The sequence below is a fragment of the Sphingomonadaceae bacterium OTU29LAMAA1 genome (genome assembly GCA_024072375.1).
Lineage (GTDB): Bacteria > Pseudomonadota > Alphaproteobacteria > Sphingomonadales > Sphingomonadaceae > Sphingomonas.
Map to the genome: position 1 here is coordinate 2,961,871 of CP099617.1, position 115,343 is coordinate 3,077,213.

The window sequence follows — 115,343 nt, forward strand, 5'->3', positions numbered from 1 at the left end:
GGGCATCGCAATTCTGCTGGGAGTGGGCGCGGTCGCAAACGGCGTCTTCATGCTCGCGTCGCCCGTGAGCTGGTATTTCGCGGTTCCCGGCGTCACCACGACCGGACCATTCAACCAGCATTTCGTACGCGACATCGGGTTGATCTTCCTCGGCGTCGGCACGGCGTTCCTGTTGGGTGCAGCACGTCCGATCCATCGTTCGGTTTCCTGGGGGGCGGCCGCGATCTGGCTCTCGGGGCATGCGCTCTTCCACGTCTGGGAAGTGGCAGTCGGGATCTGTGGTCCGTCCGCGCTGCTTCGCGATTTTCCTGCCGTGACGCTGCCTGCTGTGTTGGCAATCGCGATCACCGTCCATGCCATGTCTCACAAGGAATCTGTTCGATGAAGCTCTATTATAGCCCGCTCGCTTGCAGCCTGGCCGACCACATCGCGCTTCGAGAGGCGGGAATGGCGTTTGAAGCCGAACGCGTCGATTTGCGCACGTTCCGCACGGCTGGCGGCGAAGACTTCGCACGGATCAATCCGAAGAAATACGTGCCGGCGCTCATTCTCGACGACGGCACGATGATCACCGAGAATCTAGCGGTTCTCGACTGGATCGCTGGCGAGACGCCTGCGTTGCAGATCGGCGGCGCGATGGGGCGGACGCGGGTCATCGAGGCGCTGACATATATCACGACCGAAATCCACCGGGCGTACAAGCCGATGTGGCACGCCGGTAGCGCTGCCGACAAAGCGAGGGCAGGCGATACGGTGCTCCGCCTGATGCAACCTCTTTCCGATGGCTTGCAGGGCGACTATCTGTTCGGGGCCACGCCGAGCGTCGCCGACTTCTACCTGTTCGTCATGCTGCTCTGGGCGGATCGGTTTGCGCTAGATCTGCCATTGCCACTACTCGGCTTGCGGGAGCGCATGAAGGCGCGGCCCGCCGTCCAGGCGGCCATGGCCGCGGAGGGGATAGGTTGATCCGACCGTCATCACTTTGTGATAGCTGAGGTTTCAGCAGCGCACCATTCCTCGACCTCTCGTATCGCCCGTGCATGAACAAATGTCCGATTGCGGGAAGCGAGTTGAGGGGTGTGAAGGTCCGGAACTGGGTCTTGGCGTCAGCTGCCTGGAGCTACACGGCTAACCGCGCGGCCTTTTTCGTCAAGGAAGGTAACCGAAGCGGCACCGGCGGGCTCAACACGAAGCACAAGGCGCTTCCGCCCGTTGGCATCGCGAAGCGATAACTCGGCGCTGCGATCAGCTGCGCTCCCGAGGTAGACCCGCTGCGTGCCGACCATGTTAGCTTGGCGAATCGCCGCGTCTTTCGCGGGGCTGGCCTTCATGGTTCCCAACCTGCCGATTTGATCGAAACGCATCGGCTCATCGGGTCGGTCATTGACGATGAAGGCCGCGTGGCGGCGTGCACCGTCCTCCTCCGACGTCATCTGTATGGTCTGATCCTGGTGCCAGCGATCGAACGTCAGGCTGCCGGCATTTACCGGCTTTCCGGCCACGATTTTGCCGTTGAACACCAGACCGCCATTCTCTGCCCCCTCGTCATTGAAGAAGATTATGCCTGCCTCCGTGCGGTTCGGATGCGGATACTCGTTTTTGCCGATGATAATGCCGCCGATGTTGTCGCGTCCGGCGATGATCATCCGAAGGGTGCCATCGTCCTCGCGGACATTAATCCGCCGCACATCGATGGTGTCGAACCTCGTTGGAGGGGCGGTCGCGGCACCGAGAACGGCGTAACCGGCAATCGCGGTCATGACGGCGGCATAGGCGCCAATCGCACGAGACGGGTCGATCTTAAACATGGCTGAGGCTCCAGGTTTAAACTGCCCCGCAGGTATCAGGTCTGGCGGCCGTCATGTCGAGGCGAGTAATCGTGAACGACTGTTCGTTGCTGAGCAGCATCAAAGCCACGTCAAATGACCGGGCCTCAGTGCGATGTGGCCCAGCGAACCGCTGCAGCCGTATCAAGCAATTTCACTCCGTCATCACCCCGGCTAGCTGTGGCTAACAGGCCTTTTGCCAAGGCGGTTGGTGACAGGCTTGGTCGCACCGCAAGCATCGAAGCCGCAGCGCGGGCGACCAATGGTGCGGCCTCTGAGGTTCCTGTGCCCTTGGCTTTCATGCCACCCGGCAAACGGACGGGCACGCCAACGCCCCAGGCGTAAATGTCGACGCCTTTCCCGAAAGTCGTGAAGTTGGCCAGGCGGCCGTTTATGCCCGCCGCGCCAACGACCAGCATGTTAGGTTCGTGAAGAGACTGCGGCACTGCTGCAAGCAGGTCGTCGCTTTGGTTGCTGTTGCCGGCGCCCGCCACAAACAGGATATCGGGGCAATCCCTTATCAATCGCCGAAGTGCCGCCTCGACATGTTCGAACATGACGTTCGCGCGCGCCGATGCCTGGGACTCGCCGGCTGCTTCGGTGTCGCGTAAGCTCGATGCTATCTCGTCGGCCGTGACCGCCCAACTGATGTTGACCACCCGCACGCCAGCTCCCCGCAAGCGCCCGCCGAGGTGCCCGATAGCGGCAATCCACCGGTCGATCTGCTTCTCGTCGAGCGGGATCGGCCCGGGATCTCGTCTGAACGGCAGAACGGAAACGTTGTAGAGCCGAACGAACGGCGCTCCATCCGCAATCTCGCTGGCAACTGCCGTACCGTGGCTGAAATAGCCGACCTCATCCCATAGCAGCGCGTCGCGCTCTTGCGCAACTTCGTCCGCCTCACGTGCGCGTTGTCCGTAGATCGCCGCCTCCGGCGTGTCATCACCAGTCGACAGGTCCATCTCACCTTTGCGCAGCACCATCTGGAAGGCGAGCTGCTTTGCCAGTTCGTTTGAAATGGGCGCCAGCGGAGCTGGAGCCGGTTCCATGTGATTGCCGTAGGTCGGGCCGTTCCAGTCGTCCGCGACTCCGTTGCCGTCGTTGTCGCGGCCATCCATTGGCTCTGCCGGGTCAATGGCGAGTTGCCCCGGAAACAACGATGGATCGAGCCCGCCGTCCCACACTGCGACCACGACGGGTTTAGCTCCAGCAAGCAGCTTGGGCTCTGGTTCGCGGTGGGTCCAGATGTCGGTTGGACGGTTGCGCGGTTCCGCGAGCCAAGCTCGCATGGCGGCTGAGTAGGCAGTGCGGCAGGGTGGCAGAATAGTGGCTTGAACACGCCAATTTGCGAGGTCCAACCCTTGCAGAACCGTGATCCTTTGGCCGTCGCCGGCGGCCTGATCAATGCGTGAACGAGCCAGGCCGACCAGAAAGGCTGCGCTCGTCGTCTCAAACTGCGACAGCCTACCAAGGACGGTGTCCCGCGTCACCGCAGCGTCACTCGAGCGGAGAAGATCAGCGATGTGTGCTGCGCCAGCCTTGCAGTCAGTGCGGTCGGTCGGCCTGGATGCCGCAGCCACATCGATCGGGAGCAGCGCGAGGGAACGGTCTTGCGGCTTGGTGGCCGCCGCGCGTGCTTCCGCTACCAGAGCCGTTGCATCCCGCGCCCGGCCTTGCAGGATTGCGATGGCAGCAAGACCGGCACGCAACTGCAACGCGACCGCTGGGTCAAGGACGTCGTACTCTGAGCGAATACGCTCTGATTCGGCGCGAAGCTTCGGGATCACTTCCGTCACAAAGGTTTTATCCCACATGGCCTTGCTGGGTAACCCGTCCAGCAGAACGTGGCTCTGTGCCAGGTCGCTCTGAGATCGGACGACGGGCTTCTGCTCGGCGGGGAGCGGTGACGCGGCAGTCAGTCCAATGGCATATAGCAGAACGGGTCGCCGCATCTCACATCCCCCATCTAGATGACGTGGCTTCCCCCCGGTGGATCCCCACACAACGGCGTCGGAAATCCGCTCGTGTTCTTCGAGCATCCTGTCTGCCGCATGTTACGCAGGGCTGAAGCTATCGTGGATCGTGGGCGTCGCCAACGTACAAGTTGCAGCGCCCGTCGTATGTCACAGTTCACGAACGTGATCCGCTGCACGGGTCACGGGGAAATCCGACTGTCCGGAACTTCGCCCATGACTAGGGACGAGCCGCTATCCAGGCGATCCATTTCGGCCCAAGTGCTGCTCGTCGATCTAAAGAGTGACTGTGACTCGGCGATTCCGTTGACGGCCGGCCGGATCGTCTGCACCTGACGGCGTGGTGTTAGGCGCGATCGGTCTCGTCGCACCATAGCCGCGGCTTTGAAGTCGAGCGCGCTCGACCCCAGCCGACGCAAGCCAGCTCGCGACGGCTGCGGCACGTCCTTCCGATAATGGCTGATTGTGCGCCGGCGTACCAAGCGCGTCCGAATGCCCTTCGACGATGATAGGCCGAGGGGCCGTCGTCTCAGCCGCCGCCTTGACCTTCTCGAGTGTAGCGACCGCGTTGGGGCGGATCGTTGCCTTGTCGAAGTCGAAGAGCACATCGCCCGGCAGGCTGACCTCAAGTGCGCCATTGACCATGCGGGTGGTCAGCCCCTTGCCCTCCAGCGACCGCTGCACTGTTGCAATGGGAACGACGTTGCCGGACAGGCTGCGTGCCGAGCCGGCCAGCCCATTGCCCAGGCCTTGGATCGTCCTCACCTCCGACGTGATGGTCCGGATCTCGGCTCTGGGCAGCGCCGCCTGCGCGGTCGCGTCGGCGGCGGCATCGTCCACGGGACCGGTTTGCGCGCCGGCCCAGGCAGCGGTCAGCAGCGCGGCAGATGCCAGCAGCCATGTGCACGGCACCTTAGCGGTCGGTAATCGCGACATTTTCCACCGGGTCGAAACCGTAGAAGTAGAAGTTCACCGCCTTGACCTCGGCGGGGGGCGCCGGGAACTTGCCCCACCAGGTCTGTGACGATCCCACCTGGTCGAAGTTGGGGTAGTTGTTGCTCGACATCAGCGCCTTGTCGCGATCGTCGGTAAGCATCATGAACTTCTTGTCGGCCGCCGTCAGGTACACATCGCTGGTCGAGGAACCTGGAAGCGGTCGGCTGGCCGGCTTGCCTCCGGTCAGGGTGAAGCGAGTCTTTACTGTCAGCACGCCGCCGGTCCGAACAGCTTCCAGCACATCCATTCGCAATTCACCCTTCGAGTCCATTGCCTGCCCGAGTGCCGGACCGGTAGGAATAGGAGCCGCTGCGGACGCTCCTGTCGGAGCAGCAGGCAGGCCAGGCGTCACAGCCGCGGATCCTTGTGCATTCGACGTTGAACCGGTCGAATCCGCCTGCTTGTTGCAGCCACAAAGCGTCAACGCTCCCGCCGCCATCACAATCGCCACCAACCTCATCATTCGCCCTCCAGACATTGGCCGGTGGTCAGTCTAGCTCCCGCCGGGCTGCGCACAAGTCGCGCCGATTGTGCCGCTGGACCTGCACGTGAACGAATGGCAGGATCTGGCAGCGGGGTTGGCGCGCGAATGTCCGCATCTGGGTCTTGGCCGCCAAAGCCGGTGGAAGAAGAGGTCGGGCCGAGCCCCTGAGCTGATCTATCGGCAGGGCCTCTGCGTTTCCGATCCTGCGTCGGCTATCGCTACTTTTGACGAACAGGGTCAGAGTGTTGCGCTTGCTCGTTGATCTGAACGTTAGAACCATGCGCGATGACGAGTTCATCCGCCTGCGGGATCAGAACGAGTGACATGCGATCGCGGCTTGGCGGCATCTGCTCGCCGAAGGGCGTTTTGAATGCTCCAACTTTCCATCGAAGCACGGCGACCACGGCTCCTCCGGGCAGGGCGACGGCGGACTCGACTGCTTCGAGCATCAGAGGGACACCCTTGAACATGATGTCGAAGTAAGCACGATGAGCCTGGTCGACCTGCGCCTTGCCCTGCCAGTGCATGCCCACGATGTTCACCCAGTGCACATCATCAGAGTACAGCTTGGCCATCGCGTCCATGTCGGAGGCGTTCCACGCAGCGGCGTATCGTTCCGCTAGCCGCTGCACCTTGTCAGCCGTCGTGTTCAGCATCGCTGCCCCTGTCTCACTGCTCATCAACGGTCCTACCGCAAGTAGTGCCAATATCGTTTGCCGCCGGTCCATGTCGTGTCCTCCATAGTTGGGACCAGATTAGCGCCAGCGAGACGGCCGCGATTGAACAAAAGCGTCAGCGCCCTCGCGCCCATTCTGCAAAGAAGCTGGCGGGAGGACCTCCAGCGAGGGCACGGCAATCGCGTACAAAGTGTGCCTGATCCGCATAACCGGCGTCGTGGACCAAATCCGTCCAGGTGGCACACGGCAAGCGGACCTTCGCGTCGAGTACCGCATTCAGGCGTACCGTTCGCGCAAACAGTTTGGGGGTGAGGCCGACCTGCCGCTCGAACCGGCGTGTGAACTGTCGGTCACTGAGTCCGGCCCCCCGGGCCAGCACGCGCACGCTCAACCTTCCCCCCGCACGTTGCAACGCTGCGGCGGAACACGCCACCGGGTCGGCGGGGGATAAGGGATCGAGTTTGCTCCTCAACCAGCGCTCTGCGGCGCCGACCCGCTCATCGAAGTTGCAAGCCAACATGACTGCATCCCGCAGATTCGTCGCGGCCGGGCCGATGACGTCGCTGATCGCGATGCCTTCATTGACCAACTTGGTCATCGGCGTGCCGAACAGAGCATGGAATCCAGCAGGCTGAAATCGGATCGTGAATACATGGATGCTGCCGGACAGGATGAGGCGTGTGCGCCGATAGCTTTGGGGGCCGACGATTACGACCTCGGGCGCCAATGATGCCGCGCTATCATCGTGCGAAACCCGATAGCGGTCCTGCAGATAGAACTCGATGAATTGATCAGGTCTCGCCGGTAAGGGTGATGTCACGGAATCCGTGCCAAGCTGCGCCTGTCGCTCGGCATAGGACCGCACGACGCCCCTCAGACTCGCATCAGCTTGGCGTTGATGCACGATCATGCTGCATCATCGCCCAACCGAACCGCACGCGCTAGCTTCATCACTGGCAGCGAGTTCATGACCAACATCGGCACCGTGCCCACCGTATGAACAAGTGTTTGAAGTTGAGGAGCGACAAACTGGCTGCGAGTGACCGGTTATGGGTCGAAGCAGTCGGCGCGGCTCGTCTCCGCTTAAGGATTAAGCCGCCGCCTGCCACACCGGCCGTATAGGCTCGCATTCTATTGTGGACGGCCGCATGTGGGCTGACGGCAAAACATTACGCGGAAGAAGCGGGCGGGCGGCGCCGCGCCGGCGTTCCTTGAGCAAGTCAACCAGCTGATAACCATAAGGTAACCGTTTGGGGTCAATCCGGTCTCAAGGAGAAGCCTGTGCGACTATCAATATCGGCACGGGTGTCCATTGCCTGCACGTCCGTCATTTTGATGGCGCTGACATTGCTGGGCATCGGGCTGTCGGTCGGCAATAAAATCCATGACGCCGACGTGCGAATTGCACTTCTGAGTCAGGCGCTCCACCTGGAAGATCAGCTGGATCAGACGCAGCGCCAACTCAGACAGGATATCGGACACGTCACGCGAGACGCCGAACGCGGAAAAACGGTAGCTGATCGGCGTTGGGCGATACTGCATCGGCGGCTTGCAGAGTTCCGTCAACGTTCGGGACTGACCGCGCGCTTTCTCGCGAACAGGTCGGGAACAGGTTGGGCTCCGCTTCGTGAGACCCAGCAAGCTGCCGCCGATTTCGCCACGGCCTCGAATCACCTGATCGTGATCAGCCAGACGGAACCGTCCGACATCAAGTCAGCGATGCCACGTTTTCTTGCGACGCTGACGGCGCTGGAGGCTAGCCGCAGCGAAGCACGCCAAGGCCTAACGTTTGCCATATGGAAGGCGGCTGACACTAACCGGCGCGAAAGCCGTCGGGATATCGTCTCTGTCCTGCTCGGCGGCCTGGTGATCGTGGCTATCATATTCGGCATGGCCATCTGGCTTCGGCGCGAACTGGTGTCGCCGATCACCACTTTGGCCGCCCGACTGCGTGAGTTTAAGGTCGGGGAAAAAGGAGGCGACGTACCTGGTCTCGAAAGGGCGGACGAACTGGGCGCATTGGCGCGCGGGCTAGACGAATATCGCAACGCCGTGGAAAGCCGCCGGACCGCCGAGCGTCGCGCCGAGTTCCTCGCAAACCACGATATGCTCACGGGACTGGCGAACAGGCTGCTCTTCGAGAACCGTTTAGCACACGAACTGCTCCGCAGCGCACGGTCGGGCGATGTCGTTGCGGTTTTCGCCGTCGATCTCGACTCCTTCAAGTCCATCAATGATCGGTTAGGGCATGCGGGAGGAGACCGGGTTCTCAAGCGCACCGCGCAACTCCTGTCCTCTTCCGTTCGCGGAGAGGATCTCGTCGCGCGCATCGGGGGCGATGAATTCGCGATCATCCAGGTGGCGCAGTCTCAACCAGCGGCGGCAGAGGCGCTCATCTCGCGCATCTTCAAGAACGCTGCTGGGCAGTCCGACGAAGGCATTGCGATCCGCATGAGTGTCGGTGTGGCCCTCTCGGAAGCCGGTCAGAACGGCGACGAACTCCACGAATTGGCCGATGTGGCACTGTATCGTGCCAAGGCCGACGGAAAGAACACGGCACGCATCTTCAACAAGCACCTCAAGGAGGAGGAAAGCCGGCGGGTGCGGCTTGGCCGGGATCTGGAAAGTGCCATTGCAGAGGATGCGCTTTATCTGATGTTCCAACCAATCGCCGATACGGCATCGTTGAACATCGTCGCCTACGAGGCACTACTTCGCTGGCGACATCCTGTTCTCGGAGAGATATCACCCGAAGTCTTCATTCCAATCGCTGAGTCGACGGGGCTGATCGGCGCGATCGGTTCCTGGGTGATTGATCAGGCGTTGCGCTCGGCCTCAAGCTGGAATCCAGATGTGTCGTTGGCGATTAACCTTTCGCCGATCCAGTTCCGCTCGTCGGGCCTGGACGAAGACATGTGTCGTGCCGCCGCGCGCTGGAACGTACCCTTGAACAGGATCGAACTGGAAGTCACCGAAAGTGCGACCTTATTAGGTTTTCAACGAGAAAACGTCCTCGCCACGCTCAAGCGGCTGCAGGGGTTGGGTGCTAAAGTCGTGATGGATGACTTCGGGACCGGACACTCGTCGCTTAGTAATCTGAAAGAATTTACGTTTGACAAGATCAAGATTGATCGCAGCTTTATCGCTACTATGCACAAGCAGGGTTCGTCATCGTCGATAGTCAAGGCTACGATAGGCCTCGGTAAAAGCCTGGGACTCACCATAGTTGCGGAAGGTGTCGAGACAGAGGCGCAGTTGATCGATTTGCAGCGGTGGGGATGCGATCAAGTTCAAGGATACCTAATCGGAATACCAGAAAGATATGGGTCTGGGGAGCTCATTCATGTTATATTTAACGACATTGAACACTAATAGGGTAGGACCCGACTTCACCTCCGCTGGGACGGTATTCGGCTACCGTAGTCGGCACGTGTGTCAATCATAATTCTGGTGCGAGGGGTAACGAGGGGGTTAATTTTGGTAGGTGCGGCTTTTGCTGCAATCATGTTGCTGCGCGATGGCTCGATTTCTTGCGTTGACAGTATTTACTACGATGACCGAAGAACTTTTGCGCGTGTCCGTTTGAGTAAGAGTAAGCAGATGAACGAACGGTTGATTGCGGGCCGCGGCAAAGAAGTGTCGAATGTCTGTAAATGGATCCTTGTCGCCGCAATCATCGTACGAGGTGTCTGAACGGGACATTTTTCCAGCGCAGTGGTGACTGTCAGCTCCGCCTCAGTCGAGCGCGAGAAAGTCGTCGATCCTCGAGGGAGTAATATAGCCAGATTTCGCCATTACGGCTGGTGACGGAGGCAGCGAAAGCAATGTCGCTCGCCGTTCGGTCCCTCGCAGGAGGCGGGGTGATCAGTGGCTCAATACACCGGTCCACTACGCGGGTCAGTTCGCGGTCGAACGCAACCCAGCCGATCCGCCAACGCGCATCATGCGTTGCGCCGTTGTAGAACATCACCGGCATGTCAGGATCGTCGAGCAGCATCGGGCCTGTGGACAGGTGCCAATTGTCCCAGCCATCTTCCCGCGGCATGAACGGAGTTGGTTGCTCTTCCCATGGACCGTCCACCTTGGGTCCGATCGCTAGGCCGATGCGGCTCGCCTCGTCGGCGGCGTATTCGTAGAACAAGCTCCACCGCCCGTCCTTTTCGCGATCGACCGTCGCTTCCTTGGTGTTGCCGAGCGACTTTGTGGAGGCTAGCGCAACGCCGGTCTTCACCAGTTTGTCTACGCTCGGACCGGCCGCGTAGAACATTTCGCCATGCGCCATATCGGCTTCCACGCCGGTATAATAAACGACGTAGCTGCCGTCCTCTATCTTCACGACGGTGGGATCTTCTACACCGCCCGAATCCTTTTCACCGGCGCCGCCAGGCAGGATTGAAGGCTCGTCGAGCATCGCGAAGCGAATGCCATCATCGCTCCAACCAGCCCAGATGATGCCAGTGTCGGTCATTGGTTCGCCGGGCTGCGTCACCGCCCTTACCATGATGCCGTAGCGGCCGTCCGGCTCCAACCAGACATACGGACTCATCAGGTCGCGCGCCATCAGTGGCGCTGGACCCGTAAGGTGGATCTCCTGCAACTCTTCCACATTGAAGTCGACTGCATTCGACGAAGGATAGACCAGAACCTTGCGATCCCCGGTTATTCTGTCGGCGGGCAGGCGCGACCGCACGATCGGCACGCCGGGCGCGATCTCTGACTGGCTCGTGGCGCCCACATTCGATGAGGGGACCAACGGCTTGCCCTCGATCATGCGCCGAGTGCCTGCATCAACGACAAGCCACCGTCGATGACGATCCGCGCCCCGGTGATATAGGCCGCCTTGTCCGAGGCCAGGAACACGGCGAGATCACCTACCTCTTCGGGCCTTCCCGCGCGATCCATCGGGATGTTCTGTTCCAGCGTCCTTCGATAGGCTGGATCGCTGCTGGCGCGCTCGTTCATGGGTGTCAGGATCATGCCAGGCTCGATTGCGTTTACGCGAATGCCGTTGGGCGCCTCCTCGATCGCGAGCGTTTCGATCAAGTTGGTCAGGCCGCCCTTTGCAGCGCAATAGTCGGCGCCGCCAGCCCGCACGGCATAGGCGTGGATCGATGATATGTGGATTATCGTACCAGGGCTGTTCGCAGGCCGGTCGCGTACAAATCGACGTGAGGTAAGGAACGCGCCGGTAAGATCGGTATCCAGCATACGCTGCCACTGCGGCATCGTCATTTGTCGCACTGGCACGCCCGCCATGTTGATTCCGGCGGAGTTGACCAACACGGTGACGAGCCCAAACGCCTTCTCGGCGGCCGCGAACGCTGCCTCCACCGATGCCTCGTCGCCGACGTTGCACTGGACTGCGATCGCATCCCCGCCCGCCGCCTTCACTTTGGCTACGGTGTCGCTCCCGTCATTATGAGCATCGTGAAACAGCACCACAACTTTGTCACCGAGCGCTCCGAACGCAATCCCGCACGCCGCGCCGATCCCGCTTTCCGCACCGCTGACCAACACGCACCGACCGTTCGCCATCCGATGTACCTTTTTGTCTCTTTCGATTATATCGGCGTGAGCACCAGCGCGAGCAATGAACATCTTTGTCATGTTGCTGCTCGCAAGCGGTTTGGCAGTACAAATAGCGGCTTTAGTCCTGATTCCGACCACAATGACTGCGCGGAAAGGAACCGCGTGATCACTTAATGAACGGCCGGTTTCAGGAGGCTGTGAACGGTGGATGAGCGTCTGCTTGTGGGTCAATTAGGACTTTCGAACAGATAGCGCGAGAGGCTGTCTAATTCGCGGCGTCTTCCGGTCTTGACAGTGGCAGCGCGATCCAGTCGATCGCGTCTTTGCGCGTTTGGAAAACAAACATGTTGTCGCGGTGTTCGCAGATGCGCTTTGCCTGCTGCCGGGCGAGCACACCTTCCGTATACATCGCGACACGCCTGTGGATCATCGACGGGTGCTCGGCCAAGGCTTTCATCGCAAGGACAACCTCTTGCGTCTGGATTGTCGCTCCAGTGAAGTCGTAGAGAGTGGCGGGCGGTTTGGGACCATGAGGAAACCGTGCTATCTCGCCTCGTAGCTCGACCGTGAACGCCTGAAATTCAGCCATTGAGCAGAGGCCCTCGAGCTTTACCTCGATAAACCGGAGGGCAACGTTTGTGGTGATCGTGTGCAAGGCTGTTCTCCAGCTAATCTTTATTGTTGGCCGAATGCGTCTCAGTGCCGGTGAGCCGTTTGCTGAACGTCAAGCCACGTCAGTGCAGCGCTTTTGCAGATGAAGAAGTTTAGGATCTCGTCACGCGATAGCGCTCGTCGCATCTGCATTTTGACGAGGCTTGAGGACACCAGGATCGCGACCTTGTCTCCTGCACGATAGATCATTGCGGTTGCCTCCTGTACGCAGACCTGACCCTCCGGGCTGTGCGGCTTCAGATCAACGGCGTTGATCAGAACCCGGATTGGCCGGCCCGTTGCACGCCATTGCTTCACAACTGCGGCATTCTCGGCGAAATGATCCCGTAACGTCGGTAAGTCGAAGAAGCCTGTTACGCTGATGAGGATCACGCCGTGAAGCTGATCATCTTCGATCGCGTGTGTGGGCTTGGCTGCGACAAGAGAGTTGGACATTGCCGCGGCTTATGAAGTCACAGTTGCTGATTCGTGTATAACCCAGAACGGTTCCGTTATCTAAAGGCTAGTTTGCCGATGTTCTGAAACCGAGACTCGGGTGCGGTTCGTTGCGACCATGGCTGAGGGTATCGAGACATTCCGTTCACAACTTCAAGTTACTCGCCGTTTACCGGCTGCCGCTAATATCGCGGTGTGTCGTTCAATAAGCCTTTCCGCGCCGTTCCTATCCACATGGGGAGGCACTATCGCGCCAAGCGGCGGCGGGCGCAGTTTCGGCGAGCAGCTCTACGGGCGGCAATTCTTGGGGCCGCGGCGATGGCGGGCGGTATCGTGGGTATAATGCCCCCTTCAACCCTGTCGTTTCTCAAACCTGGCTACGACGATACGGTTAGCGGCTGCACGGTCACGGATGGTGACACGATCCGATGCAATGGCGAGCGCATACGGCTGCTAGGCATCGATACACCCGAATTGCCCGGTCACTGCCGCGAAGGTCGAGATTGCGTTGATGGCGATCCCTATGCGGCGACGCAATCGCTAGCTGACGCTCTGGTGGAGCCGATCCGCATTAATCGGGTTGGCGAGGATCATTACGGGCGTACCTTGGCGATCTTGTCCAGCGACAAGGGCGATTTGTCATGCTGGCAGCTTCAACACGGGCAAGCGGCCTACAAGTCGCAGTGGGATGACGGAAAACGGGTGCTGCGGGCGTGTCCGGGCTCGGCCCTGGCGGTATGGCTGTAATCGATCTTCTTTGCAGGCAGCAGATCGGCTAAGACGGGGCGATCAAATTGTGCTCGATCGCCCCTGACGCTTAGAGCCTAGAACCTGATCCCCATGCCATAGACAACCTGATGGCGCTTCGGCTCGATACTCGCGCGTATATCATCGGCGATAACCGATTTGTCGCCATAACCAGTGTAGACGTACTCTAGACGTCCGTAAACGCGACCGGTCAGCGTGCCTTCGATGCCGCCGCCAACGTGGAACCCGTCAAAATTGCGGCCCTCGTTCTCGTCGGCAAGAATAAGGTCATTGTCTTGATAGTCGAGGGACGCACGACCGTTGGAGTAACCACCCTTGGCGTAGAGAGCAAACTGCTCGGCTACTGGTACGCCCAGACGGATACCGGCCGTGAGATTGCGACCAGAACGTAGGCAGAGCCTGTCATTACCGTAAAGTTCGCCGCATTCCTTTGCAGAAGAGTCCTCGATGCCCGCATATCCGCCAATCAACACATTATTCAGCGCATAATCGTAGCCGATTTCTCCACCGTAGACTGCTCCACTCTTGCTCGCGTTGCGGCTAATACGATCGACGCCATCGGACAATGTTGCGCGAATGTTCGGATTGTCCCAGCCTACCCGTGCTTCAATGTGGACCCCTGTAAATAGCGGATTTACAGATTGGGCAGACGCGGACGTTGCCATCAGTGTGGCAACCGCTGCTGTTCCGATTGCAACGAACTTCATTAGAAACCTCCTAGTACCCGCCAACTCGCGGGGCGTGGCTTCTAAACACAACAATGGTTAACAACGGCCTTAATATAATAGGATCGATTCGGAAGTAAATTGATCGCCCCGACGTTAGACTTTAATGTCTAAAATGAACATATTAACCCATGTAAAGGGCTTTTGTGCAATCCGCATTTGTCCCTGTACATACCTCCTAGTGCTAGTATTGGTCGCAAAGATTTACATTAATTAATGCAGGATCCGACAATACAGATCCAAGAAGTTAAAAAGCCGCTCTGCCGCGCGGGAGATGCTTGATTAGGATAGCAAAAACATGCCGCATCTGGTCAACGCTGACGTTCTGTACAGAAATCTGGCACGCAAACCTGTATTCAGGTGGCGAGAATCTCGAGTACGGCTTTGTTATCGAGGATTGGCGGCGAAACTGGTGAGGACTAATTTTTGCCGATCCCCACCATGCTATTTAAAATGCCAGGATTATTCAGCTGTTTGAGTTACCAAGGTGCGCCTGTGCAGCAGCTTTGGCATCGCTCGCCTTACGAGGCTTTGCAGCTTTCCCGTCTACCTTGACAGCGTTTGCCTGGCCCGGCTTGCGACCAAGGCCAATTTTCTTCGCCATCGCCTGTCGTGCTGCGGAGTATGTCGGGGCGACCATGGGGTAATCCGCCTTCAAGCCGAAGCGTTCGCGGTATTCCTCCGGGGTCATTCCGTTGGTCGATAGGTGGCGGCGCAGCGTCTTATAAGGCTTGCCGTCAATCATACTGATGATGAAATCTGGCGAGGCCAGGGATTTCCGCGCCGATACAGCAGGGGTGTATTCCTTCGTGAGTTCGGCAGCCGTGGCGTTGGCATCGTTGCCAGCCGACAAATCTGTGATTGTCCGATGCATTTGCTGAAAAAATGCTGGCACATCGTCGGCATTCACTCGATTGTTCGTGTTGCCAAGCCAAGCAATGGTTAGGTCGGCGGCGAGAGCGACCGTAGCCGAGTCGGATTCGGAAGACATACTGTTACTCATCTTATGGGGATCCTATGCCCATAAACTCAAACCAGCTTTCCTTCAATAAGGATCATCATATACTACATCTTCCGAACGCATAACAGTTCATGACGATGGCGATACCCAACACCACAAAGGTCGAGTCACTGCCGTTACATCATCGACGATCACCGCCACCGCCGCAGACGCTAAATTCGCCTATTGGCCGTTTTAAACGCGTTAGAACGCCGTCGCAGTCGCGAGGCTATTCAGGTAATCTAAGGCACCGGATGGGCGTCTGGCGGCGGACGAACGGTCCTTAAGCCAATTTCGTAAACCTGCGGTGATCTGCCTGGTATGGCGAGGAGCGACCCTTGGCTACGTTACGCAGCGACAAGGGCGATTTGTCGTGTTGGCAACTTCAATGCGAGCAAGCTTCCTACCAGGCCTATAACGGCAATAGGCTGACCGTACTTGTCCGATGACGGCGGCGACGTCGGGGCGCCACCACCCAAGCCAACGTGAATGAACGCTGATCCACCAGCCGGTCTCTGGAAGATCGCCTCGTCGTCCTCACCGCGGACCATCCGCCCGCCGCTGTACGGCGCCCTCTCGGCATTGATGTAGCCGAGTTGCACACCGCGTGGGCTCATCATCGCAATGGCGTTGCTGTCGTGCTTGTTCTTCGGCTCCAGGATCAACTCGACCGGTTCGCGGGCAACGTCATCATCGCCTCGGACCGGCAGTTGCTGCCGTCCGTGTTGGGGAAGTCGATGCCTATGACGGCCAGGGTAAGTTCCTGCATATGCGACCTTTAGAGACGAATGCCGCAACGCATTAACCGCAAGCGCTTGACGGAATGTCGGCGGACGCGAAGAGTCGCAGCCGAGCAGCGGACAACGATCCGCTGCCGCAAGGGAGAGGTTCGATGAAGACGCAATACGCCGCCGCGCTATTGGCGGGTACGATGGTCGCGGCGCTGCCCGTCCACGCCCAGACGGCGAACACCGCACAGACAGCCTCGCAGAAGGGCACATCCTACGACCGGATGGTCGTGTTCGGCGACAGCCTCGCCGACGGCGGCTACTATTTGACGCTTGATCCGCGCCTTCCACGCGAAGCCGGCAGCTTTACGACCAATCCCGATCCGGTATCGCCCGAAGTGCTTGCCGCGCGCCTGGGTCTGCCGCTGGCACCCTTCTACGGGCAGGGTGGCACCAACTACGCAGTCGGCGGGGCTCGCGTAACGGCGGCCAACGCGCTGTCGATCCCGGTCACGACGCAGATCAGCAATTATCTCGCCGCGGGCGGTAAGTTCGGCCCGCGCGACCTCGTCTACATCCAGGGTGGTGGGAACGACTATTTTGCGTTCCAGGCGGCTGGCAGTAACAATAACGCCATCCTAACCACTGCCGCGACGCAACTGGCCGATCAGGTGCGACGAGTGCAGGCGGCGGGCGCGACGCGCATCGTCACCCTGGCCGTGCAGACCGGCGGTGCCGCCGGGCTTCAGCTGTTCAACCGTACCTTTGCCAGCGCGCTCGCGGCCGGAAACGTCAACGCGCTGTACTTCGACACCGATCGGCTGTTCAACGAACTCGTTTCGAGTCCTTCGACCTATGGCTATACCAATGTCATCGGCGTCGCCTGCACGGTACCATCGTCGCTATCGTGCACGCGCAGCACGCTGGTGACGCCCAATGCCAACGAAACCTACATCCTTGCTGACAGCGTCCACCCAGCCGGCATTACCCAGCGGATCCAGGGACAGGCGATCGCGAGCTTGGTGCAGGCGCCGGAACAAATTGCCGGACTAGGTTATGCCGCACAGGCGATGTTCCGGGCGCAGCGCGACCTCATGGAAGGGCCGCAACGGGGCGGTTCGCAACGGCTAGGGCGTGGGCTGTCGGTGTTCGGCAGCGCGGCCTATCATTATTATAACACCGGGACCTCGGCTCAGCACGTTGGCCTGACCGAGCGCGGCTTCACTGGGGCGGCGGGTGCGGACCTCGCGATCGGCGCGGCATCCGGCGTTGGCGTCGTCGGCGGCTATTCTAGCGGCACCGGTGATTTTGCCGCGGGCGCCGGCAGCTACAAGCCCCGCGCCTGGTCGGTCAGCGGCTATGCCCGCGGCGAGCTTGGGCCGGTGCGCCTGCTCGCCGACGGCACCTATGGCGAGATCGACTATCGCCGCATCCGGCGCTCGGTCCAACTCGGGCCGGCGCTGCGCAGTCACGAAGGCCGCACGGACGGTGACTATGTCGCCGGACGAGTTACCGCCGCCTTCGACCTGTTCACGCGTGGCGGCGTGGCGTTCGGTCCAGACGTGGCCGTTCAGTACGACCGGGTCCGGCTAGACGGCTATGTCGAGGGTGGCGGTCTATCGACTGCGGCCACTTTCGCCGACCAGCAGATCGAGAGCCTGACGGGCCGCTTTGGCGCGGTGGTGCGGTCTGTCCCTGGTCAGCCCGTCCGTATGTTCGCGCGGGCAGGCTATGAGCGCGAATTCGACGACGATCCTCGAACGTTCACGATTACGCCGACCGGCGCGCCGATCAGCTTTACCAGCGACGTCACGCGCGCTGACCGCAGCTACATGAGCTATGCGTTCGGTGTTGACGGACAGATTGCCGGCGCTCTGTCGTTGCGGGGTGGCGTATCCGGCTACGCTCTTCGCGATGATCGGGATAGCGTTACCGCTTTCGCGGGTCTGTCGGCAGCTTTCTAAACGAACCCTAGAGGCAAAGCGCGGGGCGGCGGATCAAGCTGCCGCCCCGACTGCTCAGATTGGCTTCGCGCCCGGCGTGCCGCACTTGGCGAACTTACCGTTCGCGGCCTTGCACCGCGTCGCCTTCACCGGAGCCTTGGGCGGGCATTTCGTGAACTTGCCCTTCGCATCCTTGCATGGTGCTGCGATCGACGGTGTGGCGGTCACCAGCAGACCCAAGCTGGCCGCCGCGAATACAAGTTTGCGCATCAACATCCTCCCGCCCGGTGATCGGGCTGACCGATGCTGCGTCCGCACCAACGCGCCGTCAAATGACAATCAGGTTAGGATTTTACTCCCCCTCCACTGCGGGGGGCGAGCCATGGCTGAGCTTCGATGCCGGTCTGTTCGATGAACCGGTCAGTCTAGCAGTTGGGTAAGTCGCCTAGTCCGAACAGTCGGTTTCGGCGCAAGACAGCTTCTGCATTCGTCTTGATCCCGAGCAACGTTGGGCACTTGGTGAAGAATACCGCGTTTGTCGACGATGTCGAAGGCTAGAATCCGAAGCAATGGTGATGCCGCTACGTGGTGGTTGGTTGCTGTGATGGCAATGGTCTGCACGCTGACGGTCCTTGGGTTGGGCTTCAGGATCGCGATGCCACAGAGCCTCATTCCGTTAGTCGGCTTGACCTGCCTCTTATCGGTGATGCTGGTCGGGAAGGTGCGGAACCGGCCTTCGCTATACGAAGGTGCGGCGGCCTTCCTGCAGATGACGCTATTTACGCTGATCGGCGTCGTTCTGTCTTATGGCCTGGCGGCCCGTGCCGGACCGCTGTGGGACAGGCAATTCATTGTCTTGGACCGGGCAATGGGTTTCGATTGGCCGTTCCTCTTTGCCGCAGCGGATCGCCTCCCGGTCGCGCTTTGGATCGGCGGACTGGCGTACCATAGCCTCACACTACAGATGGTCGCCTGCATCCTGGTGTTGAGCGCGACCAGCCAGGTGGACAGGTTGCGCACTGCGGTGACCGCCGCGATTGCGAGCGGCTTCGTTACAATACTGATCTCCGGTCTGATGCCGGCACTCGGCAACGTTTTCGACCCCGGGCTTTACATCCACCTTTGGCCATCCGTCGCCTGGAGGGAGCAAGGCATGCTCGTCGGACTTCGCGACGGAAGCTGGCGCACAATCGATCTCACGCAGATGATGGGCATCGTCACCTTCCCCAGCTACCACGCTACCCTGCCCATCATCCTGACTTGGGCGGTCGGCAAGACCTCTTGGTGCCGCATCATCGCCCCGATCTGGGCAACCGTCACGATTTTCGCCACGCCACTATTCGGCGGTCACTACGCTGTCGATGTGCTTGCAGGTGCAGCTCTGGCCGTACTGGCGCTGTGGATTGCACCGACGTTTTCTTCCGTTGCGGCGTCCTTGAATGGATTCAGTGTTTCAGCGACCGGCTCTTTAGCTGTCATCGTTCGTTCTGTCCGGAGATGGCCTGCCGCTCGAACTGCGATGCGGGAGGAATAATCCGGAGCCGATAATGCAATGGTCTGAGAAGCTCGCTCTGGTTGTAGGCATGGTTGTGTTCATGGAATGCTTCGCGTGGGCGACGCACAAATACGTGATGCATGGATGGGGGTGGGGTTGGCATCGCTCTCACCATGAAACTCGATCTGGCGTGTTCGAGAAGAACGACCTGTACGCTCTGAGTTTCGCCGCCATTGTCATCGGCATGTTCGTCGCCGGCCTGCGGTGGGAGCCGCTTTGGTGGTGCGCGCTCGGTATCACAATCTACGGTGGCATCTATGCATTCGTGCACGACATCATGGTGCACCAGCGTTTCGGCATGCGGTGGGTGCCACGACGCGGCTATTCAAAGCGGCTGCTGCAGGCGCATCGCCTCCATCACGCGGTAAAGGGGAAGGACGGGGGCGTCAGCTTCGGTTTCTTGTTCGCACCGGATCCCGCGAAGCTGAAGCGCCGACTGGCGGAGCGCGTAGAACAATGATTCGCCGTCGCGACGGCTCTGTCCTCAGCCTATTGCTTGCGCTTCTCATCGGGGCGGCGTGGACGACGATCCACGTCGTCGGCATCTTCGTTTGGGAATGGAGTGCCGCATCTGCGGTTGCGGCGGTGGTGCTGGTCCTGTTGCAGGCGTGGCTGAGCACCGGCCTTTTCATCATCGCGCACGACTGCATGCACGGTTCATTCGCTCCCGGGCGTCCAACGATGAACACTGTGGTCGGCACGATCTGTCTGGGCGCGTACGCCGGCCTGTCTTACGGAGTGCTCTACCCCAAACATCACGCCCATCACGCGGCGCCCGGAACGGACGCTGATCCCGACTTCAACCCTACCGGACCGTGCAATGCATGGTCTTGGTTCATACGATTTTTCACCGGCTATTACACTCACGCACAGATCGCGCGCATCACAGTCGCAGCGATCATCTACATGCTGCTCGGTGCCTCGCTTGTGAACATCATTGTATTCTGGGCCATCCCTGCGCTCGTCGCGCTAGCTCAGCTTTTCCTGTTCGGGACCTATCTGCCCCATCGGCATGAGGCGACGCCGTTCGCCGATGCGCACAACGCTCGGGGAAACGGCTATTCGCCACTTGGCGCCCTCGCTACCTGCTTCAACTTCGGAACGTACCACCACGAACATCATCTCAGCCCAATGACCCCGTGGTGGGGGCTGCCGCACGTGCAGCGGTCATCTGAACGCTTCGTCGATCCGGGCGGCGGCGCTCGCGGCCCCGCCGGCGGCCTTCATTTCAACGGATAAACTAGCCGCCACACGGCGATAGCTTGGATCCGACATGACGCGCGTCAACTTTGCGGCCAGGCTGCGAACCGTGACGAAGCCGGGTGACGCGACCTCGCCGGCACCCAGCCATTTCAGGCGCGCGGCCGTGCCGGGCTGTTCGAATGCGATCGGAAGGGCCACGATCGGCACGCCGGCCGCTAGCGCATCGAGCGTGGTGTTGAAGCCGCCGTGGAGTACCGCCGCGGAGCAGCGCCGCAGCACGCTCTCCTGCGGCCAGAAAGCGCGGATCAGCGGATCGCCGGGCAAGGCTGCAGCCTGCGCCGAACTTAATCCTCCGCCATGCCCGATCACGGCCCTCGCGCCGATAGTCGCGCATGCCGCCGACATCGTGGCGAACAGCCTGCGTCGAGAGCCTTGTAGCGTCCCGAGCGAACAGAAAATCAACGGCCGATCGTCCTCTTGAAGATCAATGTCCGCCAACGACTGGACACGCCAGGGACTGCCGTAATGAAAGTTTGATGGCAGGTGCTTGCGGGCGTAGTCCAGCGCCTGTGGGCATTGCGCGACATAGACGCGGGCTTCGGTCCGGTCATGCGAAAGCCCCGGATCCCTTTGGTAGCTTTCCAGAATATCGGTGACTGGGCGCATCAGCCGCTCCGCAACCCAGTAGCCGCCACGGTTGCGGAACCGCCCAGTAGCGTTGGCCCTATATTTCCAGCCTAGATACGGTGGCGGCACATCAGGTTCGCCGAGCAGCGGAAGACCGGTGACGCTGACTGCGAACGGCAGACCCAGAGATTGAGCAAGAAGCTCGCCAGCCGGCTCTGCGGAGTCCGCGATCAGTGCGTCCGCCCCAATCCTATCCACCGCGCCCGGAGCATGCTTCAGAAGCCGCTCGCTCATTCTCGCTGTTGCCTGGATCATGCGCGTAAGACCGACGGGACCTGTGGGAGCGGCGAGAACCGCATTATATCCAGCTAAGGATTGCCCTGCATCGATCGTCACCGACAATGGCTCGAAGCCCATCTGCGTTCGAGTGATAAGTGGAGCTACGTCCGTCTGGTGCACAAAAGTGACGCGATGCCCAAGGCTGATCAATTCGGTTCCGAGCGCCTGCAACGGATTGACGTGACCTGGGGTCGGGGGTGCGATGATCGCGAAATGACGGCTGTGTGTGCTCAAGCAGGGTCCGATCGGCAGGAAGGCAGCTGCATCAGGCTATTAGATCGTTCTCGACCCTGGGCATCCCTATCCCGGAAGCGCCGCATACGCGTCATGGAGCGCTAAAGCCTTAGCGTCGATCATGCCGCTATCCGAAATTGTATTCCGAGTGCGGCATGCTCGGCCCTCTCCGACGCTACCGTGAACTGATCCGCGCGGTGCGAACGATCACGGCCGTCGAAAGCAAGATTGAAGATACCAGCCCTCCGATCGCCAGCAGGCCGGATGAGCTGATCGCCACGTCCGCCCGGAGCGCCGATCGTGGGCCGATCTTCAGCTTTATGCGGGCGCGATGCCGATGTTCATGACGTGAGCGAGCGGTGTGATCCTCGAGGTGCATGGCCGTTCAAACGCTGATCGCCTGACCCTGTTCAGCGTCCTGCGACGAAGCGCATCAGATTACCTGTTCCTCTTTCGTTCTGACGAGCGTTACAATACGGGCGACCAAGGGAATCGAGATGAACACGCTGCGGCTGCACGAAATACCGTACGAACTGGTGCCGCGCGAGGTGCCGTTCTTCCTGTGCCGCACGCCTGCAGGCTTCCCGTCGCCCGCACAGGACGACATGGAAGAGCCGATCGACCTTGGCGCCTGGCTGGTCGAGCACCCGGCCGCCAGCTACATCATGAGGGTCGATGGTCAGTCGATGGCCGGTGCCGGGATCAACGATGGTGACCTGATTGTCGTGAATCGCGCGAAGACGCCGCGCTCCGGCGCCATCGTGGTGGCGCTGGTCCACGGCGACCGAACGCTGAAGCGGCTGCGGCACATGGACGGCCGTCACTGGCTCATACCCGAGGCAGAGGGCTATTCGCACATCCTTGTCGACGAGCATGTCGAGATCTGGGGCGTCGTGGTCGGCGTCGCCCGCAAAATGGCGTGACCACGCCGATCGCGCTGATCGACTGCAACAACTACTACGTCTCCTGCGAGCGGGCGTTCGACGCCAGCCTCGTCGGCGTACCGGTGATCGTCCTGTCCAACAACGACGGCTGTGCCATAGCTCGATCGGCGGAGGCGAAGGCGCTCGGCATCAAGATGGGTGACGATCCATCACCTGCGCGACAAGGTGCGACAGCACCGCATCCGTGTCCTGTCGTCCAACTACACCCTGTACGGCGACATGCAGCGTCGGGTGATCGCCGCCTGCGAGGCCTTCGCCCGCGACTTCGAGATATATTCGATCGACGAGACCTTCCTCGATCTCGCCGGCTTCGAAGACCGCGATCTGGTCGCCCACGCACACGAGATGCGGGATCAGGTGCGGCAGTGGACGACGATCCCGACCTGCGTGGGCATCGCCGATACCAAAACGCTGGCGAAGCTCGCCAATGCCGCCGCCAAGAAGAACTCAGCCTTCAATGGGGTGGCTGATCTACGGGACGATGGGGTGCGGTCCGACGTGATGCACGCCTTCCCCGTCGAGGACGTATGGGGCGTCGGCGGTGCCACGGCACGCAAGCTGGCGGACCTCGGCATCACCACGGCCGGGACGCTCCGGGACATGCCGATGAAGCAGGCTCGTGCGGTCGGCACGGTTGTGCTGGAACGTCTCGTCGCCGAACTGCGCGGTGTTCCTTCCGCTGCCGTCGAGATGGTGGCACCCCAGCGCAAGGGCATGGCGGTGACGCGATCCTTCGGGACGCCCGTGACCACGTTCGACGGGCTGATGGGTGCGCTCAGCCAATACGCCTTGCGCGCCGGCGAGAAGCTGCGGCAGCACGGCCTTGTCGCGGCCAGGCTGACGGCCTTCTTCCACACCAACCGTCACAAGCCAGACCGTCCGCAATACGCCGGATCACGAACGGTGACCCTGCACCCGATGACGAATGACAGCCTTGAACTGATCGCCGCCGCCCGTCGTGGCGCGGAACGGGCGTGGCGAGACGGTTACGCGTACACGAAAGCGGGCATCATGCTGGATGACCTTGTCGCCGCCGACATGCGGCTGCGGACATTGTTCGAGGACGACACCGGCAAGCGTGACCGGCTGATGAGCGCGCTGGACGAGATCAACGGTAGGTTCGGCAAGTGGACCGCGGTGACGGCATCGCAGGGGTTCCGACGCGAATGGAAGCTGCGGTCGGAGATGCGGTCGCCAGCGTGGACGACCAGCATCGCCGAGGTGCCGACCGTCAGGGCCTAAGCTGAACCGCGGCCGTCCCCGATGTTCACCGCCGATGCAATGCGATGGTGCGATGAAGGGGAATGGCCCGCCGCCCCATCAGGAACCGCGCACGACGCCCCAGCGATGTTCCCCGGCAGCGACAGCCGCGGACGCAGACAACCGAATCCTGGTGGCAACGCATCAAGCGATGGTGGCGAGTAATCCGGATCGGGTTCTAGCGCCACATCGCGAGCTATTCCTTCGGCCGACCGTCCTTGGTCCAGCGCGGAGTGAAGCGGCTGTCCGCGAGCCAGCGGATCGGCTTCATCAGCGACTCGATCGCTCGAACCATGAAGACGCTGTCGACGCGATCAGGCGTGTCCTGGGGCGTATGATAGGTGGCCACTTCGCCGAAGCCGGAGACGGTGTGGGCAACGACGCCGCGCAGTGCGAGCGCGTAATTGTCCGAGCGTCGGAAATAGTTCTGCTCGGGATAGGGATCGGCGTCGACCAACGCCCCGTGCGCGCGAAGCTCCTTGCCCAGATCCGATCGTTCATAGCCGGTCATCATCAACCGGTCAGATGCCAGCTTGGGTACGCGCGCACCCAGCATCTCGAACTCGATGTTGGCGGCGATCTGGTTCAGCGGCACCGGAGGATGGTCCCCGAACCAGCGCGAACCGAAGCCACCCTTCTCCTCCGACCCATAGGCAACGAACAGGATGCCGCGCCTCGGTTGCTTCCCCGCTGCCATCGCCCGCGCGATCTCCAGCAGTGCGACCGTCCCGGACGCATCGTCGTTCGCCCCCGGCCAGATCGTACCATCGGACCCGACGCCGAGATGATCGAGGTGCGCTGATAGCAGCAGCACGCCTGCGGTAGGGTCTCTACCGGGCAGATAGGCGACTGCGTTGTTCGTGGTGTCATGTGCGAGTGTGAAGGGGACGGACAACATCGCGTCCGCGCCATCGCGAAGCAGGCGCTGCATCGTTTCCGGTCCGACCGCGACCGTCGAATTGCGGCCCGCCGGAACTTCGTTGGGGAAAGACATCGGTAGACTGGGGCGCCCCCCGCTCGCCTCTGTTGTGCGACGTGTTCCCTTGTCCGCGGCTACCACCGTCACGTTCGCGCCGATCTCAGTGCGCGCCTTGGCGATGTCGGCGTTGGAAGCGGTACCGGCGGTGACCACCAGCACGCCCGCCTTGGTCCCAGGCGCTATGCGACCGAGCACCGCCACCTTTCCACCCCACACTCCGCCGGTGCCGCGGAGCAGCGTCACGTCTTGTGCCGGCGTGCCATCAATCAGCAGTTCCGCGGGCGCTGCCAGCACCTGTCGCAGCACTGGAATGCGTTGCAGATAGCCGTTCATGCCGGGCGCGGTCTTCAGGCCATACCCTTGCATCTGGGCGGCGACGTACGCAGCGGCCACCGCTTCGTCCGGCGTTGCGCTGCCCCGGCCACGCAGATCCGGTCCGGCAAGAAAGTCCAGATGCGCGCGGACGCGAACCGGATCGACGTCGCTGCGCGCCAGCGCAGGCGCGCCCATCAATGCCAACGCTGCCGCCAGCATGAACGTCCGTATCATCGGTGCAATCCCCCCCTATTTCGTTCTGCGCCGGTTATGCGCGGGCCGGCTCGGCGTGTCATCGTGGAAGCTAGAATCGCCAAGCTCAAGATGGCCAAGAACAGCGCCCGCCGGCGAAGCGAAGGGCAGCGGTGTGACACGGCGATTCGACGGCTAGATAGCTCGCTCGTGTCCAATGGACACATACCGCCTTGCGGCAGGTTATGACGGCATGCCAACGGACCCTTGCCTGCGCGCCGCCTATGATGCGGGAATGAAGGTGGGAAACACGACGGCCGGCTTGCCAGCAGAATGCCCCTTCCATAGCGGCGAGGGACTGGCCGAGCGGTTTGCCTGGCTCCGTCAAACCAAATGCACCAGGTGCCCTGATGCGCTGAACGGAGTAGGGCGGGGGCATGCCCCGCGCCCGCAAGCCAGCCTCGCCGTTTCGCTATTTCAACTCCTCGCCGGAGGTGATCCGGCTGGTGGTGCTGATGTACGTGCGCTTTCCGCTGAGCTTGCGGAACGTGGAGGATCTGCTGTTCGAGCGCGGGATCGACATCTGCCACGAGACGGTCAGGCTGTGGTGGAACAGGTTCGGTCCGCTGTTCGCAGGCGACATTCGCCGTCAGCGGGTCAGCCGCATGCGGGGGTTCCGCCACTGGCGCTGGCATCTGGACGAGATGTACGTGAAGCTGAACGGCGAGATGGTCTACCTGTGGCGAGCGGTCGACCATGAAGGTGAGGTGTTGGAAAGCTACGTCACCAAAACGCGGGACAAGGCTGCCGCGCTTACTTTCATGAAGAAGGCGCTCAAGCGGCACGGTTCACCCGACGGCATCACGACTGATGGCTTGCGCAGCTACGGCGCAGCGATGAACGAGCTGGGCAGTCGCGAGAAGCAGGAGGTGGGGCGCTGGGCCAATAATCGGGTGGAGAACTCGCACCTGCCGTTCCGACGACGAGAGCGAGCGATGCTCAGGTTCAGACAGATGAAGACGCTGCAGAAGTTCGCCTCTGTTCACGCCAACGTCCACAACCACTTCAGCCTGGAACGCCACCTCATCGATCGACAGACCTACCGGGAACGACGCGCCGCCGCACTGGCGGAGTGGCAGATGCTCGCCAGCTAAGCTGCGACCTCAAAGACCCGGGTGCATCGTCTGGAGAGTAGTTCGCATTAGACTGACAGCACCTTCGCGGGTTGTCAGGGACAATCTCCCCAAGGGGTTCCACTCAGGGACATCCCTGAACCTCCTCCTTGAGATGTACGTCGCGGAGGACAGCGCCCGGTACCTGCAACTTCCAGAGCTTGGTACAGTCGATCAGATGCACCCGAGGATTGTCGAACGCTGGATAGCAGCACTTGTCGAGGAAGGACTCGTCTGCGTCCGGATCGACCACGCCGCCCTGACGAGCACGGGCCACGAGATGGTTACACGGCTTCTTCAGGAGCTTTTCACAGCCCAGCGAGCACTGGATCAATGAGCCCGGGGGTATAGATCGTGATAGCGCGAAATCGCGGCAGCGACGTGCGCGGCAATAACCGCATCGCATCGATCTGCTTCGGCGAGCGCGGCAGTCAGGGCTGAAAGCAACTGCGCCTCGTTGCAGTCCTTCGTGTGCGGCTGTTCCATTCGGCCGAAATAACTTCCACACCTCGTTTCGCAAGTGTCACTTTCATGAACGGCGGATGACGATCCAGTCCGGTCGAGCTTCACGATCGCTGACGAAAGCGCACAGCTAGAGGAGCTGAGTGTCTGCCTGTCGTCGGAAGCAGTCATCCAACGAAGCTATACGCGTAGATTCTTTGGCGGGTTTACCGTGAGAATGCCCGATGATCCGTGACTGTCTTCAAGCACACGCAAGCGTATGGAAGTGCCGTCTGTTCTTACTCCGACAACTACGGGGTGGTTTATCAAAATTCGATAGCCGGCTTGTTTTGCATTCAGAGCATATTGATCCCTGAATGTCTTCGCGCTTTGAGGGCTTGCTAGCTCATATGTTGCCGGTTGGCCGGGCGATCTCGGCATTACGATGATGTCCATGTTTACCAACCTGGTTCCCGCCGGTGGCTTCACTCCAGCGAGAGGCGGAGCTTCCGTTGACGGCCGGATAACCGGCTTTTGGGAGGCTGCGACTACGGTGCCCTGTAGGGATGAACCGAATATCAAAGCTGCCAGCGCAAGTGATGTCATCATTGAGTACTTTCTCGAAGAGATCGCGCAAACCGGTCGCGGGCGGACCTTTGTTGAAGACGCGCTGAAAGACAACCACGGGGGGGGTGGCTGTGGCGGGAGGACTAGGGTCCTTTGCGGTCGAGCGCATCCGCGATGCGCCAGATACCGATGGCGATGATCGCCAGCACTGTCAGTTGGAGCCACGATACCGTCTCAGCCACTAGGCTCTCCTGACCGTGCAAGCGGCACGCATCGGGCCGCACTACGGCATTGTGCCTTGTAAACTGAACGTCTGCAATTGCGCCCAATTGAAGACGCTGGTTGGATCGTTCACCTTGGTGCCAGTACCAGCTACAAGGCGATCAATAATGAGCTATCAGACGGACCGTCGAGGCCGGACGCGAGCTATCGCCGTCTACCTAGCCCTTCTTTCAATCGGCGCCGCGCTGGGCTTGCTCGTCAGGTTCGGCGTAATCACCAATCACGTCTTCTGGTAGCGCCGGCCACCATTCGAGAACATGCCTTCTACAATGGGGCATGGCGCGGGATTTGGGACGGTAATTCTTACTGCCTCGCCGGCTAGTGCCAGATCTTCGCGATCAAGCGTTCACCATCAGGATCATACGCTGACAACTCGGCTCGAGTAAATGGATAGAAGTCGTTGCGGCTAAAGTATGCCTCAGTGAGTTCTGCAAAGTATTCAGCGGCATTAACGCGGGCGTAGGCGTCGATAGTCGAGCCATCATGGCGCTTGACGTTTTTATAGCCGATCTTCTGCATAGCATTTTGGTAAACGGATTGGATTTCGTCACGATCTTTTTGAGGGAGTCGCAGGTAGTAGGCGTGGGCCAATTCGTGGAGGATAGCGCCCGGCTGAACTCTAGACGAACCGATGAAGAGGCTTGCGTCTGACACCTCTACTCCGTTTAGCAATTCAACCGTTCGACCATGTGCAATCAGCCAATAAGGGTCGTGATGGTACATCTCGCTAGGACCGGCGTGTTCATGAAGAAATATCGGCGTTTGACGAACGCATGCCGCGGCGGCGGGTGGCAATGAGCGATCCACATCACCCAGCATCTTGCCTATGATCGATAGCGCAGCCTTTGCAGGGTTGGCGTCAGGATCGAGGGCCTGATCAATGAACACCTGCCAACCGGGATGGACGCTGACGGCGCGATAGCGGCTTGTGCCAACATACGTGCCAGCAGGGCGCTCGCTGATCCGAACAACGGCGACGCAGCGCCCCTCGGCGTTCGTCAGCTCGAAAACATGGCCAGGGAAAGTATTCACCGACTTGAGCGCGCCAGGCTCAATAACGCCTTGATCGACGCGCTTTCCCTGGTTGTCGATCCAAAACAGCTTCAAAGCGAACCGCTCGCCGTTCTGGAATACGTGCGGGAGCGTGGTCGAATCGGCCTGTCCGGCTTCAGATGAGCTTGGATGACCGCAAGTTGGTGAGAGCGGCGCGAGGACAGAAAGAAGAAGCGCTACAGCCTGCATCACAGAATTCTCCACTGGCTGCTGCCACTGTGCGCTACCAATTACGGCCGTTTAGCGACCGATGGATGGCCGCTGCGGAGTGAATGACGCCCCACGTTCAGAGGAGCCATGATAAACGCAGCGCACTGACAATTTTTGGCGAAACGTGGGGCAATGACGCGGTAAGGGACGGGGCCATCTTTGCCGCTGTTATGTCCGGCATCGGGTGGAAAGCCGACGTGTGACACTGGGGCAAACGCGCCAGTCTAACGTTCCCTCGCGACGGAAGCAGACGAAGCAGCCAAGTTTGGTTGCGTTGCACATTGACCGCGGTGGCGTATCGTCAGGGCGATACGGCCGAAAGGAAAACCATTTGGAAAACTCTGATTTGGAAGGCCGGATTGCGCGCCTTGAACGAAGATGCCGGGCAGCCTTCATCGTTGCGGTAGTCGGCGCGTCATCTGCGATCTTGGCGATTGGCGGCGCGGCAGGATCGCGGGCGATTGCGGAGGTGTCGGCACCGTTGGTTCCGAGAACCTCAGACGTTCTGACTGTCCGCGAACTCAACATTGTTGATGGCAACGGCGTCACCCGCGTCAAGATTGGCGCGCCGCTCGCTCATGCGATCGTCAACGGCCAGCAGAACCGAACAAGGGGCGGCCGCCCCGAAGATACGATGTCGGGAGTGCTGCTTTTCGACGCTGAAGGTGTGGAGCGGAGTGGATATGCCACAGTGGATCATGGATATTCGAACGTATTGCTAACATTAGACGAGAAGAACAAGCAGCACGCAATGTTTATCGCCGAACCAACCGGAGCAACAACACTTCGCCTCTTTAATGCCGATACGAAGGACCGCGTCGATATTGCCATCGATAAAGACGGTCCATCCATCTCTATGATCCATCGGGGAAAGACAATTTTCCGCGTTCCGGAAACGTAATAGGGCTGCACGCTGATCAAGCATATCCGCTTGTGGGCGTTTGAAGACATACGCATCTAAAATTTACTTAGCAGCAAGGCGTTCGCGTGTTGAGGTGCGAGCTGAGGATAGGCGCGACTCCGAAGCGTGAAGGAGGGGAAATTGATGATCTGCTTCTTATGGAAGGAGCAGATCATCTTCAGCGGGCATCTTATCAGTGGCCGGATGCCCTGACCCCCTGCGGCGCAAGAATGCCGCCAGCCATCCTGCCCTGAGAGTCAAGGGCTGCTGACATTAGCACTTTACCGTTAGCGAACGTCAGATCGTAGGCGTCATCACCCATCGGACCTTTGTTGCGGAAGGTGATCGACTTCAGCTCGCCCATCGACTTGAACATGGGGTGGGTCATCGGGAGGTCGCGTCGGACAACCTCAGCGAATTGAGGGGCGAGTTTATTGTAATCCGGAGCACCACTTGCCAAGCCGGCAACGAGGCGCCGTAAAGCGGCTTCGGTGTCAGGAGTCGGTGCGGGCTCCGACGCCGTCGACACTGGCCTTGTCTGATCCTGAAAGGTGGAAGGCGAGGAAGCCAGCGTCAAAGCTGCTGCGAATATCAAGCTCATAAGGATCACTCCTGCGACTACCCGGGTTAAGCCGATCCGCTTGATCCACGACATCTCATGACGTGGGGCGGCATCGGTGCCGCCTTGATCAGGTTGCGCGTTCTCTGGCGAAAGGTCCGACGGACCAGGTCCCAAGCGATGGGACCGATCTACCATCTCCACCAACTTCGCAGCTTCAAGGGACGATGATAGACCGAGCTTTGCGCGTGCCATCTTCAACCGCTTCTCCACCGCATGGGCGGAGATGCCCAGATCGATTGCCATCTGCTTCGCCGTCTGATGTTCCAAACAGCGCCTCAAGCATTCCCGTTCGGCGGGTGTGATGCGCTTGATCGCGGCCAGCGTGGTCTCATTGATTACGTCCGTCGTCATAGCCGGCACCGTAGCGCAGAAACATCCAGCACCAACTTCCGTTGTGTAGTACCCAACTGGTACCCTACCGAATTCGGGGTTCCACGGACTTGAACGCTGCCTCTTTGTTAGCAGTTCTGCGTTTATGTATTGAGGCGTCACAGACGGAGAGCGCGGGGCGCAAGATGGGCGACTGCGGACTGGCTGCTATTCTCCTCGATAGCGCCCGGTCGGGTGTCGGGTGATCGGGGCGGCTCGGGAGTCTCTGAACGGCATGACTTGGTGGGGAGCAGTCTGTCCGCTTTCCGGCAGCCAGATGACGTAAGCGAACGTTCGTTCATGAAGCTCGCAACGGCAGCTACGCGCCCCACCATTTGCCATTCGAACCGGTGTTGCGCGGCCCTGAAAGCGGCCGTTCGGTACGCTAGGGTTGGTATGGCCGAATCTAGGACGAAAGTCGTCGAGGCCAAAGGTCAGCCTGCGCCACAAGCCGTGGTTTACCGATCAGCCACAGCGGTTTCATCGACGAGGCGCGGGATGCTCGAACGATATCCCAAGGATTACTTCGCCACTAGATTCAGGTTCAGCTCACCGCACCGACACCGGACGCTGCCCTTGGGACCACGCTCAGGCGTGACCGAATACATCTGCTCGCAAGTAGAGCACTCAAAAGAAGAGACGAGCGCGCGGAAGGCCGTGACGACGGGAGCAAAGTCGCCTTTGCCGAGGTCCGCCCAAGAGTTGTAGTGCACGCTGGTGTTGACCTGCCATTGATCGACGTTCGTCGCATGCTTGGCCGCCGTGAAATCTGCCTCGCGCGCGACGATGGCCGCGACGATCTCACTCTGCCCCCACGAGTTCGCAACGTCCTTCGCCTTCTTAAGCAGCTTCCCAAACTCGCCGATCGCCGCGGGCATCGTGTCGCCGAGCATGAACTGGGCGTCACCCCTAAACTCCACCTGCGCGCGCAGCCGATGACAGGCCTCCGCCGCGTAATATTCCAGGAAACGCCGCAGCATGCCGGCGGCCTTGCTGACCTGGTTGAGGACGAGATGGGCGTCGATCTCCTCCCACACCGATGCGTTTGTCCATTCCGTTGGTCCGGTCTCCACCGTCCAAGTCCGGAAGTGAGCCAACCCCTTCGACTTGATGATGCCCTCGGCCCGCATGTGCCGCAGCCACACGTCGTCGTGCGTCGTGAAGATGAATTGCGTATCCGGAAACCGGTCTTTGAGCAGCGTGCAGACCTCGCGGCGGTGGCCCTTGTCGACCGACATGAGCACGTCGTCCAGCACCGCGAACGTGAAACCGGCGCCTAGCAGATGCTTCATCAACGAGAGATACAGGCACAGCCCCATCCCGTCCTGGTGACCCTCGCTGTGATAGGCGCCGGGCGGGAACTTGCCCCTTCCGTAGAAGTCGACGTCAAACGCCAACTTGCCCATGGAGGGGAGCAGGGCGGCAGTGAAGCCGGACTCGTCGTCGCTGTTGATGACGCGGTAGCACTCTGCGAACTCGTCCTGTACCTCCTCGTAGATCCTCTCCAGCGCCTTCGTCGTCGTGTCGCCGAAAATTTTGAATGCCTTGGCAGAGCGCTCCGCCCTCGCCCTGCCGACGGCGAGCGCCTGACGCGACCTGCGGAACTGATCGAGCCGCTCCTGCCCGACCGTAAGGAAGTCGCGGGCCGCGTCCTGCATGCTGGGTTCCGGCAGGGCCGCCACCGCCGCGGACACCATCCCGATCACCGGGTCCAGATCAGGCACGCTGCCGGCGACGCCCAGCACCGCCACTGTGTCCTCGATCGGGAGTAACGCCTCCAGCTGCCGATAGCGACCCAGTAGCACCTGCTTGAAGTCGCCCAGCGCCTTCAGGTCCAATGGCGGCGCGAATCCCTGTGAGTCCGTGATCGTGGCGGCGATCGCCGTCCCGGCCTCCCGGATCAGGTCCAGGATGGGAGCTATGCGCTCCTGAATCCCGCGCTTCCGCGCAGAGATAGCCGCGAGGTTGGACAGCTTGCCGCGAAGGTGGGCGACGAAGCCCTCCTCGTCGAACGCCTTGTCGCACACCGGGCAGTGCTCGCCGTCATAGAGATCGAGCGCCGCCGTGAGCAGCCCCTCTTCCTTCACGCCGCTCACCGACGACGGATCGGCGGCCAACTCCGTCAGCGATGCCGCGATCGCCGCGCACTCCGCGGAAACCGTCGAGTCGGTCAGGGCCGCGAGCGCCGCCTGCAGCGCGGCAATGTTCTCGACGACTTGGGCCTTGATGACGCGCGGTCGGGCGCCACCCGTCCCGGTGGTCGCGAGCCCATCGACGAGCGACGTGGTGGCGAGCAGGTCGTCGAGCGGACCGAGCCCCAGTATCGCCCGCCTGGGGTTGACTGCATCGAGTATCGCGGCCTTGCTGGCCTGGGTCAGCCCGAGCGCGGTCCTGAGGAGCTGGGTCGCCTCGGCCTCCGACCGTTCAAGCGGATTCAGCTCCCTCGCATAGGCGTTCGCGATCTTCTGCAGCACCACCCGTAGCTTCTCGACGTCGCCAAGCTGGAGAAGGGCCTGGACCTCCTTGGCGCGATCGCCCGGCTCAGAAAGCACGAACCGTATGAGCTCGCGTCTCGACAGCACGAACTCGGGATGCGCTTTCACCTGTTCGAAGACCGCAACGACGTCGGGATCGGCCGGTGTGATCGTTGGCGCGTTAAGACTCTTCACCGACCGGTGGATGGATGCCTTCTTGCCGTTCAGCGAAGGAATGGTGACGTTGATCGTGACAGTCGCGAGGTCGGGCTTGTTCTGCGAGTCCACGTGCGGACCGTGCTGCTTTACCGAAAGGTTGCCGGTGCCTCGACCCGACAGGCGGGAGATGTTCCCGGTGAGTCCGAACTCGATCGCGTCGACAATCCCGCTCTTGCCCGTCCCATTCGGGCCGCAGGCGGCAAAGTTCTCGCCGTTGAGCGTCAGCGTCAGGTCGCGGATGCCGCGGAACTCGCGGATCGAGATCTGCTGGATGCGGATCATTGCGTATCCGGGAATAGGGTGCTTCGCACAGCCGGCTCAGCGAACACACCGTCGACCAGCACGAGCTTTCTGAGCTGATCCGCACACTCGACGAAGTCGTCGACCTGCGCGAGCTCGTCGAAGAAGGAGGACAGGACCGCCCGGGCGACGGTCGTCACGCGAATCTGCTCATCCCCGCCTTCAGGCTGTTCCGAAAGCTCCAACCTGTTTCACTCCCCAACCGCCCTGCTGGCATGTCCGTAAGATTCATCTGCGGAATGTAGCTTCGAAATGCCTGATCAACCAAGCGACTTGAGATCCAACCGATTGGCGACCGCTGATAGATGTGCATCCCCCTTGATGGCGGCGGACTGGCAGGCGATGCTACGTGATGCGGTTTCATGAAGATGGCCCAGACATCCCGGATTCGTTGATCGGGGCGCGCGAGCTGGGCGAGGTTGTCTTCTTCTGCGGCGCGGGCGTGTCCGCGCCAGCCGGTCTTCCTGACTTCAACGGGCTGGCTGACGACCTGCTCTTTGAGCTGACGGCGCAGGAATCTAAGGAGGCGCGGGAGGCGGGCGAGACGCTCGACCGCGTGTTCACGGCGATGGTCAAGGAGTTTGGCCGCGTCGCGGTCGACCGCGAAATCACGCGCGCTCTCCGCACGCCGCGCAAGGCCGATCTGCGCTTCCACGAGGCGATCATTGCTCTCTCCCAGGGCGCCGATGGCGCGGCCAAGATCGTAACCACAAACTTCGACCTGCTCTTCGAGCGGGCCGAGCGTCGGCTCCGCCGCTACGTGCCGCCCGCGCTGCCTGACCTGGTGCAGGCGCAACCTATTGACGGCGTGGTCTACCTCCATGGACGCCTCAACGCAGCGCAGGGGGCAAGCTCGGGCTACGTCATCAGCAGCGCCGACTTCGGCCGTGCCTATCTCGCGGAGGGCTGGGCATCGCGCTTCGTACGGGAGCTGCGTGAGCGTTACACGATCGTGCTGCTGGGTTACTCGGCCAACGACCCGCCAATGCGGTACCTTCTAGAGGGCCTGAACAGTCGCGAGGGACCGGAGCGGTCGCCGATCTATGCGTTTGCCACCGAGGGGAGCTCCGCCAGTGACGAGGCATGGCGCGACAAGGGCGTGACGACCATCCCCTACGCGCCGCGCGACCGGGCCCACGGAGGACTGTGGGACACATTGTTCGCATGGGCCGAGGTCGCGGGCGACCGCGAGGCATGGCAGGCGCGTCTGTTGGCGCTCGCCCAGCGCCCACCGGCAGAACTCAGGCCGTTTGAACGAGGGCAGGTCGTTCATCTCGTTGGGTCCAAGGGGGGCGCCGCGGCTTTCGCCTCGGCGGATCCTCCGCCGCCAGCCGAGTGGCTATGCGTGCTTGATGCCAGCCGCCGCTATGCGGAACCAAGTCGGCGGCGATGGGACGACAGCGAGGATGTGGATCCGCTTGACGTGTTTGGTCTGGACGGCGACCCGCCGCGACCTGCGGCGCAGGTCGGCGGTGGTATCGTGCCGCCCGGCGAGGATCCGTTGCGGTGGCGCCCGGGTGACGAGCAGTGGTCGGAGCGGCAGCGCGTCTCGGGCTACCATGCGGAGTGGTCGAGCCAGCTGCCGTCCCGGCTGTATCATCTGGCGCGATGGATCGGGTTAGTCCTGGACCAGCCCGCCGCGGTCTGGTGGGCAGGATACAACCGCCTGCCCCATCCCGGTCTGATGCGTGAGATCGACGCGCGGCTCGACCGTGCGAAGGATCTGCCGGAGCCGGTCGTGCACTTCTGGCGCCGCTATCTCGAAGCCGCCCGCGCGCGTCAGAATGACGTCCACGACTTCAGGCTTTACCAGGCAGCCGACCGACTTGCATCCGAGGGTTGGAGCACTTCGGTGTTGCGCGAGATTGAGCGCGCTCTCGATCCGATTTTTGAGATATCGAGCGCGACGCTCGCGTCGCCGGTCCCGCCGTCCGGCGGATGGGACGTGGTCAGGCTCCGCGACCTTGTCGGGATCAAGGTAACGGTGACGCGCTGGCCCGATGCCAAGCTGGTGCCGCCGCCCGAGGCTTTGCCGCGTCTCGTCGCGATCGTCCGGCGGACCCTAGTGGACATGGCCGAGATGGCGGAAGAGGGGACGCCGTCGTTCCGCCGGACGCCGACGCTCCACCACTCCGGCGACGCGGGCGAATCCCACGGTCACGGGCGGCGGGACGAGCTGTTCCATCGGTTCAGGAAGCTATTCGACTTTCTCTTCGTGCAGAGCCGGGCGCTCGCCCTGCGGGAGGTCGACAACTGGAACAGCAACGACCCCACCTACTTCGCAAAGATGTTCCTGTATGCGGCTTGGCTCCCAGGGTTGCTCGACCCGGACGTGGTGGCGGAGCGGATCTTGGCGATGCCGGCCGAGGTCTTCTGGGACCCCGAGAGCGCGCGGGAGATGCTCTTCGCACTTCGGGCGAAGTGGTCGCGATTCGGGGCGGGGCAGCGTCGCTCGATAGAGCGACGCATCGCGGCCGGTCCGCCGACCTACGAGGGCGAACCGGGCAAGCAGTATCGGGCGCGACGCGGCGCCCGCGCGGCATCCTGGCTGCGATGGCTCGAGCTGAACGGTCGCACGCTCTCGCCGGCCGGGTCGGCGCGACTCGAGAGCCTGAAGTCCGCGGACCCGCGCTGGTCCGACAGCTGGGCGGCTCACGCTGACGACAGTATGAGCAGCTATGGCGGTGTCATCCACCGCGCCACGGAGCCGCAGGGCCTCGAGAAGGTGCCGGTCTCAGCGTTGCTGACGCTGGCCGGGAGCTTGACCTCCGACGATCACCGCCAGCTCGTCGACCACCGCCCGTTCGACGGTGTAGTGGAAGTCGCCCCGCTGCGGGCGTTGTCGGCCTTGCGACTCGTCGCTCGTCGAGGTGAGCACCCGATGCGGTTTTGGCGAAGCCTCGCATCGAACTGGCCGAAGGAGGCGGATCCGCGGCTGAGCCTGCTGATGGCCCACTCGCTCGCTCGCGTGCCCGATCCTGTCTTCCTGGACTTGAGGTACGACGTCGCGAACTGGGCGTCCAAGTTCGCCGAGGGCTTGATCCGGCATGACCGGCAAACCGGCCTTGCTGCTTTTGATGCCATCGTCGTGCGCTATTTGGAGGCACCCGCACACGCGCTTGAGAGTTCGGTAGGCACAGCCTCGGTCGGCGGCGTTTTAAAGGTCGAGTCCAAATTCTCGATCATGAAGGCGATCAATTCGCCGGGTGGCGACCTGGCCCAGGTAATGATGACCCTGCTGAACGAGCCGAGGCGGCGGAGGGCGATGCCCGCATACGTCGGCTCACGGCTCGACGTGTTGCTCAGGCTGCCGGGCGACGGCGCTGGTCACGCCGCCGCTGTGATCGCTCGGCAGTTCCGATGGCTCGAGTATTGGTATCCGGGTTGGGTCGACCACCTCGTTCCGCTCTTCGACCCAGGCCATCCATTGTCCGAGGCCATGTGGCACGGTCTGTCTGGGGATCAGCACCTTCTAAGCGACGCGGTGGGCATCATGCTCAAACCCGCTATGCTCAGGGTCATAGCCGGGGACGCGCCATGGGCACTGGACAAAGAGGCTCGCGTGCAGCTGATCCAGCAGGTCACGAATCTGACCTACCCGCGCGGCGTCCAGGCGGCCATCTTCTATCCCGAGGCGCGGCGCGTCCTCATGGCGGTCGACGATCACGAACGAGCGGAAGCGGTCTCAATGCTCGCCCGTTCGATGTCAGGTGAGGGGATGTGGGCGGCCTTCGTCAGGCCTTTCGTGCTCCATGCCTGGCCAAGGCAGCTCCGATATCAGGGCGAGGCGAGCTCGCGCGCCTTCGTGTCGATGGTCGAGGCGGCGGGCGACCGGTTCGAGGAGGTGCTGGATCTAGTCGAGGACTATCTCCGGCCCGTCGCACACCTCGACACCTTCGCCCTCCGCATGAAGAAGCACGACGAGGACGGTAAAAATTACAGCGGGCGCTTCCCGGCGGCGACGCTGCGTATGCTGGACAAGCTGGTCGGCACCGATCGGCAGACCGCCCCCTGGAACCTCGGCGAGTTGCTGGAGACGATCGCCGAGGCCGCCCCGGCGCTTAGGCAAAGCGATCCATGGCGCCGCTTGAAGGCACTGACGCAGTAACGGCGCAATGACGCATTCTTTTCTGCACTTCCTGCAGAGTTGTTCGTGGTCCGCAGTCGTTCCTGTGCGATGCTTCGCCGAGCTACGTCTGTTTTGCTTACTATCGTTTTGGAAAGCAGTCAGACCGCTGACGGCCCAGTAGCTGCCATCCTTGCATCCGGCGGGCCGAACGGCTGAAAGTGGGCCGCCGGTGGCCATTCCGTTTTCGGATGCAGATGCCGGTATAGCGGACGTTGGGCTCGGTCCCTCACGACGATGTCGCAGCAGAGCTAAACGCCGCGCGCGCTTCCGCAAGCTGCCTTACTCTCGCCTCGCTCAATCACCTTTATGCGAACCGCGATCATTCTTCGGCATCGTCATCGTCCTCAGCATCTGCACGTCCTGAGTTGCGGTGCTGCGCCTCGGCCAATTGCGCTGCAATTCGGGGCGATCCTTGGTGCATTTTGACGTATTTCGTCATCTCGCTGACCGTACGCTCGGGAGTGTATCTCTTGCTCTTAGCAAGCACCTCGAGCGCAGGCATGAAGCGCTCGATATCGTCGCCCGCATCGTCAATGATCGCCTGCATGTCGTCGTTGCGGCCTGGATAGGGCTTCATAAACGCGGCGGCGAGCAAATCGAGCGACCACGTCACGGGCGGCCCAATCTTATGTAGCACGGTACCAAGATCGAGATGTTCGCCGAGGCTCCCAATATAGAAGAACCGGGCCAGCCATGTCAGGCGGTCCTTGTCGCTGCTCAAAGTTACCTCCTGCATAATCAGGGGGCGAATGTCACGATCGCGCCACCCGATGCTCGCGTAGGATAGCGATCGCGCCTGATCGGCATCACTGAAATAGTGGTTGGCAATATCGGGTAACAGCGGCCGCAGGTCGCTATCGTCGAGCCGGCCTAGCAGTGTAATTGCAAGGTCAACGTGTTCAGCGCCGAGCGCGAGCGCGAGGGCCCAATAGTATTCGGTCGCTATCACAATGCCGTCATCGAGAACTAATCGCGCATACTCCGCGAGTTCGTCAGACGACAGCGCCGGCAGGTCACGGAAGGTCGCCGACGAGGAACCCGATGCCCGCTTGAGGGACAAGGTTCGCTGCGGCCTGACTTCGAAGCGCGTGACCGCAGCTTCGAACCGCTCAAGCAACGCCGGAACGCTCGCGATACGGTCGCGCTTGTGTTCAGCAATAGCCCCTTCGATCACAACGTTGAATTCATCAAGGGCTGCATGCTCACGCTTGCCCGGTAATGCAAATTCCCGGGTTCTCAGCCTCTCTCTGACGAGCGTCTTTCCGGTCAGAAGCCAGTACAGAATCTTCCCGAGCGAGTAGACGTCCATCAGGAAGTCAGCCTCCTCGTCTCGTCCCGCCTCGGCCTCGGGCGCCATGTAGTAACGCGGCCCGACGGCCTCCCAATCCGGGGTGATGCGGGCCATGTCTTCGAGCAGGCAAAGACCTAGATCTCCTACCCTCGCGTCGCCGCCGGTCATCATGATGACATTATCGGGTTTTAGGTCCCGGTGAATTACCCCCTCGTCGTGGAGTGCTGCGACGCCGCTGCAGATCTGTCGAAACAGGCGGATAGCCCGTTCGATCGGATAGACACCTTCCGGTGCGCATTTTTCGAGCGATCCGATGCCTAGGCCCATGACGAACCACGAGGGCGAGTCGCTTGGGTCGGCGTCGATCAACGTCACAATGTTCGGGTGACCCTCGAGTTTGCGCAGCGCGAAGATCTCGCGCGTGAAGCGTTCGACGCGCTTCTGGTTTTTAAGCCTCTTCAGCGCATATTCGCCGTGATGTTCGCCAAGACTGTCCGTGACAGTGAAGATGTCCGCCTGGCCGCCACCATCGAAACTTTCTTGCACCTGCCAACGGCCGAACGCCTTTGGTTTCTTCGCCAAATATCCCCCCTCTCCGAGTCCATACTGCGCACCGAAATAACGATGAGTTCGACAATAACTACCCAAGTCGTGCTCTCGGCTTCACGTAAACGAATGACGGTTTTTGGGATTAGTGACTGCCCGCTCGAATGTCCGGGATCGGGGCGCCTAGCGGCCGTGTGAGGTCGAGATGAATGAGAGTCCGTTTCGGGGAGCGGGAAGGGCGGTCCGAATGGCCGACTTTGGGTCGTCTGCGACCAGCACGTGCAGCGCTGATCTGACGACTACCAAGTCTCTTCCTTTATTCGGCGCTGGCGTTCGGTTTCCGCTGCGCTGGTGACTGGATGAGGATGGCCGACCGTCGGAATTTGACCAGCCGGTGCCCAACGCGTGACGATCACGCCCTTCGTGCCGAGTTGCTGGTCGAGAAGACGCAACGCGCCCGGCGGGGTGCCGTCGCCGAACAGGCGCTTGCCGGTCCCGAGCACGACCGGAAAAGTCATAAGCACCAGCTCGTCGATCAGCCCGGCAGCGAGAAGCGGCGGGTAGAGCGTCGACGATCCTTGGATCAGCAAGTCGGGGCCGTCGCTTTCCTTCAGCGCTCCGACAGCAGCTATGTTGCTCAGGCGGTGGCTGTTGGCCCAGTCGAGTGGCTGGTCGCCATGCGTCACGACATGCTTTTCAGCGGCGGTCAGTGCCTCGCCCATGCCAGCCATGTTGCCGTCCACAAAAGGCCAGTACGCCGCGAAAATGTCGTAAGTCCGCCGCCCGAGCAGTAGCGCATAAGGAGGGTCGAACAATCCGCCCAACACCGGATCGATAACATCGTCCCCAATGCCGAACACCCAGCCGCCCTGATCAAACCGGCCGGTCGTGTCCTCGGTCGGTCCCCCGGGCGCCTGCATCACACCATCGAGTGATAAGAACGCCGCGCCGGTCAGCTTACGCATCGATCATTCCTCCGGTGCATATCTTGCCGATCACCATTCTTTACCGAAACACATCGAGCAGCAAGCGAGCGATCCAAGCTTAGGCGCACCTAAATGGACGGCGGGCTTCAAGAAGCCATTTACCGCAGCCGAATGTCTGCAATTGGGCCCACAGGCCAGTGAGTGGCATCAATGATCGCCGAGCGTTAGCGCGGTATCTGACTGCCTGGTGATTAGCGTCGGCTCGATCAGCTGCACATCCGTCGGTGCCTCGGAGCCAAGCTGTGCCAGCAGCTTGTTCGACGCCAAACATCCCATGTCGCGGATCGGCAAGCGTACGGACGTCAGGTTCGGCCAGACGCGTCCTGCCATCGGCAAGTCGTCGAAGCCAATTACAGACAGGTCGCGAGGCAGGTCGAGTGCACGCTCGCGTGCCGCCTGCATGATGCCGATCGCCATGTCATCGTTGAGCGCGAATACGCCGGTGGGCGGGTGCGGCAGGTCGAGCAGGCGATGACCGGCTGTAACGCCGGATTCGAAGGTGTACCCGCCCTCGATGTCGTAATCCTCGCCGACCATGATGTCGTGTTCGGCCAGAGCCGCCAGGAACGCCTGTCCGCGCTCGCGCGACGAGCGATAGCTGGTTGGCCCTCTCACCAGCGCGATGCTGGTATGTCCCAGCCCGAAGAGGCGTTCTGCCGCCTGACGCGCACCGAGATGGTCGTTGCTGACCACCATGACCGCGGGATCATCCAGCGCGGTACAGGCGATGCGGACATAAGGGCAGCCGGTCTCCCGCAGCAGGGCAATGAGCCGCTCGTCTTCGGACAGGGGAGGGGGCAGGATCACGCCGTCGAGCCGCTGGCGTTCGATGAAGCTCCGCACGTCGCCCAACAGGCTCTCGGCATCCCGGCGGCAGGGATGGACGACAAGTTCCATGCCGGCGGGGCGCAGGACGTCGAGGATGCCGAGCTGCATGTTGACGACGTAGGTCGGGCTGGGATTTTCGTATATGAGGCCCACGAGGAACGACCGGCCGAGGGCAAGGCTGCGCGCCTGCGGATTGGGGCTGAAGTGCAGTTCAGCGATGGCGCGGTTGACCCGCTCGATCATCACTGGCTTGACGCTCGGTTCGCGATTGATGACGCGGGATACCGTCTTCTTCGACACGTGAGCCTTTTCGGCGACGTCGTTGATCGTTGCGCGCCGCATGACCGGGGGTCGGCGCGTCTCGTCCTCTGCCACAGCTGCCGTATCCCTTCGTTGACTCCCTCTTAGCGCGTCTGCGTGTGCATCGCCAAACGCTGTCAGTTCGGCGCACCGGACTCCATGCCCAACTGGTACGGCGTAGTCGGGGCCGCGACCGGCGTCGGACGGGCGGGGGGGACGAGCTTCACGGCCTGATCGAGGCCGCGACCGGTGACATTCTCGGCAGCGATCTTGGGCCCCGAAAATACGTTGACGTTGATGCTCGCGATCTCGACTCCCCGCATATTGGCGAGGGTGATGCCGTGGCCGGCGGTGCCGGTGACGTCGCGCAAGGTGAAGCCGTCGAGCGGCTTGTCAGGGTGGATGTTCACCGCCTCCACCAAGATGGGTACGTCCTTCACGCGGATTCGCTCGAAGGTGAAATTACGGACCGTCGGGATGCCGGCGAGACCGGGGACGGGAAACTGGTCCTGCTTGCCACTGTCCAGGAAGTTGAGGCGCAGGAAGCCGTAGCCGGCACCGCTGACATCAAGATCGCGCATCGTGATGTCCTCGATGAACGCGCCGCGACCGGGGCGGCTTTTCAGATAGATCGTAAAGGTGTGGGCGAGGAGGAAGCGGCAGCGTTCTACCAGCACGCGGCGGATGCCACCCGAGGTCTCGCTACCGATGCCGATACAGGCCCAGCGATGGTCGCGGAACACGCTGTCGGTGATCGTCACATCCTCGGTCGGACGCCCGATCGTCGTGCCCTCCATGCCCCGCCCCGATTTCAGCGAGATGCAATCATCGACGGTGTCGAAGTCGCAGCGGTCGATGTGCACGCGCCGGCAGGAATCCACGTCGATGCCATCGGCACGGCCTTTCAGCGTCACGCCGCGAAAGATCACGTCGTCGCAGTAGACCGGGTGTACAGCCCACATGTCGTTCTGTTCGCCGGTGACGTCGGTAATGCTCAATCCGCGGACATCGGTGAATTCGAGCAGGGCGGGATGGCGCAGCCCGGTCTTGGCGACGCGCCCCGGTATCGCATCCGATGCGATGATACGCCCCTTGCCGGCGATGCCGACGTTGCGCGCGTCATTCGCCCAGAGCAGCGCGATGTAACCGGGTACGAAGCGCCCTTCCCAGCGGACCTGTACGACCGGATAGTCCGACAGGTCGGGCGATCCGAGCAGGGTCGCATCCGCCTCGATCCGCAGCACGGTGTTCGATCCGATGCGCAACGCTCCGGTAAGGTAGCGGCCGCCGGCGACTACGACCTCACCGCCGCCCATCACCGCGCAGCGATCGAGCGCCTGTTGCAATGCGGCCGTATCCTTGGTCGCGCCATCACCCTTGGCGCCCAGCGTTCGCGGATCGATCCGCAGCCCCGTAGCAGGGGGTGCGAAGGGAGCAGGCAAGGCCGGCGCTTTGCCCGGCGCGGCCGCCTCGATCCGGGTGGCGATGGCGGCGGCACCGAGGCCGACGGCAGCGATGAAGGTGCGGCGGTCTGTTGTCATGGCAGGCCTCGTCAGCGGAAGGGGATGGGCGTGATGGGGTCGCGAGCCGCGCGCACGACGATGCGGGGGCGGGCAGGGGCCAGTTTGGCCAAGCCTGCCGCGTCGAGCGGTTCGCCGATGGCATTTTCTGGATTGACCAGCGCCAACCGGTCGCCGAGCGCCGCCATCAGGTCGGGCAGGTCGTAGCGCGCAAGAACACCGGGCAGATTGACCTCCGCCATGTCGCGAGAAATCGGCCTTTCGACGAACTCGCGATAGCGGGTGATCGCCGCGTCGCTGATCACGCCCGCCACCCGTCCGTCGAGGACGCCCACGTGCAGTGCGACCGGTCCCAGCGCACCGCTCCCCTGGACGACGATGCGTCCGGCCTCCGGCCTTCTCGCGAGCCAGTTCAGCGCCGCCAGGGCGTCGTCGGTGCGCATGCCGACCGGCGTTCGGCCGACCAGCAAGGCGCGCAGCGATAATAGTGTCCAGTCGCCAGTCAGCGGAGATTTCGATTCCTCCGTGCCGCCCGCACCGCGTGGCTCGATCGCTAGGACGTTCCATCCCGCCTTCGTCCAGGCATCGATCGTCGCCTGTGGTTGGGCGGCGAGCAACAGCAGCGTCGGCCGCTTACCTGCCGATGCATTTCGGACGTAGCGGCCATCGACACGAAGACCGGGTGCCGCGTCGAAGGACAGCGGTGCGGCGATATGCTGCCCTACCGGTACGTCCGCGCCGAGAGTCATCACAGGCGGCGCCGCTCCCGCTGATACCGTGATCCGCGCGATGTCGCGGAGCGCAGTAGCGAGTGCGTTATCGGTCGGTCGCGGCGTGGCCAGCGCCTCTGCCGCGATCATCTGTTGCAGCTTGGCACCGCCGACCGCGCCCCCGGCCACCAGGAGCCTGGCCGGATCGCCGATCGGTTCGGGTCGATAGGCACGTTCGGCGGCATCGCCCTTCAGCGTCCGGCTGAAGAAGCCGACGATCCGGGGCATGATCGGGCCGAGATTGCCATGGCCGCCCGGCCCCTCGATCATGGTGATCCCGTCGGGCGCTCCTGATGCGGTATAGAAGCGCCGCGCCTCGGCATAAGCGGCGCGCGCGCCGGCGATCGGGAACATGTCCGCCTGCGTCGATATGACCGCAAACGGACGAGGCGCGACCGCCTCCACCCAGTCGGCGAGATCGAGACCGCGCTCGAGGAAGAAGGGAATGGATTGTTCGCCGTCCTGCGGGCCGGGGCCGCCCGCGCCGAGCAGATGCGCGTAATCGTTGACGTAGCAGCCGACCGCCGTCGCCCGCACGCGCGGATCGAGCGCGGCAAGATAGGCGGTGATGGTGCCTCCGCCGGAACAGCCGAACGCGCCGATCCGCGCATCGTCCACGTCGGGCCGCGACATCAAATAATCGATGCCGCGCACCGCATCCTGGATGAAGAAGCGCGATACGTGACCGCCGGTCGGCAGCGCCTGTTCGAAGCTCATGCTGTGCTCGCCGGTCGGCCGCCCGACCTTGGATGCGCCGATCGCCGGGTCGTAATGCTGCAGCCGTTCGCCTTCGCCGACGATGTCGATCGACAGGACGAGGAAGCCGGCCCGCGCGAAATGCGCTGCGAGGGGATGATCGCCGATCTTGCCGTCGACGCCATGGCCGGGCTGCACGATGATGGCGGGGAAGGGGCCCTTGCCCGGTGGGCGATAGACGATCGCCGAGACGCGATAGTTCGGCAGGCTCTCGTACCAAAGCCTCTCGAACGTATAGCCGTCACCAGCCCCCCGTCCGGTTACCTTGGAGACCACGGGACCGGCATGGGTTTCGAGCCGGATCAGGTCGGCGAGCTTCGCGCGGACGAGAACCTGCCGCTCGCGTGCCTGCTCGGGCGTCGTGATCCCGGCCATCGTCGCCGCGCGCGCCTGCGCCTGCCGGGCCGCCTCTGCGGTGAGATAGGCGATCAGTCGATCGCGGGCGGTCTGCTGCGCCCCCAGGGGTGCCGCTCCGGCGAGCAGCGCGGCGGCGAATATAATACGAACCATGGCGCTCATCCCGATATGTCCGCCGCTTTGGCGACGCCACCCGGTGTCGGTCCAGTGACGGCGACACCGTTTCGGCGGACGTTGTCGTAACGCAGTCCCTCGACCCGGGAGACGATGTCCGGTTCCGCCGCGCGGATCACGGCGGTGTCGCGCAGCAGGATGTTGCGGATCGGCGCACCTACGAACCCTTGCAGATCGAGCATGCGCTGGCAGCGTCCGACCAGCAGCCGCTCGATGCTCAGCGTATCGAAGACGGGCGTGAAATCGCCCTTGGCGCCCTCGCCGTAGTTGTAGTCGATCGTGATCGCGGCACGCGCGACCTGCCCGACCGTGACATCACGAAAGTGGATGTTCTCCAACCGTCCGCCCCGCGCGGCGTTGTTCTTGAAGCGCAGCGCGGTGTTGAGATTCGGGCTGTCCATCCGGCACCGTTCGACAAAGACGTTGCGGACGCCGCCGGTGATCTCGCTGCCCAGTGTCACGCCGCCATGGCCGTCGGCCATCGTGCAGCCGGCAACGATGATATTCTCCGAGGGCACGCCTAGTCGCCGGCCATCGGCGTTGCGGCCGGACTTGATCGCGATGCAATCGTCGCCGGTATCGAACAGGCAATCCTCGATCAGCACGTCGCGGCAGCTTTCCGGATCGCAGCCGTCGTTGTTGGGACCGTGGCTCGATATCGTTACCCGCCGGACGGTCACGTTGCTGCATTCGACCGGATGGATTTCCCACATCGGGGATCGCAGAATGGTGACGCCTTCGATCAGGACGTTGTGACAGCGATAAGGCTGGATGAACTGCGGCCGGATCGTCGCGTCGGGCCCGAATATCCGCCGCGCGACCGGGACATTCTCCTCCGCCAGCCGTCGCAGTCGCGCACCCGAGGATTCTCCCGCGCCCGACTGTCGCCGCGCCCAATGCCACCAATGATCCGGCCCCGCCTGGCCATCCAGCACGCCGCTGCCGGTGATCGCGATGTTTTCCGCACCATAAGCGTAGATGAAGGGCGAAATGCCCATCAGTTCATTGCCTTCCATGCGGGTCAACACCGGTGGGAAGTACAGCGCGGGATCATGAGCGAAGCGTACGATGGTATCATCGGCGACATGAAGTTCGACGTTCGATTGCAGATGGATCGGGCCGGTCAGCCACACGCCGTCATTCAGCACCACGGTCCCTCCGCCCGGTGCGCGTGACGCCGTCTGAATCGCCCGGGCGATCGGTACCGTCGCCAGCGTTCGCCCATCGGCCACGCCGCCGAACTGCCGCGGGCTAAAACGGTTGCCCGGTGGGAACGACGGCGGGCGAATTCGCGATCGAATCCTAGCCGCCAGCGCCCAGGGATCGTCACCGCTTCGCGGCATAGTAGCGGCGCAGGCGATGGATGCCGTCGCCGCGCCGGCGCTGCCGATCAGCGCCCGGCGGGTCAGCCCCAGTGCGGATGTGTGCATTGGTGCCGCTCCTCAGAAGCTGTAGCGGACACCTGCGTAGAACTGTCGCCCGCTCTGAAAGTAATCCTGCACGCGTTCGGCGACGAAGTCCGAATAGGAGATCGTCGGTTCGTTGGTGAGGTTGATCCCTTCCAGGCTGAACGTCAGGCTCTTGCCGATCCGATAGGACAGCGAGAAATCGACGTACGTGGCCGCCGTGTTGCCGGCGACGTCGGTGTTGTAGCTTGCAGGCACCGCCGTCAGGTATTTGTCGCGGTAGTTGCCTGACACTCGCGCCTGGAACGGGCCCTGTTCGTAGTAGATCGTGGCGTTAAAGGCGTTTTTCGACAGGTTGAGCAACGGCTGGGAGACGACGGCCGAGGCGCCGCTGGTCGCGCTAACAAAATAGTCGATGTCGGAATCGACGTACGTGTAGTTCGCTAGAATGCCGAAGTTGGAGAGGAACGACGGCAGGAAGGTGAGGGCCTGCTGGTAATTGAGTTCCAGCCCCTTCAGCGGCCCACCGGGCGTGTTCACCACGTTCGAAATCTGGAACAGGTCGCCGCTGGTCACGCCGGTGCCTGCAAGCAGCGAATCGGGCAAGCCGGTGCTGGAGAACGGCGCAGATGTCGTTATGTTCTGCACATAGGTCGAGATGTCCTTGTAGAACACGCCTGCCGACAGGATCGCACCACGGGCGGGGTACCATTCCACCGCGAAATCGACGGTCTTCGCGCGATAGGGTTCGAGCTGCGGATTGCCTGTCGTCACCGCGCGCGACGCGCCGGCGACAGATACATTCGTTGCCGCCGAGATGCTGCCGAGCCCGGGGCGGGCCATGACCTTCGCCAGCCCGAAGCGCACCAGCAGCGTGTCGGTGGGCTCGACTACTAGATTGAGCGACGGCAGGTCGTCGTCATACGACCGCCCGACGACGGTCCATTCGAATCCACTCGGGTTCACCGTGGCAGGCACGGTCGCGTAAAAACCGGATTCCTGTTTGGTGTGGACGCGGCGGTAACCGACGTCGCCGCGCACCGGTACACCGCCGATGTCGAACTTGAAGGCCGCTTGGACGTAACCGCCGGTATCGTCCTCGCTGACCGTGCGATTGTCGCCACGCGCACTCGCCGTGGTTTCCGACAGCAGGAAGCGACCCGAATTGCCGAACACGCCATAGGCGGAGGCGATCGCATCGCTGTTCGGCGACAGCCAGCAGCGATCCGTGCCGGCGGGCAGATTCAGCCCGCGCAGGCCGCAATATTGTTCGGTGACCGAAGCCAGGCTGGTTCCGGCGGGCAGGTTGGGGATGTTGCCCTCGCCCGACGCGAAACGCTGGCCGCGACCGATGAATTCATAGCTCTTGCGCTGGAACCCGGCGGTCAGCGTCAGCATATCGTTGACGCGGAACGTGAAATCGGCCTGCCCGGTCTTGTAGATATTGTCGTTGAAGTTGGGGCGCAGGCGAATTTCCGGGCCGCTCGCACCAGTGCCGCCGCCGGGTGCGATCCGCGATGGCCCCAGATACCACTGATTTGGATCGGTGACATCGAAGCCATAGTTGATCGCCGGAAAGTTCATCCCGGAAGTTCGCATGTCGTAGGAATAGCCGTCGGCGTTCTGTCGATCGATTTGGGTGATGTAGTCGACCGCGTTGTTGAAGTCGTTCTTGACGTAACCGCCGAGCAGGCTGACCTTGAACCGGTCGCTGAACTCATGTTCGGCATTCAAGGTATATTGCTGGAAGACGGTTGAGTATCGATCGACATAGTTTTCCGAACGCACGTCGACGTTGTCGAGCGCCATGTAGGTCGCCGTGCCGTTCTCATCGACTGCGATATCGCGTACGACGACCTCGGGCTTGCCGCCCGTCGATGCGGGTCGGCTGAGCGAGATGGATTCGAGCTGACGTTCGTTCCGGGTCGCTCGGAAGCGGCTGATGAGCCCGTCCAGCGTGATCGTCGTCGCCGGTTCGGGGCGCCATTGAAGCGATCCCGTGATGCCCAGCCGCTGCGTTTTCTGGCGGTAATCTTGGTAGCGCAGGAAGCGCGGGTATCGTGTGTTGACGTTGCTCGCCAGCGCATAAGCGGCGGGATTGGTGCCGGCGCAGAGGCTGGCGTTGGTCGCCGGGTTGCAGAAGCCGCCATCGGCGTTGCCCTGCTGCCATCCGACGGTCGAGACGCCGTTCTGGATCAGGTTGCGTTCGGAGAAGGCGATCGACGATGCGATGCCGATCTCGCCGATGCCGGTATCCCAGCGGTTGCTGCCGAGGATCGCGAACCGTGGGTCCAGCGAGTGCGACAGGTCGTTGTACCCGCCCTGTGCGGAGACCGCGAGCACCTGCCTCTTCGAATCGAACGGCCGGCCGGTATGCAGGTCGACCGTTGCGCCGAGTGATCCTTCCTCTACGTTGGCAGAAGGCGTCTTGCGCACATCGATCTGGTTGAACAGCTCGGATGCGAAGACGTTGAAATCGAAACCGCGGCCGCGGTTGGACCCGGTCGTTGCCTGCGCCTCGATGCCGTTGATGCGCACGCGCGTGAAATCCGGGCCGAGGCCACGGACCGAGATGTTGCGGCCTTCGCCGCCGTCACGCGTAATTGTAACGCCGGGAACACGCTGGATCGATTCGGCGAGATTGTTGTCGGGAAATTTCGCGATATCTTCGGCGACGATGCTGTCGACCACGGAGTTGCTGTTGCGCTTGACGTCGAGCGCCCGTTCGAGGCTGCCGCGGAAGCCGGTGACGACGATATCTTCGCCGGTCGTAGTATCTTCACCAACCACCGCAGGTTCGACCTGCTGGGGGGTCTGTACCGCAGGATCGGCCGCGGGCGCCACTTGCGCGTCGGCCGCGGACAGCGAGCCTGACAGCGCGAAGGCAACGAATCCGGTGGCGCCAAGCAGGCGCGATTTGTGCATGTACATTGTGCCTCTCCATTCACAACTGACTTGGTCGGCTGCCTGCTTGCCGTTGCTGCAGGTTCTGTTTGACACCGGTGTCTTTCATTGTTGGTCCGACAAAAGTCCACCGGTGTCAAATGGAAATGTCAGCAAGGCTTACGTGCGTCCAGACTGGACTGACGTGGTTACCTATTGCTTCGGTTGAGAAGGGTAGGTGACTGCACACTGCAGCAGCGTCGCCGCTCCACCTCGGCAGGAACGGATCTTATGAAGGCTGGCAACGACGCGAACATTAAGTACGATCGTCCCGAAAGAGCCAAGGTCCGCCTGTCTGCCGTGTTTCCGCCAGATACCAAAACTTTCGTCCTACGGACACGGAGGGTAGTCATAGACCTAAAACGCAATTCAGATGCTCTGCCGACACCATAGGGACACCAAGTCTATCATCGATCCGGTAGCAGTTAGAATTTACATGAACGACTGGCAGAAGTTGGGCATCGGGCAGGCACTTTGAAGGTCCGGAAATGGGTCAATTGTGTATCTGTGGGTGTATGTCGATATGCCATCAGGCTTTAGAAACATTCGAAAGTCCAACGTTTAAAGATCGACGCCTGCGGCGATGGCTTCCAGCCGCTTTATACGGGCACGCAGGTCTGCTATCTCGATCCTTGCCGTTATCACCTGATGGGGCGACATGGTCGCGACGTCCATAGGCTGCGGCGGTTTTGGCTCTTCGTGGCGCAGGATCCGGCCGACGAAGAACATGCCTGCTCCTATCACCAGAGTGACGATGGTGCTGATGGTAAGCAGGCAAACCAGAATGATGGCAGTCATATGGTTGTCCTCGTCGCAGCAAATATTGTCATTCGTACCTCAGGGCATGGATCGGGTTGGCAGCAGCGATGCGGATTGCGTGACCTGCGACGGTAACGACGGCAATTAGCAGGGCGAGTCCGCCCGCGGCAAGGAACGGCAGCGGCGTCAACGCGATGCGTTCGTCGAAGCCGGCAAGCCAGTGGCGCATCGCGAGATAGGCGAGCGGCCAAGCGATGACGTTGGCGATCAGCACCGGCTTCGAGAATTGCCAGACCAGCAGCCGCACGATGTCGCGGGTCTTGGCGCCCAGCACCTTACGAATGCCGATCTCCTTGGTGCGCCGTTCCGCGGTGAAGGCGGCAAGGCCGAACAGGCCGAGGCAGCCGATAACGACCGCGAGCAGAGCGAAGGCCGCGAACATCGTGCCGAGCGCCTGGTCGTCGCGGTAGAGTTCCGCCGCGGCATCGTCGGAGAATCGCGCCTGGAACGGTACGGTCGGCACCACCCGCTTCCACGCCGCGCCGATCCGCTGCATCAGTGCGGCGGGATCGCGATCGGCGAAACGCACCACCATGAAGCTCAGTCCGGCGTCGGTATGGTAATAAGCGACCGGATCGATCGGCTCGCGATAGCCGCGGAAGCGGGTATCGGCGACGACGCCGACGATCGTGGCCGGCACCGCATTGGGCGGCACCTGCGCGATCGTCAGCCCGACCTGCTTGCCGATCGCCGCGGCGGGCGTGGCAAAGCCCAGTTGCCGCGCGGCGGCGACGTTGACGACGATGTTCATGCCGCGCGCGATCAGCGCCTGTTCGCTGGCTTCGCTGATCGGTACCGGCGTGCTGGCATCGTCGAGCGCATAGGCGCGCGAAAAGCCGCGGCCGGCGATCATCCGCATGCCCATCGTCTTGAAGAAGCCATAACCGACGCGGTAGGTGCCGAGGTCGCTGGAGGGGCGCCCCGGAATGATGACGCCGCTGTTGATCCGCGACGGCGTGTTCATCGCGATCTGGGTGCGCGCCACCGAGCTGACGCCGGGCACCCGGGCGATCTCCTGCTCCAGCGCGGCTACCGAAGGCAGCACCTGCGACCGGTTCATATTGTCGATCTGGACCAGCCCTTCGCGGACGAAGCCCGGGTCGGTGTCGCGGGTGTGGCGGGTCTGGGCATAGACGACGCCGGTGCAGACGATCAGCCCGATCGAGATCGCGAACTGGCCGACGACGAGTACGTTGCGCAACCGCCCCGATCCGGCGGTGTCGGCCGCGGACTTGTTCGCCTTCAGCACCTGCGCCGGTTGGAAACGGGTGAGGTAGAAAGCGGGATAGAGGCCGCCGACCAACCCGACGAGCAGCGTCAGCATGACGGCGGGCAGCAGGATACCGTCGCTACCCAGATAGGCGAGCGGAATGCCGGCATTGAGAAATTGGCGCAGCCACGGCAACGTCAGCTCGACCAAGCCAAGTCCGAATACGGTCGCCAGGGTGGCGACGATCAGCGATTCGGTCAGGAACTGCACCACCAACTGCTGCCGCGATGCGCCGAGCACCTTGCGCAACGCCACTTCGCGGGCGCGTTGCGACGCCCGCGCGGTGGCGAGGTTGGTGAAGTTGATACAGGCCATCACGAGGATCAGGACGGCGAGCACCGCGAAGGTGACGACGGTCGTGCGATCGCCGTCGTTGCCGGCGGGTCCGTATTTGGCGTCGCCCAGATGGATATCGGTCAGCGGCGTCAGCCTGAACGCCGCATTCTCGACTTCGCTGACCAGCTTGCCGTCGACGGTGTCCTTGGGGGCTTTGCGCAGCGACCAGGCGCGCAGCTGCGCGTCGACCGCGCCCGCATCGGCGCCGGCGCGCAGCTTGTAATAGTTATAGCCGTTGTTCCAGTTCCAGGACTCCGCCTCGCCGGGACCTAGGCGATCCGGGGTGTGCAGGGCGATCATCGACGGTCGGTTGTGCGCATTCCTGGGCAGGTCGGCGAAGACCCCCGACACGCGATAGGCGCGCTGTCCGTCGCGGGTCAGGACCGTCACCGTCCGACCGATAACGTCGATCGAGCGGAACAGCGTTTCCGCCTGACGTGCCGAAACGACGATGCTGTTGGCGTCGCGCAATGCCCCCGTTGCGCTGCCTCGCAGGAAAGGCAGGGCAAAGATGCGGAAGAAGTCCTTGTCGACCAGCGTGACCGTCTGCTGCTGCGGTTCGCCGCGGACCAGCAGGATCGGCTGCCAGTTGAACATGTACGACGCATATTCGACCTGCGGGAAATCCTGCGCCAGCGCCGGACCGATCGCATAGGGCGTCGCCTGCTGGCTCGCGCGCCGCCCGGTCTGCGGATCGGTGAAGGTCTGCTGCAGCTGGTAGACGCGATCCGCGTCGGGCACGAACCGGTCGTACGACAGTTGATCGCGGACGAAGAGCAGGATCAGCATGCATGCCGCCAGCCCGAGCGCGAGGCCAGCGACGGTGATGATCGCGTAGGTGCGGTTCTTGAGCAGGGCGCGGACGCCGGTGGTCAGGTAATTGCGCCACATGGGTCGGATCCTTCAGGTCAGGCTGCGCGGCGGGTTTCGACGAGCACGCGGCCGTCGAGGATGTCGACGGTGCGCTGCGCGAAGGCGGCATGGGCGGGCGAGTGAGTGACCATGGCGATCGTCGCGCCCTCGTCGTTCAGCGTCCGCAGCATCCGCATCACCTCGTCGCCATGCGCGGTATCGAGGTTGCCGGTGGGTTCGTCGGCTAGGATCAGCTTGGGTTCGCCGACGACGGCGCGGGCGACGGCGACGCGCTGCTGCTGGCCTCCCGACAATTGGCTGGGGCGATGCCGGGCGCGATGACCGATGCCGACCTTGTCCATTACCGCATCGACGCGTTCGCGGCGGTGTGCGGCGGGTATGCCGTGGTACAGCAGGGCCAGCTCGATGTTCTCGCGCACGGTCAGTTCGTCGACCAGGTTGAAGCTCTGGAAGATGAAGCCGATCGCGGATTTGCGGATGTCGGACAACGCCGCTTCGTTGAGGCCGGCGACCTCGGTTCCGTCGAACAGGTACGATCCAGACGAAGGGCGATCGAGCATGCCGATGATGTTGAGCAGCGTCGACTTGCCGCAGCCCGACGGCCCCATGATCGCGACGAACTCGCCGCGTGCGATCGAGAGGTCGATACCGTCGAGCGCCGACGTTTCGATCATGTCGGTGCGGTAGACGCGCGAGAGATTGGTCATGCGGAGCATCGCGAGGAAGCCTTTCGAAGGGGTCAATTGGCGGAAAGATCGAGCCGCGTCTTGTCGACGAGGCCGGTATAGGGGGAGGTGACGACACGCTCGCCGCGATCGAGACCGTCGAGCACCTCGATGACATCGCTGTTGCGACGGCCGAGGCGGACGGAGCGTTTTGCCGCCGATCGGCCGTCCGGCGCGACGACGAACACCCACGATCCGCCGGTGTCGTTGTAGAAGGCACCGTTGGGAAGCAGCCGGGCGGGGGCGGGGTCGCTCAACGTCAGTTTGGTCTGCATCGTCTGGCCGCGTTGCAGATTGGCGGGTTCGCCGCTGGTGAACACCAGATCGACCTCGAACGCGCCGTTCTTCACCTGCGGATAGATCTTGGCCACCTTCAGCGCATACGCCTTGCCGTTCCAGTCGATCGAGGCGGTCTGGTTCGGCGCAACGCGGCCGAGGTAATATTCGTCGACCGAGGCGACGAGCTTCGAGCGGCCGACGCTGTCGATCTGGCCGATCCGCTCGCCGCGGCTCATCGACTGGCCGAGCTGGATCGAAAAGGCGGTAAGCTGGCCCGATACCGGCGCGCGCAGGTTGAGCGCGTCGAGACTGCCGCGCGCGATGTCGAGGCTGGCATTGAGCGACGCGGCGGACGTGCGCAGCTGCGCGAGCTGGCTCGACTGGAGCCGTTCGTCGGTCGCCTGCGCGGAGCGCAGCACATCCTGACGCCGACGCTGGTACGCATAATCGTCGGTCGTGTCCTTGAACGTCCGCCCCGCCACGAAGCCCCTGGCGGCAAGCGGCGCCTGCACCTCATATTGGCGACGCGCCTTGGTCGCGGCGAGTTCCGCCTCGATCCGGTCGCGCTCGTTCTGGTTGCGGCTTTGGGCCAGTGCCAATTCCTGGCTGCGCATCGAATTGATCTGCTGCGTCACCTCGGTCTGGCGGGCGAGGACGGAAAGCTGCAGTTCGGCGTTGGACAAGGTGGCGAGCGACTGGCCCTGTTGGACCATCGCGCCGTCCTCGACCAGAATCTGGTCGACCCGGCCACCCTCGACCGCATCGAGATAGACGGTGACGAGCGGCGTGACGCGGGCGCGCAGCGGCAGGAAATCCTCGAACCTGCCATCGGTGACGGTCGAGATGGTCAGGCGCGATGCGGCGATGCTCTGGCTGTCGGCGGCAGGCGCCAGCCAATAGGCACCGATCCCGGTCGCGGCGAGCGAGGCGGCGACAATGCCGCCCTTCAGCCGCTGGGACAGGCCGCGGCGGGCGACGACACGATCCATGCCGCCGCCACTGACCGGGCGGACTTTGGAGAGGGTATCGGGGTCGACAGGCATGACGGTTATGATCGATCCTTGAACGTGCCACCACCATCCGCAAACCTCGTGCCAGCCGCGCTACGAGGGACGGGGGATGGTCGTCCGCGCCCGAGTGTTCGGAAACGGACACCAGGCTGTTCGATCCCGGACATATCAGCGGCCGGCGACGATCGTTGCGGGATACAGTTCGGCCTGGGCGGGGACGGGCAGCACGGTGACGAAGGCGGTGAGCAGCGCGGCCGAGACGATGGCGGCGGTCAGCTGGGCGGCGCGGGCGAAGAGGGTGACAAACATGGCAGGGTGACCTTTCGGCCGGCGGGATGCCGGACGATAAGGACGTCGCAGCAACCGTGCCAATTACGAAAACCCAATTAATTCGGTGACATGCCGGATGCGCATGGTCGGATTGGCGCATGCGCTGTCTGGTTACGTACGCCCGACTGCCCGCTATCGAACACCGCGGCACGGGGGCAGCAAGACGTGTCGTCACCGTGGCTGGCACGATTGTTGATTACGGGGCATCGTACCGTCCTGGGAGAAGCGCACGCCATGTCGTCATCAAAGCCGTTCGACCTGGCGCTCGTCATCGACGACGACGAGGACATCCTCGTCGCTGCGCGCATCCTGTTGCGCGACCTGTTTGCGGTGGTGGAGGTCGCGACCTCTCCCGAAGCGGCAATGCCGGTCATGGCGCGTGTCCCCGACGTCGTGCTGCTCGACGCGAATTTCGCCCGCGGCGCCACCAATGGCGCGGAGGGGTTCCGCTGGCTCGACGCGATCCTGGCGCGCGACCGCGACGCGATCGTCGTGATGATTACCGCGCATGGCGGCGTGCAGATCGCGGTAGAGGCGATGAAGCGCGGCGCGACCGACTTCGTCTCGAAACCGTGGAACAACGATCGCCTGCTGACCATCGTCCGCACCGCCGCCAATCTCCGTCGATCGCGGCGGCAGGACGGCGGCACGGCGCAGACCCAGGCGTCGGCAAGCATCGCCGGCGCCGCCCTGCTCGGCGACAGCGCAGCCATGCGCCGCGTCCAGTCGCTGATCGCCCGTGCCGGACCGACGCAGGCCAACGTGCTGATCCTGGGCGAGAACGGTACGGGCAAGGAACTGGTCGCCAGCGCCCTGCACGCGGCATCGCGGCGCGCCGGGCAGACGCTGGTCAGCGTCGATCTCGGTGCGGTGGCGGAGACGTTGTTCGACAGCGAGTTGTTCGGCCACGTGAAGGGTGCCTTCACCGACGCGCGCGCCGATGCGGTCGGCCGGTTGCGGTCGGCGAATGGCGGAACGCTGTTCCTCGACGAGGTCGGCAATCTGCCGCTGCATCTCCAGCCCAAGCTGCTGACCGCGCTGGAACAGCGGCGCGTCACCCCGGTCGGATCGGGCCGGGCAGAGGCGATCGACGTGCGCGTGATCTCCGCCACCAATCTCGATCACCAGCGGCTGAGCGACGAGCGGGTCTTCCGCCAGGATCTGCTGTTCCGGCTCAACACCGTCGAGATCGAGCTGCCGCCGCTGCGCGCCCGCCGCGAGGATATCCCGATGCTGCTTGCTCATTTCCTGCGCGATTACGAGCGGCGCTATGCCACCGCCCGGCGTGAACTGGCGGAGGGGGTGCTGGTGCGACTGGTGGCGCATGACTGGCCCGGCAACGTCCGGGCGCTGCGCCATGCCGCGGAGCGTGCGGTGATCCTGGCGTCAGGATCGGCGTACGAGCTGGACGACTTCCCGCTGGGTCGAGCAAGCGCGCCGACGCCCGCTCCCCCGCCCCCGCCCCCGCCCCCGCCGCCGGTGGCGGTGACGGCGGGACTCAACCTCGATTCCATGGAGCGGGACGCGATCGAACAGGCGCTGCGCCAGCACAGCTACAACATTTCGCACGCCGCCACGGCGCTGGGGCTGTCACGTGCCGCGCTGTATCGGCGGATGGAAAAGCATGGGCTTTGACCGCAGCGGCCTACGGCTCGCCGGGCATCTTGTGGCGGTACTCGCCACGGGTGGCATTGCGCTGTGGGCGATGCAGCGACCCGACAGCGCAATCCTGTCGCTGCTCGCGGGTGTTGCTACGATGGCTGCGGTCGCCTCACTCTACGCGTCGATGCGACACCATGATCGCGAGCTCGTCCGCTTCGTCGAGGCGATCGGCCACGTCGATCTGTCGCAGCGGTTCGGGAACGGGGCGGTGGGCACCGCACTGGATGCCGCGATGCGTCGCCTCGCAGCGGATCGCCAGCGGATTGGTGAGGAAGCGCGGTTTCAGGCGGCGATGGTCGAGGAAACGCCCATCGCCTTGCTTGCCGTCGATGAACACCGCACAATCAGCCTGCTGAATGCGGCGGCCCGTGATATATTCCGGCATCTGGACGGCAGATCGACCGTTGCCCTGGGTACCGAAGACGAGGCGCTGGCCGCCGTGCTGGATCCGGCGACGGGCCGGTTGGGACGCAGCCTTATCGCGCTGTCCTCCGCAGGCGGCGATCAACGCGCCGTGGTGACCGCCACCGAGATGCGCCGCGCCGGACGTCCGCTCCGGCTGGTCGCGGTCGAGCTGATCGGCCGCGAGCTGGATGCAGCGGAGGTGGCGGCGCAGGCCGACCTCGTCCGCGTCCTGACGCACGAGATCATGAATTCGCTGACCCCCGTGACGTCGCTCGCCCGGTCCGCGGCCACCCTGATGGCGCGCGTGCCGGAAGGTGACGAGAATACCAGTGATGCACGCCGTGCGATCCAGATCGTCGCCGATCGGGCTGCGGGTCTGCTCGGTTTTGTCGATAGCTATCGGCAATATGCGACGCTGCCGGTCGTCGTGCGCCGGACCTGCGATGCGCGCCGCTGGGCGGAGGACGTGGTCGCGCTGTTGGGCGAGGCGGGCTTCGGCCACGGCATGCGCGTCGGCATAGATGTGGTACCATCGTCGACGACATTCGTGGCGGATCCCGACCTGCTAACGCAAGCGCTGCTCAACCTGCTGAAAAACGCGGCAGAGGCCGGTGCTGGCCATGTGCGATTGGGTATTCGTGGTTATCAGGACCGGGTGGACCTCGTGGTCGCCGACGATGGTGCCGGGTTTGATGCCGATATAGCAGCGGACATGTTCCTGCCGTTCTTCACCAGCAAGTCGGCCGGCACTGGGATCGGCTTGTCGCTTGCCCGTCAGGTCGCTGTTGCCCACGGCGGGTCGATACGGGCGCAGATAGGCGATTCCGGTGGATCGGTGTTCCTTGTCAGCATCCCGCATCACCCATGATGTCAGACCGACATCTCCCCAACCAAGCCAAGTTTTCCCAATATTTTCCTAAGCTTGAAAATATTTCGAGCAGAGCATGGAAATGAAGAAGTGTCGGTACACAGATGAGTAGATTGCCTTTGCACCAGAGTAGGCTGGAAAGGGTGCGCCGGTGGCTGAAGCCGTTTGTCGGATGCTGATTTCGGAATGGACGTTCCACCGCTGCAAGAAAGTGTACGGCGGGTCCGGGCGTCGCCCAGCGGGTCTGATTCTTTAACAGGTGAGTCTATCGCCGAAGAACGCGAAACTGGCAGCTAAAATCCCAGTTTGTATCCGTGAACGAACGTCCGAAGTTGGGCACGTGCAACGGCAGCTGAAGGTCGTCTTATGGGTCGTGTCGGCGGGAGCGTCGGGCGGCCGCTCTCGCCCATAGCGGACGTTCAGGACATACGAATTATCGTTGCTCGCCGGGACGGCGGCACGATGGATAGTTGATTGGAGAGGCAAGCGCGCTCCAGTAGCCATCGGCGCCTCTTGTGAGCCTGAGCGAAGACACTGCATCGTAGCTTGGTCGGATACGATCAGCTCGCTGCTGGAGCGCCTGATCACGAAAGCATACATCAACGCCTTTGACGGATGTAGCCAGCACGGTGAAGCTCATCAGCCAGCCACCGTCGCGACTGGTCATCGTCACGCCACTTTTACCCCGGTCGGTTTCGATAAATCCATAATCTTCAGGCGTCCGCTTGCCGGAAGCTCGTCGAGGTCCGGTAGAGTTCGGAAATGAAGTAAGGTCCAGTCTGCGGATCAGCTGATCGATCCCGTCGCCCGTCGTTACAATCGGTGCGGGGATGTGATCATCAACAGCGACACCCAAGGACGTCGCGCACCATCTACGCGCTAGGTCGAAGGCGGTCGACATGCCACCCTGGCGGCGTCGAATTCGACATACGGGCTGACCGACACCGCTATGATCCCTATGATAGTAGACGATAATCCCGGCTCCGCTGCCGCTGTATCGAGCGCGGTAAGCGAGGGGCGATGCCGACCGTGATTGTGTGGTCGGCTGTTCGGCGTTCCAGGGTGTCAGCCCTTCGGCTTCGATCAGCGCATTGGCGAGCGCTTCGGGCTGCGGGATATTCGCATCTAGCACCAGCTCCGCCGTCACTCCCTCCCGTTCGAGCACCTTACTATTGTAAGACGTTAGCACCTGAGAACCGCCAGCTAGCATCATCACTACCAATAAGCCGACCATCGTGCATCTCCTTCGCCGATTAGGATAACCGGCTGGTTTGCAGCTTTCATGCAGAAGCCGACTGCAGCCCTTCAAACCTCCGTTCTCGTCACCTAGAGGCTGCTGACCGGCCCTTCGAAGCGGAACGGCGGTTTTTCTCCCAGTTCACGACATTCGTCAGTGGATGGCCGGGGTGGCAAGCTGGTCGTTCGCGCTGATGAACAAGCGTCCGAAGTTGGGGAGCGGGGAAAGTGAACTGAATGTCCACTTGTGGGTCTCACCTGCCGCGATTATCGCGCGGCAGATGACTTGCACCGGGAGTGGCGGCTGGGCCGGATATTCGCCGAGTGACGAATGTGCTCCGACGCATCCGTGAATTACCTTGCCTTCGCCGCCGCGATGTAGCGGGTGACCTGCTCTTCCAGCACGGCGAGCGGCAGCGCGCCTTGGCTCAGCACCGCCTCGTGGAAGTCGCGGATGTTGAATTTGGGGCCTAGCTCCTGTTCCGCCCGCTTGCGCAGTTCAGCGATCTTGAGCTGGCCGACCATGTAGCTGGTCGCCTGGCCTGGCCAGTTGAAGTACCGGTCGACCTCACGACCGATGTCCTTCTCAGATACCGAGCTGTTCGCCTTGAAATAGGCGATCGCCTGTTCACGCGTCCACCGCTTGGAATGGATGCCAGTGTCGAGCACCAGTCGGATCGCGCGCCACACCTGAAGCGACAGCATGCCGAAGCGCGCATAGGGGTCCTTATACACGCCCATCTCGTTCGCCAGTCGCTCCGAATAGAGGCCCCAGCCTTCGACATAGGCACCGTAGCCGCCGAACTTGCGGAACTTGGGGATGCCGGTCATCTCCTGCTGGCGGGCGATCTGGAAATGGTGGCCCGGAGCGCCCTCATGCGCGGCGATGCCGGCGACCTGCACCTTCTGCGTTTGGTTCATGTCGACGAGGTTGACGTAATAAATCCCCGGCCGCGACCCGTCGGCGGAGGGTGGGTTGTAGAAGGCGGTCGACGCCGTGCCTTCCCGCCATTTCTCCACCGCGCGCACCTCCAGAGGCGCCTTGGGCAGGACTCGGAAATAGCGCGGGGCCGCGACCATCACCGACGCAATCACCGAGCGGGCGTCGCCCAGATATTGTTCGCGGCCGGCGGCGGTGTTTGGATATTTGAATTTCGGATCGGTGCGGATGCTGTCGAAGAACTGCTCCAGCGTGCCGGCGAAGCCGACTTCACGCTTGATAGCCTCCATCTCGCCACGGATCGCAGCGACCTGACGCAACCCAAGGTCGTGGATCTGATCCGCGGTCAGATCGGTCGTCGTCGAACCCTTCAGTCGGTCCGCATAATAGGCTGCACCGTTCGGCAGGCTCCATGCCCCGAAATTGCTTTTGGACAGCGGCTCGATCGCATCCAGAGCCGCAAACAGCGTGTCGTAGCCCCGGCGGAAAGGGCCGGTCAGAGCCGCGCTGGCGTCGTTCAGCAGCTTCGCCTTAGTCGCTTCGGGCGCCCTCAGCGCGGTCACCTTCTTGCGGAAATCGGCTAGCAGGGTGGAATCAGGGCCGGAATCGAACGGCGCGCCGCTGATGACCGCCTTGGCATCGCCGCGGGCGGGCGCGAAATTGACCTTGTTGGGGATGATGCCCGCCGCCGCCTGCTCGCGCATCGTCGCCGCGACTTCGCGCATCACGCGCTCGGTATCGCGCAGGCGGGAGATGTACGCCTGCGCGTCGGCGACCGTGTCGATCTTGTGATTATTGATTAGCAGGACCGGGATGTCGCCCGCCGGGCTGCCGTTCGTTGACACGGGGAAGCGTAGCTTGCGGAACTGCGAGGATTCGCGGTCGCGTGCGACTTGGTATTCAAAGAGGCGATAGCTGACCCGCGCGCTCTCGCCCAGTTGCTCGGGCCGGAATCGCGCGTGCATCGCCTTCAGCTGTCGCTCGGCCAGCGCCTGCGATCGCACCGCAGCGGTATCGGTATAATCGTCGAGCTTGCCGTAGTCGGTCTTGAACCCGAGCTGTGTCTGGCTTTCCGGGCTGAGCGCCAGCTGCTCGTCATAGGCGCGGTCGAGGAATTGCAGCAGCGCGGCGTCCTGATCCTTGCTGGCCGCGGCGGCAGGAGCAACCGGGGCCGACATCGGCGTGCTCGCTTGGACCAGCGGGGTTAGGGGCAAGATCATGAGAGCGAAGACAAGATGCATCGAATACTCCTGGGCGAACCCGGCTGCCTGATTGTCAGCCGCTGCCCCGTAAGGTGACCGAGCCGAGACAATCGTTATACGGAACAACGTCGCCCGGTCGAGTTCCATAGGGGCAGACCGCCATTCCTAAACCGTCGGCCACAAGTTCGTGTCAGCCTTCATGGGCGGTCCGCTTTTTTCGTGGTGAACGAATGGCAGGAACTGGGAAGCGGGGTGGGCCAGCCGAACGGCCGATAATGGGTCAGGAAGGTGCCACTAAATTGTCGTCGCTGTTTCGGTCGATATACTTGTTGTACGGGTCGACTCCGACGAACGCCGGCCGCGCCGCGGTGACGATCCGCACCTGCTGCCCGCCGCTGCGGAGCGGGCGGCGCTTCATCGCCAGCACGTCCGCCCTTGAGAAGGCGGCGAGCCCCGGCCGCGACGCGAACGCGCCGACGTCGATCGTGTCGGCGAAGGGAACGGGCGTCTCGACCCCCTGGCCGTTGGCGGTGAACTTGGCGGCGTTCACGGTCAGCAGCGTCTCCCACCTTCCGTCGGGCAGGCGGCGGGTGGTCGCGTCCTTCGCCTCGAAGTCCCACAGCACAATCCGCTCGAACAGGTCGGTGACCAGCTGCCGTTCCTGCCCGTCGCGCGCCAGCGACGCGAAGCCGGCGACGAGGTCGGTCGAGCGCGCATAAGGCCGCCCCTTGAACCGGTAGCGGTCGAGCAGCCCGCGCAGCATCGCGTTGACCCGTGCCTCGCCCAGCCGGTCCTGGAGCAGGTACAGCGCCACCGATCCCTTGTTGTAGTGGATGTAGGGCTGGTTCTCGACGCGGGCGAGCGGCAGTTCCTCCACCGCCTCGCCGCGGCGGCCGCGCAGATAGTCGTCCAGCTCGTACTTCAGGAACCGCCTGATCTTGTCGGGGCCGTAGAGCCGCTTCATGACCATGAGCGCCGAATATTGCGCCATGGTCTCCACCCACACGGTGCCGCCCTGCATGTCGGCGCTGATCACCTGGTGCGCCCAGTATTGATGCCCCAGCTCGTGCGCGGTGATGTAGGTGACGTAGTCGATCCGGTCGGCCGAGCGCGCGTCGGCGATGAAGCCGATCCGCTCGGAATAGGGCACCGTCCCCGCGAACGCCTGCGCGAAGCTGGCATAGCCGGGGAACTCGACGATCCGGGCATAGGGGAACTGGTAAGGCCCGAAATTTTCCCGGTAATAGCCAAGCGCGGCCTGCATCGCCGCCAGCATTCGGTCGACGTTGTAGGCATGGGCGGGGTGGTAGAGGACCGACAGGCGGACCCCGTCGGCGACCCGCGCCTTTTCGGCATAACGCGCCGACTGGATCGAGAAGAAGGACAGGATTGGCGCGCCCGACACAAAGCGCGCGGTGCGGCGGCCGTTGGCGACCGCGTCCGCCACCTTGCGACCCGGCGCAATCGGCACCTGGTCGGCATCGGTCGACAAGGTGACATCCGACCGCACCCAGTCGGTGTGTACGTAGTTGCTCCACTGTGCGGAAATATCCTCCAGCTTGGCCGGGCGCAGTTCCGCCGGGAGGCCGTACTTGCGGCGCTTGGTCCGGTCTTGGAGCAGCCCGCTGCGGTCCATGCCGAGGGTCGGCGCGAACTCGCGGTTGTTGAGGAAGGTGCCATTGGCGACCAGGCGCGTGTCGTCGTCGTTGGCCGCGAAGCCGCGGTCGACCCGCTCGGTACGGAAGCCGAGGGTGCCGGTCGCCCCCGGTGCGACCGGTCGCTCGAAGCGGTAGATACGGTACTGGTTGTCGTCGTCGTCGCTGACCAGCCGCGCACCGGGGATAGTCACCGCGACCAGCCGGGTGCGGTCGTCCTGCAGGCGCACGTGCAGGTCGCGGAGGGGCGCGCCGGTGTCGTTGACCCAGGCGTAGCTGCCCTCCGCTTCCATCCGCCGCGCGGCGGGGTGGAGCGCGATGGTCAGCCGGATGTCGGTCAGCGTCGGCTGGCGCAGCCCCGCATAGCGGAGATACTTCTTCTCATAGGCCGCGGCCCGCGCGTCCTGATCGGGGGCGCTGCGATATATGTTAAGGACGTCCATCTGGCGCCAGGCATAGGCCCCGCTCGCCGCGACGGTTACCAGCGCGACCGCCAGCACCACCCCCGGCGTCCCCCGCAGCCGCCGCGGCGCGAGGCGGAGCCGGTGGCCGAGCTTCACGTCGGTCCCGCGCCGCCAGAGAAGGTGCGCCGCCACCGCCAGCGCCAGCGCCCACCCGCCCCAGTAGAGCCGCAGCCACCATCCGCGTGCCGCGCCGATCTGGTCGCCGTTCATGTCCGACAGCCGCAGCGTCCCGGTCGAGCCGTAGAGGTAGAGCGGGTGGTCCCAGCCGATCGTCGTGAACACGCTGGTCGCGACGAGGTAGACCACCATCAGCGCCCAGCCGACGTACTTGTTCGGGCTGAGCGCCTGGATGAACACCGCGAGCACGGCGAGGATCACGAAGTCCGCCGCGAACGGCAGGACGTACCAGCCGAGATACTCGCCGAGCGCCGGCGTCACCGGGCCGCGGAAAAGCTGCACGACGATCCCCGCGACGATCGAGGCGAGCAGGGTCGTGACCAGCACGCCGGCCACCGCCAGCACCTTGGGGACGAGGTACGCCCAGTTCGGCAGCGCGGTGGCGTCGACGATCTCGTGCATGCCACGCTCGCGGTCGCGCCACACCAGCTCGCCGGCGTAGTAGATCGCGATGATCAGCGGCATGATCGTAAACGCGCCCTGGAGGGTGCCGATCACGGTGAAGGTCATCGGGTAAAGCGGGGTGCCGTAGCGTTCGCCCGCGACCAGTAGCGAGGCGACCGTGTTGGCGAGGCCGACCGCCAGCATGATGACGAAGCCGGGGCTCCTGAAGATCAGCGCCATCTCGAACCGGGCGCGCGCGAGGAGCTGGGTGGGGCCCGCATGCGCCGGGTCGGTCGCGGGCAGCGCGGCGGCGACGCGCGGCGGGGTGGCGGCGAGCTTCGCCGCGCGGCGCTGCTCGCGACGCAGGCGGCGCTTCGACGCGCCCCGCTCGGTGAAGGAGAAGCGCCACCACGCGACCGCCAGCGCCAGACCCCCCAGCATCACGGCGATGACCCTGTTGGCGGCGAGCACGCCCGCGAAGGCGGGCATGGCCGCGTTCGCCTCGGCCGGGGTCCAGTAGCGGGTCAGCCAGCCAAACGCCCCGATCCCGAACGGTTCGAGATAGGCGATCGTCTCCCGCCATTCCGGCTTCTCCGCGGTGATGCCGATCAGGGTCAGGTAGACCACCAGGAAGGCGATGACCGCGAGGTAGCTGTAGGTCATCGACCGGGTCATGGTCGCGACCGCGAAGAAGATGCCCGCGGTCAGGAACAGGTTGGGCAGGCCGAGGAGGAAATAGGCGTAGAGATAGTCGCCGACCCGGTTCGGCCCCAGCGTCTCGGGATCGACCCACGGCATCAGCGTGCCGAGCCACATCGCCAGCGGCACGACGACGAAGGCGATTGCCGCCGCCGCGTAGGCGCCGAGGAAGCGGGCGAAGAGATAGGCCGCCTTGGTGACTCGGGTCGACCGGACCATCTGCCCGAAGCCGCTCTCGTCGTCGCGAACCACCACGTTCGCCACAAAGGCGGTGGTCACGAACATGAAGAACAGTGACATGATGAAGTGTGTACGCGCGATCGCGGTGGCGGCGTTCTTGTGGACGTTGCCGCCGCTGCCGAGCGAGATCTGCTCCACCGTCACCGACCCGAAGGTCAAGAGAAAGAACAGGATCGCGACCGCCCAGAAGACGGGGTTGCGGAGCTGGTAGCGCAGCTCGAAGCGGGCGATGGCGCCGAACATCGCGGTTCAGGCCGCGACGGGGGCGGCGCGGCGCGAGCGGGCGAGGGTGGAGAAGTACACGTCCTCCAGGCCCCCCGCCGCAGGGGCGAAGCCGTCGCCGGGATCGTGGTCGGCGAGGACGTGGACCACCGTGCGCCCCGCGAACAGCCGAGTGGAGATGACCTCGTGCGCCTCCCGCACCGCGTCCAGCGCGCCCGGCGCGACCGTCTTCGCCCAAACTTGCCCGCGGGTCCGCTCGATCAGGTCGAGCGGCGCGCCCTCCAGCTGGATGCGCCCCGCCGCCAGCACCGCCATGCGCGGGCACAGGTCCGCCACGTCCTCTACAATGTGGGTCGACAGGATCACGACGACGTTCTCACCGATCTCGGCCAGGAGGTTGAGGAAGCGGTTGCGTTCCTCCGGGTCGAGGCCGGCGGTGGGCTCGTCGACGATGATCAGGCGCGGGTTGCCGATCAGCGCCTGCGCGATCCCGAACCGCTGGCGCATGCCGCCGGAAAAGCCGGCGATCGCCTTCTTCCGGTGCGTCCACAGGTTGGTCTGGGCGAGCAGCGTTTCGACGGTGGCGCGCCGGTCAGCGGCCGAGTGCACCCCCTTCAGCACCGCCATGTGGTCGAGCATGTCGTAGGCGGAGACGCGCGGGTAGACGCCGAAATCCTGGGGCAGGTAGCCGAGCGTCGCACGCAGGTCCTCCGGGCTGGCCACCACGTCGATGTCGCCGAAGCGGATAGTGCCCGCAGTCGGCGTCTGGAGCGTCGCTACCGTCCGCATCAGCGTCGACTTGCCGGCGCCGTTGGGTCCGAGCAGTCCGAACATACCCGCCGGGATCGACAGGCTGACGTCGTCGAGCGCGCGGGTGCCATTGGCGTAGACGTGGGTGACCCCTGTCAGTTCGAGCATGTGTTTCGACTCCCCCTCTAACAAGCTTAGCAAGGTGTACCAGGGAAGCAATACAGCGGTCTAACGATAGCCGGCATAATCCCCTGCCGGCCAACCAATCCCGAGCGAAGCACGGCTCGTGAACAAGCGGCCGCTTTTGGGAGCGCCCGAGTAGCGCTGGATGTCCGCTTCTGGGTCGTCGGAGTTGGCCATCGGGGAAGCGTCGACGATGTCAGCGATAGCGCATTAGCCAACCGATCCGGCGGGTGGTCTGTTTCGTCAAACAGGCAGGATGGTTCAACGTCTCGATCGTGCCGGCACCGTCGCGATCGTCAAGCGGACAGGCCGCATCACGCTCCCGGATCCACGCTCGTTGCGACGTCCGGAGGGTGACCCGACGGGCAGCAGGTAGGCGCCTCATTGTCCTGGTATATGTTGCGTTCAGTTGAGCATCTGCCCGTTTGTAGTCTGCGACGAAACAGGCCGACATCGCGGATGTCACGCCCTTTGCCGCCTCGCCTGCGTTTAGGCAGCGATCGAGCGGGCTGGAGGCGGCAAGGGCAAATACGAGGACGAGCATCGGTGATCTCCGTTGTCCGATGAACGTCGGGCACCACCTGCGGTTGCGACGTTAGCGGTCGTCCTGTCGCGTCAGCCGGTGCCCGCCAGCAACGCTGGTCAGATCTGTAGTTGAACGGTGCCGCGACGAGCGGTCATCGCCGCGCCGATTGAGGAGCATACGATCAGCCCGATCGCCAGCCACTGTCCGGTGCTCAGCACCTCGCCGAGCAGCGTCAGGCCCATCAGCGCACCGACCGCCGGTTCGGCGCTCATCAGCGTGCCGAACGTATTCGACGGCAGCCGCCGGAGCGCGATCATCTCCATGCCATAGGGGATGGCGCTCGACAGGATGCCGACGACGAGCCCCAGGGCGAGCACCTCTGGACGGAGCAGAGCGGTACCGGCTTCCGCGATGCCGACCGGCGCCGCGACCAGAGCTGCGACGATCATGCCACCAGCGGCCGCGGCCGGGCCGTGCGCCTCGCTCGCGCGCTTGCCGATCAGAATGTACAGAGCCCAGCACGCACCGGCGAATAGCGCCAGCACGATCCCGCGCCAGTCCAGCGAAGCCGAACCGCTCCATAGGGGAAGCAGCAGTGTCAGGCCGGCCACGGCCAAGCCGATCCAGACGAAGTCGATCCGACGTCGCGAGGTGAAAACGGCGACCGCAAGTGGGCCGGTGAACTCAATCGCGATGGCGACACCGAGCGGAATGTATGTGAGCGCGTTGTAGAAGCTGAGGTTCATCGCCCCAAGCACGACGCCGTAGCCGACCAGCGGCCGCCAGCCGGCGTTGAGGCGCAGGCGCCACGGCCGCAGGATGATCGACAGGACCAGCGCACCGACGATCAGGCGGATCGCGGTCGCGCCGTCGGCACCGACGATCGGGAACAGGCGCTTGGCAAACGACGCGCCACAGGTGACGGACACGAGGGACAGGACGAGAGCGCCGAGCGCCGGATAGTCAGTGGTCGAGGAAGTATGCGGCGTGCGAAGGGCAGGGGTCATGGTTGTTCTCGGAATGGGATACTGCCGAGAAAGTACTGGCCGAACGAGATCGGCGTGGTTCGATTTGGCGCTGAACCGATAAAGTTTATCGGCTAGATGGCTCACGATGAGCAAGGCTATCGCCCTCGACGCGTTCGACCGGAAGCTGCTGGAACGCCTGCAGGTCGACGCGCAGACACCCATTCCCGTTCTCGCCGACGAGATCGGGCTGTCCGCGCCGGCCTGCTATCGACGCATACGGCGCCTGCGTGACACCGGCGCGATCAACCGGGAAGTGGCGGTCGTCCACCCTCGCACCCTCGGTTGGCCGCTGTCGATGCTCGTGCTGGTCACGATGGAACGCGAGAACGCGCGCACGGTCGACGAGATGATGCGGATGCTGAAGAACGTTCCCGAAGTGATCGAGGCCTGGAACGTCACCGGCGATCACGACTTCGTCGTCCGGATGCTGGCGCGCGACATGGAGAGCTACGACGAACTGGTACGCGAATTGTTCGCCGCGGACGATCGCGTGCGCAGCTTCAAGACGCTCGTCGTTATCCGCCAGGTCAAGGATGCAAGCCCCGTTCCCGTCGCATAGGCAGCGCGCTGATCAGCCAGTCCGGGGCTTGGAGTCACATCCGCAAGGTTGTGCAGCTTTTCGCCAGCTGAGCCTGAGCAGCAAGCTGAACAAGAGTCCGCTTTCGAGCGGGGCACTGAGGCTGCTGAGCGACCGTTTCTGGGTCAACGTACCGACGAGGCCCGCGATTCGTCGTATGCGGTCACTGCCTCCGCCATCGCCTGCTCCTGATCCAGTGCCCACGAACAGAGCGCTTCGAAGGGTTCACGAAGCGAATGGCCTAGCGGGGTGATCGTATAGACGACGCCGATCGGAGTGGTCGGGATCACAGCGCGCGTGATCAGTCCATGACGTTCTAGGCGCTTCAGTGCATCGGCGAGCGACTTGTGTGTGATGCCGTCAAGCCGCCGCTTAATTTCATTGAATCGCGCCGGTTGAGGGCACAGCACGGTCAGGATCATGATCGTCCATTTATCGGCGATCTTTTCCAGCACGGGGCGGATGCGAGGCACGTCCATCATCGCCTTACACGACAGGGCCTGCAGGTCGGTATCGCTTGCCATATCTACGCTACTCCAAGTGCGTTCTTGATAGCAGATATGCTTCGTATATCTGGTTCGCCACCTCGAACGTAAGGGCTGAAGATGGCAAGGATGGCAGGCAAGGTCGCGCTGGTGGTCGGTGGAGCGAAGGGGATTGGTCTTGCGACCGCCCGCGGGCTCGCGAAGGAAGGGGCTAGGGTCCTTCTGACCGGACGTCAGTCATACGAGGTCGCTGCTGCGGTTGAGAGCATCGGTCCATCGGCGCACGGCATCGAAGCCGACGCGGCGTCCCAAGGCGATCTTGAGCGGGTCGTGGCCGAGGCCAAGCGTCTGCATGGTCGCATTGACGCGCTGGTGCTGAACGCTGGACTGTCGGAGCCGGCTACGATCGTCGAGGAGACCGGCGAGCATTTCGACCGGCACTTCGCCGTCAACGTGCGCGGCGCGCTATTTGGAATCCAGGCGGCGCTGCCCGTGCTGAGCGACGGAGCATCGGTGGTGCTGGTCGGCTCGATCGCCGACGTGATGGGCGTGACTCCGTTCAGTACCTACGGAGCGACCAAGGCGGCGCTGCGCTCTTATGCGCGCAGCTGGGCGGCCGAACTCGCGCCGCGTCGCATCCGCGTCAATGTCGTCGCCCCGGGACCGACCGACACAGACATGATGGCCGCGGTATCCGCGGAGATGCGGCAGATGCTCATCGCGCCTATTCCACTCGGACGCATGGCACGCCCCGACGAGGTTGCGGCCGCTGCTGTCTTCCTCCTTAGCGACGAAGCCAGCTTTATCACCGGCGCCGAACTCTGCGTCGATGGAGGCATGCGACAGGTGTAGCCAGATGGACAGGCGGCGCCTGACGCGTGGATCAGCTATACCGCGCGATCAGCGTCGCCCGTCTGCAGTAGGCAGCCAGGTCGACCGATCTGTTCGGAAACGCTGAGGAAGCACATCTTGCCCTCCTGAACGATGACCAGAGTTGGGCGGCGAGGAACAAGCCGCGAGTGTCTGGATCTGGGTCGCTGCCGCCTCGCGAGCCTCGGGTCTGATGACGCCGGATGGCGGTACCCAAGCCATGCCTGACATCGAGAATCGAAGGCACTATTGGATGACCGTGCGAGATGAAGCATCGTTGCCGAATGCCGCAGAGCCTCGCCATGACCGCCCTCCTCGTAAACAGCTACGACGAGGCCATCTCCTTCTTCGTTGGCCGCCTAGGTTTTACGTTGCGCCAAGACACGAAATTGGGGGAAGGCAAGAGGTGGGTGGTAGTCGCCCCGCCCGGCGGGACGGGCGGGCTGCTGCTTGCGGAGGCTGTTGGGCAGAGGCACCGATCGGCGGTTGGCGACCAGGGCGGCGGTCGAGTGTTCCTGTTCCTTGAGACAGACGACTTCTTTCGCGACTACCTTGCCTACACCGAGCGCGGCGTTCGTTTCGTCGAGCCGCCCCGCCGCGAGGCCTATGGCATCGTCGCCGTATTCGAGGACCTGTATGGGAACAGGTGGGACCTGATCGAGCCCGCCGCCGCGCCGCACCGTCAGCATCACGTATGATGCTCATGAATGAATCGCCGAAGGTCGGGCACGCTCTCAGCGCTTCGACTGACTGCGACTGGATCATTGGTCTGCAGAGGGACTAGCAGGTTGAACCGGTATATGGGTGCGATCCGCTCAATGTCCGAACTTCAGCGCCACGACTCCGGCGACGATCAGGCCGACACCCAAGAAGCGCATGATCGAGGTCGGATCATTGTAGATTAGCAAACCGACCAGGAAGGTGCCCGCGGCGCCGATACCGGTCCAAACGGCATAGGTAGTGCCGATCGGGATCGACTTTTGCGCCGTCCAAAGAAGGAACCCGCTCGCGGCCATGAAGGCGATGGCCACTAGGATGCCGGTGATGCGGTTAGCTAAAAGGAAGCCCAGCCTTCCGAAACCGCAAGATCGGGACCGTCAACGCTGCGGCAGTGAGCTACCCTCGTCCAACTCTGTTTGAAGGTAGTGAAGATGAACGGCTGGATCGCGCGAATGGAGAATGCTCTGGCGGTGCTGGCGTCCCGGCTGGACGACCCGCCATCGCTGGAAGAACTGGCCGGCGCGGCGAACGTGTCGCCGTTCCATTTCCACCGCATCTGGCGGGCGATGACCGGCGAGACGGTCGCCCGCACCATCGCACGGCTACGGATAGCCGACGCGCAGCAGCGCCTGGCCGAACCCAATGCCTCGATCACGTCGGTGGCGATGGACACCGGATTTGGCACCTCGCAGAGCTTCGCGCGAGCGTTTCGCCGGGTGGCAGGCATGTCTCCGACCGAGTTTCTGTCGAACGGCACCGGGCGCATCATCGTGGCGACCGCGGAGGAAGCACCTTTGCGCATCGAACTTCGCGACCGCGGCGAATTGGTGACGCTTCGCAAAGAGGGTGGCGCGTATCGCGAACTGAACGAACTCTTCTGGCGGCTGTGGTCTTGGGCCGAAGGCGCGGACAAGCTCGACGGTTTGGAGGGCATCTACGGCATCCCGCGCGATGATCCGGTCAGCACCGACGAGCATCGTCTTCGCTATGACGCCTGTCTCGCCTTCACCGACCCCGGCACGCCTCCTGCCGAATTCGCGCGCATCACGCTGCCGGCCGGCGACTATGCGACGCTGCGGCATCACGGCAGCTATGACGGGCTGGAAGCGTCGAACCAGCGCGCGATCGAAGCGGTGCTGGCATCGGGGCGCGACCCGGCCGACTTCCCCCTGTTCCACCACTTCCTCGACGATCCCGACGGAGTCGCGCCCGAGGCGCTGCGCACCGACATCTTAATCCGACTCGTTTCGGTGGAGTCGCGGTCATGCTAATCCTCGCGATGCTGCTGGCAGTCGCGACGCCGCCGACACCGCGCGCGGTGGTGATCGCGATGTTCGAGGCCTTCAACCGCCACGACGCGGCGGCCATTGCGAGGCTGTATGCCGCAGACGCGCGGCTTGCCTCGTCCGACTTCTGTGCCGCCCGTGGCAGGAACGATGTGGTACGAACCTACACGGCGCTGTTCGCAGCCTATCCGGACATCCGCGACCGGATCGATGTGATGATCGTCGAAAGGGATCGCGTTGCCGTGCGGTTCGTGGCGACGAGCCGCACGGGCGGGCTGACGATGCCGGTGCAGGCCATGATCCGGGTGCGGGACGGGCTGATCGTGGAAGACGACGCGGTGTTCGATGCCGGTGGTGAACCTTGCCAGCCATAACCGCCCGCTGCCGCCATGCCGGTGGTTCCAGGAACGCCTGTCCGTTCCCGAGCTTCGATCCTTCTTGGGAAAACTGGCGAGGTAGCGCGCAGGGGTGGCCTCAGCACCTCCTCCGCTGCGAACATGAACGGATGGCAGAAAGTGGGGAGCCGAAAAGATGCTGCTAATGACGGGATGTGGGTCTGGAACGACCGTAGGTGTTTAGTGCTGCCATCATGGTGAACCATCCAACCGATGTTCGCCTTTGGCCGCCGCTTTCCAATGCTCGACGCGGGCCAGCGCCGTCCCGGGAGACTGATGGGCCCGCAGTGCGACAAAGGCCGTTAAGGGCTGATGCCATTCGACATTTCGCCCGATCCTTACATTCTTGTCATGACCGGCGCAGGGTTGCTCATCGCGCTGGTCGCCTGGCTGCCGCTGGCGTTGAAGCGGCTTCCCTTGTCCCTGCCGATCGTTTGCATCGCGATCGGCGCGGGCATATTCCTGCTGCCGCAAGTCACGCTCCGTCCACTTCCCGTCCGCTACCCAGAGGTGACGGAGCGTTTCGCCGAGTTCGTGGTCATCATCGCGCTCATGGGTGCCGGGCTGAAGATCGACCGGGTGTTCGGCTGGCGGCGCTGGTCCATCACCTGGCGACTGCTGGTGATCACGATGCCCCTCGGCATCTTGGCCATCACGTTCCTGACGATGTGGACGCTCGGTTTGCCACTGGCGATCGCGCTGCTGCTGGCGGCCAGCCTGGCGCCAACCGATCCCGTCCTCGCCGCGGACGTGCAGGTCGGACCGCCGAAGACCGGCGACGAGGACGAGGTTCGGTTTGGCCTGACATCGGAAGCCGGCCTGAACGACGGTGCCGCATTCCCGTTCGTACACCTCGCCATCATGCTTGCAGTCGCCATTCCGGCAGGAAAACCGTGGCTTGGCGAGTGGCTGACCTATCGCGTGCTGTGGGAGATTGCGGGTGGGATCGCCGGCGGCTGGATCGTCGGCAGGGTGTTCGGCTGGCTGACGTTCCACGTGCCGGCGGAGACCAAGCTGGCACGGACCGGTGACGGGCTGATCGCGCTGTCGGCGACGTTCGTGTCCTATGGCGTCACTGAGATACTGCACGTCTACGGCTTCCTAGCTGTGTTCGTCACCGCGTTGACGGTTCGGCACACGCACCGCGAGCACGAGTTCCAGGCGGACATGCATGCGATCACCGAGCAGATTGAACGCCTCGCCATGATGGTGCTGCTAATCCTGTTCGGTGGTGCGCTGGTCAGCGGTCTGCTTGCACCTGTCACGTGGATCGACGGCGCCATCGCGCTCGTCATCCTGCTGATCGTGCGCCCGCTGACCGGATGGGCCGGACTGCTCGGCCACCCGGCCGACCGCGGCGAGAAGATGACGCTCGCCTTCTTCGGCATCCGCGGCGTCGGATCGATCTACTACCTGGCGTACGGCATCAACCACATGAAGGTGGGTGACGCTGAACGGCTGTGGGGGATCGTCGGACTGGTCGTGCTGTTCTCGATCCTGCTGCATGGCCTGACCGTGACCCCGATCATGCGTTCGCTCGATAAGCGCAGGGGCGTTGATCCGGACGCGGAGGCGACGCCGCCCCCCGGCTTGCAGGGGCCGGCCGATCAGGTAACGGCAAAGGGGTAGTGGGGCCAGTCGCGAGCGTTATACAGGGGTCTGAATCAGGGAGGGGGACCCATGATGGCCGAGGCCGAAGTTTACCGCGGAGCTCAGGCGGTGGTCGCCAGGGGAGAGTTCAGTCCCAAGCTGCGCATTTACATGCTGGCCTATTGGACGCTGACCCTGGTCTGCTCCGTCATCGGCATCGTCCTGCTGCCGATCTGGCTGGTCGTCGGCCCTAGCTGGATACGGCGATACCATGCCAGTCTGCGCTGCGACCTGACCGAACGAAACGTCGTCATCGGCAAGGGTCTGCTGTTCCGGAAGGAGCTGACCATCCCGCTGGACAAGATCCAGGACATCTCGATCCGGGAAGGGCCTCTCCTGACCGCATTCGGTCTCCTGCAGTTGAGGATTGAGACCGCCGGGCAGAGCAACACGGGAACGGGCAAATCCGATGCCGACCTGATGGGCTTGATCGATGCACGAGCACTGCGCGACCGCATCCTCGCCGCTCGCCACGGGCTGACCGCGTCGGTTCCGTTACCCGCCGATGCCAGTCCGGACCGGCAGCTTGCAACTGAGATCCGCGACACGCTGTTGCGGATCGAGGCCGCAATCAAGGATCAATCGCTACAAGGCACCGGCACCCCACCCTCTGCTATGTGACGCTTCCAATCACAGTTCGCTCCGCGTCGTCATCCCCAAGTGACGAGTTGCTGTGGTCGATCTTGGTCGCCCGAACGATAACTGCCGTCGACAGCAGGATGGACGATACCAGCCCGCCGATCGCCAGCAGGCCGGATGAGTTGATCGTCACGTCCGCCCGGAGCGCCGATCGTCGGCCGATCTTCAGCTTTATGCGGGCGCGATGCCGATGTTCATGACGTGAGCGAGCGGTGTGTTCCTCGAGGTGCATGGCCGTTCTAACGCTGATCGCCTGACCCTGTTCAGCGTCCTGCGACGAAGCGCATCAGATTCACTGTTCCTCTTTCGTTCTGACGGGCGTTACAATGCGCGCGACCGAGGGAATTGAAATGAACACGCTGCGGCTGCACGAAATACCGTACGAACTGGTGCCGCGCGAGGTGCCGTTCTTCCTGTGCCGCACACCCGCCGGCTTTCCGTCGCCTGCCCAGGACGACATGGAAGAGCCGATCGACCTTGGCGCTTGGCTCGTCGAGCATCCCGCCGCCAGCTACATCATGCGGGTGGACGGTCAATCGATGGCCGGCGCCGGGATCAACGACGGTGACCTGATCGTCGTGAACCGCGCGAAGACGCCGCGCTCCGGTGCCATCGTGGTGGCGCTGGTCCACAGCGATCGAACGCTGAAGCGCCTGCGACACATGGACGGCCGGCATTGGCTCATCCCGGAGGCGGAAGGCTATTCGCACATCCTCGTCGACGAGCATGTGGAGATCTGGGGCGTTGTGGTCGGCGTCGCCCGCAAAATGGCATGACCACGCCGATCGCGCTGATCGACTGCAACAACTACTACGTCTCCTGCGAGCGGGCGTTCGACGCCAGCCTCGTCGGCGTACCGGTGATCGTCCTGTCCAACAACGACGGCTGTGCCATCGCCCGATCGGCCGAGGCGAAAGCGCTCGGCATCAAGATGGGCGACCCGATCCACCACCTGCGCGACAAGGTGCGGCAGCATCGCATCCGTGTCCTGTCGTCGAACTACACCCTGTACGGCGATATGCAACGCCGGGTGATCGCCGCGTGTGAGGCGTTCGCCCGCGACTTCGAGATCTATTCGATCGACGAGACCTTCCTCGACCTCGCCGGCTTCGAGGATCGCGATCTGGTCGCCCACGCGCACGAGATGCGGGATCAGGTGCGGCAGTGGACAACGATCCCGACCTGCGTGGGGATCGCCGAAACCAAGACCTTGGCGAAGCTCGCCAACGCCGCCGCCAAGAAGAACCCGGCCTTCAACGGCGTCGCCGATTTGCGCGACGAGGGAGTGCGGCACGACGTGATGCACGCCTTTCCCGTCGCGGACGTGTGGGGCGTTGGCGGTGCCACGGCCCGCAAGCTGACCGACCTCGGCATCACCACCGCCGGCACTCTCCGCGACATGCCGATGAAGCAGGCGCGTGCGGTCGGCACGGTGGTGCTGGAACGGCTCGTCGCTGAGCTGCGCGGCGTCCCGTCGGCCGCCGTCGAGATGGTGGCTCCCCAGAGGAAGGGCATGGCCGTAACGCGATCGTTCGGGACGCCGGTGACCACGTTCGACGGGCTGATGGGTGCGCTCAGCCAATACGCCCTGCGCGCCGGCGAGAAGCTCCGGCAGCACGGCGTTGTCGCTGCCAGGCTGACGGCCTTCTTCCACACCAACCGCCATAAGCCAGACCGGCCGCAATACGCCGGATCGCGCACGGTGACCTTGCACCCGATGACGAATGACAGCCTTGAACTGATCGCCGCCGCCCGTCGTGGCGCTGAACGGGCATGGCGAGACGGTTACGCTTACACGAAGGCCGGCATCATGCTGGATGACCTGATCGCCGCCGACATGCGTCCTCGGACGTTGTTCGAAGACGACACCGGCAAGCGTGATCGGCTGATGAGCGCGCTCGACGAGATCAACGGCAGGTTCGGCAAGTGGACTGCGGTGACGACGTCGCAGGGGTTCCGACGCGAATGGAAGCTCCGGTCGCAGATGCGGTCGCCAGCGTGGACGACCAGCATCGCTGAGGTGCCTACGGTGAAAGCATAAGCGAACCAGATGCCACCATCGGCTCGCTGCCCACGGGACAAGGAACTGCATTATCTGCTGGCCCGCAATCGCAGCCGCGCCATCATGGTGGCCACGTTTTCCGGTGTTCGTCGCAGCGCATCCGCAATTATGTGCACCGACTCAGCGGCTGCGTGCCGCGTGCGCAAGGCCGTGATGTCAGTCTGGGTCCAGCGTTGATGGGTTATCAAGTTGAGCAACCTCGATCAGAACAGCGACAGGTATTTTCATCCGTTCTGGAACGGAAGGATGAGCCGCGGCGATCAGGCAGGGATCAGGTGTTGCGCACCCACCTTGAGCGTGTGACCGCACCCACCACCATCCGATCCTTGAAGATGCGACGCATACGCTCGGCGTCAGCTCCATTCATAAACACAACACGCGTACCGCCCGAGAAGATGGTCTCGATCGCGCTGATCGGGGCGTTGTTGTCCTCCGCTGCAATCTTAACCTCAGTCTCTGTTGCGGTGACATTCAGGGCTCGTGACATCGGTGTTTCCAATTCATTGTCTTGCACGTTGTGTTGCGATGTAGAGGCTGACCTATAGCGATCATGATCTACGCATTATCAGTGCTCAGCTGGACGATGATTTGGCTGCCGCTGCCGTGCTCAAAAGGCACTCGCTCGTGTTGACCGGCTGCTGTCTCTAGGCAGACTATTGCCTGCTCAATATTTCCATAAACATCCAGCAGGCCCTGCCACTCTCTAGAGTCGACATCGACATATAACAATTCTGCGTCCTGACGTGCACAGAATCGCATTACGCCGCCGACCGGCCATCGGTCGTCTGCATTTCGGTATCTGGTGACGGCGCCCGGCATCCAGTGGCCGTGCGCCCTATTTCATCACGAGTCGAATCCCCGGACACTTTAGGCATTGCGGCAGGTTAAGGCGCCGTGATTGCTGATCCACTTCTGCGCGCCGCATATGATGCAGGCATGAAGACCGGCAGGACGACGTCAGGGCTGCCAGCCGAATGTCCGTTCAGTCGCGGCGAAGGGCTCGCCGAGCGGTTCGCATGGCTTTCCGGCTTCAGCGTTGCCAGACTATCTACAAAGCCACGGTAATTATGCTTTTGCTCGCGGACGGCTATTCGCCAGCTATAAACATCACTGAACCGCCTTCAGGGCCTCTTCGTGGTATGTGTTCATCCGCTTCATGGCTGCATCGGTCGACGCTATGATTTCGCCATCAACGTCTATCATACCCTCTGCCGACAAGTGCTTGATCCACCGATCTCCAACGGCCTTGTTCTTAGATGTTAAGTTAACCGCATTATCGACGTACATCGGTTGGTGCCGCAAAGCGGCAATGTACATATGAAGCATCATGTCCCAGGCATATTCGTCGAAGATGTCGGCAGGGAAGTGACCGTAGCGGAGCGCACGTAGAGCGACTTGCGTCTTTGCAAGATCGAGGCAGCTTCCAAACGACGCCATATTTCGCCCCAGATCAATACGATTGCGGATAGGAGCCAAGTGGCAGGAGGTATACAAACCCCGGTCGCGGCACCAGTGCAATGCCACATGGAGATGCGGATGACGAGCCAATTGGATGCAGGGCATTTGCTCGCATTGCTCGACGAAGCGCTCATCGAAGCGGATCGCCTGGGGCATACGCTGGCGGCTGCGCTGATCGCCGAATACATTTTCGCGGTCAATTAAAGACCACCGCCGGGAGCAATATATTGACCGAAGGTTCCGAGATCAGCACCGTTGAGCGCGCTTTCCAGCTAGCTCGTGCGGGTCCCTGCCACTCTGTGAACGATATTCGCGAGCAGCTGCTGAGGGAGGGCTACCCAAACGTCTTGAGCCACGTCTCGGGTATGAGCATCAAGAAGCAGCTGAACACGATCCTGGCTGCTCGTGGTGCTGCCCAAAGCTCCGCCAATGACGACGATGACGATCTCGAAGCATGATCTGCTAAGGCTAACCGCACGTGCAACCGAGCCCGCCTGTCGAGCGAACCCGAGACACTGTTCGAACGCTTCGGTGCGAGCTGGGCACAGGACGTAGTCCGGCCGAACAAGGATCAGGTTGAGCTGTTCCCGAACCCCGGCAAGGCGTTCGTCGTCCGCGAAGAGAGCGGCCGCCGCGCCGTCGACCTCATGCTGTGGGATGTCCTCGGCGGGGGCGCTGCGTGGCCTATGACCAACGTCCGCAATCTGGGCCTGCCGCAGTGGCGGCGACTGGCTGCCGAGCCGCACAATCGATGCCTCGTGCCGCTGACCGAGTTCTGCGAATGGACGCCCGACAAGCACAAGGTGGGTGAAGGCCGGCCTATCAAAGGTGAGATGTGGTTCGACGTGCCGGAGCAGCCGGTGTTCGCCGTCGCCGGGTTCTGGCAGCAGACCGCGAAGGGCGCAGGGTTCACGATGGTCACGTGCGATCCGAATGAGCTGGTCGCCCCGATTCACCCCAAGGCGATGATCACCATTCTGCATGAGGCGGATTGGGATCGATGGCTCCACGGCAGCTACGACGATGTGGTGGCGCTTCAGCAGCCGTACCCGTCCGACAAGATGACGGTGCGGGGACCGATGTTTCCGACCCGCAGCAAGGCCTAGCTTTTCGGACACGACGTTATCTCGTTCATTGTCGATCCCACCCATGCTAGGGCTTAGGCACACGGCGGAGCGAACCTCGGTCCCGCCATTCCATTGAGATCACCATGGCTAATGCCAAAGACGTCGCGACCGCGGTTCAGGCCGCGCTCGATGAGATCGGTGTGACTGGAACGCTCGACGTCACCAAGGATGGCAAGGACGTCACCAAGACGATCGGCAAGCCGGGTGGTGACGACGTCCACGTCACCGTGGATGTTGAGGATGCAGACGATCGCGATGTCTGACGCCGCGATCGCCGTCTAGCTCACCGCTGCGAGAGACGATCCAGCGGCAGCGAGTGCCCGGCGGGGGTCGATCCGGTAAGCTGCGGATCAAGTTCACCGGCCTTGATTGCCGCTTCGAAGGCGTCGAGCACCGCCGGAAGCTGTTCCACCTGCCAGAACGTGACGGCCTGTCCGCCAATCACCATCTGCTGGCCATCCGGACGGGTAGGTGTGAATGCCACGCGCCCAGCGTCATCGGCAGAGAGCCACTGGCCGCCGGCCTGCGTGGACTGTTTCACGTCAAACGCGGTGCGAGCCTGATGCAGCTTATCGAGCAACGCGGACCGCTCTGTATTCGGGTCGATCGGATCAGCTGCGACCGCAGCAACAGAACCGACAGCGCTGGCAGCACCATCAACGACATCTTTCAGTGACATATCCTGGCTCCGTCTCCGCGCGCATGATCGCACTGGGAAGGCTCAAGCGGACAGAACGATGCGTAGTTCCCGCATCATACGGCTAGTCGCTGATTCTGGTGGGCCTCCAGCCTGAGCTATCGCCCTTCCACTGCTGGTGGCCTGTCGGTCTGCGCCTCCGGACTATCTTCCTTATCGAACGAACCAACTGGCTGCGCCGCATTCAATCTGATGCGCCCGGCACTGAACCCGTCAAGCCAGCGCTGCCTGAGCGGCATCTGGTCGACATCAAACGGGCAATCCCCAGCAGTGGACGGCAGGTGCTGTCCATTGTTCTCGCCGTCCGCAAACGCGACTTCAGCGGGATCGTCATCTTGCATAAGTGCCTAACGCTTGGCGGCAGAATAGTTCATCGGTGGCGCTTGTCGCTCTGCCGGCGGGAGTGACGAGCAACCGGGCAGAGCGTTGCGCAACAATGACGACGGAGTTGACCTAGAGCAACGTGTCAGCAGAGGCGACGCGGGCGTTCGATCCCATTCCGGCACGGTCTCGATCAAGCCGGACTCTTCACCTTCGTGTACGGAACGAACTGCCCTAGCGACACGAAGCCCCGCGGGAAGCGAGAGCCGCGGTCGATCAATCGAACGGTATCGATGCTGCACAGCTGCGAGCCGAAAGTTCGCGTGAACAGAATGTCGTCGTCGCGCAGCGACTCGGCGCCCGAACGAGGTTCGTTGACGTACAGCCGACTGCCATCCCGGTAGAGGATCGCCCTACCATCGATGATCTGGGTCGAGTTGACGCTGGACAGCGTGATGCAGTTCGTCGGCTTGCCAGCCACACGTCCGACCAACGCCTTCTGCAACTGGATCTCCGCGGTGTCGCGATGAGCAGCAACGGCGGGCGTCGCGAGGGCAACCGCCGCTATGAGCAATGAGACGCCCCACTTCCAGAGGAGGTTTGATAAACGCAAAGCGAGGACAATTCCTGATGAATGGCGTGGCAATGACGCCGTACGGGACGGGGCCATCTTTGCCGCTGTTATGTCCGGCATCGGGTGGAAAGCCGACGTGTGATACTGGGGCAAACGCGCCAGTCTAAGTGCTTCTCTGCGTGGGCAGCTTGGGCGATACGCGGGGCCCTGGCCTGCGAGAACCGCTAACGCCGCGTAGTGTATTTCAAGGCTTTTGATGCGCATCTCGCCAGTCCAGCCACCATTGAAAGCTGGATGGCGTAGGATCACAAACCGCGACGAGCTCATCAATCATATCACGCAGCTCCTCCACCATGAGGTCGATATATGCGCGAAAGGATGGCTCGAGCGTTTCTCCCTTGAGCTCGTCGATCGCGCGGATCTGGAGCGCGAGATTTGCGAGCTGGCGATCAACGTCCGGCATGGCGTTCCCCGCGTGAGTGGCCCGAAGGACCGAGCTCACCTTTGGTATCCTGTCCGTAGAGGTCGTACATGTGGGTATCGTCCGGCTTCTCGGTGGGTACTAAGCTCTCGAAAGTGGCGGATTTTCGTGCGCACGGCGGAGGAATTCTCCGCCGCGTCCGGAACTGCTAGCCAAAGTTCCGCTGTCGGGGCAGGTCACTGCACAGTCTCAGCCTGTCCAGATCCACGATGGTCACGTAGGGGCTGGTGCGCGTTATCAGACCGTCTGTGACAAGCCGCTGCAGAGTCCGGTTCACATGAACAGAGGTGAGGCCGATTGCATCGCCAATATCCTCCTGGGTTAAAGGGAGGTCGATCGTAAAATTCATCGCGTGTGGCTTACAGCCAAGTCGGACCGCGAGATTTGCAAAAAATGCGGCCAGTCGCGACGTTGCTCCCGTTCGCCCGATTGACGTAAGCTGCGTCTTGATAGCTGCCGTCCTCTCGACGCTGATGCGCAGGATCGAAACCGCAAGCGCGCCATCTATAGCGATAGCATTGCGAACATGTTCGATGTCGATGCGCCGGAGCATGGTCTTGCTGATCGCGCTAAGAGTTTCGGAAATCTCAGTCTTAAAGAGGTCATCGACGCCTATTAGGTCGCCGGGCAGGTAGAGCGCAGTTATTTGCCGGCTTCCGCTCGACAATACCGCAGATCCAGCGACCCAACCACTGACCACGTGAAACAGGAATTTAGCGGGCTGTCCTTCTAGCTGGATGAGCCTGTTACGCCGATAGTCTACTAAGGTAGCTGGCACATCGTTTATGCCGCGCAGGTGGTCGACGGATGCGGTCGCTCCCCCGGGAGCTGGTTGCTCGTCCATTCCCCCCCCTTCCAGCGATCAATGCGCAAGAGAGAGGTACAGGGTGGCTGACTTAATTCAACAACATACCAAACATCACATTTCCCCTGTCTGCGGCCGCAGCTGCCCGTCCAGATCGCGCTACGCGCCCGGCTCTTCCAAGTCTGGGCGAACGAACTGGATGGACTAATCGAGGATGTTGCTCAGCAACGTGCCGCCTGACAGTACGGTGGCGCTGTTTGTAAGGTGCCTATGAACATAGACGACGAAATTGCGAGCGCGCGGGAACGGCTCGCGGATGTCAAGCGAGAGACGGATGTGATTCGCGCGGCCGTTCAAAGCCAGCGGGAGGCGCTACAAGTCCATCTCGCCGAGATGGCGGACTTGCGTGGTAGCCTCCAAGCGACCCGCGAGGAGTTGGCGCGCACCCGAGCGAGGGGGGCGGGGGGCAAAAGTAGGGCGGGTGAGAAGCAGGACACGGCGTAGTGTCGCCGTGCGGGCTCCGTCAAACCAAATGCACCGGGTGTCCTGATGCGCTGAACGGAGTAAGGCGGGGGCATGCCCGCGCCCGCAAGCCAGCCTCGCCGTTTCGCTGTTTCAACTCCTCGCCGGAGGTGATCCGGCTGGTGGTGCTGATGTACGTGCGCTTTCCGCTGAGCTTGCGGAATGTGGAGGATCTGCTGTTCGAGCGCGGGATCGACATCTGCCACGAGACGGTCAGGCTGTGGGGGAACAGGTTTGGTCCGCTGTTCGCAGGCGACATTCGCCTTCAGCGGGTCAGCCGCATGCGGGGGTTCCGCCACTGGCGATGGCACCCCGAAGAGATGTATGTGAAGCTGAACGGCGAGATGGTCTACCTGTGGCGAGCGGTCGAACATGAGGGTGAGGTGTTGGAAAGCTACGTCACCAAAACGCGGGACAAGGCTGCTGCGCTTACTTTCATGAAGAAGGCGCTCAAGCGGCACGGTTCACCCGACGGCATCACGACGGATGGCTTGCGCAGCTACGGCGCCGCGATGAACGAGCTGGGCAATCGCGAGAAGCAGGAGGTGGGACGCTGGGCCAACAACCGGGTGGAGAACTCGCACCTGCCGTTCCGACAACGAGAGCGGGCAATGCTCAGGTTCCGGCAGATGAAGACGCTGCAGAAGTTCGCCTCTGTTCACGCCAACGTCCACAACCACTTCAACCTGGAACGCCACCTCATCGACCGACAAACTTACCGGGAAAGACGCTCCGCCGCCCTGGCGGAGTGGCAGGTGCTCGCCAGCTAAGCTGCTACCTTCAAAGACCCGGGTGCATCGTCTGGAGAGCAGTGCGCATTAGACTGACAGCACCTGCGGGAGGGGTCTGCTCACGTCGGCTATATGCACATAGACGCATGATAGCGGCCTGACGACAATGGCCACAATCTAAGCCCGTCCAGCGTCTGCTGGCTCGCCAATGCGATCCACATATTCACATGAACGAATGGCTGGCTTCGGGTCTGGTCGTGAGGTCGCTGAATGACTGAAAGTGGGTCAAATTGCTGCGACGTGACTCCATTGGCATGAGCAATTTGCCCGTGATGAATCTGGCACCAGCGGCACGGTCCAATCCTGAATAGTGGGCGGGCGCAAGGGCCCGCCTCACATTCATTAAGACAGCGGCGGTTGCCCGTTTGACGCGGTCAGCCCGCCATCAACCGGCAGATTCACGCCCGTCACGTAATGCGCATCGTCGCTCGCCAAGAACGCGATCGCCCCCGAGATATCGGCGGGCTGGGCACCGCGGCCCATCGGAATACGCTCTTCGAACTTGGCAATCAGCTCAGGCTGTTTCTTCATGCCCGCGGTCAGCGCAGTGTAGGTGAGCGACGGATTGACCGCGTTGACGCGGACGCCGTGCTTCGCCTCGTCCATTGCCAGCGCGCGGGTAAAGTTGCTGACCGCCCCCTTCGCCGCGCAGTAGAAGCTGTGGTTCCAGTCGCCACCCAGGCCCGACACTGACGACACGTTGACGATGCAGCCCTTGGATTGCCGCAGGTGCGCGATCGCCGCGCGGCTCATGTGGACGACACCATAGAGATCGGTTTCGATCACCTTGGTGAATTCAGAGAAGTCGCCCTCGTCGACTTTGCCCAGATGATCGACGCCGGCGTCGTTGACCAGCACGTCGATCCGACTGAAGCGATCGATCGCAGCCTGGACGAGAGCTTCACATGCCGCGCGGTCCGACACGTCGATCTCGCGGGTTTCGACTGTGCCGTGCAGCTCGCCCGCCAGCTTGTCGAGCGCGGCCTTGTCGATGTCGCCTAACACCAGCGTTGCGCCTTCCTCAGCGAAGCGGCGCGCGGCGCCTTCACCGATCCCCGAGGCGGCACCGGTGATGACGATGACCTTGTTGGAAAAGCGCGCCATTACGCATTCTCCGCCTGAACGTCGTGCTTGCCTTCGAACTTCATGATTGTCCTTTCACTATCGTCAGCACTGGCGTTCAGCTTAGGCTGGAATGTCCCGGATGTCGGCGGTGTTCGCGGCGGCAATGCCGTTCTCTCGGTGGCGGAAGTCGCTGAGCGCCTGGTAGACCTGCATGCGCGCGCGCATCACGCCGCCGAGCGGGCGATGCACTTCCAGACTGTGGGCCGGGCGGAACGTCATCACCTCGTCGAAGTAGCGGACGCGGTCGGGACCATAGGCTGACTGCCGCGGCAGTCGGATCGTGGCGACGGTGCGATACGGGCTTTCGCTCGTCGGCCAGTCGACGGAGGTGTCCTCGATGGGCTGCGTCTCGGCATCGGTCCACAGCTGCGCCCGAAGCTCGAACGCCGCATCGTTGCCCTCGAAATAATCCACCGCGGCATGGCGGAAGCCATCCTCGTCCTGATGAGGGTCGAGCTGCCAATCGGCGAGTGCCTTTTGCTCGGCTGCAACGGGAAACGCCCCGATCTTGGCGACATGGTCGCCGAAGCGCACCGGGCATTGGCTGAAATATTCCTCGACCAGCGGGTGGCTGAAGGGATGGCCGTAGAAGTCCAGCGTCGGACTTGGACCCGCGCCGACGGCGTTCAGCACCTTGTTGATGTTGCGAGCGACGGAAGCGGCCGCGCTTTTCACCCCCTCAGGCATCGGAACCGTCAGGCCGATCTTCTTGGCCTGGGAAAGGAAGCCGGCGGCGGTCCCCGCCGGAAAGGTCGTGCCGCTGGCAAGGACGAAGTCCTGCGTTGGCGCATCATGGCCGGGCAGCTTCGCGCCCTCGACGCCGAACACCTTGATAGACATGCCGCGATGGGTCGAGACGCGATCGCCGAGCTTCTCACCGGGTCCTTGCGCGAAGCGGACGGCGACATCGAACGTGCCAGGTTCCGCGAACAGGCCCTGTGCGAGCTCGGGCGGCAATCCGGGCGCGACGATGAGCTTGCCGATCACGCACGCCGTGCTCTTGGCGTGGCTCGCCCGCACCGCGTGCCCGTCGCGCTTCTCGACCGTCTGGCTCTCCTGGGTCATGCCCTGGATGATGCCGTCGGTGCTCTCCTGTTCGTCGGGCTCTCGTGTTTCGACATCGGGCGAATAGCGAAGATAGGTCATGGGATGTCCGATCACTTGGCGGGAGCGAAGGAGAACAGCTGCGTCTTGATCGACGGCGGTGCGCCGGGCGTGAACCAGTTGGTGTCCTGTATATGGCTGGCGGTGACGTACATCGTCCCGTCGCGCCCTTCCGAGAAGGTGTCGGGCCAACGCAGCCGGCGATCGGTCAGCACTGTCTCAACGGTCGCTCCGTTCAGACGCTTGATCGCATAGTCAGTGGGCGAGGTCAGGTAGAGCACGCCTGCCTTACTCATCCACAGACCATCAGCGACGTGGGTCTGCGCGACCGTCTTCACCGCTGCCGCCCTATCGGCCTCGCTGACGTCTGATCGCAGCTTCGCGGTGTCGATCGAATAGAGCGTCTTTCCGGTCAGCGCCTGATAGAAGAGCGTCTTGCCGTCCTTGGAGATGGCGATGCCATCGGCGGCGAAGGCGGGCTGCCGGCCATCGGGGCGGACCAACGGCTTGCCGTCGAGCGTAACCTTCACCGTCTTGTCGATCTGCGTCGAGGCGTGCCCATCGAGCGCGCGGTGGCTCTTGCCGCTTTCCAGGTCGACGACGATGATCGCGCCGCGCGTGCCGCTGTCGGTGATGTAGCCGGTCTTGCCGTCGGGCGAGAAGCGGATGTCATTGAGATACGTGCCCTGCAGCGCGACGTCGCCGGGAACCAGGATCGTCTTCGTCACCGTGTTCGACGCCAGATCGATGCGGACGAGCTTGGGCGCGCCTTCGAGGATCTTCTCGTTCCCCGGCGCGCCGGGATCGAGCACCCAGAGATTGCCGTGACCATCGGGCACGATCGACTGCACGCAGACGAAATATTCACCGACCGGCAGTTCGTTGGCGCGGGCGTTGCGCCAGCTGTTCCACTTGGCGTCGGGATAGGGGCGTAAGGATCCGTCCTTCATCACTTCGGCGACGGAGATAGGCGCGTCGTCGGTCCAGCGGGGGAAGTTGACGAAGCGCCGTCCATCCTCGGTCACCGCCACGCCGGTCGCCTGATGATCGAACTGCGCCACCTGCGTCAGCTGTGCGCTGCGTCCCTGGGCATGGGCAACGCCGGCTGCGGCAGCGGCGACCAAGCCGATGGCGGCAATCCCGGCGGCATAGGGGGCGGCTTTCTTCATGGACAGGTTCCTATCGGTGACATCGGTGAGCACGGCGGGATTGCCGGCGAAGAGGGTAAGGAGGTGGCGCACCACCGCTTGCGGGTTCTCCCGCTGCGGGAAGTGGCCGACCCCGGTCATGGTGATGCGCGCGAACGGCCCGGCGAATTTCGCTCGCACGTCCTTCGCGGTCGAGGGAGGGTTCACGCCGTCGGCATCGCCGTGGATGTAGAGCGTCGGCAGCGACAACGTCTTGGTCGCCTTGACCTTGTTCTCCAGCCAGGCGCTTCGTGGATCGGGTTCCGCTTCGCCCCAGCGTGCGCGATAGCTGTGGAGCGTCACGTCGACCCAGTCGGAATTGTCGAACGACCGGGCGACACGGTCGAACGTCGCCTCGTCGAACCATCCCGGTGGCGACCAGTTGACCCAATGCAGATGGGTGAACCCGCGCCAGTCCGCACGTACCGCCTCCGCCCCGCGCGCGGTTGCCATGAACCAGTGATACCATTGCCGCTGGGTCTGCTCGAACGGCGGCGTAGGCATGCCGCCGAGCCGGGGCGGGGTCGACAGCATGGCCATCCGCTCTACCCGATCGGGCCACCCTACGGCCAAGGCCTCGGCGGTGTTCGATCCCCAATCGTGCCCGGCGACCATGAAGCGGTCGATGCCGAGCGTGTCGAGCAGCGCGATCATATCGATCGCGAGCATCGCGCTGTTGCCGGTTCGCGAGGTATCGTCGTTGAGAAAACGCGTGGCGCCGAACCCACGCAACGTCGGGACGATGACGCGGAACCCTTCCGCGGCCAGTGTGGGCGCCACCTGATCCCACGTCGAAGCGTCATCCGGCCAGCCATGGAGGAGGAGCACCGGCTGTCCCTCCTCCGCGCCGTGAATCGACACCTCCATGTTGAGGTCGCCGGCGGTAATCATCGGCATTCGTCAGCCTCCTGGCGGTTCAAACCTTTGCGGACGTTTCGTCGACCCTGCCATTTCACCGTCGCTGCGAAACCAGCGGTTCAACGGCCTTCAGAACGGCCAAGTGCCCAATTCGCCTCCAAGCCGATCTGTCCACGGTCAGCGTCAAGGGACCGAACGCCACCTTCGCCGTTCAGGCGCGACCGCCAACAGGCTCGTGATAGGGGCAACCGTTTACGCGGGCGCGGAAGTCGGCGGAGTGGCGGTAGGTCCCGTTGCGTGCCCGATTGATGTTGCCGAGCGGCTGATGTGCGGCAAGACCGGTCCAGATCGAGAAGCGCATCTCCTCGTTGATCTTCTGAAACTTGTCCTCGGTCAGGCTGTCCTGCTTGGCCGCCCGAATGGTCGCGACGGTCTGGAAGGGCGCATCGTCCTGCTTCCACTCGACGGTCGGGTCCTCGACCGGTTGCTCCTCGAGGTCGCGACACAGTTGCACCCGTACCTCCCACTCCATCTCAAGCACCTGGGTTTCCGACCGGATCACGTCCCGCAAGGCGTCCGGCCGGCCAGTCGCGTCGATCGTGGTGTTGGTCTGATCGGTCAGGTCCTTGGACACGGGGAAGATCGCGAATTTGGCGATGTAGTCGCCGTAACGGAACGGCGTGACGCTGAAGTAGGTCTCACCGAGCGGATCCGAGTTGGGCGCCCCGCCGAGCGTCTGCACTTTCGGGCTTTCAATCCCGACCGCGCTGAGCACGGTGTTCACACCGCGCAACACCTTGGACATCGCTTCCTTGGTGCCCTCGAGCTTGTCGGTGGTGCCTGCCAGGAGCTTGAGGTTACCCAGGAACTGGTCGGCGGTCTTGTTCTGGAACACCGAGCCGTTGACCATGACGAAGTCCTGCGTCTGTCCATCGGCACCGGGCAGGCGTTCACCGTCGACGTCCATCACCTTCAGCGCCAGACCACGCGGCAGGCTGATGGTATCCGGCAGGATGTCGCCCGCGTTGGTCGAGAAGCGCATGACGACCTTGTGCTCGCCCGGGGTGGCAAACAGGCCTTGGGCCAGCTCGGGGGAAAGCCCGTCATGGACAATTAGCACCCCATCGAGGAAACCGTGCGCCTTGGCGTGGACCGAACGTACAGCGTGACCATAGTCCTCCGCTGTCGTCTCAAGGATCTTGTCGAACGTCTCGTTGAGCTTCGTGATCGTCTCGGCTTCGTCGGGTTTAACATCCTCGACGTCGGGAAAATAGCGGACGGGGGTCTGGGTCATGGTCATTGGTCCTCTCCGGCAAGGAGGCGGCGGCTCGACGCCGCCGCCGTCACGCTCAGCGGCGGGTTGCTGGCGCTTCGAACGCCGTCTTCAGCCGTGCGACTGCGAGATCATTCGCCTGCTTGGCGCCGTTCACGACCTTGGCCATGCCGAAGAACTCATGGGTCACGCCCGGGAAGGTCTTCTGCTCGACCTTGTCACCGGCCGCCCGCATCGCGGCCGCCAGCGTCTCTCCATCCGAGCGTAGCGGATCGATCTGCGCGTTGATGATCGTCGTCGGCGGCAGACCACGCAGGTTGGCGGCGACCAGGTTCAGGCGCGGATCCTGCGCATCCGCCTTGCTCGTCTGATAGTAGTAGCCGAACCACGGCAGCATGGCAGTGTTCAGCGGCTTGGCGTTCGGCGAATCCCGCCGCGAAGGCAGCGTCATACTGCTGTTCGCGATCGGATAGACCGAGACGATGTGGCGCGGCACCGTCAGGCCGTTGTCGCGCGCGTAGATCGCGGTCGCGACCGCGAGGTTGCCGCCGGCGCTCTCGCCGACTGTCGCGATCCGTGCGGGGTCGCCACCCCAGCTCGCCGCATTATGCAGCGTCCAGCGATAGGCAGCAGCCGCATCATCATGCTGCGCCGGAAACTTGAACTCGGGTGAGTGGCGGTACTCGACCGAGACGACGATAGCGTTCAGCGCCTTCGACATGGCCCGCGGTGCGGCATCGTAGGTGTCGACGTCGGCAATGACCCAACCACCGCCGTGGTAGTAGACGATGACCGGCATCGGTTTGCCACCCGCAGGTGCGCCGGCCGGCTTGTAGATGCGCGCGAATTGCTTGGGGTCGCTGCCGTACGGCAGGTCCCGCGTCGTCACCGACGAATCAGGCGCGGTCGACATTCCCTTCTTCCGCATCGCCGCCTTGGCTCCGTCCGCGGCCGAGGGCTGCATGCGGGCTTCCGCAGGCGTGAGCGTTTCGATCGGCTTGCCGCCGAGCGACGCGAGCGCGTCCAAGACTGACTGCATGTCGGGTGCGGCTTTCGGGGGCTGCATGGATATCGCGGGCGGCGGTGGCGGAGGAGGAGCGGCAATCGAGCGAGGTGACTGGGCCAGAGCTGGAATGCCTGCGATCGCGGTCGACGCGGCGATCAGCGTTAGAACGGTTTTGCGCAATGGTCCCTCCTGAAACTGTCTGTTTCCCAACCATTGGCGAGCCTCAGCGTTTCGGTACGAAAGTAGACCCAAGCGTTTGAGCAGCGAGGTTCGGAAGTATGGACGGCGGCATGGATGATCAGGCTTTGAAGGTGGATGGGACCCCCAGTTCCAACGCGTTGCCGTGCGAGGCGAATGCGCTGCTACGTCTTTTGAATGACGCTGACCGCGCCGCCCTTGCGCCGCATCTGGAACTGGTGCCGTTCCGCAACGGTGACATGATCGCGCGCGCCGGCGATGCGGCAGACAGCATCTGCTTCCCGTTGACCGGGATCGCTGCGATACTCGACTCACTCGAGGGCGACCGCCGCTACGCGGTCGCGCTGGTCGGAAGCGAGGGGTTCATCGGTTGGCAGTTGCTACTTGGCAACAAGCGCTGGTCGCATGACGTGGTGATGCGGGCCGAACACGGCACGGCTATGAGGCTGTCGGCCACTGCATTGCACAGGATACTGGCCGACCGTCCGGCGATCCGAACCGTCCTGCTCCGCTTCGTCGACGTGGTCATGACCCAGATGTCCAGGACGATCGTCTCGTCGCTCGCGCATTCGATCGAGCGGCGGATGGCGCGATGGATCCTGCTCTATCACGACCGGGTACGCGAGGACGACATCTGCATGACGCACGAGGAGTTCAGGCTCATGCTCGGCGTCCGCCGCAGCAGCGTGACCGACGCACTCCACAAGCTCGAAGAGGATGAGGCTGTTCGCTCCGTGCGTGGGCGCGTCATCGTGCGTGACCGGGATCGGCTGCTGCGCCTAGCTGGTGACACCTACGGGTTCGCTGAGGCGGAATACCGACGCCTACTAAGCCTCTAATCAAATTGAATTTGCTGACGTTCGCCCCCCGGGGGACCGTATATATAGCTTGAAACCACTCAAATTTCGCCGACCTGCCCCGACCGGTAAGATTGGACGCTCAATCAAAATGAACGAATGGCCGAAATTGGGGTAGGGTAGATACGTCGCGAATGTCCGGATGTGGGTCGGAGCAGCCGCAATCTGCCGGTCGGTTTCCGACCCAGTCTCTGCCGTTCAGCTTGACCCGCACTTTCCCAAAACCGGCCTTTCGCTCATCTTGCTCCAGCGGAAACCGGGGTGACCACATTGTCCAGAACGTCACGATTCCGGCTGGCAACTGGGGCCTGATCATGGCCACGTCGAGCGATCCCCGTGTCATCGGACTGACCTTCGCTGCGAGTCAATGACCAACGAGGTCGACGATGATCTGAGGTTTTCCAAGCATTGAGCACCCGGGATGCAAAATGGATCTCAGAGCCCCAAGGGACGAAGCTCGCGCACAAGCTCGATCAATAAGCGAAGGCCGGTCGGCACCTGCCGCCTACTTGAGTAGTAGATGTGGTAACCGGGGCCCATGGAGGCGTGATCTTCAAGTACCAATCGCAATTCCTCGCGGGCGACGTAAGGGGCGAAGGTAGGCTCGATGCCGTACATCAAACCTGCGCCGGCAAGCGCCATTGCAAGCATCGCACGTCCCTCATCGACGATGACTTTGCTGGGCACGCTGAAAGCGACCTCGCCGTCCGCGCCTTCGAACTCCCATCGGTAGATGCGATCATTCCCGAGCCTAACGCCAAGGCAATGATGATGCTGAAGATCGTCGGGAGTTTCAGGCGTGCCGAATTTCTCCAGATAGGCGGGCGATCCTGCCACGACCCAACGCAGATCGGCGGAGAGCCGCTGTGCGATCATGTCCTCTGGAACGGTGCCGCCATGTCGGATGCCGGCATCGTAACCGCCATCGACGACGTCGACCATCTGATCGCGCGCAGCGATGTCGATCTCTATGTCTGGATAACGCTCGGCGAACACCGGCAGCACCGGCGCCAACAGCAGCGCAGCGGCTTCGGCGACCACGTTGAGCCGTACTCGGCCAGTCGGCGCGTCGCGATAGCGGTTCAACCCTTCCACCGCCTGATCGATCTTCCCGAAGGGTTCGGATATCTCGTCCCGCAGTTCTTCTCCCGCTGCGGTCAGCGTGACACTCCGGTTGGTGCGGTTGAGCAAGCGCACCCCGAGACGTGCTTCCAAGCCCTTGAGCGCATGGCTCAGGGCAGAAGCGCTGACGCCGAGTTCCAGACCCGCAAGACGGAAGCTCCGATGCCGTGCGATCGACAGGAAGTAAGTCAGGTCGGCAAGGTTGGATCGAGTATTCGACATTGATGAGTAGCGTGCATCTTAGACGTCGAGCACGCAATCGCTATCGCCTAGCCCGTGGGCCCACGATACTGGCTTGCTGTCACAGGCTCGAGCCAGTCGACCGGCTTACCGTTGATCGTCTCGGTGACCGCTAGGTGGCTCATGCCCTGCCTGTTCGTCGCGCCGTGCCAATGTTTCGTGCCCGGCCGCGCGTGGATCGTATCGCCCTTGCAGATGCGGGTTACCAGGCTGCCATCCTCCTGAACCCAGCCGCAGCCTTCGGTCACGTAGAGGATTTGTCCCGCGGGATGCGTGTGCCAGTTGGTCCGGCCCCCCGGCTGGAAGCTCACCAGCGCGGCCCCGGCCTGTCCGGGCGCAATCACCTCGGCCATCATACGGACGCTCACCGTTCCGGTAAAATTCGTGACCGGCCCTGGCCTGGCGGCTGCTTCGCCAGCGCGAACGACGGTTTGCGCATGGGTCGTGGACGCCGTGCAGACGAGTAGGGCGATAGCGTGAAGATGTTTCATGATCCGACTCCGTCTTCGTTCAACGCTGGTATTGTTCGTCGCTAACCGGTTCCAGCCAGTCGACCGGGCGCCCGTCCAGCGACTCTTGGACCGCGATATGGGTCATCGCCGTCGTCGGGGTGGCGCCGTGCCAGTGCTTGTGTCCCGGCGGACACCAGATCACGTCGCCCGCGCGGATTTCGACGACCTTCTCACCCTCGCATTGCGTCCAGCCGCAGCCGGCGGTGACGATCAGCGTTTGGCCGAGCGGGTGGGTATGCCAGTTGGTGCGGGCACCTGGCTCGAACGTCACGGCAGCGCAGCTATGACGCGCAGGCTCGGGCGGACTGTTCAGCGGGTCGATACGGACCGTACCTGTGAACCAGTTAGCCGGCCCCACTTGCGACGGCTGCGATCCTGCGCGCTTCAGATCCATGTTTCTTCTCCTTGCCGATCTACTGCTCGAAAGAGCGTGCGTGAAAGATGGTCGCGTAACCGCCTGGTTTGCCGTCACTGGCCACGACGACCAGATCGCGGGTGCCGGAGCGGAGCGCCATGCTGGTAGTGTTAAGATTGCGACCGTCATCGCGGCCTGGAAGCAGAATCTGTCCCAGCGGCAGACCGTCTGGCGAGAAGACGAGAACGCGACCTTGCCCGTAAAGCGCGACATAGACGCGGCCAGCCCCGTCGACGCGCATCGAGTCTGGCGCAGGTCCCACGAAATGGTACGCGGTCGTCGCCCCGAACGGCGCGGGCGTGACCGCGTCCTTGAGGTCGATCCGATAAAGCCGCCCCATGGCGAACTCCCCGACCCACAACCGCTTTCCATCCGGACTCAGAGCGAGGACGTTAGCGACCGCGAGATTCCGGACGACCGGGACCGGGGAGGTGCCGCCTGGCGCGACATACCAGACCCCGCCCGCCGGCTCGCCGACCGTGCCACGCGCGTCGGTGAAGTAGAAGCCGCCCTTGGTGTCGAACGCGATGTCGTTGGGGGCAAAACCGCCTGCCTCGGGAACGATCGTCTGCTGCTCGCTGCCGTCTGTGCGCATCGCGATGATCGCGCCGCCCCCTGTGCTGCTCGCCGCCGCGATGAAGACACGGCCATCAGGTGAGAACGCCATGCCGCCGGGCATCAGACTGGCCAGCGTGACTACCGTGGTGAGCCGGTCACGCCCGTCCAGCCGCATCACGCGCTTTCCCTGAACATCGGAGAACAGGAGATCACCGTTGGGAAGAAACACCGGGCCTTCGAGGTCCAGGGTTGCGCCAGGGACGCGGATTGGCCGATCGGCGACGATCGTCGTCAACGCGCGCTCGGCAGGCGGGATGGGAACGGCACTGCCGAGTGCGGGAGCAGTGACCTGAGCCGACGCTCCAGCCGCAATGCCGAGCAACGACAGGACGAGGAGCGCCGAGCGAAGTCGATGCGGCAGGCGCGTGAGCAGCTCGCGGGCGCTTGTCATGTAAGCTCCGGCAGCCCCTCAAGGTGCTTCTCCAGAGTGATCGGATATTCACGCACGCGCACGCCAGTCGCGTTGTAGATGGCGTTGGCGATCGCGGGCGCGACCCCGCTCAAGCCAAGTTCGCCGACGCCCTTCGCTTTGACCGGCGACATGGTCGCGTCGACCTCATCGATGAACGCAACGTCGAGATGCGGTACGTCGGCGTGAACCGGCACCTCATACCCCGCGAGGTCGTGATTCACGAACAAGCCAAAGCGCGTGTCTACCGCCATCTCCTCCATCAGCGCAGCACCGATGCCCATCGTCATGCCGCCGATCACCTGGCTGCGTGCGGTCAGAGGATTGAGGATGCGTCCCGCTGCGCACACCGCCAGCATGCGTCGGACGCGGACGACACCCGTGTAGCGATCGACGCCGACCTCCGCGAAGTGCGCGCCGAAGGTCTGCTGGGCATATTGCTTGCTGAGGTCGCCATATTCCATGCTGTCCTCGGCCACCACCTCCCCGCCCTGTGCGGCACGAGCAAGGGGAACTGCGCGACCGCCCGAACGCACCTCGCTGTCAGCGAAGATGACATCGGTCGTGTTGAAGCCGAGCCGCTGCGCCACGGCATCACGCAACGCGGCACAGGCGGCATAGACTCCGGCAGTGACCGACGCAGCGCCCATCTGTCCGCCGGAGCCGGGCGTCTCGGGGAAAGCAGAGTCGCCGAGCTTGGCCACCACGCGGCTCAACGGGACACCCATCATCTCAGCGGCCACCTGCGCCACGATCGTATAGCTACCCGTACCGATGTCGGTCATGTCGGTTTCAACCGTGATGATCCCGTCGCGGCTGAGCCGAGCGCGCGCACCCGCCTTGGCGATCGGGGCGCCGCGGATAGCACTCGCCATGCCGTAACCGATCAGCCACTTGCCGTCCTGCCGACCGGCGGACCGGGTCGGCCGGGCGTTCCAGCCGAACCGCTCGGCGCCGGTGCGCAGACAGTCTACAAAGGCGCGAGTCGAGAAGCGACGTTCAGGCTTCTCCGGATCGACCTGCGTGTCGTTGGAGACGCGGAGCGCCACCGGGTCCATGCCCAGCTTTTCCGCCAACTCGTCCATCGCGATCTCGAGCGCCATCATGCCCGGAGCCTCGCCGGGCGCACGCATCGCATTGCCCTCGGCCAGATCGAGTGTGGTCAGATAGCGGCGAAGTAGCCGGTTCTCGCCACGGTAGAGCAGCCGGGTAGGCAGCGTGGTCGGCTCGGTTCTCCCGCCGCGCAAATTGCCCGACCAGCCATCGTGTCCGATCGCAGTGATGCGGCCGTCGCGGTCCGCGCCGAGCCGGATACGCTGGATCGTTTTCGGCCGATGGATCGTGTTGTTGAACATGATCGGGCGCTGCAGCACGAGCTTGACCGGCCGCCCCGCCGCCCGCGCAGCGAGCGCCGCGAGCGCAAGGTCGCTCTGGGTCGTACCCTTGCCACCGAAACCGCCGCCGATGAACGGCGAGAGCAGGTGGATATTCTCCTTGGGCGTGCCGATGATTTTGCCGAGATCTCGCTTGCCCCAATTCATCTGCTGGATTGATGTCCAACAGGTCAGCTGGTCGCCCTTCCAGCGGGCGATGGTGGCGTGCGGCTCCATCATCGCATGGGCCTGATCGGGCACGGTATAGGTCTGGTCGAGCTTCACTGGCGCGGCGGCGAAGGCCCGATCGAAGTCGCCGACGCGGAGCTCGCTTGGACCGCCGAACGGCTCTTCCGGCGCAATCGGTGCGGTCGGCTTCTGTGCGGCAAGGTCGAACGCGCCTTTGCTGCGCGCATAGTCCACGCGGATCAGGGCGGCAGCAGCCCGCGCCTGTTCGAACGTGTCCGCCACCACTACGGCGACTGCCTGATGATAATGATCCACTTCCGGTCCGGCGAGCACGCGCTGGACATAGAAGTCACCGACACCGAGCGTTCCCGCCGTTTCGTAGGTGACGATCGTGCGGACGCCCGGCGCGGCGCGCGCGATCGACAGGTCGAGGCGCGAAATCCGACCTTTCGCGATCGCGGCACCGAGAATGTAGCCGTAGGCAAGGTCGTCGCCGACGTCATGGTATTCGGCCGCGTAGGTGGCGGTGCCGGTGGTCTTGAGCCGACCCTCGACCCGCGGATGGGGCCGGCCGACGACGGCTTGGCGATCGATCGGGGTGGTGCCCGCCGGTGTGTCGAACTTCATGCCGCTGGCTCCAGCTTGGCAAGGAAGGCATCGTGGGTCATCGGCAGCGAGAACATCGGGAAGTTCTTGGTGACGGCCGCGTCCTGCTCTTCCGGACTGAGCGTCGCGGTACAGTCGCTCAGCGTGACCACGCGGAAGCCGCGCTCGTAGGCGGAGCGCATGGTCGACTCAACGCAGCAATTGGTGAGGAAGCCGGCAATGGCCAGATCGGTGATGCCGCGTTGGCGCAGGATGAAGTCGATGTTGGTGCTCGCAAAGCAGTCAAGCCCGCGCTTGCCCTCGATGATGATGTCACCTGTCTGAGGAGCCATCACCTCGGCAATCTCGGCACCCCAGCTTTCTTTCCGGAACGCCTTCGCGGCCACGATCCCGGCCAAGATGCCGTAGGGATCGGAGGGAATCTCGGGATAGCCATCGGCAAAGCTGATCGGGGCGTGCATCACCGTCACCCCGAGCGCTCGTGCCTGTTCGACCACCGTCCGGCTGTGCGCGAGCATCCCGGTTTCGGCCATGACCGCCTGCACTGCCTCATGCTGCGCACCGCCCTCGCTTACGAAGTCGTTCTGGTATTCGATCAGCAACAGGGCCGTCGTGTTCGGATGCATCGCGCTTCTCCGTCGGCGGCTCGAACCGTGAGGGCGAGCCTAGTCGTTCCCTTCCGCCGGGCGACGGAAGGGGCTGCATTTCTGATGTCCGACCTTTGGTCGGCGACGATCGATCAAGCGATCGCCGGCAGGCGTTCCAAGTGCTTGTCGAGGGTCAGCGGATAGTCCCGAATGCGCACGCCGGTGGCATTGTAGACGGCGTTCGCCACTGCGCCGCCCACGCCGCAAAGCCCGAGTTCGCCGACACCCTTGGCCTTCATCGGGTTGGCCTTGTCGTCGGCCTCGTCGAGGAACACGACCTCTTGGTGAGGAATGTCGGCGTGCACCGGCACTTCATATCCGGCAAGATCGTGGTTGATGAAGAGACCGAACCGCTTGTCGACCTCCAGCGCCTCCATCAGCGCCGAGCCCACGCCCATGGTCATCGCGCCGATCACCTGGCTGCGCGCCGACTTGGGATTGATGATACGGCCAGCGGCACAGACCGCGAGCATCCGGCGCACGCGGGTGGCACCTGTATAGGCATCGACACCGACTTCGACGAAGTGCGATCCGAAGGTGGATATCTGGTAGGACTTGTCGAGTTTATCGAACTCGATCTTGTCCTCGGCCACTAGCTCGCCGGCAGACGCCGCCTGACGCAGGTCGGCGGTGCGGTTGCCGCTCCGGACCTTGCCACCTTCGAACACCGCGTCGACCGAGTTGACGCCGAGCCGCTGGGCAACCTGCTCGCGCAGCTTCACGCACGCTGCATAGACACCCGCGGTCGAATTTGCCGCACCGAACTGGCCGCCCGAACCCGCGGACACCGGGTATGCCGAGCTCCCGAGCTTTACGACGACGGCTTCGGCCGGCACGCCCATCATCTCGGCCGCAGTCTGCGCCAGGATGGTGTAGCTGCCGGTGCCGATGTCGGTCATGTCGGTCTCGACCGTCACGACACCGTCGCGGCGCAGCCGGACACGGGCACCCGAGGGCATGTTCATGTGGTTGCGAAACGAGGATGCGACCCCCATTCCCACTAGCCACCGGCCATCGCGCACCTGACCGGGCTTGGGGTTGCGCTTCGACCAGCCAAAGCGCTGTGCCCCTTCCTCAAGGCAACGGACGAGCTGGCGCTGTGAGAAGTGGCGCTTCGGGTCCTTGGGATCGACCTGCGTGTCGTTCTTCACGCGAAAGGCGATCGGATCCATGCCGAGCTGCTCGGCCATCTCATCCATCGCGATCTCAAGCGCCATCATGCCAGGCGCCTCACCCGGTGCACGCATGGCATTGCCCTCGGGCAGATCCATGACCGCAAGCCGCAGCGACGTGAGCCGATTGGCGCCCGCGTACAGCAATTCGGTCTGGTTCACTGCCGTTTCGGGGCCGCCGCCGGGCAGATCGCCCGAGCCGCTCTCGTGCGCGATCGCCGTGATCGTGCCGTCGCGCGTCGTGCCGATGCGGATGCGCTGGCGGGTGGCAGGGCGATGCGTCGTGTTGTTGGCGATGAGGGGGCGTTGCAACGCCAGCTTGACCGGGCGCTTGGCTGCACGCGCGCCAAGCGCCGCCAGCACTGCGTCGGTGCGCAGGAACAGTTTGCCGCCAAAACCACCACCGACGTATGGCGACATGAAGGTGATCTTCTCCTTGGGGATGCCAAGGGTCGTCGCGAGATCCGTACGGCCCCAGTCGATCATCTGGTTCGACGTCCACACCGTCAGCGCATCACCGGTCCAGGACGCGATCGAGGCGAACGGCTCCATCATCGCGTGGCTGTGATCGGGCGTGGTGTAGCGTTGATCGAGCTTCACCGGGGCAGCGGCGAATGCAGCCTCGAACTTGCCCACTCGGTGCTCGGGCGGAGACTCGCTCCCTTCGCCGCTGTTGCCGCCGTGCAGCGGCGCGGTCTTGATCTCCTGGTCGAGATCGAACCGCCCGGGGGCGCGCTGATAGTCTACACGGATCAACCACGCCGCGGCGCGCGCCTGCTCGAAGGTCTCCGCCACGACGACTGCGACGGCCTGGTGATAATGATCGACCGCGGGACCGGCGAACAGCTTGGCGGTGTTGTACTTGCCCTTGCCCAACTTGCCGGCGTCGGCTGCAGTGACAATGGCAAGCACTCCGGGAGCGGCTCGCGCCTCATTGAGGCTCATCGAACGAATACGGCCCTTGGCGATGGCCGAGCCGACCACGTAGCCATAAGCCGCGTTCGGAACCTCGCGGTAGAACTCGTACGCGTAGGGTGCCTGGCCGGTCGTCTTGAGCGGCCCGTCGATGCGGTCGTGGGCACGCCCCACGACCTTCATGCGGTCGATCGGATTGGTCGTCGCGGGGGTGTCGAACTTCATGGGATCAGGCCCCCTTCTGGTCGGCGGCTTGCGCGATCACGGAAGCCAACGCGCGAGTGGCGAGCGGCAGCTTGAACTTGTTGTCCTCGGTCGGCGTCGCGCCTTGGAAGGCGCGGGCAGTTACCGCAGCGGCACCGCGCGGCAGCAGCGCCTCTGCAGCCTCGACGCGCCACGGCTTGGGCGCGACCCCGCCGAACGCGACCCGGCCGGTGCCATCAGGTTGGATCACCGCGGCAACGGAAACGAGTGCGTAGGCGTACGACGCGCGGTCGCGCACCTTTTCGTAGAGGTGCTTGCCGCCGAGCGGACGCGGCAGCGTCACGGCGGTGATAAGCTCGCCGGCGCGCAGGTTGGTGTCGATCTCCGGGCGATCACCCCAGAGCCGGTGAAAGTCAGCGATCGGGATCGATCGCTGCTGACCGTTTGCGTCTACCGTCTCGATCACCGCGTCCAGCACGCGCATCGCTACCGCCATATCGCCCGGGAAGGTCGCGATGCACTTATCGGACACGCCGATCACGCCGAGTTGGCGGGACACACCGCCGATCGCCGAGCACCCTGAGCCTGGCTTGCGCTTGTTGCACGCCATGTTGGTGTCGTAGAAATACGGGCAGCGGGTGCGCTGGAGCAGGTTGCCCGCCGTGGACGCCTTGTTGCGGAGCTGACCGGACGCGCCCGCCACGATCGCGCGCGTGAGCACGCCGTAATCGCGCCGCACCCGCTCGTCCGCGGCGAGGTTGGTGTTGGTCACCAACGCGCCGATGCGCAGACCACCGTCGCGGGTCTTCTCGATCTTGTCGAAGCCGAGATCCTGAACATCGATCAGATGGCTTGGAGTCTCGACCTCAATCTTCATCAGATCGAGCAGGTTTGTGCCACCGGCGATGAACCGGGCGCCCGGCCGAGCCGCCGCGCGCGCTGCGGCAACAGGATCCTTGGCGCGCTCATAGGTAAAGGCCTTCATGCCTTAGCTCCTGCGACTTCGGCCATTGCCTCGGCGATGTTGGAATAAGCGCCGCAGCGGCAGATGTTGCCGCTCATGCGCTCGCGCATCTCGACGTTGGTCGCCTGCGGACGATCGGTCAGGTCGGCCTGCACATGGCTCGGCACCCCGCGCTTGATCTCGTCGAGCACGGCGACCGCCGAACATATCTGGCCGGGCGTGCAATAGCCGCACTGGTAGCCGTCATGCTTTACGAACGCCGCCTGCATGGGATGCAGCTTCTCGGGCGTGCCCAGGCCTTCGATGGTCGTGATCTTGTCACCCTCGTGCATCACGGCGAGGCTGAGGCAGGAATTGATGCGCACACCGTCGACCATCACCGTGCAGGCACCGCACTGGCCGTGATCGCAGCCCTTCTTCGATCCGGTCAGGTGCAGATGCTCGCGCAGCGCATCAAGCAGGGTAGTGCGCGGATCGAGCTTCAGCTCGCGCCTGGAGCCGTTGACCTCGAACGATACAGGTAGCGAAGCCGGGGCGGGAGAGGGAGGCAGTGGTGCTGCCTCAGCAGGGATCGGCGACGCAACGATGGCGGCCGTCGCGGCGCTTCCGGCAAGCAGTCCCCGACGGGACAGTTCAATTTCCGATATGCCGGCCATGGACCGCGTTTCCTCTTCTTCCGACTGCGTCTCGGTGAGCTTGAATTTGGGTAGCGACGTTGCCGCTTGTCTTAATGTAACGCTTTCAAGTGCAGGACGCCCCTCGCACTTTGCTCATCGAAGCGGTGAGCAGCGTTCAACACCGACTCAAGTGGCCTTTCGGCTACTTTCCCCTCGAGTACTTCTTCGTAAACCTGAACGACTTGAGCCAGGATCGAAACGGCGAGCGTTTGCGGGTCCCGAGTGGCGGCAATGATCCCGACCGGCCCAACGACGCGGTCGATGGCGAGCGGGTCCGCGCCAGCCGCCAACAAACGATTTCGCCGCTCGGTGTGGGTTTGCCTGCTGCCCATCGCACCGATGAACAGCGGTTGCTGCTCGAGTGCCTGCAGCAGCAAGTCGGTCTCCCAGTCGTGATCATGGAATAAGGTAACGACCGCGGACCATGGGTCGAGCAAGAAGCTGTCCGCAGGCCCGACGATCCGCAGAAGGTGGGCCGGCCTGCCTCTCGCGTGCGCCTCGTCGACGAGCGAGGATTGCGGACTGAATAGCAGCGTCTCCGCGCCATAGGCTTCTGCCATCTGCAGAAGGGCGCCCGGTTCCGCGCCATGCCCGAGGACGATGAGGCGCAGTTGCGGATCGTGCCGCGCGATGAAGTCGTGCCCAGACCAACCCGTTCGATCCGTTTCCGCAGCTTCGGAGGCGGCGAATGTGCCGCTACGTGAAAGTCGCAGCTTCAGCGGTCGGCGCCGCTCCAGAATGTCCAGCGCCAGGTCGATCTGCGAGCGGTTGGGATCGGGCAGGAACAGAAGGTCGATGCCGCCTCCGCACGGAAGCCGAATGTCGATGTAAGGCGATCCTGCGCCATAGCGGACGTGCCGCGGCTGTCCCGCCGCCAGCACCTCTTGCGCTTCGGCGATAACCGCGGCCTCGACGCATCCACCAGAAAACGATCCTATTACGGCTCCGCTTTCGGCAACCGCCATGTGCTCGCCCGGCGCGCGGGTCGCGCTGCCGGTGACGTCGGTAAGAGTCACCAGCACGGCGCGTTCTCCCCGGTGCGCGCAGTCGCGCATGAAATGGAGGATGGAACGCGCCTGCTTCACGCGGTCGCAGTCCCTCGCGTAGCCGGAGCGCGGCTGTGCATGCGTGCCACCGCGAAGGCGGCCAGCGCTGCGAGGGCGAGGAGCGCACCGCTGGTGAGGAACTCGGGGACAGCGCCGGCAGTGTCGAACACGATGCCGCCGATTGTGGCCCCGAGGGTGATTGCAAGCTGGACGATCGCCACCATCAAACCGCCGCCGGCTTCCGCTTCGTCGGGAGCGGTGCGCGCGAGCCAGGTCCACCAGGCCACCGGTGCCGCCGTTCCGGCAAAGCCCCATACCGCGAGCAGCGCGGCGGTTGCGATCGTCGATCCGCCGAACAGTGTCAGGGCCACCGCTACGGCAGCCATGGCGGCCGGCAGCACGCCAAGGGTCACGTAGAGCCTATGCTCGAGGACGCGGCCAATCAGCAGCGTGCCGATGAAGCCGGAGACACCGACGATCAGGAGCATGATAGACAGCATCGACACGCTGACGTGCGTGACCTGCTCCAGGAAGGGGCGCAGGTAGGTGAACAGCGAGAACTGCCCCACGAACAGCAGCGCAACCGTGCCGAGCCCGAATAGGACCGGCGGGCGGCGCAGCAGCGCGGCCATGCCGTTGCCGCCCTGTCGCGCGACAGCAGGCAGCTTGGGAAGGGCGAGAGCCTGCCAGATCACTGCGGCGGCCGCGACCGGCACAACGCAGAAGAAGGCGCCGCGCCAGCCGATAAGACTACCCATGAAGCTGCCAAGAGGGGCAGCAAGCACGGTAGCAAGAGCGTTGCCGCCGTTGATGACCGCCAAGGCCTTGGGAACGGAGGCGTCCGGCACCAGCCGCATCGCGATGGCCGCGGACATCGACCAGAAGCCGCCGATGGCGATGCCGAGCAGAGCTCGGCCACCCATGAAGATCAGGTAGCTCGGCGCGAACGCGACGATGACACCAGACACGATCAGCAGCCCGGTCAGCAGGAGCAGGACCAGTCGCCGGTCCAGATCGCCGAGGATGAAGGAGAGCGAAAGGCTCGTCACCACGGCGAACACGCCGGAGATGGCGATAGCCTGGCCCGCCTGTCCCTCGGTGAGCTGAAGCGTATGAGCGATCGGGCTCAACAGGCTGACGGGCATGAACTCGGATGCTACGAGCACGAAGCTGCACAGCGCCATCGCATAGACAGCACCCCAATGGGCCGGTTGATCGATTGCGCCGCGCTGGGCGCCGGTCGCCGCGGGAGCGGCCAAGCCTGTCATGATGGCTTCTCCTTATAGTGGTTCGAAGCGCCCGGATCGAAGCGAGGCCAGGGGAGGAACGTCGCAGTCGTCCGGGCACACGCGGCATCACCGGGTTCGGGGAAGCGGTGAGCTGCGTACGAGTCTAAACTAAGGGGCGGGGGAACAGCCCACAACGCCGGGCGAGGTTGATGGAGCAGTGAACGCGCTTCATCGTTGCGCTACGATATTGGGGTATTCGCGACCCGGTAGCGAAGCCAGACGATACCATTGTCCAACACTTCGTGGCTTTCCAGTGTCAGCCGTTTCATGGCGGGAATCGCTGATGCGTCTGCTGCCGGACCGTCGAAGATTGCAGGAGCCCCGGCGATCCCATCGATCGCGGGCACAAGCATCAAGCTGACTTCATCGACCAGCCCGGCGCGCAGGAACGCACCGTTGAGATGTCCGCCGCCTTCGAAGAGAAGGCGATCAAGCCCGAGCTCTTCGCCAAGTATGGCCAGCGCCTGCCGAAGATTCAGCTCGTCCTTTCCGGCGAAGATATAGCCGACACCGTCAGCGCGTAATCCCGCGAGATGCGCGTCCGACACCTGCTCGGTCAGGACGACGACAATCGGGTCGCCCCCGACGTCGCTGCGCCCCCACACGATCTTCCCGTGCGCATCGGTGACGATCCCGTAGGCGTCTGCTGACTTGTTCGGCAGCCAGGATATGCGTGGGAGCCGTTCGTCGGTCTGCGCGGGGTAGGTGTCACCTTTGGCAAACTCCTGCCCTGTGACGCGGCCGACGATCCATGATCCCCCACCGAGGCGGACATGCAGATCTTCGTAGGCAGCGTGCGAATGGGCATCGCTCGGTGTCCAGCGCTCGGGCAGGATGCGCCCGTCGAGACTGCTGGCCATGTGACAGATGATGTGTGGCTTCATGGCCATCCTGTTGGCTGCTGCGGTGGGGCGAACACAGAACACTTTCGCGCCACCTTCGTCTTCGTGAGATCGCTGCACTGGAACGATGAGCGTTCCTCATGGAGTAAGTCGGCCCGAAGTGCGTTGAAACCCTAACATTTTGGCAGCCGATGCCACCATCCCGAAAGGATCAACCCCATGAGCGCTCAACCCCAGTCCTATGCCGGCAAAGTCGCCTTCATTAGCGGCGGTGCCAATGGCATCGGCCGCGCCACCGCGCTCGCCTTTGCCGAAGCTGGCGCCAGCGTCGCTGTCGTGGACATCGCCGACGACGAGGTCGCAGACGTCGTCAAGGAGATCGAGGCGGCTGGCGGTACGGCGCTTGGCGTCCATTGCGACGTGTCCAAGAGCGAAGACATTAAGGCCGCTCTCGACAAGACAATCGAGGCATTCGGCGGTCTCGACATCGCGTTCAACAATGCCGGCGTCGAACAGCCGATGATCCCACTCGTCGAGATCGAGGAAGACGCCTTTGACCGGCTCGTCGCGATCGACTTGCGCGGCGTGTATCTCGCGATGAAGTACCAGATCCCGCTGATGAAGCAGCGCGGCGGCGGGTGCATCGTCAACACCTCGTCCGGCGCAGGCGTGGTCGGGATCAAGGGTCAGGCGGCGTATGTCGCGGTCAAGCATGCGGTCGTGGGCATCAGCAAGTCGGTCGCTCTCGAAGCGATCGGCGATATTATCCGGGTCAACGCGCTCTGCCCGGGCGTCATCGCGACGCCGATGATCCTCGACCGCGTGTCCGGTGGCACCGAGGAGGGCAGGAAGCAGATGGAGGGGCATGAGCCGATCGGCCGATTGGGCAAGCCCGAAGAAATCGCGGCGGCGGTGCTCTACATGTGCTCCGATCTCGCCGCCTTCATGGTCGGCCACGCGATGGTCGTCGACGGCGGCCAGACGGCGGGCCTTCCCGAGTGAGCGCGCACCCGGCGATCGCGGCGGATCGTGTGGCCGTCGTCACTGGCGGGGCGAGTGGGATCGGCTTCGCCGTTGCCGAGCGGCTCGGCCAAGCGGGTATGCGGATCGTCCTCGCAGACCTGCCTGGCGAGGCACTTGAGCAAGCCTGCGAACGTCTAGCGGCGGCCGGCATCGTCTGCCGCGCACAGGCGACCGACGTCGGTGATCCCGCCGCGGTCGCAGCACTGGCCGATGCGGCACAGGCCGTTGGCGAGGTGTCCCTGCTGATGAACAACGCGGGCCGCGAAGGTGGCGGGGGCATTCTCGCCGATCGCGCCATCTGGACGGGCACGCTCGATACCAACCTGATGGGACCGCTGCACGGGATTCAGTCCTTTCTGCCCGCCATGCTGGAAGCGGACTGGCCATGTACGATCGTCAACACCGGATCGAAGCAGGGGATCACGCTGCCCCCCGGCGACACCGCCTACAATGTCAGCAAGGCGGCGCTGAAGGCCCTCACGGAATCGCTCGCGCACGATCTGCTCAAGACAAATGGGCGGCTCAGCGCACACCTGCTGATTCCCGGCTTCACCTTCACCGGCTTCAGCACGCGGCGCGGCATCGCCAAGCGGCCAACCGGTGCCTGGTCGGCCGACCAGGTTGCGGAGTTCATGCTGGAGAGCATGGCGCGGGGCGACTTCTACATCCTGTGTCCGGACAACGACGTGTCGCGCGCGACCGACGAGAAGCGGATCGCCTGGGCGGCCGAGGACATCATCCGCAACCGCCCCGCCTTGTCGCGCTGGCACCCCGACCATGCCGAAGGCTTCGACGGGCTCTGTCAGACCAACGTGGCACCGCTTCTGCGTGGATGATATCGGCGGGCAATGCCCCGCAAGTCTCGTGCACTTCCGCCCAGCCCCTTCCGCCGGTTCAACTCCTCACCCGAGGTGATCCGGCTGGTCGTGATGATGTACGTCCGCTTTCCGCTGTCGCTGCGTAACGTGGAAGACCTGCTCGCGGAGCGCGGTATCGACATCTGCCATGAGACGGTGCGGATGTGGTGGAACAGATTCGGTCCAATGTTCGCAGGCGACATCCGCCGCCAGCGGGTGAGCGCAATGCGCGGCTTTCGTCACTGGAGATGGCACCTCGACGAGATGTACGTGAAGCTCAACGGAGAGATGGTCTACCTTTGGCGAGCGGTAGATCATGAGGGCGAGATCCTCGAGAGTTACATCACCAAAACAAGGGATAAGGATGCAGCGCTCACCTTTATGAAGAAGGCGCTGAAGCGCCACGGCAAGCCGGAGGCAATCACCACCGACGGGCTTCGCTCTTATGGCGCGGCGATGAAGGAGCTGGGCAACCCTGACAAGCGGGAGGTGGGACGCTGGGCCAACAACCGGGTGGAGAACAGCCATCTGTCGTTCCGACGACGAGAGCGAGCGATGCTCCGGTTCAGGCGGATGAAGACGCTACAGAAGTTCGCTTCCGTCCACGCCAACGTCCATAACCACTTCAACCTCGAACGTCATCTCGTCGACCGCCAGACCTACAAGGCACGGCGCTCCGCTGCACTGGCGGAGTGGCAGATCCTCGCGAGCTAGGCCGCTGCGCTCAAAGGCCGGACTGCATCGTGGGGAGAGCGGTTCGCGTTAGACTGACAGCACCAGCCAGACGTATCACGACATCTCGGGCAGCTATGCCTTCGCAAACGGTTTCAAGCTGCGGGCGACGGTCAACAACGTATTCAACAAGCGTCCGCCGCTCGACACGTCCAACACGAGCTTCCTCTACAGCACGTTCGGGGATCCGCGGCTCGCCAATTACCAGCTGACGGTTTCGAAGTCGTTCTGATGCGCGTCCCGCCGTGCCTCGTCGCCGTCAGCTTGGAGCCTCGTCCGTTGATCGATAGGGTGCGGCACGACGACGGCAAAGGCAAACGAGGGGAACGGACGGGTGCATCCTGATCATGGCAAGACTTCGCCCCGGCAGGTACGGCGATGAACCGGGTCCGGTGACGATCGCCGCGTCGCCGACCGCTGCGGATCGACGCAGGCTCGCCGCGTGGGTGCTGCGCGAGGTGATGCCGCACGAACCCGGCATCCGTGTATGGCTGCGTCAGCGGGGGCAGTCGGCGGAGGATATCGACGACCTGATTCAGGAAGGGTATGCGAAACTAGCGGGGGTGACCGCCTTCGCGCAGATCGCGCAACCCGGCGGCTATTTCTTCCAGATCGTCCGGAACCTGATGATCGATTCGATCCGGCACGCCCGTGTGGTGCGGATCGACACCGTCGGGCATCTCGTCGATCAGGGCGGCGGCAGCGACGACGTTACCCCGGAGCGGATCGCTCTTGTCCGCGATGAATTGTCCTCGGTTATGCGCTGCTTGGAAACTCTCCCCGACCGCTGCCGCGCCATTTTCAAATTGCGTAAGATCGATGGCCTCTCGCAAAGAGAAATCGCTGCGAAGATGGGCGTGAGCGAGAGCATCGTGGAGAATGATGCGGCCAAGGGCCTGACGTTGCTGATGCGGGCGATGAGGCGGGATGTCGACACATCTTCGAGGGTGTCGAAATGACGGCTCGACCAAGTGCTGCAGAGATCGAGCAGGCGGCCGTTCGATGGGTGGTGCGGCTCGACGCCGACGCGTCCATCTCCGAGTCCGCCGAGTTCGAAAGGTGGCTGGATAGCGATAGTCGATGCCGCGGTGCGCTGCTGCAGGCGGAGGCCGCCTGGTTGGCGCTGGACGGACTATCGGAAACCGATCGCGCAGAGCCAGCCGCGGCGCAGCCGGACAGTGACAACTTCTGGAGGCGTCGCCGGACGCGGCGCGGTATACTTGCGGCGGCGGTCGGAACGATGGCTGCATCGCTCGGTGGACTGTTCCTGAGCGGTCGGCGCAACGACGAATATGAAACCACGGTTGGCGAGGTACGCCGCGTACCGCTGGCGGATCGCTCGACGATGGCCATCAATACCGCCAGCAAGATCGGCGTAAACTACACGTCTGCACGCCGGTATGTCTCCATCGACAGGGGCGAAGCCTGGTTCCGCGTGACGAGGGATCCTGCCAAGCCCTTCGTCGTCGCGGCGGGCTCCGTCCGTGTCGAAGCTGTAGGCACGGCCTTTTCCGTCCGACGCCGAGACGCGGGTGCGGAGGTGATGGTAACGGAGGGCACGGTTCGCGTCTGGGTTGAAGGGAACGAGGCCAAAGCGGTCGAGCTCACCGCGGGCGGCGCGGTATTCGTATCCGACACCGCGACGATACGTCGGGAGGCAGTCGTCGCGCCGACGATCGAGCGCAAACTCGCATGGCGATCCGGCAGGTTGGATCTCGAAGGCGAAACGCTGGCGGAGGCCGTCACAGAGCTCAATCGTTACAGCGCGATCCCGATCGTCATCCGTGGTCCGGAACTGGCGCAAAAACGTCTGTACGGGGTGTTCCGGCTAGACGATCCCGGTGGGTTCGCACGTACTGCCGCAATCACCTTGGGTGTCGAGGCATGGATGCAAGATGGCATTATCGTGTTAGCGGCTCGCAATGATGATCGCCCAATTGCAGCCGCTCCACATTGATGGGAGTCTAGTACGATGACTTTTGCTTTTGACTACCACTGCTCTTTTTCGTGCCTGCGCCCATCCTGTGGTCGCCCGTTCACGCGTTTGCGTGCTGGCGGTATCGCGAGGACAAGCGTTGTCAGTCCAAATGCACCGACTGGTAAATAGGGCAGAACAGACTGGCGGTATGCCCGGCCGCGCAGGCCGGGTAGGCCGTTTCGCTACTTCAACTCATCCCCTGAGGTGACAGCATTCTCCAATGCATCAGGACTGCCCGCTTTGCCCGAGACGCTCCGCTGGCCGCTGGTTGAACTCCTGCAACAGTCCGGCGTCTCCGTTCCCAGCTTTCACGGGTCGAGCGTGGAAGGGTGGCAGGTTGGACGTTTTCACATGGCACCGCGTCGGCGTAGGTGGGCGCCTCGGGCGAACGGAAGGATGCGTGGTGTGGTGCAGCGCGGCACCGGCGCTCCGGAGGAAACCCGATCACGGCTGAGGTGGGGTGCTCCTTGGCGCCGCGGGTTCGGGGACTTGAGCATTGTTCATGCTTTCGACCTCGGCGGCCGTCTTGAAGTCGAGCAGTTCGACCTGGAAGACGAGATCGGAATTGGCGGGGATCGGCCCCGATGCCCCGCCGCCATAGCCGAGTGCGGCGGGAACGCAGAACCGCGTGATGCCGGACCGCGCCATCGTCCGCAGTCCCTGCGAAAATCCCGGAATCACGCCGTCGACTGGCAAGGGCGATCGCATTCCCTGGTCGAATACAGCCCCGGTCGCCGCAAGATAGCCGACATAATTCACCAGGACGACGTCGCCCGCGCCAGGTTTGGCGCCGGCGCCGGTCCGTAGCGTCGTCGATCCCAGACCAGACGCTGCCGTCGTCGAACACACGCGCTGCCCCGCCGGCACGACAGGGTTCAGCGGCAATGCGATGATCGCATTGTCAGCCTTGATGGGTTGCGGTGCCGCGGCACGCGGTTTTTGCCGGCGGGCCTCAGCTGCGCTTGCCGGCAACGGGGCGGTGAGCAGCGACAGGAGCGTGGCGAGAATGAAGCGGGACGACGCGGGCGGAAAGAATGGCATGGGACCGGCTATATGCAAGGCGTGAGCGCAGCGCCATTGGGATCGCCATGCGGCACGATGCGGATCGGCTCCCCAACCGCGGCAGTCGACCGGAGCCGCTATCAGGCTGCCTCGACGCTGACCGGGCGCGGACGTCACGCGGCAAGCCGGTGTTGGTCATGGTGGATGGCGAGGGCAATCGACGCGGAAGTGTGTCGAGATGCCCGTCGCAACAAACACGCTGCACATCCTCGGCCGGGTTTGTTCACGACGACGTTCGGCTGACAGCCACACGATGCGACGATCGAGCTGACCCTAGTCGTGTTCGAGGGATCAGTGTAGCGTTACCCTTAAGGTTGGTCGAAGTGGAGCATATCGCCCAAGCCGGACCCAAGTCTTGGAGCCACAGACATTCCACGTAAGCCGAATTACGATTTTGAGCGCCGCGAGCGTGAGAAGAACAAAGCCGTTGAGGCCGGGAAGAAGGCGCAAGCCAAAGCCGACAAGCGGGCCGCCGAGCAGCGAGTGCCGGATGCTCAGTAGGCGGGCGGCTCTAGATGCGCACACTGAATGATAGATGATCCTGTCGTCACGCTCGCGTATCTCGGCTGGAAGCCTTTCTTCAGCGAACAGGTTTCGATCGAAGAGGGTGTCGCTGACCAGCCCGTCCGTGTGATGTCCGTCCATCGCGGACGAGTTACGGTAATGGGCGAGGGCTTCGATGGCTCGATCTCGTCCAGTGCGGCCGGTGACGGAGCTGCGGAGGATCGCCCTACCGTCGGCGACTGGCTGCTGATGGATCGGGGCACCCGAACCATCGCGCGCATCCTCAATCGGACGAGCCTGTTCAAGCGACCCGCCCCGACTCACGACCGCCGCGTGCAGCTGATCGCTGCGAACGTCGATACGTTATTTGTCGTCACGTCATGCGATCAGGATTTCAACGTCGCACGTCTCGAGCGTTACCTGGTGCTCGCGCGCGAGACCGGCGTTCGTCCGGTGGTCGTCCTCACCAAGGCGGACCTGTCGCCGGCGCCCGAGCCCTTCGTCGCTGCCGCGCGCGCTCTTCAGATGGCATTACAGGTAGAACTGGTCGATGCCCGCAACCCGACGAACGCAGCTCGCCTTGCGAGGTATTGTGGGGCGGGAGCGACGGTCGCGTTGGTGGGATCGTCCGGGGTCGGCAAGTCGACGCTGATCAATACGCTGATCGGATCGGACGACATTGCCACGCAGGCTGTTCGCGAGGACGACGGCAAGGGCCGGCACACAACGACCGTTCGCCAGATGCACCGCCTTGCCGGCGATGCGGGCGGGGGCGGGTGGCTGGTGGACACACCGGGTATGCGCGAGCTTCAGATGTCAGAAGTGGCGTCTGGCGTGACCGAGGTGTTCGAGGATGTCACGAGCCTGGCGCTCGCCTGCCGCTTCGCCAATTGCGCCCATGCCGATGAGCCTGGCTGCGCTATCCGGGCCGCGACGGCGAGCGGTGTGCTCGATCCCTCCCGCGTCGCGCGATGGCGCAAGCTGTCGCAAGAAGATCGGGCGAACAGCGGCGGCGCGTTTGTGCGCCGCCCTCGCCCGGATAGGGGCGGGAAGAGGTGATGACAGCCTCCCGCTATTTTCGGATATCCGCGTCGAAGCGGTGAGTACTGGCCGATTGGCGCATCAAGAGCTCTGCAAACGTATGCCCAAAGGGGGGGGGCATGTTTTGCAGGTCAGATGTTGGGAAGCGGCACTCCGTCCAGAGAGGCATCATCATCGACGGTTGCGTGCTTCGTCCTCGCCATCGACGTGCCCGAGACAGTGACCTGTCATCGAGGCGAAGGGAGATCGGGAGGCGGGGTATCGCCAGGCGCATGAACCGGAGAAACCTCGGCACCGGTCGTCACCGTGTCATTGCTGCCCAGCGTCGCGACCACGGCCGGCGGGGTCACCACGATGGGGACGTCGATGGTTCGCACCACCGGTGGCGGAGCCGGCTGATAATAGTCGCGCCAGGCGTCGAATGCCGCGTAGAATTCGACGAACGGCCGGTCGAGCCGTCCCAGAGCGGCCCGGGCGAAGGCCGGCAGATCGTCATCCGCGACCTGACCGACCTGCGCGATCTCCACGCGTGCCACCGCGCAAAAGGCCGCCCGCATCACCGGCTGCGCGTAGAAATTGTAGATGCGAGTCTGATTGTCGTCGTAGACACGCTGCCAATCCCACCAACCGGGCGCTTGCCATTCCCGCAAATAGGCTTGGTAGTACCGATCGATCACGGTCGCATGCGTCTTGATCCACGCATTGTAAGGTTCGACGACCCCGCCACCTGCCTGATCGCAGCCGAGCGCGGCGACGTTAAGCGCGTTGCGCAGATGCCAAACGGCCGCCTGATCGGTGTTGTCGAGATTGGGCGTGAAATAGTTGCCATCGGCGCGCTTGGTCGGACTCTTCATGCCGATATAGCCACCTGCCGGCATCGGCGGGGGAGGCGGCGGCAATGTCGCGACAACCGGTGGCGGCTGCACAGGAGTGGGCGGAGTGGCGCAGCCGGACATGGCGAGAACCAGTCCGCCCAGCAAGCCCCAGCCGAAGTTCGCCCGTAATTGCATCGTCTCGCTCAAATCATCCGTTGCGGCGCCCTTAGGGCGTACCGGATGAACGTCACAAGAATGGCGGATATCCCCTTGCCCCCTCCATGCGTTGAATCGGGGTTGCGGTCGGTTGAGGGGTGGATGCCGATCTGACCGTTTGCGGTAGGCACCGCCTCATGTAGCGCTTCGCGGCTATGGGTAGGAGTTGCCGGGAAGAGCGGTGCTTTACTTCGCCTCGCCATCGATCATCACGATGTCGCCTTCGGCCCGGACGTGCAAAGCTTCGGTCAATTGGCTCTGGCGGTCGCTGAAATACGAATGCGTCTACCTGAATGCATTCGAGACCGGCTCCGAGCTGCGGACCGGGCTCGGCGGATGGATTGCCTATCACAACGGGCAGCGGACTCACTCCCGCCTCGCCTGCCGAACGCCGGACGAGGTGTATGGGCAGATCGCGGCAACGCCACATCCGGGTGATGCCCCGGATGTGGCGTTCACCGGAATGGCGGCGTAAACCAACCAGGGTATAGCCTAGCTCAGCCGCCAAACCGTTCAGGATGGCGAGACCACCTCAAGGCTTGGTGGAGGAACTCTAACGAGAGGCGTCCTTACACGTCGCTTGGCTGGCTGGATGACGCCGGTCGAAGATACTGCCGCAGTGGTCGCCAAGGCTGCCGAATGAACGCCGGAAACTCACCCTCAGCCTGAATGAGAAACCGAGGAGCCTCGGTTCGAGATGAACAGATGACAGTAGTTGGAAGGCGGGCAGGGGCCTCCAAATGGCTGCGGTCGGATCATCGCAAATTTACGCGGTCCGGCTGTTCCCGCCCTGGCCGAAGACAGGCCATCGACGTAAGACCCTGACACAATTGCAGAATATGGCTTGGATTCGATTTATAGCCTCGGTGCGCCGGAGACGCTGGTTTGCCGTCATTCCAAGCGGCGGCCGGTGCCTGTCCGCCAACCTTCTACGAGGCCGAGCCGCCCTCACCGCGATCACTTGGTCATACCTGACGGTAGCGACGGAATTGCCGTAGTTTCACCAGGTACGAACGTCACTTCGAAGATTGAGGCGGCCGCGGCGTGCGGCTCGATCAATCCCTTGACGGCAGCGGCTGCCATCGCCGCCACCGGCTGGTGGATCGTCGTCAGGCGCGGGCGCACCAGCGATGCGGCGACGCCGCCGTCAAAGCCTGCTACCGATAGGTCGGTCGGGATTGCCAGTCCAGCTGCGCGCACTTCCCACATGAAGCCGATCGCGATCGCGTCATTGAAGGCGAACACGGCTGTCGGCCTGTCCTCCAGCGCAAGGAATCGTCGCGCTGCCGCAGCCCCGACATCCACGAATGATTGAGGGACAGCCGGGCCGTCGCGATCGGATGCATCGAAGGCATCGCCATAATCGCTCCACTCGATGGCCCTGATCCGGGCAGGATTGCCGCCCGCCGCGGCCCAGCCCTGTTCGAAGCCATCGCGACGTAACATCGCCGCACGATGCAACGGTATGCCGAGCAAAATGGCTGCGCACTCGTGGCCGAGCGAGCGGAAATGCCGACCGATCATGGCAGCACCGTCGAACTCGTGGCACGCAACCTCGCTGGCTGATCCAAGCGGCGTTGCGGGTGACATGCGACAAATGGTGATGTCGCGCGCCTGAAGGGCGGCCAGCAAGGTCGTATCATCGCTTACCGGTGGAAGGGTCAGGACGCCGTCGACCGGATTGCTATCCAGATCACCCAGAATACGCCCGAGATCATCCGCCTGATAATCCTCGACGATCAGTTGAAAGCCGCCGAGGCGGCATGCGGCAAGTGCGCCCTGAATTGCGGCGGCGGAATAAAGCGAATCGATCCGGTTCGTTATCAACATGATCGTTCGGCTGGAATTGATCTTGAGCGCGCGAGCGGCATGATTCGGCCGAAACCCGAGACGGTCGATCGTCTGCCTGATCGCGGCTCGAAGCGGTTCGGCTACCCCCGGTTCGTTGTTGACGACGCGAGAGACGGTCTTTGCGGACACGCCCGCTTCCCGCGCGATATCAATGAGGCGGATGCGTGTCCTGTCCTTCAAACTCGATCCCTCCGCCCGATCACCAAAGCCCCCCTTAACACCCACGATGCACGCTAACTACGTCAACGTTGTCTATCATTGTTGACAACGTTGACGTTGATCTACATCAGAGTGTCAGCTTCGGTTGGAGCAAGATGCTGCGATCTATCAAGAGCCCGAACGGGCCGGCGATCGACAAGAGGGGGAGGATGGTATGAAGCGGTCTCTACTGGCACTCGGCGTTTCGATTTCCGCGCTGACTTCGGCGCCTGCCTGGTCGCAGAGCACCACTGCGGCACCGCCCATCGCCGCCGATGGGGTCGCCGCATCTTCTGCCGAGGCAATCGCTCAGGACAACGGCGAGGCGCCCGAGGGCGACATCGTGGTGACCGCAAATCGCGAGACATCCCTTTTGTCGCGCACCCCCGCTGCGCTGACCGCGTTGACGGGCGACACGCTGATCCAGGCCGGCATCACCAGCCCGACCGCTCTGG

105 protein-coding genes and 2 pseudogenes (2 of these 107 only partly in view) are annotated in these 115,343 nt (G+C 63.1%); 38 read left to right on the top strand and 69 right to left on the bottom strand.

Annotation, left to right across the window (positions count from 1 at the left end):
• Nucleotides 1-385 carry the 3' portion of a hypothetical protein gene (locus NF699_14430; protein USU04232.1) on the top strand. Its footprint begins 17 nt before the window's first position, so only the last 385 of its 402 coding nucleotides appear in the window; its start codon lies off the left edge, out of view; it ends in the stop codon at nucleotides 383-385.
• On the top strand, nucleotides 382-966 hold the full coding sequence (locus NF699_14435; GenBank protein ID USU04233.1) for a glutathione S-transferase C-terminal domain-containing protein: 585 nt from the start codon (nucleotides 382-384) through the stop codon (nucleotides 964-966). Before NF699_14430 ends, NF699_14435 begins: the two co-directional genes overlap by 4 nt.
• A gap of 140 nt (nucleotides 967-1,106) precedes the next feature.
• Here the strand turns inward: NF699_14435 and NF699_14440 are convergent, their stop codons facing one another.
• The 6 genes from NF699_14440 to NF699_14465 form a co-directional block, all read right to left on the bottom strand.
• Complete coding sequence (locus NF699_14440; protein ID USU04234.1) at nucleotides 1,107-1,808, bottom strand: hypothetical protein; 702 nt, start codon at nucleotides 1,806-1,808, stop codon at nucleotides 1,107-1,109.
• A 125-nt stretch (nucleotides 1,809-1,933) separates the two neighbouring features.
• Complete coding sequence (locus tag NF699_14445; protein ID USU04235.1) at nucleotides 1,934-3,640, bottom strand: S8 family serine peptidase; 1,707 nt, start codon at nucleotides 3,638-3,640, stop codon at nucleotides 1,934-1,936.
• A gap of 435 nt (nucleotides 3,641-4,075) precedes the next feature.
• Nucleotides 4,076-4,711, bottom strand: coding sequence for an OmpA family protein (locus tag NF699_14450; GenBank protein USU04236.1), 636 nt, complete (start codon nucleotides 4,709-4,711; stop codon nucleotides 4,076-4,078).
• Between the two features lies 1 nt (nucleotide 4,712).
• Nucleotides 4,713-5,246 (bottom strand): hypothetical protein, encoded by a 534-nt coding sequence (locus NF699_14455; GenBank protein USU04237.1) that lies wholly within the window; start codon nucleotides 5,244-5,246, stop codon nucleotides 4,713-4,715.
• Between the two features lie 251 nt (nucleotides 5,247-5,497).
• Entirely contained in the window at nucleotides 5,498-5,959 is a 462-nt protein-coding gene (locus NF699_14460; protein USU04238.1) for an SgcJ/EcaC family oxidoreductase, read from the bottom strand.
• A gap of 112 nt (nucleotides 5,960-6,071) precedes the next feature.
• The gene (locus NF699_14465; GenBank protein ID USU04239.1) at nucleotides 6,072-6,866 is read right to left on the bottom strand and encodes a helix-turn-helix domain-containing protein; all 795 of its coding nucleotides are present in this window, start codon (nucleotides 6,864-6,866) and stop codon (nucleotides 6,072-6,074) included.
• Nucleotides 6,867-7,291: 425 nt separating this feature from the next.
• On the opposite strand from NF699_14465, the gene NF699_14470 reads away from it, so the two are divergent.
• Entirely contained in the window at nucleotides 7,292-9,328 is a 2,037-nt protein-coding gene (locus tag NF699_14470; GenBank protein USU04240.1) for an EAL domain-containing protein, read from the top strand.
• A gap of 352 nt (nucleotides 9,329-9,680) precedes the next feature.
• Here NF699_14470 and NF699_14475 read toward each other — a convergent pair whose 3' ends face one another.
• From NF699_14475 to NF699_14490, 4 genes are all read right to left on the bottom strand, one after another.
• Entirely contained in the window at nucleotides 9,681-10,727 is a 1,047-nt protein-coding gene (locus NF699_14475; protein USU04241.1) for a glycosidase, read from the bottom strand.
• Nucleotides 10,724-11,491, bottom strand: coding sequence for an SDR family oxidoreductase (locus NF699_14480; GenBank protein USU07107.1), 768 nt, complete (start codon nucleotides 11,489-11,491; stop codon nucleotides 10,724-10,726). The genes NF699_14475 and NF699_14480 overlap by 4 nt, the downstream gene beginning before the upstream one ends.
• 259 nt (nucleotides 11,492-11,750) lie before the next feature.
• Nucleotides 11,751-12,140 carry a hypothetical protein gene (locus tag NF699_14485; GenBank protein USU04242.1) on the bottom strand — a complete coding sequence of 130 codons (390 nt, stop codon included), beginning with the start codon at nucleotides 12,138-12,140 and terminating at the stop codon, nucleotides 11,751-11,753.
• 41 nt (nucleotides 12,141-12,181) lie between these two features.
• The gene (locus NF699_14490) at nucleotides 12,182-12,592 is read right to left on the bottom strand and encodes a hypothetical protein (protein USU04243.1); all 411 of its coding nucleotides are present in this window, start codon (nucleotides 12,590-12,592) and stop codon (nucleotides 12,182-12,184) included.
• A gap of 318 nt (nucleotides 12,593-12,910) precedes the next feature.
• Between NF699_14490 and NF699_14495 the strand changes: the two genes are divergently transcribed.
• Nucleotides 12,911-13,339: a thermonuclease family protein gene (locus NF699_14495; protein USU04244.1), complete on the top strand. Its 429-nt coding sequence runs from the start codon at nucleotides 12,911-12,913 to the stop codon at nucleotides 13,337-13,339.
• A 77-nt stretch (nucleotides 13,340-13,416) separates the two neighbouring features.
• On the opposite strand, the gene NF699_14500 is transcribed toward NF699_14495, so the two are convergent.
• From NF699_14500 to NF699_14510, 3 genes are all read right to left on the bottom strand, one after another.
• Complete coding sequence (locus NF699_14500; GenBank protein USU04245.1) at nucleotides 13,417-14,067, bottom strand: porin family protein; 651 nt, start codon at nucleotides 14,065-14,067, stop codon at nucleotides 13,417-13,419.
• A 484-nt stretch (nucleotides 14,068-14,551) separates the two neighbouring features.
• A complete protein-coding gene (locus tag NF699_14505) occupies nucleotides 14,552-15,076 on the bottom strand; it encodes a MucR family transcriptional regulator (protein ID USU07108.1) in 525 nt (174 codons plus the stop codon).
• Nucleotides 15,077-15,432: 356 nt separating this feature from the next.
• Nucleotides 15,433-15,750, bottom strand: a complete 318-nt coding sequence (locus NF699_14510) for an HIRAN domain-containing protein (protein USU04246.1) — start codon at nucleotides 15,748-15,750, stop codon at nucleotides 15,433-15,435.
• 227 nt (nucleotides 15,751-15,977) lie between these two features.
• Here NF699_14510 and NF699_14515 point away from each other — a divergent pair, with 227 nt between their 5' ends.
• Entirely contained in the window at nucleotides 15,978-17,777 is a 1,800-nt protein-coding gene (locus NF699_14515) for an autotransporter domain-containing protein (protein ID USU04247.1), read from the top strand.
• A gap of 54 nt (nucleotides 17,778-17,831) precedes the next feature.
• On the opposite strand, the gene NF699_14520 is transcribed toward NF699_14515, so the two are convergent.
• Nucleotides 17,832-18,026, bottom strand: coding sequence for a hypothetical protein (locus NF699_14520; GenBank protein ID USU04248.1), 195 nt, complete (start codon nucleotides 18,024-18,026; stop codon nucleotides 17,832-17,834).
• 334 nt (nucleotides 18,027-18,360) lie between these two features.
• Between NF699_14520 and NF699_14525 the strand changes: the two genes are divergently transcribed.
• Genes NF699_14525 through NF699_14535 form a run of 3 tightly spaced genes read left to right on the top strand, consistent with a single transcriptional unit; the run spans nucleotide 18,361 to nucleotide 20,550 of the window.
• Nucleotides 18,361-19,290 carry a phosphatase PAP2 family protein gene (locus NF699_14525; GenBank protein USU07109.1) on the top strand — a complete coding sequence of 310 codons (930 nt, stop codon included), beginning with the start codon at nucleotides 18,361-18,363 and terminating at the stop codon, nucleotides 19,288-19,290.
• Nucleotides 19,291-19,303: 13 nt separating this feature from the next.
• A complete protein-coding gene (locus NF699_14530; protein USU04249.1) occupies nucleotides 19,304-19,771 on the top strand; it encodes a sterol desaturase family protein in 468 nt (155 codons plus the stop codon).
• On the top strand, nucleotides 19,768-20,550 hold the full coding sequence (locus NF699_14535) for a fatty acid desaturase (GenBank protein ID USU04250.1): 783 nt from the start codon (nucleotides 19,768-19,770) through the stop codon (nucleotides 20,548-20,550). The genes NF699_14530 and NF699_14535 overlap by 4 nt, the downstream gene beginning before the upstream one ends.
• Here NF699_14535 and NF699_14540 read toward each other — a convergent pair.
• Complete coding sequence (locus NF699_14540) at nucleotides 20,479-21,714, bottom strand: glycosyltransferase (protein USU04251.1); 1,236 nt, start codon at nucleotides 21,712-21,714, stop codon at nucleotides 20,479-20,481. The two genes, NF699_14535 and NF699_14540, sit on opposite strands and share 72 nt — an antisense overlap.
• A 497-nt stretch (nucleotides 21,715-22,211) precedes the next feature.
• On the opposite strand from NF699_14540, the gene umuD (NF699_14545) reads away from it, so the two are divergent.
• The 3 genes and pseudogenes from umuD (NF699_14545) to NF699_14555 all read left to right on the top strand — a co-directional run bounded on the left by umuD (NF699_14545) (nucleotide 22,212) and on the right by NF699_14555 (nucleotide 23,900).
• On the top strand, nucleotides 22,212-22,637 hold the full coding sequence (umuD, locus tag NF699_14545) for a translesion error-prone DNA polymerase V autoproteolytic subunit (protein USU04252.1): 426 nt from the start codon (nucleotides 22,212-22,214) through the stop codon (nucleotides 22,635-22,637).
• Nucleotides 22,634-23,630: pseudogene (locus tag NF699_14550) on the top strand (Y-family DNA polymerase). The gene umuD (NF699_14545) and the pseudogene NF699_14550 overlap by 4 nt, the downstream one beginning before the upstream one ends.
• A gap of 117 nt (nucleotides 23,631-23,747) precedes the next feature.
• A complete protein-coding gene (locus tag NF699_14555; GenBank protein ID USU07110.1) occupies nucleotides 23,748-23,900 on the top strand; it encodes a DUF4113 domain-containing protein in 153 nt (50 codons plus the stop codon).
• A 214-nt stretch (nucleotides 23,901-24,114) separates the two neighbouring features.
• Here NF699_14555 and NF699_14560 read toward each other — a convergent pair whose 3' ends face one another.
• Entirely contained in the window at nucleotides 24,115-25,446 is a 1,332-nt protein-coding gene (locus NF699_14560) for a M28 family peptidase (GenBank protein ID USU04253.1), read from the bottom strand.
• Nucleotides 25,447-25,841: 395 nt separating this feature from the next.
• Here NF699_14560 and NF699_14565 point away from each other — a divergent pair, with 395 nt between their 5' ends.
• Complete coding sequence (locus NF699_14565; protein ID USU04254.1) at nucleotides 25,842-26,558, top strand: IS6 family transposase; 717 nt, start codon at nucleotides 25,842-25,844, stop codon at nucleotides 26,556-26,558.
• 865 nt (nucleotides 26,559-27,423) lie between these two features.
• Here NF699_14565 and NF699_14570 read toward each other — a convergent pair.
• Together NF699_14570 and NF699_14575 are read right to left on the bottom strand one after the other, a co-directional pair.
• Nucleotides 27,424-27,702 (bottom strand): hypothetical protein, encoded by a 279-nt coding sequence (locus tag NF699_14570; GenBank protein ID USU04255.1) that lies wholly within the window; start codon nucleotides 27,700-27,702, stop codon nucleotides 27,424-27,426.
• Between the two features lie 482 nt (nucleotides 27,703-28,184).
• Nucleotides 28,185-29,108 carry a hypothetical protein gene (locus tag NF699_14575; protein ID USU04256.1) on the bottom strand — a complete coding sequence of 308 codons (924 nt, stop codon included), beginning with the start codon at nucleotides 29,106-29,108 and terminating at the stop codon, nucleotides 28,185-28,187.
• A gap of 352 nt (nucleotides 29,109-29,460) precedes the next feature.
• Between NF699_14575 and NF699_14580 the strand changes: the two genes are divergently transcribed.
• On the top strand, nucleotides 29,461-30,030 hold the full coding sequence (locus NF699_14580; GenBank protein ID USU04257.1) for a hypothetical protein: 570 nt from the start codon (nucleotides 29,461-29,463) through the stop codon (nucleotides 30,028-30,030).
• A 193-nt stretch (nucleotides 30,031-30,223) separates the two neighbouring features.
• On the opposite strand, the gene NF699_14585 is transcribed toward NF699_14580, so the two are convergent.
• The 3 genes from NF699_14585 to NF699_14595 all read right to left on the bottom strand — a co-directional run bounded on the left by NF699_14585 (nucleotide 30,224) and on the right by NF699_14595 (nucleotide 34,199).
• Nucleotides 30,224-31,003: a LuxR C-terminal-related transcriptional regulator gene (locus NF699_14585; GenBank protein ID USU04258.1), complete on the bottom strand. Its 780-nt coding sequence runs from the start codon at nucleotides 31,001-31,003 to the stop codon at nucleotides 30,224-30,226.
• A 539-nt stretch (nucleotides 31,004-31,542) separates the two neighbouring features.
• Nucleotides 31,543-33,996, bottom strand: a complete 2,454-nt coding sequence (locus tag NF699_14590; GenBank protein ID USU04259.1) for an AAA family ATPase — start codon at nucleotides 33,994-33,996, stop codon at nucleotides 31,543-31,545.
• The gene (locus tag NF699_14595; protein USU04260.1) at nucleotides 33,993-34,199 is read right to left on the bottom strand and encodes a hypothetical protein; all 207 of its coding nucleotides are present in this window, start codon (nucleotides 34,197-34,199) and stop codon (nucleotides 33,993-33,995) included. The genes NF699_14590 and NF699_14595 overlap by 4 nt, the downstream gene beginning before the upstream one ends.
• A gap of 167 nt (nucleotides 34,200-34,366) precedes the next feature.
• On the opposite strand from NF699_14595, the gene NF699_14600 reads away from it, so the two are divergent.
• Nucleotides 34,367-38,122 (top strand): SIR2 family protein, encoded by a 3,756-nt coding sequence (locus NF699_14600; protein ID USU07111.1) that lies wholly within the window; start codon nucleotides 34,367-34,369, stop codon nucleotides 38,120-38,122.
• A 340-nt stretch (nucleotides 38,123-38,462) separates the two neighbouring features.
• On the opposite strand, the gene NF699_14605 is transcribed toward NF699_14600, so the two are convergent.
• The 12 genes from NF699_14605 to NF699_14660 form a co-directional block, all read right to left on the bottom strand.
• Entirely contained in the window at nucleotides 38,463-40,016 is a 1,554-nt protein-coding gene (locus tag NF699_14605; protein USU04261.1) for a serine/threonine protein kinase, read from the bottom strand.
• 263 nt (nucleotides 40,017-40,279) lie between these two features.
• A complete protein-coding gene (locus NF699_14610) occupies nucleotides 40,280-40,945 on the bottom strand; it encodes a dihydrofolate reductase family protein (protein ID USU04262.1) in 666 nt (221 codons plus the stop codon).
• Between the two features lie 168 nt (nucleotides 40,946-41,113).
• Nucleotides 41,114-42,136: a LacI family DNA-binding transcriptional regulator gene (locus NF699_14615; GenBank protein ID USU04263.1), complete on the bottom strand. Its 1,023-nt coding sequence runs from the start codon at nucleotides 42,134-42,136 to the stop codon at nucleotides 41,114-41,116.
• 95 nt (nucleotides 42,137-42,231) lie between these two features.
• Nucleotides 42,232-43,635, bottom strand: coding sequence for a glycosyl hydrolase family 28 protein (locus NF699_14620; protein ID USU04264.1), 1,404 nt, complete (start codon nucleotides 43,633-43,635; stop codon nucleotides 42,232-42,234).
• Between the two features lie 11 nt (nucleotides 43,636-43,646).
• Nucleotides 43,647-45,650, bottom strand: coding sequence for an acetylxylan esterase (locus NF699_14625; GenBank protein USU04265.1), 2,004 nt, complete (start codon nucleotides 45,648-45,650; stop codon nucleotides 43,647-43,649).
• 5 nt (nucleotides 45,651-45,655) lie between these two features.
• On the bottom strand, nucleotides 45,656-47,101 hold the full coding sequence (locus NF699_14630; protein USU04266.1) for a glycoside hydrolase family 28 protein: 1,446 nt from the start codon (nucleotides 47,099-47,101) through the stop codon (nucleotides 45,656-45,658).
• Nucleotides 47,102-47,113: 12 nt separating this feature from the next.
• Nucleotides 47,114-50,002: a TonB-dependent receptor gene (locus tag NF699_14635; GenBank protein ID USU04267.1), complete on the bottom strand. Its 2,889-nt coding sequence runs from the start codon at nucleotides 50,000-50,002 to the stop codon at nucleotides 47,114-47,116.
• 579 nt (nucleotides 50,003-50,581) lie between these two features.
• The gene (locus tag NF699_14640; GenBank protein ID USU04268.1) at nucleotides 50,582-50,818 is read right to left on the bottom strand and encodes a hypothetical protein; all 237 of its coding nucleotides are present in this window, start codon (nucleotides 50,816-50,818) and stop codon (nucleotides 50,582-50,584) included.
• 28 nt (nucleotides 50,819-50,846) lie between these two features.
• Nucleotides 50,847-53,336: an ABC transporter permease gene (locus tag NF699_14645; protein USU04269.1), complete on the bottom strand. Its 2,490-nt coding sequence runs from the start codon at nucleotides 53,334-53,336 to the stop codon at nucleotides 50,847-50,849.
• 17 nt (nucleotides 53,337-53,353) lie between these two features.
• A complete protein-coding gene (locus NF699_14650; GenBank protein USU07112.1) occupies nucleotides 53,354-54,034 on the bottom strand; it encodes an ABC transporter ATP-binding protein in 681 nt (226 codons plus the stop codon).
• 23 nt (nucleotides 54,035-54,057) lie between these two features.
• Entirely contained in the window at nucleotides 54,058-55,365 is a 1,308-nt protein-coding gene (locus tag NF699_14655) for an efflux RND transporter periplasmic adaptor subunit (GenBank protein USU04270.1), read from the bottom strand.
• A 135-nt stretch (nucleotides 55,366-55,500) separates the two neighbouring features.
• Nucleotides 55,501-55,641, bottom strand: coding sequence for a hypothetical protein (locus NF699_14660; GenBank protein USU04271.1), 141 nt, complete (start codon nucleotides 55,639-55,641; stop codon nucleotides 55,501-55,503).
• A gap of 255 nt (nucleotides 55,642-55,896) precedes the next feature.
• Between NF699_14660 and NF699_14665 the strand changes: the two genes are divergently transcribed.
• Both NF699_14665 and NF699_14670 read left to right on the top strand, forming a co-directional pair.
• Nucleotides 55,897-57,297, top strand: a complete 1,401-nt coding sequence (locus NF699_14665) for a sigma-54 dependent transcriptional regulator (GenBank protein USU04272.1) — start codon at nucleotides 55,897-55,899, stop codon at nucleotides 57,295-57,297.
• The gene (locus NF699_14670; protein USU04273.1) at nucleotides 57,287-58,597 is read left to right on the top strand and encodes an ATP-binding protein; all 1,311 of its coding nucleotides are present in this window, start codon (nucleotides 57,287-57,289) and stop codon (nucleotides 58,595-58,597) included. Before NF699_14665 ends, NF699_14670 begins: the two co-directional genes overlap by 11 nt.
• 433 nt (nucleotides 58,598-59,030) lie before the next feature.
• Here NF699_14670 and NF699_14675 read toward each other — a convergent pair whose 3' ends face one another.
• The 6 genes from NF699_14675 to NF699_14700 all read right to left on the bottom strand — a co-directional run bounded on the left by NF699_14675 (nucleotide 59,031) and on the right by NF699_14700 (nucleotide 68,282).
• The gene (locus NF699_14675; protein USU04274.1) at nucleotides 59,031-59,831 is read right to left on the bottom strand and encodes a hypothetical protein; all 801 of its coding nucleotides are present in this window, start codon (nucleotides 59,829-59,831) and stop codon (nucleotides 59,031-59,033) included.
• Between the two features lie 356 nt (nucleotides 59,832-60,187).
• On the bottom strand, nucleotides 60,188-62,014 hold the full coding sequence (locus NF699_14680) for a DUF885 domain-containing protein (GenBank protein USU04275.1): 1,827 nt from the start codon (nucleotides 62,012-62,014) through the stop codon (nucleotides 60,188-60,190).
• A gap of 241 nt (nucleotides 62,015-62,255) precedes the next feature.
• Nucleotides 62,256-65,837, bottom strand: coding sequence for an aminopeptidase (locus NF699_14685; protein ID USU04276.1), 3,582 nt, complete (start codon nucleotides 65,835-65,837; stop codon nucleotides 62,256-62,258).
• A gap of 6 nt (nucleotides 65,838-65,843) precedes the next feature.
• A complete protein-coding gene (locus tag NF699_14690) occupies nucleotides 65,844-66,734 on the bottom strand; it encodes an ABC transporter ATP-binding protein (GenBank protein USU04277.1) in 891 nt (296 codons plus the stop codon).
• Between the two features lie 211 nt (nucleotides 66,735-66,945).
• Nucleotides 66,946-67,293 carry a DUF1311 domain-containing protein gene (locus NF699_14695; protein USU04278.1) on the bottom strand — a complete coding sequence of 116 codons (348 nt, stop codon included), beginning with the start codon at nucleotides 67,291-67,293 and terminating at the stop codon, nucleotides 66,946-66,948.
• A gap of 98 nt (nucleotides 67,294-67,391) precedes the next feature.
• Nucleotides 67,392-68,282: an EamA family transporter gene (locus NF699_14700; protein ID USU04279.1), complete on the bottom strand. Its 891-nt coding sequence runs from the start codon at nucleotides 68,280-68,282 to the stop codon at nucleotides 67,392-67,394.
• Nucleotides 68,283-68,388: 106 nt separating this feature from the next.
• Between NF699_14700 and NF699_14705 the strand changes: the two genes are divergently transcribed.
• Nucleotides 68,389-68,862 carry an Lrp/AsnC family transcriptional regulator gene (locus tag NF699_14705; GenBank protein ID USU04280.1) on the top strand — a complete coding sequence of 158 codons (474 nt, stop codon included), beginning with the start codon at nucleotides 68,389-68,391 and terminating at the stop codon, nucleotides 68,860-68,862.
• A 143-nt stretch (nucleotides 68,863-69,005) separates the two neighbouring features.
• Here NF699_14705 and NF699_14710 read toward each other — a convergent pair whose 3' ends face one another.
• Complete coding sequence (locus NF699_14710) at nucleotides 69,006-69,404, bottom strand: helix-turn-helix transcriptional regulator (protein USU04281.1); 399 nt, start codon at nucleotides 69,402-69,404, stop codon at nucleotides 69,006-69,008.
• 90 nt (nucleotides 69,405-69,494) lie between these two features.
• On the opposite strand from NF699_14710, the gene NF699_14715 reads away from it, so the two are divergent.
• Both NF699_14715 and NF699_14720 read left to right on the top strand, forming a co-directional pair.
• Nucleotides 69,495-70,217 (top strand): SDR family oxidoreductase, encoded by a 723-nt coding sequence (locus NF699_14715; protein USU04282.1) that lies wholly within the window; start codon nucleotides 69,495-69,497, stop codon nucleotides 70,215-70,217.
• A gap of 320 nt (nucleotides 70,218-70,537) precedes the next feature.
• The gene (locus tag NF699_14720) at nucleotides 70,538-70,933 is read left to right on the top strand and encodes a VOC family protein (GenBank protein ID USU04283.1); all 396 of its coding nucleotides are present in this window, start codon (nucleotides 70,538-70,540) and stop codon (nucleotides 70,931-70,933) included.
• Between the two features lie 117 nt (nucleotides 70,934-71,050).
• Here NF699_14720 and NF699_14725 read toward each other — a convergent pair whose 3' ends face one another.
• Nucleotides 71,051-71,266 carry an SMR family transporter gene (locus NF699_14725; GenBank protein USU04284.1) on the bottom strand — a complete coding sequence of 72 codons (216 nt, stop codon included), beginning with the start codon at nucleotides 71,264-71,266 and terminating at the stop codon, nucleotides 71,051-71,053.
• Between the two features lie 120 nt (nucleotides 71,267-71,386).
• Between NF699_14725 and NF699_14730 the strand changes: the two genes are divergently transcribed.
• The 4 genes from NF699_14730 (at nucleotide 71,387) to NF699_14745 (ending at nucleotide 74,907) form a co-directional block, all read left to right on the top strand.
• Nucleotides 71,387-72,226, top strand: a complete 840-nt coding sequence (locus NF699_14730) for a GyrI-like domain-containing protein (GenBank protein USU04285.1) — start codon at nucleotides 71,387-71,389, stop codon at nucleotides 72,224-72,226.
• Entirely contained in the window at nucleotides 72,220-72,615 is a 396-nt protein-coding gene (locus tag NF699_14735; protein ID USU04286.1) for an ester cyclase, read from the top strand. The genes NF699_14730 and NF699_14735 overlap by 7 nt, the downstream gene beginning before the upstream one ends.
• A 333-nt stretch (nucleotides 72,616-72,948) precedes the next feature.
• Entirely contained in the window at nucleotides 72,949-74,265 is a 1,317-nt protein-coding gene (locus NF699_14740) for a cation:proton antiporter (GenBank protein USU04287.1), read from the top strand.
• 51 nt (nucleotides 74,266-74,316) lie between these two features.
• On the top strand, nucleotides 74,317-74,907 hold the full coding sequence (locus tag NF699_14745; protein USU04288.1) for a PH domain-containing protein: 591 nt from the start codon (nucleotides 74,317-74,319) through the stop codon (nucleotides 74,905-74,907).
• Here the strand turns inward: NF699_14745 and NF699_14750 are convergent.
• Nucleotides 74,900-75,157, bottom strand: a complete 258-nt coding sequence (locus NF699_14750) for a hypothetical protein (GenBank protein ID USU04289.1) — start codon at nucleotides 75,155-75,157, stop codon at nucleotides 74,900-74,902. The two genes, NF699_14745 and NF699_14750, sit on opposite strands and share 8 nt — an antisense overlap.
• A 94-nt stretch (nucleotides 75,158-75,251) precedes the next feature.
• Between NF699_14750 and umuD (NF699_14755) the strand changes: the two genes are divergently transcribed.
• Together umuD (NF699_14755) and NF699_14760 are read left to right on the top strand one after the other, a co-directional pair.
• On the top strand, nucleotides 75,252-75,701 hold the full coding sequence (umuD, locus tag NF699_14755; protein ID USU04290.1) for a translesion error-prone DNA polymerase V autoproteolytic subunit: 450 nt from the start codon (nucleotides 75,252-75,254) through the stop codon (nucleotides 75,699-75,701).
• Nucleotides 75,698-76,966 carry a Y-family DNA polymerase gene (locus NF699_14760; protein USU04291.1) on the top strand — a complete coding sequence of 423 codons (1,269 nt, stop codon included), beginning with the start codon at nucleotides 75,698-75,700 and terminating at the stop codon, nucleotides 76,964-76,966. The genes umuD (NF699_14755) and NF699_14760 overlap by 4 nt, the downstream gene beginning before the upstream one ends.
• A gap of 292 nt (nucleotides 76,967-77,258) precedes the next feature.
• Here the strand turns inward: NF699_14760 and NF699_14765 are convergent, their stop codons facing one another.
• A complete protein-coding gene (locus tag NF699_14765; protein ID USU04292.1) occupies nucleotides 77,259-77,501 on the bottom strand; it encodes a hypothetical protein in 243 nt (80 codons plus the stop codon).
• Nucleotides 77,502-78,094: 593 nt separating this feature from the next.
• On the bottom strand, nucleotides 78,095-78,463 hold the full coding sequence (locus NF699_14770; GenBank protein ID USU04293.1) for a hypothetical protein: 369 nt from the start codon (nucleotides 78,461-78,463) through the stop codon (nucleotides 78,095-78,097).
• 209 nt (nucleotides 78,464-78,672) lie between these two features.
• On the opposite strand from NF699_14770, the gene NF699_14775 reads away from it, so the two are divergent.
• The 3 genes from NF699_14775 to NF699_14785 all read left to right on the top strand — a co-directional run bounded on the left by NF699_14775 (nucleotide 78,673) and on the right by NF699_14785 (nucleotide 79,835).
• Complete coding sequence (locus tag NF699_14775; GenBank protein ID USU04294.1) at nucleotides 78,673-78,903, top strand: hypothetical protein; 231 nt, start codon at nucleotides 78,673-78,675, stop codon at nucleotides 78,901-78,903.
• 36 nt (nucleotides 78,904-78,939) lie between these two features.
• Nucleotides 78,940-79,551: an SOS response-associated peptidase family protein gene (locus NF699_14780; protein USU07113.1), complete on the top strand. Its 612-nt coding sequence runs from the start codon at nucleotides 78,940-78,942 to the stop codon at nucleotides 79,549-79,551.
• 104 nt (nucleotides 79,552-79,655) lie between these two features.
• Complete coding sequence (locus tag NF699_14785) at nucleotides 79,656-79,835, top strand: hypothetical protein (GenBank protein USU04295.1); 180 nt, start codon at nucleotides 79,656-79,658, stop codon at nucleotides 79,833-79,835.
• A gap of 20 nt (nucleotides 79,836-79,855) precedes the next feature.
• Here the strand turns inward: NF699_14785 and NF699_14790 are convergent, their stop codons facing one another.
• The 5 genes from NF699_14790 to NF699_14810 all read right to left on the bottom strand — a co-directional run bounded on the left by NF699_14790 (nucleotide 79,856) and on the right by NF699_14810 (nucleotide 82,489).
• Nucleotides 79,856-80,251, bottom strand: a complete 396-nt coding sequence (locus tag NF699_14790) for a hypothetical protein (protein USU04296.1) — start codon at nucleotides 80,249-80,251, stop codon at nucleotides 79,856-79,858.
• 116 nt (nucleotides 80,252-80,367) lie between these two features.
• A complete protein-coding gene (locus NF699_14795) occupies nucleotides 80,368-80,610 on the bottom strand; it encodes a hypothetical protein (GenBank protein USU04297.1) in 243 nt (80 codons plus the stop codon).
• A gap of 173 nt (nucleotides 80,611-80,783) precedes the next feature.
• Nucleotides 80,784-81,260, bottom strand: a complete 477-nt coding sequence (locus NF699_14800; GenBank protein USU04298.1) for a hypothetical protein — start codon at nucleotides 81,258-81,260, stop codon at nucleotides 80,784-80,786.
• 148 nt (nucleotides 81,261-81,408) lie between these two features.
• Nucleotides 81,409-81,627 (bottom strand): hypothetical protein, encoded by a 219-nt coding sequence (locus tag NF699_14805; GenBank protein USU04299.1) that lies wholly within the window; start codon nucleotides 81,625-81,627, stop codon nucleotides 81,409-81,411.
• A 166-nt stretch (nucleotides 81,628-81,793) separates the two neighbouring features.
• Nucleotides 81,794-82,489, bottom strand: a complete 696-nt coding sequence (locus NF699_14810) for a Crp/Fnr family transcriptional regulator (protein ID USU04300.1) — start codon at nucleotides 82,487-82,489, stop codon at nucleotides 81,794-81,796.
• A gap of 593 nt (nucleotides 82,490-83,082) precedes the next feature.
• On the opposite strand from NF699_14810, the gene NF699_14815 reads away from it, so the two are divergent.
• On the top strand, nucleotides 83,083-83,742 hold the full coding sequence (locus NF699_14815; GenBank protein USU04301.1) for an IS6 family transposase: 660 nt from the start codon (nucleotides 83,083-83,085) through the stop codon (nucleotides 83,740-83,742).
• A 363-nt stretch (nucleotides 83,743-84,105) separates the two neighbouring features.
• Here NF699_14815 and NF699_14820 read toward each other — a convergent pair whose 3' ends face one another.
• From NF699_14820 to NF699_14840, 5 genes are all read right to left on the bottom strand, one after another.
• A complete protein-coding gene (locus tag NF699_14820; protein USU04302.1) occupies nucleotides 84,106-84,867 on the bottom strand; it encodes an SDR family oxidoreductase in 762 nt (253 codons plus the stop codon).
• 81 nt (nucleotides 84,868-84,948) lie between these two features.
• Nucleotides 84,949-86,034, bottom strand: a complete 1,086-nt coding sequence (locus NF699_14825; GenBank protein ID USU04303.1) for a catalase family protein — start codon at nucleotides 86,032-86,034, stop codon at nucleotides 84,949-84,951.
• Between the two features lie 11 nt (nucleotides 86,035-86,045).
• Entirely contained in the window at nucleotides 86,046-88,076 is a 2,031-nt protein-coding gene (locus tag NF699_14830) for an alpha/beta fold hydrolase (protein ID USU04304.1), read from the bottom strand.
• A 172-nt stretch (nucleotides 88,077-88,248) separates the two neighbouring features.
• A complete protein-coding gene (locus NF699_14835; GenBank protein ID USU04305.1) occupies nucleotides 88,249-89,331 on the bottom strand; it encodes a catalase family protein in 1,083 nt (360 codons plus the stop codon).
• 55 nt (nucleotides 89,332-89,386) lie between these two features.
• Nucleotides 89,387-90,496, bottom strand: coding sequence for an alpha/beta hydrolase (locus NF699_14840; protein ID USU04306.1), 1,110 nt, complete (start codon nucleotides 90,494-90,496; stop codon nucleotides 89,387-89,389).
• Nucleotides 90,497-90,594: 98 nt separating this feature from the next.
• Between NF699_14840 and NF699_14845 the strand changes: the two genes are divergently transcribed.
• Complete coding sequence (locus tag NF699_14845; GenBank protein USU04307.1) at nucleotides 90,595-91,353, top strand: Crp/Fnr family transcriptional regulator; 759 nt, start codon at nucleotides 90,595-90,597, stop codon at nucleotides 91,351-91,353.
• 453 nt (nucleotides 91,354-91,806) lie between these two features.
• Here NF699_14845 and NF699_14850 read toward each other — a convergent pair whose 3' ends face one another.
• The 12 genes from NF699_14850 to NF699_14905 form a co-directional block, all read right to left on the bottom strand.
• A complete protein-coding gene (locus NF699_14850) occupies nucleotides 91,807-92,715 on the bottom strand; it encodes a LysR family transcriptional regulator (GenBank protein ID USU04308.1) in 909 nt (302 codons plus the stop codon).
• A 47-nt stretch (nucleotides 92,716-92,762) separates the two neighbouring features.
• Nucleotides 92,763-93,101, bottom strand: coding sequence for a cupin domain-containing protein (locus NF699_14855; protein USU04309.1), 339 nt, complete (start codon nucleotides 93,099-93,101; stop codon nucleotides 92,763-92,765).
• A 142-nt stretch (nucleotides 93,102-93,243) separates the two neighbouring features.
• On the bottom strand, nucleotides 93,244-93,639 hold the full coding sequence (locus NF699_14860) for a cupin domain-containing protein (GenBank protein USU04310.1): 396 nt from the start codon (nucleotides 93,637-93,639) through the stop codon (nucleotides 93,244-93,246).
• Nucleotides 93,640-93,658: 19 nt separating this feature from the next.
• On the bottom strand, nucleotides 93,659-94,513 hold the full coding sequence (locus NF699_14865; protein ID USU04311.1) for an SMP-30/gluconolactonase/LRE family protein: 855 nt from the start codon (nucleotides 94,511-94,513) through the stop codon (nucleotides 93,659-93,661).
• 152 nt (nucleotides 94,514-94,665) lie between these two features.
• A complete protein-coding gene (locus tag NF699_14870) occupies nucleotides 94,666-96,876 on the bottom strand; it encodes a xanthine dehydrogenase family protein molybdopterin-binding subunit (protein USU04312.1) in 2,211 nt (736 codons plus the stop codon).
• A complete protein-coding gene (locus NF699_14875) occupies nucleotides 96,873-97,481 on the bottom strand; it encodes a cysteine hydrolase (protein USU04313.1) in 609 nt (202 codons plus the stop codon). The genes NF699_14870 and NF699_14875 overlap by 4 nt, the downstream gene beginning before the upstream one ends.
• Nucleotides 97,482-97,594: 113 nt before the next feature.
• A complete protein-coding gene (locus tag NF699_14880) occupies nucleotides 97,595-99,814 on the bottom strand; it encodes a xanthine dehydrogenase family protein molybdopterin-binding subunit (protein USU04314.1) in 2,220 nt (739 codons plus the stop codon).
• A 4-nt stretch (nucleotides 99,815-99,818) separates the two neighbouring features.
• On the bottom strand, nucleotides 99,819-100,778 hold the full coding sequence (locus NF699_14885) for a xanthine dehydrogenase family protein subunit M (protein ID USU04315.1): 960 nt from the start codon (nucleotides 100,776-100,778) through the stop codon (nucleotides 99,819-99,821).
• Nucleotides 100,775-101,413 (bottom strand): aldehyde dehydrogenase iron-sulfur subunit, encoded by a 639-nt coding sequence (gene paoA, locus NF699_14890; protein USU04316.1) that lies wholly within the window; start codon nucleotides 101,411-101,413, stop codon nucleotides 100,775-100,777. The genes NF699_14885 and paoA overlap by 4 nt, the downstream gene beginning before the upstream one ends.
• Nucleotides 101,414-101,484: 71 nt before the next feature.
• Entirely contained in the window at nucleotides 101,485-102,519 is a 1,035-nt protein-coding gene (locus tag NF699_14895; protein ID USU04317.1) for an XdhC family protein, read from the bottom strand.
• A complete protein-coding gene (locus tag NF699_14900) occupies nucleotides 102,516-103,748 on the bottom strand; it encodes an MFS transporter (protein ID USU04318.1) in 1,233 nt (410 codons plus the stop codon). Before NF699_14900 ends, NF699_14895 begins: the two co-directional genes overlap by 4 nt.
• A gap of 200 nt (nucleotides 103,749-103,948) precedes the next feature.
• Nucleotides 103,949-104,653, bottom strand: coding sequence for a RibD family protein (locus NF699_14905; GenBank protein ID USU04319.1), 705 nt, complete (start codon nucleotides 104,651-104,653; stop codon nucleotides 103,949-103,951).
• Between the two features lie 177 nt (nucleotides 104,654-104,830).
• Between NF699_14905 and NF699_14910 the strand changes: the two genes are divergently transcribed.
• From NF699_14910 to NF699_14930, 5 genes are all read left to right on the top strand, one after another.
• Complete coding sequence (locus NF699_14910; GenBank protein USU04320.1) at nucleotides 104,831-105,613, top strand: glucose 1-dehydrogenase; 783 nt, start codon at nucleotides 104,831-104,833, stop codon at nucleotides 105,611-105,613.
• Entirely contained in the window at nucleotides 105,610-106,470 is an 861-nt protein-coding gene (locus NF699_14915) for an SDR family NAD(P)-dependent oxidoreductase (protein ID USU04321.1), read from the top strand. The genes NF699_14910 and NF699_14915 overlap by 4 nt, the downstream gene beginning before the upstream one ends.
• Before the next feature lie 93 nt (nucleotides 106,471-106,563).
• The gene (locus tag NF699_14920; protein ID USU07114.1) at nucleotides 106,564-107,205 is read left to right on the top strand and encodes an IS6 family transposase; all 642 of its coding nucleotides are present in this window, start codon (nucleotides 106,564-106,566) and stop codon (nucleotides 107,203-107,205) included.
• 464 nt (nucleotides 107,206-107,669) lie between these two features.
• Nucleotides 107,670-108,182, top strand: coding sequence for an RNA polymerase sigma factor (locus NF699_14925; GenBank protein ID USU04322.1), 513 nt, complete (start codon nucleotides 107,670-107,672; stop codon nucleotides 108,180-108,182).
• A complete protein-coding gene (locus NF699_14930) occupies nucleotides 108,179-109,180 on the top strand; it encodes a FecR domain-containing protein (protein USU04323.1) in 1,002 nt (333 codons plus the stop codon). Before NF699_14925 ends, NF699_14930 begins: the two co-directional genes overlap by 4 nt.
• A gap of 465 nt (nucleotides 109,181-109,645) precedes the next feature.
• Here the strand turns inward: NF699_14930 and NF699_14935 are convergent, their stop codons facing one another.
• Nucleotides 109,646-110,242: an FKBP-type peptidyl-prolyl cis-trans isomerase gene (locus tag NF699_14935; GenBank protein USU04324.1), complete on the bottom strand. Its 597-nt coding sequence runs from the start codon at nucleotides 110,240-110,242 to the stop codon at nucleotides 109,646-109,648.
• A gap of 549 nt (nucleotides 110,243-110,791) precedes the next feature.
• On the opposite strand from NF699_14935, the gene rsgA reads away from it, so the two are divergent.
• A complete protein-coding gene (gene rsgA, locus NF699_14940) occupies nucleotides 110,792-111,826 on the top strand; it encodes a ribosome small subunit-dependent GTPase A (GenBank protein USU04325.1) in 1,035 nt (344 codons plus the stop codon).
• Between the two features lie 209 nt (nucleotides 111,827-112,035).
• On the opposite strand, the gene NF699_14945 is transcribed toward rsgA, so the two are convergent.
• Nucleotides 112,036-112,830 carry a hypothetical protein gene (locus NF699_14945; GenBank protein ID USU04326.1) on the bottom strand — a complete coding sequence of 265 codons (795 nt, stop codon included), beginning with the start codon at nucleotides 112,828-112,830 and terminating at the stop codon, nucleotides 112,036-112,038.
• A 265-nt stretch (nucleotides 112,831-113,095) separates the two neighbouring features.
• Here NF699_14945 and NF699_14950 point away from each other — a divergent pair.
• Nucleotides 113,096-113,314: pseudogene (locus NF699_14950) on the top strand (integrase core domain-containing protein).
• Between the two features lie 482 nt (nucleotides 113,315-113,796).
• On the opposite strand, the gene NF699_14955 reads toward NF699_14950, so the two are convergent.
• A complete protein-coding gene (locus tag NF699_14955; protein USU04327.1) occupies nucleotides 113,797-114,819 on the bottom strand; it encodes a LacI family transcriptional regulator in 1,023 nt (340 codons plus the stop codon).
• A gap of 244 nt (nucleotides 114,820-115,063) precedes the next feature.
• On the opposite strand from NF699_14955, the gene NF699_14960 reads away from it, so the two are divergent.
• Nucleotides 115,064-115,343 carry the start of a TonB-dependent receptor gene (locus NF699_14960; protein USU04328.1) on the top strand. The gene runs 1,952 nt beyond the window's last position, so 280 of the gene's 2,232 nt are visible here — the first part of the coding sequence; it begins with the start codon at nucleotides 115,064-115,066; its stop codon lies beyond the right edge, outside the window.

Coding starts and splice junctions, on each gene's coding strand:
- NF699_14435 (USU04233.1), top strand. CDS start 382: ATGAAGCTCTATTATAGCCCGCTCGCTTGCAGCCTGGCCGACCACATC.
- NF699_14440 (USU04234.1), bottom strand. CDS start 1,808: ATGTTTAAGATCGACCCGTCTCGTGCGATTGGCGCCTATGCCGCCGTC.
- NF699_14445 (USU04235.1), bottom strand. CDS start 3,640: ATGTGGGATAAAACCTTTGTGACGGAAGTGATCCCGAAGCTTCGCGCC.
- NF699_14460 (USU04238.1), bottom strand. CDS start 5,959: ATGAGCAGTGAGACAGGGGCAGCGATGCTGAACACGACGGCTGACAAG.
- NF699_14465 (USU04239.1), bottom strand. CDS start 6,866: ATGATCGTGCATCAACGCCAAGCTGATGCGAGTCTGAGGGGCGTCGTG.
- NF699_14470 (USU04240.1), top strand. CDS start 7,292: ATGGCGCTGACATTGCTGGGCATCGGGCTGTCGGTCGGCAATAAAATC.
- NF699_14475 (USU04241.1), bottom strand. CDS start 10,727: ATGATCGAGGGCAAGCCGTTGGTCCCCTCATCGAATGTGGGCGCCACG.
- NF699_14480 (USU07107.1), bottom strand. CDS start 11,491: ATGGCGAACGGTCGGTGCGTGTTGGTCAGCGGTGCGGAAAGCGGGATC.
- NF699_14490 (USU04243.1), bottom strand. CDS start 12,592: ATGTCCAACTCTCTTGTCGCAGCCAAGCCCACACACGCGATCGAAGAT.
- NF699_14495 (USU04244.1), top strand. CDS start 12,911: ATGGCGGGCGGTATCGTGGGTATAATGCCCCCTTCAACCCTGTCGTTT.
- NF699_14500 (USU04245.1), bottom strand. CDS start 14,067: ATGAAGTTCGTTGCAATCGGAACAGCAGCGGTTGCCACACTGATGGCA.
- NF699_14505 (USU07108.1), bottom strand. CDS start 15,076: ATGTCTTCCGAATCCGACTCGGCTACGGTCGCTCTCGCCGCCGACCTA.
- NF699_14515 (USU04247.1), top strand. CDS start 15,978: ATGAAGACGCAATACGCCGCCGCGCTATTGGCGGGTACGATGGTCGCG.
- NF699_14520 (USU04248.1), bottom strand. CDS start 18,026: ATGCGCAAACTTGTATTCGCGGCGGCCAGCTTGGGTCTGCTGGTGACC.
- NF699_14525 (USU07109.1), top strand. CDS start 18,361: ATGGCAATGGTCTGCACGCTGACGGTCCTTGGGTTGGGCTTCAGGATC.
- NF699_14530 (USU04249.1), top strand. CDS start 19,304: ATGCAATGGTCTGAGAAGCTCGCTCTGGTTGTAGGCATGGTTGTGTTC.
- NF699_14535 (USU04250.1), top strand. CDS start 19,768: ATGATTCGCCGTCGCGACGGCTCTGTCCTCAGCCTATTGCTTGCGCTT.
- umuD (USU04252.1), top strand. CDS start 22,212: ATGAACACGCTGCGGCTGCACGAAATACCGTACGAACTGGTGCCGCGC.
- NF699_14555 (USU07110.1), top strand. CDS start 23,748: ATGAGCGCGCTGGACGAGATCAACGGTAGGTTCGGCAAGTGGACCGCG.
- NF699_14560 (USU04253.1), bottom strand. CDS start 25,446: ATGATACGGACGTTCATGCTGGCGGCAGCGTTGGCATTGATGGGCGCG.
- NF699_14565 (USU04254.1), top strand. CDS start 25,842: ATGCCCCGCGCCCGCAAGCCAGCCTCGCCGTTTCGCTATTTCAACTCC.
- NF699_14575 (USU04256.1), bottom strand. CDS start 29,108: ATGCAGGCTGTAGCGCTTCTTCTTTCTGTCCTCGCGCCGCTCTCACCA.
- NF699_14585 (USU04258.1), bottom strand. CDS start 31,003: ATGACGACGGACGTAATCAATGAGACCACGCTGGCCGCGATCAAGCGC.
- NF699_14590 (USU04259.1), bottom strand. CDS start 33,996: ATGATCCGCATCCAGCAGATCTCGATCCGCGAGTTCCGCGGCATCCGC.
- NF699_14600 (USU07111.1), top strand. CDS start 34,367: ATGCGGTTTCATGAAGATGGCCCAGACATCCCGGATTCGTTGATCGGG.
- NF699_14610 (USU04262.1), bottom strand. CDS start 40,945: ATGCGTAAGCTGACCGGCGCGGCGTTCTTATCACTCGATGGTGTGATG.
- NF699_14615 (USU04263.1), bottom strand. CDS start 42,136: ATGCGGCGCGCAACGATCAACGACGTCGCCGAAAAGGCTCACGTGTCG.
- NF699_14620 (USU04264.1), bottom strand. CDS start 43,635: ATGACAACAGACCGCCGCACCTTCATCGCTGCCGTCGGCCTCGGTGCC.
- NF699_14625 (USU04265.1), bottom strand. CDS start 45,650: ATGGTTCGTATTATATTCGCCGCCGCGCTGCTCGCCGGAGCGGCACCC.
- NF699_14630 (USU04266.1), bottom strand. CDS start 47,101: ATGCACACATCCGCACTGGGGCTGACCCGCCGGGCGCTGATCGGCAGC.
- NF699_14635 (USU04267.1), bottom strand. CDS start 50,002: ATGCACAAATCGCGCCTGCTTGGCGCCACCGGATTCGTTGCCTTCGCG.
- NF699_14640 (USU04268.1), bottom strand. CDS start 50,818: ATGACTGCCATCATTCTGGTTTGCCTGCTTACCATCAGCACCATCGTC.
- NF699_14645 (USU04269.1), bottom strand. CDS start 53,336: ATGTGGCGCAATTACCTGACCACCGGCGTCCGCGCCCTGCTCAAGAAC.
- NF699_14650 (USU07112.1), bottom strand. CDS start 54,034: ATGCTCCGCATGACCAATCTCTCGCGCGTCTACCGCACCGACATGATC.
- NF699_14655 (USU04270.1), bottom strand. CDS start 55,365: ATGCCTGTCGACCCCGATACCCTCTCCAAAGTCCGCCCGGTCAGTGGC.
- NF699_14660 (USU04271.1), bottom strand. CDS start 55,641: ATGTTTGTCACCCTCTTCGCCCGCGCCGCCCAGCTGACCGCCGCCATC.
- NF699_14665 (USU04272.1), top strand. CDS start 55,897: ATGTCGTCATCAAAGCCGTTCGACCTGGCGCTCGTCATCGACGACGAC.
- NF699_14670 (USU04273.1), top strand. CDS start 57,287: ATGGGCTTTGACCGCAGCGGCCTACGGCTCGCCGGGCATCTTGTGGCG.
- NF699_14675 (USU04274.1), bottom strand. CDS start 59,831: ATGGTCGGCTTATTGGTAGTGATGATGCTAGCTGGCGGTTCTCAGGTG.
- NF699_14680 (USU04275.1), bottom strand. CDS start 62,014: ATGCATCTTGTCTTCGCTCTCATGATCTTGCCCCTAACCCCGCTGGTC.
- NF699_14685 (USU04276.1), bottom strand. CDS start 65,837: ATGTTCGGCGCCATCGCCCGCTTCGAGCTGCGCTACCAGCTCCGCAAC.
- NF699_14690 (USU04277.1), bottom strand. CDS start 66,734: ATGCTCGAACTGACAGGGGTCACCCACGTCTACGCCAATGGCACCCGC.
- NF699_14695 (USU04278.1), bottom strand. CDS start 67,293: ATGCTCGTCCTCGTATTTGCCCTTGCCGCCTCCAGCCCGCTCGATCGC.
- NF699_14700 (USU04279.1), bottom strand. CDS start 68,282: ATGACCCCTGCCCTTCGCACGCCGCATACTTCCTCGACCACTGACTAT.
- NF699_14705 (USU04280.1), top strand. CDS start 68,389: ATGAGCAAGGCTATCGCCCTCGACGCGTTCGACCGGAAGCTGCTGGAA.
- NF699_14710 (USU04281.1), bottom strand. CDS start 69,404: ATGGCAAGCGATACCGACCTGCAGGCCCTGTCGTGTAAGGCGATGATG.
- NF699_14715 (USU04282.1), top strand. CDS start 69,495: ATGGCAGGCAAGGTCGCGCTGGTGGTCGGTGGAGCGAAGGGGATTGGT.
- NF699_14720 (USU04283.1), top strand. CDS start 70,538: ATGACCGCCCTCCTCGTAAACAGCTACGACGAGGCCATCTCCTTCTTC.
- NF699_14730 (USU04285.1), top strand. CDS start 71,387: ATGAACGGCTGGATCGCGCGAATGGAGAATGCTCTGGCGGTGCTGGCG.
- NF699_14735 (USU04286.1), top strand. CDS start 72,220: ATGCTAATCCTCGCGATGCTGCTGGCAGTCGCGACGCCGCCGACACCG.
- NF699_14740 (USU04287.1), top strand. CDS start 72,949: ATGCCATTCGACATTTCGCCCGATCCTTACATTCTTGTCATGACCGGC.
- NF699_14745 (USU04288.1), top strand. CDS start 74,317: ATGATGGCCGAGGCCGAAGTTTACCGCGGAGCTCAGGCGGTGGTCGCC.
- NF699_14750 (USU04289.1), bottom strand. CDS start 75,157: ATGCACCTCGAGGAACACACCGCTCGCTCACGTCATGAACATCGGCAT.
- umuD (USU04290.1), top strand. CDS start 75,252: ATGCGCGCGACCGAGGGAATTGAAATGAACACGCTGCGGCTGCACGAA.
- NF699_14760 (USU04291.1), top strand. CDS start 75,698: ATGACCACGCCGATCGCGCTGATCGACTGCAACAACTACTACGTCTCC.
- NF699_14785 (USU04295.1), top strand. CDS start 79,656: ATGGCTAATGCCAAAGACGTCGCGACCGCGGTTCAGGCCGCGCTCGAT.
- NF699_14790 (USU04296.1), bottom strand. CDS start 80,251: ATGTCACTGAAAGATGTCGTTGATGGTGCTGCCAGCGCTGTCGGTTCT.
- NF699_14795 (USU04297.1), bottom strand. CDS start 80,610: ATGCAAGATGACGATCCCGCTGAAGTCGCGTTTGCGGACGGCGAGAAC.
- NF699_14800 (USU04298.1), bottom strand. CDS start 81,260: ATGGCCCCGTCCCGTACGGCGTCATTGCCACGCCATTCATCAGGAATT.
- NF699_14805 (USU04299.1), bottom strand. CDS start 81,627: ATGCCGGACGTTGATCGCCAGCTCGCAAATCTCGCGCTCCAGATCCGC.
- NF699_14810 (USU04300.1), bottom strand. CDS start 82,489: ATGGACGAGCAACCAGCTCCCGGGGGAGCGACCGCATCCGTCGACCAC.
- NF699_14820 (USU04302.1), bottom strand. CDS start 84,867: ATGGCGCGCTTTTCCAACAAGGTCATCGTCATCACCGGTGCCGCCTCG.
- NF699_14825 (USU04303.1), bottom strand. CDS start 86,034: ATGACCTATCTTCGCTATTCGCCCGATGTCGAAACACGAGAGCCCGAC.
- NF699_14830 (USU04304.1), bottom strand. CDS start 88,076: ATGCCGATGATTACCGCCGGCGACCTCAACATGGAGGTGTCGATTCAC.
- NF699_14835 (USU04305.1), bottom strand. CDS start 89,331: ATGACCCAGACCCCCGTCCGCTATTTTCCCGACGTCGAGGATGTTAAA.
- NF699_14845 (USU04307.1), top strand. CDS start 90,595: ATGGACGGCGGCATGGATGATCAGGCTTTGAAGGTGGATGGGACCCCC.
- NF699_14850 (USU04308.1), bottom strand. CDS start 92,715: ATGTCGAATACTCGATCCAACCTTGCCGACCTGACTTACTTCCTGTCG.
- NF699_14860 (USU04310.1), bottom strand. CDS start 93,639: ATGGATCTGAAGCGCGCAGGATCGCAGCCGTCGCAAGTGGGGCCGGCT.
- NF699_14870 (USU04312.1), bottom strand. CDS start 96,876: ATGAAGTTCGACACACCGGCGGGCACCACCCCGATCGATCGCCAAGCC.
- NF699_14875 (USU04313.1), bottom strand. CDS start 97,481: ATGCATCCGAACACGACGGCCCTGTTGCTGATCGAATACCAGAACGAC.
- NF699_14880 (USU04314.1), bottom strand. CDS start 99,814: ATGAAGTTCGACACCCCCGCGACGACCAATCCGATCGACCGCATGAAG.
- NF699_14885 (USU04315.1), bottom strand. CDS start 100,778: ATGAAGGCCTTTACCTATGAGCGCGCCAAGGATCCTGTTGCCGCAGCG.
- paoA (USU04316.1), bottom strand. CDS start 101,413: ATGGCCGGCATATCGGAAATTGAACTGTCCCGTCGGGGACTGCTTGCC.
- NF699_14900 (USU04318.1), bottom strand. CDS start 103,748: ATGACAGGCTTGGCCGCTCCCGCGGCGACCGGCGCCCAGCGCGGCGCA.
- NF699_14905 (USU04319.1), bottom strand. CDS start 104,653: ATGAAGCCACACATCATCTGTCACATGGCCAGCAGTCTCGACGGGCGC.
- NF699_14910 (USU04320.1), top strand. CDS start 104,831: ATGAGCGCTCAACCCCAGTCCTATGCCGGCAAAGTCGCCTTCATTAGC.
- NF699_14920 (USU07114.1), top strand. CDS start 106,564: ATGATGTACGTCCGCTTTCCGCTGTCGCTGCGTAACGTGGAAGACCTG.
- NF699_14930 (USU04323.1), top strand. CDS start 108,179: ATGACGGCTCGACCAAGTGCTGCAGAGATCGAGCAGGCGGCCGTTCGA.
- NF699_14935 (USU04324.1), bottom strand. CDS start 110,242: ATGCCATTCTTTCCGCCCGCGTCGTCCCGCTTCATTCTCGCCACGCTC.
- rsgA (USU04325.1), top strand. CDS start 110,792: ATGATAGATGATCCTGTCGTCACGCTCGCGTATCTCGGCTGGAAGCCT.